This window comes from Phycicoccus sp. Soil803 (assembly GCF_001429685.1).
In the GTDB taxonomy this organism is placed as follows: Bacteria; Actinomycetota; Actinomycetes; order Actinomycetales; family Dermatophilaceae; genus Pedococcus.
In genome coordinates this window covers 3590498-3704949 of sequence record NZ_LMST01000001.1, presented here as the reverse complement: position 1 = coordinate 3704949, position 114452 = coordinate 3590498, and the positions used below count along the sequence as shown (strand labels likewise).

The 114452-nt window shown below is 70.0% G+C and carries 110 protein-coding genes (2 of these 110 running past the window's edge); 75 read left to right on the top strand and 35 right to left on the bottom strand.

The features are described from left to right. Both ASG95_RS17265 and bioD read left to right on the top strand, forming a co-directional pair. A protein-coding gene (locus tag ASG95_RS17265; protein ID WP_057378233.1) for an 8-amino-7-oxononanoate synthase crosses the window boundary here: on the top strand, positions 1 to 983 show its 3' portion. Its footprint begins 142 nt before the window's first position; the window shows 983 of its 1125 coding nt (coding positions 143-1125); the start codon falls outside the window, past its left edge; its stop codon occupies positions 981 to 983. Continuing rightward, on the top strand, positions 976 to 1734 hold the full coding sequence (bioD, locus tag ASG95_RS17260; protein ID WP_369820392.1) for a dethiobiotin synthase: 759 nt from the start codon (positions 976 to 978) through the stop codon (positions 1732 to 1734). Before ASG95_RS17265 ends, bioD begins: the two co-directional genes overlap by 8 nt. 127 nt (positions 1735 to 1861) lie before the next feature. Here the strand turns inward: bioD and ASG95_RS17255 are convergent, their stop codons facing one another. Then, positions 1862 to 2338: a MarR family winged helix-turn-helix transcriptional regulator gene (locus ASG95_RS17255; protein WP_056924087.1), complete on the bottom strand. Its 477-nt coding sequence runs from the start codon at positions 2336 to 2338 to the stop codon at positions 1862 to 1864. 102 nt (positions 2339 to 2440) lie between these two features. Between ASG95_RS17255 and ASG95_RS17250 the strand changes: the two genes are divergently transcribed. Beyond that, positions 2441 to 3925: an MFS transporter gene (locus tag ASG95_RS17250; protein ID WP_082592760.1), complete on the top strand. Its 1485-nt coding sequence runs from the start codon at positions 2441 to 2443 to the stop codon at positions 3923 to 3925. Between the two features lie 56 nt (positions 3926 to 3981). Here ASG95_RS17250 and ASG95_RS17245 read toward each other — a convergent pair whose 3' ends face one another. From ASG95_RS17245 to ASG95_RS17200, 10 genes are all read right to left on the bottom strand, one after another. Then, positions 3982 to 4923, bottom strand: coding sequence for an alpha/beta hydrolase (locus ASG95_RS17245; RefSeq protein ID WP_057378231.1), 942 nt, complete (start codon positions 4921 to 4923; stop codon positions 3982 to 3984). Between the two features lie 14 nt (positions 4924 to 4937). After that, positions 4938 to 5969: a PDR/VanB family oxidoreductase gene (locus ASG95_RS17240; protein WP_057378230.1), complete on the bottom strand. Its 1032-nt coding sequence runs from the start codon at positions 5967 to 5969 to the stop codon at positions 4938 to 4940. Further along, complete coding sequence (locus ASG95_RS17235) at positions 5966 to 7111, bottom strand: aromatic ring-hydroxylating dioxygenase subunit alpha (RefSeq protein WP_057378229.1); 1146 nt, start codon at positions 7109 to 7111, stop codon at positions 5966 to 5968. Before ASG95_RS17235 ends, ASG95_RS17240 begins: the two co-directional genes overlap by 4 nt. Before the next feature lie 3 nt (positions 7112 to 7114). Next, the gene (locus ASG95_RS17230) at positions 7115 to 8077 is read right to left on the bottom strand and encodes an alpha/beta hydrolase (protein ID WP_057378228.1); all 963 of its coding nucleotides are present in this window, start codon (positions 8075 to 8077) and stop codon (positions 7115 to 7117) included. Positions 8078 to 8082: 5 nt separating this feature from the next. After that, positions 8083 to 8553 (bottom strand): MaoC family dehydratase, encoded by a 471-nt coding sequence (locus tag ASG95_RS17225; RefSeq protein WP_057378227.1) that lies wholly within the window; start codon positions 8551 to 8553, stop codon positions 8083 to 8085. Beyond that, the gene (locus ASG95_RS17220) at positions 8550 to 10103 is read right to left on the bottom strand and encodes a long-chain fatty acid--CoA ligase (RefSeq protein WP_057378226.1); all 1554 of its coding nucleotides are present in this window, start codon (positions 10101 to 10103) and stop codon (positions 8550 to 8552) included. The genes ASG95_RS17225 and ASG95_RS17220 overlap by 4 nt, the downstream gene beginning before the upstream one ends. Beyond that, on the bottom strand, positions 10100 to 11077 hold the full coding sequence (locus tag ASG95_RS17215; protein WP_304438271.1) for an amidohydrolase family protein: 978 nt from the start codon (positions 11075 to 11077) through the stop codon (positions 10100 to 10102). Before ASG95_RS17215 ends, ASG95_RS17220 begins: the two co-directional genes overlap by 4 nt. Then, positions 11074 to 11997: an SDR family NAD(P)-dependent oxidoreductase gene (locus tag ASG95_RS17210; protein WP_056924081.1), complete on the bottom strand. Its 924-nt coding sequence runs from the start codon at positions 11995 to 11997 to the stop codon at positions 11074 to 11076. The genes ASG95_RS17215 and ASG95_RS17210 overlap by 4 nt, the downstream gene beginning before the upstream one ends. Before the next feature lie 64 nt (positions 11998 to 12061). Further along, on the bottom strand, positions 12062 to 13174 hold the full coding sequence (locus tag ASG95_RS17205; RefSeq protein WP_057378225.1) for an NAD(P)-dependent alcohol dehydrogenase: 1113 nt from the start codon (positions 13172 to 13174) through the stop codon (positions 12062 to 12064). Positions 13175 to 13274: 100 nt separating this feature from the next. Then, positions 13275 to 14744 carry an aldehyde dehydrogenase gene (locus ASG95_RS17200; protein ID WP_200961930.1) on the bottom strand — a complete coding sequence of 490 codons (1470 nt, stop codon included), beginning with the start codon at positions 14742 to 14744 and terminating at the stop codon, positions 13275 to 13277. A 239-nt stretch (positions 14745 to 14983) separates the two neighbouring features. Between ASG95_RS17200 and ASG95_RS17195 the strand changes: the two genes are divergently transcribed. The 10 genes from ASG95_RS17195 to ASG95_RS17150 all read left to right on the top strand — a co-directional run bounded on the left by ASG95_RS17195 (position 14984) and on the right by ASG95_RS17150 (position 24016). After that, positions 14984 to 16177 (top strand): ABC transporter substrate-binding protein, encoded by a 1194-nt coding sequence (locus ASG95_RS17195; RefSeq protein WP_162259414.1) that lies wholly within the window; start codon positions 14984 to 14986, stop codon positions 16175 to 16177. 55 nt (positions 16178 to 16232) lie between these two features. Beyond that, entirely contained in the window at positions 16233 to 17003 is a 771-nt protein-coding gene (locus tag ASG95_RS17190; protein WP_057378223.1) for an ABC transporter ATP-binding protein, read from the top strand. Then, positions 16990 to 17706 carry an ABC transporter ATP-binding protein gene (locus ASG95_RS17185; RefSeq protein ID WP_082592756.1) on the top strand — a complete coding sequence of 239 codons (717 nt, stop codon included), beginning with the start codon at positions 16990 to 16992 and terminating at the stop codon, positions 17704 to 17706. Before ASG95_RS17190 ends, ASG95_RS17185 begins: the two co-directional genes overlap by 14 nt. Further along, on the top strand, positions 17703 to 18557 hold the full coding sequence (locus tag ASG95_RS17180; RefSeq protein WP_056924077.1) for a branched-chain amino acid ABC transporter permease: 855 nt from the start codon (positions 17703 to 17705) through the stop codon (positions 18555 to 18557). The genes ASG95_RS17185 and ASG95_RS17180 overlap by 4 nt, the downstream gene beginning before the upstream one ends. Then, a complete protein-coding gene (locus ASG95_RS17175; protein WP_057378222.1) occupies positions 18554 to 19546 on the top strand; it encodes a branched-chain amino acid ABC transporter permease in 993 nt (330 codons plus the stop codon). The genes ASG95_RS17180 and ASG95_RS17175 overlap by 4 nt, the downstream gene beginning before the upstream one ends. Continuing rightward, on the top strand, positions 19543 to 20001 hold the full coding sequence (locus ASG95_RS17170) for a MarR family winged helix-turn-helix transcriptional regulator (protein ID WP_056924075.1): 459 nt from the start codon (positions 19543 to 19545) through the stop codon (positions 19999 to 20001). Before ASG95_RS17175 ends, ASG95_RS17170 begins: the two co-directional genes overlap by 4 nt. Positions 20002 to 20379: 378 nt before the next feature. Continuing rightward, positions 20380 to 21417 carry a Gfo/Idh/MocA family protein gene (locus ASG95_RS17165; protein WP_082592754.1) on the top strand — a complete coding sequence of 346 codons (1038 nt, stop codon included), beginning with the start codon at positions 20380 to 20382 and terminating at the stop codon, positions 21415 to 21417. A gap of 41 nt (positions 21418 to 21458) precedes the next feature. Next, on the top strand, positions 21459 to 22184 hold the full coding sequence (locus tag ASG95_RS17160; protein ID WP_369820391.1) for an SDR family NAD(P)-dependent oxidoreductase: 726 nt from the start codon (positions 21459 to 21461) through the stop codon (positions 22182 to 22184). 48 nt (positions 22185 to 22232) lie between these two features. Next, positions 22233 to 23210, top strand: a complete 978-nt coding sequence (locus tag ASG95_RS17155; protein ID WP_057378219.1) for a cyclase family protein — start codon at positions 22233 to 22235, stop codon at positions 23208 to 23210. Next, positions 23207 to 24016 (top strand): SDR family NAD(P)-dependent oxidoreductase, encoded by an 810-nt coding sequence (locus ASG95_RS17150; protein WP_057378218.1) that lies wholly within the window; start codon positions 23207 to 23209, stop codon positions 24014 to 24016. Before ASG95_RS17155 ends, ASG95_RS17150 begins: the two co-directional genes overlap by 4 nt. Before the next feature lie 60 nt (positions 24017 to 24076). Here the strand turns inward: ASG95_RS17150 and ASG95_RS17145 are convergent, their stop codons facing one another. Then, positions 24077 to 25465, bottom strand: a complete 1389-nt coding sequence (locus ASG95_RS17145; protein WP_057378217.1) for an MFS transporter — start codon at positions 25463 to 25465, stop codon at positions 24077 to 24079. 184 nt (positions 25466 to 25649) lie between these two features. Here ASG95_RS17145 and ASG95_RS17140 point away from each other — a divergent pair, with 184 nt between their 5' ends. The 17 genes from ASG95_RS17140 to ASG95_RS17060 all read left to right on the top strand — a co-directional run bounded on the left by ASG95_RS17140 (position 25650) and on the right by ASG95_RS17060 (position 41696). Beyond that, positions 25650 to 26135: a DUF6379 domain-containing protein gene (locus ASG95_RS17140; RefSeq protein ID WP_369820390.1), complete on the top strand. Its 486-nt coding sequence runs from the start codon at positions 25650 to 25652 to the stop codon at positions 26133 to 26135. Then, positions 26128 to 27237 carry a sugar phosphate isomerase/epimerase gene (locus tag ASG95_RS17135; RefSeq protein WP_057378216.1) on the top strand — a complete coding sequence of 370 codons (1110 nt, stop codon included), beginning with the start codon at positions 26128 to 26130 and terminating at the stop codon, positions 27235 to 27237. The genes ASG95_RS17140 and ASG95_RS17135 overlap by 8 nt, the downstream gene beginning before the upstream one ends. A gap of 9 nt (positions 27238 to 27246) precedes the next feature. After that, entirely contained in the window at positions 27247 to 27888 is a 642-nt protein-coding gene (locus ASG95_RS17130) for a TetR/AcrR family transcriptional regulator (RefSeq protein WP_057378215.1), read from the top strand. 120 nt (positions 27889 to 28008) lie between these two features. After that, a complete protein-coding gene (locus tag ASG95_RS17125) occupies positions 28009 to 28923 on the top strand; it encodes a redoxin family protein (RefSeq protein WP_057378214.1) in 915 nt (304 codons plus the stop codon). Positions 28924 to 28947: 24 nt separating this feature from the next. Next, positions 28948 to 30465, top strand: a complete 1518-nt coding sequence (locus tag ASG95_RS17120; protein WP_057378213.1) for a GMC oxidoreductase — start codon at positions 28948 to 28950, stop codon at positions 30463 to 30465. Then, the gene (locus ASG95_RS17115) at positions 30462 to 31643 is read left to right on the top strand and encodes a Gfo/Idh/MocA family protein (RefSeq protein ID WP_057378212.1); all 1182 of its coding nucleotides are present in this window, start codon (positions 30462 to 30464) and stop codon (positions 31641 to 31643) included. The genes ASG95_RS17120 and ASG95_RS17115 overlap by 4 nt, the downstream gene beginning before the upstream one ends. 17 nt (positions 31644 to 31660) lie before the next feature. Next, entirely contained in the window at positions 31661 to 32668 is a 1008-nt protein-coding gene (locus ASG95_RS17110) for a sugar phosphate isomerase/epimerase (RefSeq protein ID WP_057378211.1), read from the top strand. 2 nt (positions 32669 to 32670) lie between these two features. After that, positions 32671 to 32868 carry a hypothetical protein gene (locus tag ASG95_RS17105; protein ID WP_057378210.1) on the top strand — a complete coding sequence of 66 codons (198 nt, stop codon included), beginning with the start codon at positions 32671 to 32673 and terminating at the stop codon, positions 32866 to 32868. Then, a complete protein-coding gene (locus ASG95_RS17100; protein WP_057378209.1) occupies positions 32865 to 34412 on the top strand; it encodes a GMC oxidoreductase in 1548 nt (515 codons plus the stop codon). Before ASG95_RS17105 ends, ASG95_RS17100 begins: the two co-directional genes overlap by 4 nt. Beyond that, complete coding sequence (locus tag ASG95_RS17095) at positions 34409 to 35188, top strand: nuclear transport factor 2 family protein (RefSeq protein WP_057378208.1); 780 nt, start codon at positions 34409 to 34411, stop codon at positions 35186 to 35188. The genes ASG95_RS17100 and ASG95_RS17095 overlap by 4 nt, the downstream gene beginning before the upstream one ends. Then, entirely contained in the window at positions 35185 to 35988 is an 804-nt protein-coding gene (locus tag ASG95_RS17090; protein WP_200961929.1) for a TIM barrel protein, read from the top strand. Before ASG95_RS17095 ends, ASG95_RS17090 begins: the two co-directional genes overlap by 4 nt. Further along, positions 35985 to 36947 carry a sugar phosphate isomerase/epimerase gene (locus tag ASG95_RS17085; protein WP_235543984.1) on the top strand — a complete coding sequence of 321 codons (963 nt, stop codon included), beginning with the start codon at positions 35985 to 35987 and terminating at the stop codon, positions 36945 to 36947. Before ASG95_RS17090 ends, ASG95_RS17085 begins: the two co-directional genes overlap by 4 nt. Beyond that, positions 36944 to 37933 carry a sugar phosphate isomerase/epimerase gene (locus ASG95_RS17080; protein ID WP_057378207.1) on the top strand — a complete coding sequence of 330 codons (990 nt, stop codon included), beginning with the start codon at positions 36944 to 36946 and terminating at the stop codon, positions 37931 to 37933. The genes ASG95_RS17085 and ASG95_RS17080 overlap by 4 nt, the downstream gene beginning before the upstream one ends. 74 nt (positions 37934 to 38007) lie before the next feature. After that, positions 38008 to 38781, top strand: coding sequence for a sugar phosphate isomerase/epimerase family protein (locus ASG95_RS17075; protein WP_057378206.1), 774 nt, complete (start codon positions 38008 to 38010; stop codon positions 38779 to 38781). A 28-nt stretch (positions 38782 to 38809) separates the two neighbouring features. Further along, complete coding sequence (locus tag ASG95_RS17070; RefSeq protein WP_057378205.1) at positions 38810 to 39205, top strand: DUF6379 domain-containing protein; 396 nt, start codon at positions 38810 to 38812, stop codon at positions 39203 to 39205. Then, entirely contained in the window at positions 39202 to 40200 is a 999-nt protein-coding gene (locus ASG95_RS17065) for a sugar phosphate isomerase/epimerase (protein WP_057378204.1), read from the top strand. Before ASG95_RS17070 ends, ASG95_RS17065 begins: the two co-directional genes overlap by 4 nt. Positions 40201 to 40406: 206 nt before the next feature. Then, complete coding sequence (locus ASG95_RS17060; RefSeq protein WP_057378203.1) at positions 40407 to 41696, top strand: ABC transporter substrate-binding protein; 1290 nt, start codon at positions 40407 to 40409, stop codon at positions 41694 to 41696. 69 nt (positions 41697 to 41765) lie between these two features. Here the strand turns inward: ASG95_RS17060 and ASG95_RS17055 are convergent, their stop codons facing one another. From ASG95_RS17055 to ASG95_RS17045, 3 genes are all read right to left on the bottom strand, one after another. Continuing rightward, on the bottom strand, positions 41766 to 42671 hold the full coding sequence (locus ASG95_RS17055) for a LysR family transcriptional regulator (protein WP_057378202.1): 906 nt from the start codon (positions 42669 to 42671) through the stop codon (positions 41766 to 41768). Between the two features lie 133 nt (positions 42672 to 42804). Continuing rightward, positions 42805 to 43191 carry a DUF6379 domain-containing protein gene (locus ASG95_RS17050; protein ID WP_057378201.1) on the bottom strand — a complete coding sequence of 129 codons (387 nt, stop codon included), beginning with the start codon at positions 43189 to 43191 and terminating at the stop codon, positions 42805 to 42807. A gap of 16 nt (positions 43192 to 43207) precedes the next feature. Continuing rightward, positions 43208 to 44194 (bottom strand): sugar phosphate isomerase/epimerase, encoded by a 987-nt coding sequence (locus ASG95_RS17045; protein WP_057378200.1) that lies wholly within the window; start codon positions 44192 to 44194, stop codon positions 43208 to 43210. 263 nt (positions 44195 to 44457) lie between these two features. Here ASG95_RS17045 and ASG95_RS17040 point away from each other — a divergent pair, with 263 nt between their 5' ends. From ASG95_RS17040 to ASG95_RS17015, 6 genes are all read left to right on the top strand, one after another. After that, the gene (locus ASG95_RS17040) at positions 44458 to 45396 is read left to right on the top strand and encodes a carbohydrate ABC transporter permease (protein WP_057378199.1); all 939 of its coding nucleotides are present in this window, start codon (positions 44458 to 44460) and stop codon (positions 45394 to 45396) included. A gap of 9 nt (positions 45397 to 45405) precedes the next feature. After that, a complete protein-coding gene (locus tag ASG95_RS17035; RefSeq protein ID WP_057378198.1) occupies positions 45406 to 46248 on the top strand; it encodes a carbohydrate ABC transporter permease in 843 nt (280 codons plus the stop codon). Positions 46249 to 46375: 127 nt separating this feature from the next. Beyond that, complete coding sequence (locus ASG95_RS17030; protein ID WP_057378197.1) at positions 46376 to 47506, top strand: FAD-dependent monooxygenase; 1131 nt, start codon at positions 46376 to 46378, stop codon at positions 47504 to 47506. Positions 47507 to 47594: 88 nt separating this feature from the next. Then, the gene (locus ASG95_RS17025) at positions 47595 to 48695 is read left to right on the top strand and encodes a fumarylacetoacetate hydrolase family protein (protein ID WP_082592750.1); all 1101 of its coding nucleotides are present in this window, start codon (positions 47595 to 47597) and stop codon (positions 48693 to 48695) included. Then, entirely contained in the window at positions 48692 to 49642 is a 951-nt protein-coding gene (locus ASG95_RS17020) for a VOC family protein (RefSeq protein ID WP_057378196.1), read from the top strand. Before ASG95_RS17025 ends, ASG95_RS17020 begins: the two co-directional genes overlap by 4 nt. A gap of 4 nt (positions 49643 to 49646) precedes the next feature. Beyond that, complete coding sequence (locus ASG95_RS17015; RefSeq protein WP_200961928.1) at positions 49647 to 50561, top strand: fumarylacetoacetate hydrolase family protein; 915 nt, start codon at positions 49647 to 49649, stop codon at positions 50559 to 50561. Between the two features lie 7 nt (positions 50562 to 50568). Here ASG95_RS17015 and ASG95_RS17010 read toward each other — a convergent pair whose 3' ends face one another. The 4 genes from ASG95_RS17010 to ASG95_RS16995 are packed head-to-tail and all read right to left on the bottom strand — an operon-like array spanning position 50569 to position 53523. Further along, the gene (locus ASG95_RS17010; RefSeq protein WP_057378195.1) at positions 50569 to 50985 is read right to left on the bottom strand and encodes a DUF6379 domain-containing protein; all 417 of its coding nucleotides are present in this window, start codon (positions 50983 to 50985) and stop codon (positions 50569 to 50571) included. A gap of 1 nt (position 50986) precedes the next feature. Then, positions 50987 to 52021, bottom strand: coding sequence for a hypothetical protein (locus ASG95_RS17005; RefSeq protein WP_057378194.1), 1035 nt, complete (start codon positions 52019 to 52021; stop codon positions 50987 to 50989). 8 nt (positions 52022 to 52029) lie between these two features. Further along, the gene (locus ASG95_RS17000; RefSeq protein WP_057378193.1) at positions 52030 to 52437 is read right to left on the bottom strand and encodes a DUF6379 domain-containing protein; all 408 of its coding nucleotides are present in this window, start codon (positions 52435 to 52437) and stop codon (positions 52030 to 52032) included. Between the two features lie 3 nt (positions 52438 to 52440). Beyond that, a complete protein-coding gene (locus ASG95_RS16995; protein WP_057378192.1) occupies positions 52441 to 53523 on the bottom strand; it encodes a hypothetical protein in 1083 nt (360 codons plus the stop codon). A 141-nt stretch (positions 53524 to 53664) separates the two neighbouring features. Between ASG95_RS16995 and ASG95_RS16990 the strand changes: the two genes are divergently transcribed. Together ASG95_RS16990 and ASG95_RS16985 are read left to right on the top strand one after the other, a co-directional pair. Then, entirely contained in the window at positions 53665 to 54834 is a 1170-nt protein-coding gene (locus ASG95_RS16990) for a S9 family peptidase (protein ID WP_057378191.1), read from the top strand. Between the two features lie 36 nt (positions 54835 to 54870). Then, positions 54871 to 55740 (top strand): ThuA domain-containing protein, encoded by an 870-nt coding sequence (locus ASG95_RS16985; RefSeq protein WP_057378964.1) that lies wholly within the window; start codon positions 54871 to 54873, stop codon positions 55738 to 55740. 52 nt (positions 55741 to 55792) lie between these two features. Here the strand turns inward: ASG95_RS16985 and ASG95_RS16980 are convergent, their stop codons facing one another. Next, complete coding sequence (locus ASG95_RS16980) at positions 55793 to 56572, bottom strand: IclR family transcriptional regulator (RefSeq protein WP_057378190.1); 780 nt, start codon at positions 56570 to 56572, stop codon at positions 55793 to 55795. 43 nt (positions 56573 to 56615) lie between these two features. On the opposite strand from ASG95_RS16980, the gene pcaH reads away from it, so the two are divergent. The 11 genes from pcaH (at position 56616) to ASG95_RS16925 (ending at position 67655) form a co-directional block, all read left to right on the top strand. After that, positions 56616 to 57404 carry a protocatechuate 3,4-dioxygenase subunit beta gene (gene pcaH / locus ASG95_RS16975; protein WP_057378189.1) on the top strand — a complete coding sequence of 263 codons (789 nt, stop codon included), beginning with the start codon at positions 56616 to 56618 and terminating at the stop codon, positions 57402 to 57404. Further along, the gene (gene pcaG / locus ASG95_RS16970) at positions 57401 to 57970 is read left to right on the top strand and encodes a protocatechuate 3,4-dioxygenase subunit alpha (protein WP_057378188.1); all 570 of its coding nucleotides are present in this window, start codon (positions 57401 to 57403) and stop codon (positions 57968 to 57970) included. The genes pcaH and pcaG overlap by 4 nt, the downstream gene beginning before the upstream one ends. Next, a complete protein-coding gene (locus ASG95_RS16965) occupies positions 57967 to 59178 on the top strand; it encodes a lyase family protein (RefSeq protein WP_200961927.1) in 1212 nt (403 codons plus the stop codon). The genes pcaG and ASG95_RS16965 overlap by 4 nt, the downstream gene beginning before the upstream one ends. Beyond that, the gene (locus ASG95_RS16960) at positions 59171 to 59965 is read left to right on the top strand and encodes an alpha/beta fold hydrolase (protein ID WP_057378187.1); all 795 of its coding nucleotides are present in this window, start codon (positions 59171 to 59173) and stop codon (positions 59963 to 59965) included. The genes ASG95_RS16965 and ASG95_RS16960 overlap by 8 nt, the downstream gene beginning before the upstream one ends. Continuing rightward, positions 59958 to 60341, top strand: coding sequence for a 4-carboxymuconolactone decarboxylase (pcaC, locus tag ASG95_RS16955; protein WP_255358337.1), 384 nt, complete (start codon positions 59958 to 59960; stop codon positions 60339 to 60341). The genes ASG95_RS16960 and pcaC overlap by 8 nt, the downstream gene beginning before the upstream one ends. Further along, complete coding sequence (locus ASG95_RS16950) at positions 60334 to 61518, top strand: thiolase family protein (RefSeq protein WP_057378186.1); 1185 nt, start codon at positions 60334 to 60336, stop codon at positions 61516 to 61518. Before pcaC ends, ASG95_RS16950 begins: the two co-directional genes overlap by 8 nt. 2 nt (positions 61519 to 61520) lie before the next feature. Further along, positions 61521 to 62192, top strand: coding sequence for a 3-oxoacid CoA-transferase subunit A (locus ASG95_RS16945; protein ID WP_057378185.1), 672 nt, complete (start codon positions 61521 to 61523; stop codon positions 62190 to 62192). Further along, complete coding sequence (locus ASG95_RS16940) at positions 62189 to 62848, top strand: 3-oxoacid CoA-transferase subunit B (RefSeq protein ID WP_057378184.1); 660 nt, start codon at positions 62189 to 62191, stop codon at positions 62846 to 62848. Before ASG95_RS16945 ends, ASG95_RS16940 begins: the two co-directional genes overlap by 4 nt. A gap of 8 nt (positions 62849 to 62856) precedes the next feature. Then, positions 62857 to 64047 carry a 4-hydroxybenzoate 3-monooxygenase gene (locus ASG95_RS16935; RefSeq protein WP_057378183.1) on the top strand — a complete coding sequence of 397 codons (1191 nt, stop codon included), beginning with the start codon at positions 62857 to 62859 and terminating at the stop codon, positions 64045 to 64047. 100 nt (positions 64048 to 64147) lie between these two features. Next, positions 64148 to 65308, top strand: coding sequence for a GDSL-type esterase/lipase family protein (locus tag ASG95_RS16930; protein ID WP_057378182.1), 1161 nt, complete (start codon positions 64148 to 64150; stop codon positions 65306 to 65308). A 115-nt stretch (positions 65309 to 65423) separates the two neighbouring features. Then, the gene (locus ASG95_RS16925) at positions 65424 to 67655 is read left to right on the top strand and encodes an Ig-like domain-containing protein (protein WP_157582202.1); all 2232 of its coding nucleotides are present in this window, start codon (positions 65424 to 65426) and stop codon (positions 67653 to 67655) included. A 78-nt stretch (positions 67656 to 67733) separates the two neighbouring features. Here the strand turns inward: ASG95_RS16925 and ASG95_RS16920 are convergent, their stop codons facing one another. Continuing rightward, the gene (locus ASG95_RS16920; protein WP_056924067.1) at positions 67734 to 68321 is read right to left on the bottom strand and encodes a cupin domain-containing protein; all 588 of its coding nucleotides are present in this window, start codon (positions 68319 to 68321) and stop codon (positions 67734 to 67736) included. A 166-nt stretch (positions 68322 to 68487) separates the two neighbouring features. On the opposite strand from ASG95_RS16920, the gene ASG95_RS16915 reads away from it, so the two are divergent. The 6 genes from ASG95_RS16915 (at position 68488) to ASG95_RS16890 (ending at position 75183) form a co-directional block, all read left to right on the top strand. Continuing rightward, the gene (locus tag ASG95_RS16915; protein WP_162257551.1) at positions 68488 to 69405 is read left to right on the top strand and encodes an ABC transporter substrate-binding protein; all 918 of its coding nucleotides are present in this window, start codon (positions 68488 to 68490) and stop codon (positions 69403 to 69405) included. A gap of 2 nt (positions 69406 to 69407) precedes the next feature. Continuing rightward, complete coding sequence (locus tag ASG95_RS16910) at positions 69408 to 70310, top strand: amino acid ABC transporter permease (RefSeq protein WP_056924065.1); 903 nt, start codon at positions 69408 to 69410, stop codon at positions 70308 to 70310. Then, complete coding sequence (locus ASG95_RS16905) at positions 70310 to 71095, top strand: amino acid ABC transporter ATP-binding protein (RefSeq protein WP_056924064.1); 786 nt, start codon at positions 70310 to 70312, stop codon at positions 71093 to 71095. Before ASG95_RS16910 ends, ASG95_RS16905 begins: the two co-directional genes overlap by 1 nt. A 2-nt stretch (positions 71096 to 71097) precedes the next feature. After that, entirely contained in the window at positions 71098 to 72069 is a 972-nt protein-coding gene (gene speB / locus ASG95_RS16900) for an agmatinase (protein WP_056924063.1), read from the top strand. After that, complete coding sequence (locus ASG95_RS16895; RefSeq protein WP_057378180.1) at positions 72066 to 73661, top strand: thiamine pyrophosphate-binding protein; 1596 nt, start codon at positions 72066 to 72068, stop codon at positions 73659 to 73661. The genes speB and ASG95_RS16895 overlap by 4 nt, the downstream gene beginning before the upstream one ends. Positions 73662 to 73764: 103 nt before the next feature. Beyond that, complete coding sequence (locus tag ASG95_RS16890) at positions 73765 to 75183, top strand: gamma-aminobutyraldehyde dehydrogenase (protein ID WP_056924061.1); 1419 nt, start codon at positions 73765 to 73767, stop codon at positions 75181 to 75183. A 4-nt stretch (positions 75184 to 75187) separates the two neighbouring features. Here ASG95_RS16890 and ASG95_RS16885 read toward each other — a convergent pair whose 3' ends face one another. After that, positions 75188 to 76129: a LysR family transcriptional regulator gene (locus ASG95_RS16885; protein ID WP_235543982.1), complete on the bottom strand. Its 942-nt coding sequence runs from the start codon at positions 76127 to 76129 to the stop codon at positions 75188 to 75190. A gap of 107 nt (positions 76130 to 76236) precedes the next feature. On the opposite strand from ASG95_RS16885, the gene gabT reads away from it, so the two are divergent. After that, a complete protein-coding gene (gabT, locus tag ASG95_RS16880; protein ID WP_056924059.1) occupies positions 76237 to 77577 on the top strand; it encodes a 4-aminobutyrate--2-oxoglutarate transaminase in 1341 nt (446 codons plus the stop codon). Between the two features lie 30 nt (positions 77578 to 77607). Then, the gene (locus ASG95_RS16875) at positions 77608 to 79071 is read left to right on the top strand and encodes an NAD-dependent succinate-semialdehyde dehydrogenase (RefSeq protein ID WP_057378178.1); all 1464 of its coding nucleotides are present in this window, start codon (positions 77608 to 77610) and stop codon (positions 79069 to 79071) included. 26 nt (positions 79072 to 79097) lie between these two features. Here the strand turns inward: ASG95_RS16875 and ASG95_RS16870 are convergent, their stop codons facing one another. Beyond that, the gene (locus ASG95_RS16870) at positions 79098 to 79871 is read right to left on the bottom strand and encodes an IclR family transcriptional regulator (RefSeq protein ID WP_056924057.1); all 774 of its coding nucleotides are present in this window, start codon (positions 79869 to 79871) and stop codon (positions 79098 to 79100) included. Positions 79872 to 79998: 127 nt separating this feature from the next. On the opposite strand from ASG95_RS16870, the gene ASG95_RS16865 reads away from it, so the two are divergent. The 4 genes from ASG95_RS16865 to ptsP are packed head-to-tail and all read left to right on the top strand — an operon-like array spanning position 79999 to position 85080. Then, the gene (locus ASG95_RS16865) at positions 79999 to 80790 is read left to right on the top strand and encodes an MIP/aquaporin family protein (RefSeq protein WP_082592746.1); all 792 of its coding nucleotides are present in this window, start codon (positions 79999 to 80001) and stop codon (positions 80788 to 80790) included. A 37-nt stretch (positions 80791 to 80827) separates the two neighbouring features. Beyond that, entirely contained in the window at positions 80828 to 81829 is a 1002-nt protein-coding gene (gene dhaK, locus ASG95_RS16860; RefSeq protein WP_056924056.1) for a dihydroxyacetone kinase subunit DhaK, read from the top strand. A 14-nt stretch (positions 81830 to 81843) separates the two neighbouring features. Continuing rightward, the gene (gene dhaL / locus ASG95_RS16855; RefSeq protein ID WP_369820389.1) at positions 81844 to 82470 is read left to right on the top strand and encodes a dihydroxyacetone kinase subunit DhaL; all 627 of its coding nucleotides are present in this window, start codon (positions 81844 to 81846) and stop codon (positions 82468 to 82470) included. Positions 82471 to 82524: 54 nt separating this feature from the next. Then, positions 82525 to 85080 carry a phosphoenolpyruvate--protein phosphotransferase gene (ptsP, locus tag ASG95_RS16850; RefSeq protein WP_082592744.1) on the top strand — a complete coding sequence of 852 codons (2556 nt, stop codon included), beginning with the start codon at positions 82525 to 82527 and terminating at the stop codon, positions 85078 to 85080. A gap of 22 nt (positions 85081 to 85102) precedes the next feature. Here the strand turns inward: ptsP and ASG95_RS16845 are convergent, their stop codons facing one another. The 4 genes from ASG95_RS16845 to ASG95_RS21470 all read right to left on the bottom strand — a co-directional run bounded on the left by ASG95_RS16845 (position 85103) and on the right by ASG95_RS21470 (position 89706). Next, complete coding sequence (locus ASG95_RS16845) at positions 85103 to 85480, bottom strand: VOC family protein (RefSeq protein WP_056924054.1); 378 nt, start codon at positions 85478 to 85480, stop codon at positions 85103 to 85105. A 123-nt stretch (positions 85481 to 85603) separates the two neighbouring features. After that, on the bottom strand, positions 85604 to 87358 hold the full coding sequence (locus ASG95_RS16840) for a hypothetical protein (protein ID WP_057378177.1): 1755 nt from the start codon (positions 87356 to 87358) through the stop codon (positions 85604 to 85606). 195 nt (positions 87359 to 87553) lie between these two features. Then, complete coding sequence (locus tag ASG95_RS16835) at positions 87554 to 89158, bottom strand: RNA polymerase sigma factor (RefSeq protein ID WP_057378176.1); 1605 nt, start codon at positions 89156 to 89158, stop codon at positions 87554 to 87556. Beyond that, on the bottom strand, positions 89155 to 89706 hold the full coding sequence (locus ASG95_RS21470; protein ID WP_057378175.1) for a hypothetical protein: 552 nt from the start codon (positions 89704 to 89706) through the stop codon (positions 89155 to 89157). The genes ASG95_RS16835 and ASG95_RS21470 overlap by 4 nt, the downstream gene beginning before the upstream one ends. A 427-nt stretch (positions 89707 to 90133) precedes the next feature. On the opposite strand from ASG95_RS21470, the gene ASG95_RS16825 reads away from it, so the two are divergent. From ASG95_RS16825 to ASG95_RS16815, 3 genes are all read left to right on the top strand, one after another. Then, positions 90134 to 91486, top strand: coding sequence for an Ig-like domain-containing protein (locus ASG95_RS16825; RefSeq protein ID WP_057378174.1), 1353 nt, complete (start codon positions 90134 to 90136; stop codon positions 91484 to 91486). Positions 91487 to 91637: 151 nt separating this feature from the next. Beyond that, positions 91638 to 92036: a hypothetical protein gene (locus tag ASG95_RS16820; RefSeq protein WP_157582199.1), complete on the top strand. Its 399-nt coding sequence runs from the start codon at positions 91638 to 91640 to the stop codon at positions 92034 to 92036. A gap of 56 nt (positions 92037 to 92092) precedes the next feature. Beyond that, positions 92093 to 93076, top strand: a complete 984-nt coding sequence (locus ASG95_RS16815) for an NAD(P)H-binding protein (protein ID WP_057378172.1) — start codon at positions 92093 to 92095, stop codon at positions 93074 to 93076. 17 nt (positions 93077 to 93093) lie between these two features. Here the strand turns inward: ASG95_RS16815 and ASG95_RS16810 are convergent, their stop codons facing one another. Next, complete coding sequence (locus ASG95_RS16810) at positions 93094 to 93561, bottom strand: SRPBCC family protein (RefSeq protein ID WP_057378171.1); 468 nt, start codon at positions 93559 to 93561, stop codon at positions 93094 to 93096. A gap of 88 nt (positions 93562 to 93649) precedes the next feature. On the opposite strand from ASG95_RS16810, the gene ASG95_RS16805 reads away from it, so the two are divergent. Continuing rightward, entirely contained in the window at positions 93650 to 94285 is a 636-nt protein-coding gene (locus ASG95_RS16805; RefSeq protein WP_057378170.1) for a TetR/AcrR family transcriptional regulator, read from the top strand. Here the strand turns inward: ASG95_RS16805 and ASG95_RS16800 are convergent. The 7 genes from ASG95_RS16800 to paaA form a co-directional block, all read right to left on the bottom strand. Then, complete coding sequence (locus ASG95_RS16800) at positions 94273 to 95130, bottom strand: 3-hydroxyacyl-CoA dehydrogenase family protein (protein ID WP_057378169.1); 858 nt, start codon at positions 95128 to 95130, stop codon at positions 94273 to 94275. The genes ASG95_RS16805 and ASG95_RS16800 overlap by 13 nt on opposite strands. Before the next feature lie 46 nt (positions 95131 to 95176). Further along, positions 95177 to 96355 carry an acetyl-CoA C-acyltransferase gene (locus tag ASG95_RS16795; protein ID WP_057378168.1) on the bottom strand — a complete coding sequence of 393 codons (1179 nt, stop codon included), beginning with the start codon at positions 96353 to 96355 and terminating at the stop codon, positions 95177 to 95179. 44 nt (positions 96356 to 96399) lie between these two features. Further along, the gene (gene paaE, locus ASG95_RS16790) at positions 96400 to 97500 is read right to left on the bottom strand and encodes a 1,2-phenylacetyl-CoA epoxidase subunit PaaE (RefSeq protein WP_082592736.1); all 1101 of its coding nucleotides are present in this window, start codon (positions 97498 to 97500) and stop codon (positions 96400 to 96402) included. 3 nt (positions 97501 to 97503) lie between these two features. After that, positions 97504 to 98016, bottom strand: a complete 513-nt coding sequence (gene paaD, locus ASG95_RS16785; protein WP_235543980.1) for a 1,2-phenylacetyl-CoA epoxidase subunit PaaD — start codon at positions 98014 to 98016, stop codon at positions 97504 to 97506. Positions 98017 to 98093: 77 nt separating this feature from the next. After that, a complete protein-coding gene (gene paaC, locus ASG95_RS16780; protein ID WP_082592734.1) occupies positions 98094 to 99116 on the bottom strand; it encodes a 1,2-phenylacetyl-CoA epoxidase subunit PaaC in 1023 nt (340 codons plus the stop codon). Between the two features lie 10 nt (positions 99117 to 99126). Beyond that, on the bottom strand, positions 99127 to 99429 hold the full coding sequence (gene paaB, locus ASG95_RS16775; RefSeq protein WP_056924043.1) for a 1,2-phenylacetyl-CoA epoxidase subunit PaaB: 303 nt from the start codon (positions 99427 to 99429) through the stop codon (positions 99127 to 99129). Next, the gene (paaA, locus tag ASG95_RS16770; protein ID WP_056924042.1) at positions 99426 to 100394 is read right to left on the bottom strand and encodes a 1,2-phenylacetyl-CoA epoxidase subunit PaaA; all 969 of its coding nucleotides are present in this window, start codon (positions 100392 to 100394) and stop codon (positions 99426 to 99428) included. The genes paaB and paaA overlap by 4 nt, the downstream gene beginning before the upstream one ends. A 219-nt stretch (positions 100395 to 100613) precedes the next feature. On the opposite strand from paaA, the gene ASG95_RS16765 reads away from it, so the two are divergent. From ASG95_RS16765 to ASG95_RS16720, 10 genes are all read left to right on the top strand, one after another. Beyond that, positions 100614 to 106139 (top strand): carboxyl transferase domain-containing protein, encoded by a 5526-nt coding sequence (locus tag ASG95_RS16765; RefSeq protein WP_056924041.1) that lies wholly within the window; start codon positions 100614 to 100616, stop codon positions 106137 to 106139. A 71-nt stretch (positions 106140 to 106210) separates the two neighbouring features. Beyond that, entirely contained in the window at positions 106211 to 106483 is a 273-nt protein-coding gene (locus ASG95_RS16760) for a hypothetical protein (protein ID WP_056924040.1), read from the top strand. Positions 106484 to 106528: 45 nt separating this feature from the next. Then, positions 106529 to 107101: an NTP transferase domain-containing protein gene (locus tag ASG95_RS16755; protein ID WP_235543970.1), complete on the top strand. Its 573-nt coding sequence runs from the start codon at positions 106529 to 106531 to the stop codon at positions 107099 to 107101. Positions 107102 to 107268: 167 nt separating this feature from the next. Further along, positions 107269 to 108159: a MoxR family ATPase gene (locus ASG95_RS16750; RefSeq protein WP_057378960.1), complete on the top strand. Its 891-nt coding sequence runs from the start codon at positions 107269 to 107271 to the stop codon at positions 108157 to 108159. Further along, positions 108156 to 109268, top strand: a complete 1113-nt coding sequence (locus ASG95_RS16745; RefSeq protein WP_056924038.1) for a VWA domain-containing protein — start codon at positions 108156 to 108158, stop codon at positions 109266 to 109268. The genes ASG95_RS16750 and ASG95_RS16745 overlap by 4 nt, the downstream gene beginning before the upstream one ends. Then, the gene (locus ASG95_RS16740; protein WP_056924037.1) at positions 109261 to 110457 is read left to right on the top strand and encodes an XdhC/CoxI family protein; all 1197 of its coding nucleotides are present in this window, start codon (positions 109261 to 109263) and stop codon (positions 110455 to 110457) included. The genes ASG95_RS16745 and ASG95_RS16740 overlap by 8 nt, the downstream gene beginning before the upstream one ends. Positions 110458 to 110555: 98 nt before the next feature. After that, positions 110556 to 111077, top strand: coding sequence for a (2Fe-2S)-binding protein (locus ASG95_RS16735; RefSeq protein ID WP_056924036.1), 522 nt, complete (start codon positions 110556 to 110558; stop codon positions 111075 to 111077). Then, a complete protein-coding gene (locus ASG95_RS16730) occupies positions 111074 to 113566 on the top strand; it encodes a xanthine dehydrogenase family protein molybdopterin-binding subunit (RefSeq protein WP_056924035.1) in 2493 nt (830 codons plus the stop codon). The genes ASG95_RS16735 and ASG95_RS16730 overlap by 4 nt, the downstream gene beginning before the upstream one ends. Next, the gene (locus ASG95_RS16725) at positions 113563 to 114417 is read left to right on the top strand and encodes a xanthine dehydrogenase family protein subunit M (protein ID WP_056924034.1); all 855 of its coding nucleotides are present in this window, start codon (positions 113563 to 113565) and stop codon (positions 114415 to 114417) included. The genes ASG95_RS16730 and ASG95_RS16725 overlap by 4 nt, the downstream gene beginning before the upstream one ends. A gap of 4 nt (positions 114418 to 114421) precedes the next feature. Beyond that, on the top strand, positions 114422 to 114452 hold the 5' end (the start) of the coding sequence (locus ASG95_RS16720; RefSeq protein WP_057378167.1) for an SRPBCC family protein. The gene runs 767 nt beyond the window's last position; the window shows 31 of its 798 coding nt (coding positions 1-31); its start codon is at positions 114422 to 114424; its stop codon lies beyond the right edge, outside the window.

Here is a 114452-nt window from a genome sequence, read left to right as displayed (position 1 = left end):
CCGTCGTCGCGGGCGCCGTCGCCGCGGCGGAAACGTACGGCGGCGGAGCGGGGGCGTCCCGGCTGGTGACCGGCACGCTGGAGATCCACGAGGAGCTGGAGCGCGCGCTGTGCCGCCTCACCGGGGCGCCAGCGGGGCTGGTGCTGTCGACGGGCTACCACGCGAACCTCGCCGTCCTGACCTCCCTGGCCGACCCGGAGACCCTGATCGTCTCCGACGCCCACGCTCATGCCTCCCTCATCGACGGGGCCCGCCTCAGCCGAGGAACGGTCGCCGTCAGCCGCCACAACGACCTCGACCACGTCCGCGAGCTGCTCACCACCCGCATCCAGCCGCGAGCCATCGTCGTGGTGGAGTCGGTCTACTCGGTGCTCGGCGACGCCGCTCCGCTGGGGCCGCTGGCTGACCTTGCCGAGGAGCTCGGTGCCGTGCTGGTCGTGGACGACGCCCACGGACTCGGGGTCGTGGGGGAGCGTGGTCAGGGCGGCGCCGCGCAGGCCGGTGTCATCGCCCGCGAGCACGTCGTCGTCACCGTCACGCTCTCGAAATCGCTTGCGGCCCAAGGGGGAGCGGTGCTCGCGCACGAGGCGGTGCGGGACCACCTCGTCAACACCGCGCGTCCGTTCATCTACGACACTGGACTGGCGCCGGCCGCCGCGGGGGCGGCGCTGGGTGCCCTCGACGTCCTGGCCGGCGACGTTCACCTGCCGGCCGCTGCGCGGGCCAACTCGGCACGACTGGCCGAGGCCTGCGGCGTGGACGCCCCGGCCGGGGCGGTCCTCTCGGTCACGATGCCCGGACCCGCGGAGGCCCTCGCGGCGGTCGCCCAAGCGAAGCAGCGCGGCATACACATCGGTTGTTTCCGGCCGCCATCCACGCCGGACGGCAGCTCGCGGCTGCGGCTGACGGCCCATGCGGATCACGGGCCCGACGTGCTCGACCACGCCGTCGAGGTCTTGCGGGGACTGGTCGCGCGTGGCTGACCTGACGGAGCCCGACCCCGACATGGCTGACCCCGACACCTCCGACCCGATCTCCCTGCCCAAGGTCGTCGTCGTCACCGGCACCAGCACCGACGTGGGGAAGACCGTCGTGACAGCCGCCCTCGCCGTGATGCTGCGCCGACGCGGAGCCGCGGTGGCCGTGGTGAAGCCAGTGCAGACGGGGGTGACCGAAGGCGAGGACGGGGACATCCAGGCCGTCCAGACGCTGCTCGGCGACGACCCGGGCGTCACCTTCCACGAGTTCGTCCGGCTCCACGCACCACTGGCGCCGGACGCGGCGGCACGGCTCGAGAACGTGACCCTGCCTCCCGTCGCCGCCCACGCGCGGGCCATTGCTGCCATCGCGACCGACGTCGACGTCGTGCTGGTCGAGGGGGCCGGTGGGCTGCTGGTACGGCTCGACAGCCGCGGCGGCACGTTGGCCGACATCGGAACAGCGCTGCGCTACAAGGGAATCAGTACCGGGTTCATCCTGGTGGCCAGTCCCAGCCTCGGGACCCTCAACCACACCGCCCTCACCGCCGAGGCCCTGGCGTCCCGGAGCCTCCCGCTGCTGGGGGTCGTGGTCGGCTCGTACCCGACGGAGCCCGGTATGGCTGAGCAGTCGAACCTGCTCGACCTCCCACGGGTCGCCAACGCACCCCTGCTCGGGACCCTGCCCAGCGGCGCCGGAGCCCTCTCTGCCGGAGAGTTCGGCTCTCGGGCAGGCAGCTGGCTGTCGAAGACTTGATCTGTTCTCCCGTGCGTGGGCGAGTCGCTCGTCGTCTCCCGCCAACGCCTCCGGGTAGCGCGTTGGCCCGCGCGCTGTCCGCGCTCGATTGCGGGTGGCGGTAGGCGCGGTGTCTCGCCCAGGAGGATCAGCCTCGCCGGTACGAGGTCATTCCGTCTCGGACTCGGGTCAGGAGCTCGATGGCTGCGTCGAGCTGGCGGGTGTCGTTGCCCGCGGCCGAGGCTACTGCGGCGGCCCACTCGTTGCGGGCCAGCTCGTAGTGCCCGCGCCCGCGTTCGCTCAGCTGCACGGTGACCACGCGCCGGTCCTCGGTGTTCGTGCTGCGTTCGATGAGGCCCTTCTGCTCGAGGCCGCGTAGCACCGTGGAGACGTTCGTGCGTTGCAGTCCGACGGCAGCGGCGATGCTGGTGGGGGTCGCGGCGTCGCCCCCTTGGAGATGGCGCATCACCATGCCCTCGGACGGCGAGAGGTGCAGGACGCGCTCGTCGAGGTAGGGCCGGATCTGGATCTCCCGGGCGACGACCAGTGCGAGGTCGCCGAGCTCGGCCCAGCGTTGGTCGGCTCGACGTGCCCCACGGGGACGTCGTCCACCTCTGGCAACCATTCCGACACCCTAACTGCTCGGCTTGACATACGTATGAGCAAAGCGTAGTTATGAGTCTATATTGATTATGAAAGCATTAACACTCTACGAAGTGGGCGTGTCATGACCGAAGTCGTTGTCCAAGCCGGCGTCGCAGGAACCCGCCGAGGCTCGCCGCGCGAGGTGGCCCGGGCCGGAGGCCTCCACCCCTTGGGCGTGTTCATCCTCCTGGCTGGTGCCTTCCTGCCGATCGCGGACTTCTTCATCGTCAACGTGGCGCTGCCCAGCATCGGCAGGTCGTTGCGTGCGACCCCCGGTGCACTCGAACTGGTGGTCGCTGCCTACGGTTTGGCCTACGCGGCCTTGCTGGTCCTTGGCGGGCGGCTTGGCGACCGCATGGGGCGGCATCGCCTCTTCCAGATCGGCGCTGCCGGATTCGTGCTCGCGTCGGCCGCCTGCGGCCTCGCCCCGAACACCTGGGTCCTGGTCGCGGCGCGGCTGGTCCAGGGCGCGACCGCGGCTGCGCTGGTCCCGCAGGTCCTGGCGACGTTCCATGCGGTGCTGGAGGGTGAACGCAAGACTCGCGCGCTGGCGCTCTACGGGGCGACGTCCGGCATCGCCGCCGTCGTCGGACAGCTCGCCGGCGGGCTGCTGGTGACCGCGGACATCGCCGGGTCCTCCTGGCGACCGATCTTTCTGATCAACGTGCCACTCGGCGTCGCCGTGTACTACATCGCCGGACACGTCGTCCCAGCCACCCGGTCGCCGCACCCAAGCCGCGTCGACCTGCCGGGCACTCTGCTTTTCGGCGGGACCCTCGTCGCGCTGTTGCTGCCGCTGAGCCTGGGTCACACGCTCGGCTGGCCGACCTGGACCTGGGCGCTGCTCGGGTTGGCCGTCGTGCTGGGCGCCCTCACAGTCAGAGTCGAACGGCGCAGCGAGCGCGCGGGACTCACTCCGCTGCTGCCGCCATCCGTGCTCAGGCTGCCGTCCATGGCGCGCGGCCTGGCGATGGTCCTGCCATTCAGCGTGGGCTTCGGTTCCTTCATGTTCGTCTTCGCACTCACCGTGCAGAACGGGCTGCACGCGGACGCACTGGTCGGCGGGCTGTCGATCCTGCCGATGGCCGCGATGTTCCTCCTCGGCTCCCTCGTCAGCGCGAAGATCATCAACCGGTACGGCCGCGCCGCCATCGCCGCCGGCGCCGCAACCCAGGCCCTCGGTCTGGCCCTCATCGCCACAGTCATGGTCGAAACCTGGCCGCACGTCGCCCTCATCGCGCTCGCCGGGCCACTGGCGTTGATCGGCGCCGGCCAGTCTCTGCTGTTCGCCGGTCTGTTCCGCGTCGTGATCACCGACGTCCCGGCGCACCACGCCGGCATCGGAGGCGGCGTCCTGATCACGCTCCAGCAGTCCGGCCTCGCGTTGGGCGTGGCCACCCTCGGCACCATCTACCTCGCCCTCGAGCCGCACAGCATCCCGACCGCCTTCGCGACCACGGTCGGCATCCAGTTCCTGATCGCCCTGCTGCTCACGGTGGGTGCCCGGTTCCTGCCCAGGTTCACGAGTGGCACACGCAGCGATGAGCCGGTCGTCTTCGATGCCTGACCGATCGCCACACGCGCCAAGGAGGCGACGATGGGCCGATTTCGCCGGAGCGGCGCTCAGGGGGCCTTGGCCGACTCAGGGGTGGTGGCCCGGTGGACGTGACGGGCGATCAGGGAGTAGGCAGCACGTGCCTTGGCGTCGTCCTCGCCGTCGTACCCGTGGTCGGCGTCTGACACGTCGTGGTGCTCGACCAGGGCGCCGGCTCGTCGCAGTCGGTCGGCGTACCGCGCCCCTTCTGCCTTGAGCAGGTCGAAGGCCGCCGTGATGACGAGGGCAGGGGCGATTCCGGTCAGGTCCTCGTCATCGGCCGGGTTGGCCGGTGAGACGAGGCGGTCGAAGCGGGCCTGCCGGTCGGGGACGTAGGAGCTGTCGAAGATCTCGGCCATCCACGGGCGGAGGAACGGCTTGGGGATGGCGGCACGCTTGTCCTTGGCACTGGTTGCGAGGTCGAGCGGTGGGTAGTGGAGCACCTGGAGTGCGAGGGCAGGGCCGCCCTCCTCGAGGGCCTGGCGCGCGACTGCCGCGGCGAGCCCGCCTCCGGCGCTCTGGCCGCCCACGGTGAGACGGGTGCCGTCCCAGCCGTGCTGGGCACCGTGTGAGGCGGCCCACCGGACCACCTCGAACGCCTGTCGGGGCGCCGCCGGGAACGGGTGCTGGGGAGCGAGGACGTAGTCCACGTTGATGACGGCGACACCCGCATCGGCGGCGAGGAACCGGCACAAGGGGTCATCCCCGTCGAGGAGCGGCATGACGTAGCCGCCCCCGTGGAAGTTGACGTGCACGGGAGGCGGGTTGCCGTCCGTCTTCGCAGGCAGGTACACGACAGCCCTGGCGGGTGCGATCGAGGTCGGGATCGACAGCTCGAAGGCGTCGCGTGGGACGTCCGGGAAGCGCGCGAGCGGGGAGCGGCGCTTGCTCCGGCCTTGGCCGGCAACGACGAGGCGCTGCATGGCCTTGGCGGCCAGCGAGGCCACCATCGGCTGCGAGAGGGCAGACATGAGACTCCGTTCGGTCAGGGAAGGCTGGGGGTTCGTGCAGCCGCGCCGGGCAGCACGAGCGAGACGGCAGGCCTGTCGCGTGCGCCGGCGGCGACGATCCTGGAGACGCAGGTGCACAAGGACCGGTCGCCGCTCTTCTGGGCGCTGCTGAGAAAGACGTCGCGATGGTCCACCCTGCCGTCGACCTGGTCGATGTCGATACAGCAGAGTCCGCACTCTCCCTTGCGGCAGTCGTACATGAGGTCTGCGCCGGCGCGCGTCAGGGCCTCCAGCATCGTCTCGTCCGCCCCCACGGTCGTCTCGAGCTGCAGCTGGGGGATTCGGACGGTGAACTCCTCGGGCCGGAACCAGCCGCTGCTGCCGAAGGTCTCGTAGCGCAGGTTCGAGGCAGGCAGCTGCGCACTCTCCCACTCACGACGAACGGCATCCATCAACCGGATCGGGCCGCACATGTAGAGCTCCGTCTCCGCACCGAGCGGATCGTGCGCAACGCCAGCAACGAGGGCGGCCACGTCCAGGGCGGACCCCTCGTCGTCGATCGCCGCCACGAGCCGCTTGCCGTGCAGCGCGGTGAGCTCTCGCAGGTAGGCCATCCGGCCGCGGCTGCGTCCGACGTAGACGAGTGTGTAGTCGGCACCCAACGAGCGCAGCACCCGTCCCATCTCGACGAGCGCGGTGATCCCGATCCCGCCGGCCAGGAGAACGTACCGGCGCGCGCCGACCCGCAGCGGGAAGTTCTGCAGCGGCTGGGTGACCTCGACCTCGTCGCCGACAGCGAGCTCGTGCATGAAGGTCGAGCCGCCCCGTGACGGCACGCAGCGCAGCACGCTGATGGTGAGCCGGCCGCCACTGGGGTCGGACTCGACCACCGAGTACGAGCGGGTGTCGGTCACATCCCCGATCCGCACACGGACATCGAGGTGGCTGCCCGGGGCAGCGCGCCCGCGTGCCGGTCGCTCGATGGTGATCCGCCGGGTCTCCTGTGCCACAGGGTCGCTGGCGACGACCCGTCCCCGCCGCCAGTCGGGCTGGGTGCCGGTGCTCATCGCGCCTGCACCGAGGAGGCGGCCCCGGAGTCTGCGCCGTCCTCGCCCATTGCGGCACCCCGGCCCTCCGCGGTCAGCATCCGGTCGAGGATCCGGCGCACCCACATACCGCCGGCGTCGATGTTGAGGCTGTAGAACTCGTGGTCCGGGTTGGCGTCGATTGCCGCCTGCTGGGCCGACAGCATCGCCTCGTCCTCGGCGAACACGCCCTTCACGCCCTCGCGCAGCTGTGTCGTGATCAGCTGGCTGTCCAGCCGGTAGTTGCGCATGAAGGCCCAGAAGTAGTGGGAGCTGCGGTCGGTCTCCGGGGTGATCGTGTTCATGACGTAGCCGTTGACGCCCTGGCTCCGGTCGCCCTCGGGAGCGCCGGTGCCGGCCCGCGCGACGCCGACGTCGATGCAGATCGTGGAGGGGGCCTCGTAGTGGATGATCTGCCACCGGTCGACCCTGCCGTCGAACTCAGGGAACTTCTCACGGATGTTCTTGCGCCAGAACGGCGGCGGGTCGACATCGAGCATCCAGCGCTCCACCGTCACCCTGCCGTCGTCCTCGAGGCGGGTGCGGAAGCCGGACTCGCTCAGCTCCGCCTGCCCGATGCTGCTGCCATGGACGAACTCCTCGTGCGTGAGGTCCATCAGGTTGTCGAGCACGAGCTGGTAGTTGCACGGTGCGTGGATCGTCAGCCCGTCGCCGGCCCATGCGGGGTGGTCCATCTGGTGCATGTCGGGGACCAGCCCCGGGTCCGCCAGGGTCACGTCGCCGGGCCACACCCACAGGAACCGGTAGCGCTCGACGACGGGGTACGACGGCACCATCGCGGAGGGGTTGATCGTCTCCTGGGCCGGCATCTGGGTGCAGCGACCCGCGGAGTTGAACCGGAGCCCGTGGTACGGGCACTGCACCTCGTCGCGTCCGACCAGCCTCCCCTGCGAGAGTGGCGCCAGCCGGTGCCAGCACGCATCGGCCAGCGCCACCGGCCGGCCGTCGGTCGTCCGGTAGATCGCCATCGGCTGTCCCGCGACGGTTCTCGCCAGGAGGCCCTTGCTGGTGACCTCGTGGTCCCACGCCACGGCATACCAGGCGTTCAGCGGGTACGGGAAGATCTTCGCGGTCACGCGTCCGCTCGCCACCAGGTCGGTCACCGCTCAGACCCCCTGCGTCACCGACGCACGGAAGGCGCGGCGGAGGGCCTCGAGCTGGTCGGACACCATCTGCTGGGTCACCCTCGCGCCGGGGATCATCGCGGAACCGTGGAACGTACCCGGGTAGAGGTGCAGCTCGGTCGGCACGCCGGCCTGCACCAGGCGTTGGGCGCAGGCGATGCCCTCGTCGCGGAGCGGGTCGAACTCGCACGTGGTCACCAGGGCGGGCGGAAGTCCGGCGAGGTCCGTGTGCCGCGCCGGCGCGGCATACGGCTCGACCCTCTCGCTGCCACGCACCCCCTCGCCGAGGTAGTAGTCCCAGCTGACCTCCGCGGTGGGCCGGTTCCAGAGCGGTGTGTCGTGGAACGCCTGCATCGAGGGTGATTCGAGCCGGTCGTCCAGCTCGGGTATGCCGAGATACTGGAAGCACAGGGCGGGCCCGCCCCGGTCGCGAGACAGCAGGGCGACCGCCGCCGACAGGCCACCCCCGGCGCTCTCGCCACCGACCGCGATCCGGTCGGGATCGATGCCGAGCTCGGTGGCGTTCTCGGCGGTCCAGACGAGCGCGGCGTAGCAGTCCTCGAGGCCGGCCGGGAACCGGTGCTCCGGCGCCAGCCGGTAGTCCACCGAGACCACGACCGCGCCCACCTGGTCGGCGATGCGCAGGACGTCGGAGTGGTACAGCTCGAGGCTGCCGAGGACGAAGCCGCCCCCGTGCAGGTACACCAGACCCGGACGTGGGGCTTCCGTGGCAGTGGGGGTGTAGACCCGGACCGGCACCGGCGGCGCGTCGCCGGGGCCGGGCACGAGGACGTCGAGGACCTCGACCGGCGAGGTCGGCTGGTATGCCGGCAGCGCCTCGAGCAGCGCCGCCTCGCCTGCGCGGGCGGCAACGTAGTCGGCGAAGGGCAGGTCGGACAGCGCGGGCACCCAAGGCGCCAGCTCGGGGTCGAAGGCATAGGTCATTGGGCTCAGTCCTTGTAGTAGCGGTGGACCATCTGCGCGATGCAGACGGGCTTGGGTGCGCCCTCGAGCTCCATGACCGCGTCGATGGTGGCCTGGACCCCACCGCCCGCGACCTCCTCGGCGCCGGCCAGCGACGCCGTGACGCGCACGCGGGAACCGGCCGGAACAGGTGCTGGGAAGCGAACCTTGTTGAGGCCGTAGTTCACTGCCATGCCGAGCTCCTCGAAGACCAGGATCTGCGACCAGAGCGGGATGAGCAGCGACAGCGTGAGGTAGCCGTGGGCGATCGGCCCGCCGAACGGCCCCTGTTTCGCGCGTTCGACGTCGACATGGATCCACTGGTGGTCGCCCGTGGCATCGGCGAACAGGTTGATCCGGTCCTGGCCCACCTCGACCCACGGGCTCGTGCCGAGGTCGTCGCCCACCATCGTGAGCAGGTCCTTGGGGTGCGAGATCGTCGTGGAGCTGTGTGTCATGGGGTTTCCGTCCTGTCGGGTGATGAATGGGCACGTGCCGCCCGGTCGCGCAGCACCGAGCGGAGCACCTTGCCGGTGGCGTTGGTGGGAAGGTCCTCGCAGAACTCGATGTACCGGGGGATCTTGTAGCGAGCCAGCCGTTGCTCGAGATGCCTGCGCAGCGCTGCCTCGTCCAGCGCCTCGCCGGACCCCTGGGTGGGCCGCTGGCACACGTAGGCGCAGCCCACCTCTCCCCAGCGCTCGTCCGGCAGGCTGACGACCGCGGCGGCGACGACGCCCGGGAGCTCGGTGATGACCGCCTCCACCTCCGCGGGGTAGATGTTCTCGCCACCGGAGATGATGACGTCCTTGACCCGGTCGACGACGTAGGCCCAGCCGTCCTCGTCGATGCGGACCACGTCACCCGAGCGGTACCACCCGTCGTCGGTGCGGGCGCCGGCCGTCTCCTCGGGGCGGCGCCAGTAGCCGGCGAACACGTGCGGCCCGCGGACGAGGAGCTCGCCCTGCCCCGGCCCTGACGACCGGACACCATCGGTTGCCTCGAGCAGCACGTCGGTGAAGAAGTGCGGCACCCCGGCGGATACCGGGCGTGACACGGCCCCCTCGGGCAGTCCCATGAAGACACCTGGAGCCGCCTCGGTCATGCCGTAGCCCTGCTGCAGCACCACGCCGCGCGACAGCCAGGCCTTCGCCACCCGCTCGGTGATCGGCGACCCGCCGTAGATGACGTACCGCAGCGACGACAGGTCGGCCGATCCCCAGTCGGGGTGGTCGCACAGCATCTGGAGCATCGTCGGGACGGCGGAGAACGAGGTGGCGCGGCGCCGCTCGATCAGCGCGAGGAAGGCGCCTGCATCGAACTTGGGCACGACGACGACGGTCCCGCCCTTGAGCAGCGTCGGCATCGACACCTGCCCGAGGCCCGTGACGTGGAACAGCGGTGCCACGCAGAGCGCGACGTCCGTGCTGAGCACATCGACGTGGGCGAGCTGGTTGATGGTGTTCCAGGTGATGTTGCCGTGGGTGAGCACCGCTCCCTTGGGGCGGCCCGTGGTGCCCGAGGTGTAGAGGATCAGCACCGCGTCGTCGTGAGGCACCAGCTCGTCCGGCCACGAGACCTCGCGCGGGTGCATGGTGGTGGAGCGTCGCAGCTCCTCGGTCGTGAGCACGTGACCGACGCCGCTGGAAGCCGGGCCAGCTGCGCGCACGAGCTCGGTGCACTCGCTGCCGTGGACCAGCACCGCACTACCGCTGTCCTGGAGCATGTACGCGATCTCCGGAGCAGCAAGCCGGGTGTTGAGCGAGACGAAGACCGCGCCGAGCCGAGCCGTGGCGAAGAAGCACACGAAGGTGTCGACGCTGTTTTGACCGAGATAGGCGACCCGCTCGCCCGCGGCGACCCCCAGCTCGCCGAGCGCTCGGGCGGTGGCCTCCACCTTGGCGGCCAGCTCGGTGTAGCTCAGCTCCTCCTCGTCGGTGGCGAGCGCGATGACGTCAGGGGTCATGCGCGCCCTGCGTGCGGGCCAGCTGCCGATACCGGGGATGTTCATGACGGCTCCTTCCGCCGCGCCCGGCTGCCGTCGTGGTCTGGCGTCGGCGGGCGAAGGTTGAGCGCGGTGACGGCGTTGTCCTTGAGGATCCGCGGTCGCACCTCGTCCTTGATGCCCAGTTTCCCGAACTCCGCAAGCCAGCGGTCCGGCGAGATCAGCGGAAAGTCGGAGCCGAACATCACCTTGTCCTTGAGCAAGGTGTTTGCGTACGCCACCAGCTGGGGCGGGAAGTACTTCGGAGACCAGCCGGACAGATCGATGTAGACCCGCGGCTTGTGGGAAGCGACCGCCAGCGCCTCGTCCTGCCAGGGGAATGACGGGTGCGCGATGATGATCGTGAGGTCGGGGAAGTCGACCGCGACGTCGTCCAGGTGCAGGGGGTTTGAGTACTTCAGCCGGATGCCGCCCCCGCCAGGCAGGCCCGAACCTATCCCCGTCTGGCCGCTGTGGAACAGCGCTGGGATGCCCAGCTCCGCGAGCACCTCGTAGAAGGGGTAGACGCTCCGGTCGTTGGGGTAGAACGCCTGCACGCTCGGGTGGAACTTGAAGCCGCGGACGCCGAGGTCCTCGACCAGGCGGCGTGCCTCGGCGACACCGGCCTTGCCCTTGGCGGGGTCGATGCTGGCGAACGGGATGAGGACGTCGGCGTTGCGTCGTGCCGACTCGACCACCGCCTCGTTGGCGATCCGGGTGTGACCGAGCGCAGCCTCCGCGTCGACGGTGAAGACCACCGCGGCCATCCGCCGTTCCCGGTAGTGGGCCGCCAGCTGGTCGAGCGTGGGCGGGCCGCCGCCGTCGACGCCGAAGTACTTGTCGGCCCCGGCGCGGAGGTTCTCCGGCAGCGAGAAGTGTCCGCAGCCGTCGGTCTCGGCGTGCGTGTGCACGTCGATCGCCGTCAGGCCGTCGAGGTCTAGCTGCGGCGCGTACCGCGGGGCGACGGTACTGGCGGGCGCGGCAGGGGAGGGCACGCTCACGCGCCGTGGGCCTGCAGCTCGGGGAGCACCGGCATCGGGATGCCGTAGCTCTCGAGGCTCTCGCCGACCGTGGACCGGAACGCCTCGGCGAGCGCGTCGGCGGTCCAGCCACCGTCGAGGAAGGCGCTGCGGATCTCCGTCGGGTGCGACCAGAGCGAGAGCCGGTCGCCACCGATGCCGATGGCCTGCCCGGTCACGTCGGCCGAGGCGTCGGACGCGAGGTACACCACCAGCCCGGCGACGTCCTCCGGTGTGCCGAACGACGCGGCGCGACGCACGACCGAGGGCACCGGAAGTCCCTGCGTCATCAGGTCGACGTAGGGCGCGAGGAAGGGGATGGTCTCGGTCATGGCGGTGGCGGCGTTGGGGATGACCGCGTTGACGGTGACGCCGGCCTTGGCGAGCTCCATCGCCCAGGTCCGCGCCATGGCGACGATGCCTGCCTTGGACGCGGCGTAGTTGGTCTGCCCGAAGTTGCCCCGCTGACCCGCTGGTGAGCCGGCCAGGATGACCCGCCCGCCCTCGCCCTGGGTGCGGAAGTGCCGCGCAGCCTCTCGGACGCAGGTGAAGGTGCCGCGGAGGTGGACGTGGACGACCGTGTCGAAGTCCTCGTCGGTCATGTTCCACAGGACCCGGTCGCGCAGCACCCCCGCATTGGTGACCATGACGTCGAGTCGGCCGAACGACTGCACGGCGCGGCCCACGAGCCGCTCAGCCGCCTCAGTCGTGCCGACGGGAACGACCTCCGCCACGGCGCGACCACCGCTCGCGGTGATGGCCTCGACCGCCGCGTCGGCGGTCTCCTGCTGCACGTCGTTGACGACGACAGCGGCACCCGCGTCGGCCAGTGCCTTCGCGTACGCGAGGCCGAGTCCCTGACCTGCGCCGGTGACGACGGCGACCTTGCCGGTGATGTCCATGTGTTGCTCCTCTTGGTTCCTGGGTGGTGCGTGGTCTGCAGCAGCAGTACGGGGGTGCGGCCGATCAGTCGGTGAAGCGCAGCACCGGCTTGATGGCGGTGCCACTCTTGACGTCCTCGACCGCCTGCTGGATGTCGCCGAAGTCGTAGAAGCTCACCAGCTCGGAGACCGGCAGCCGTCCGTCGGCGACCATCGACGCCAGCACCGGGATGAGGGTCTGGGTCTCGCTGTCGCCGAGTGTCACGCCGACGACCTTCTTGCCGCCGAGCATGCCGTTGACGTCGAGGCTCACCTCGGTACCGAACGGCGGGGCACCGACCACGACGACCGTGCCACGCGCGGAGAGCGCGTCGACGGACTGGCGCAGCACGGCGACGTTGCCAGTGGTCTCGATCACCCCGTCGCAGCCGGCGCCGCCCGTGATCTCGGCGACGCGAGCGGCGAAGTCCTCGGTGGAGGCGTCGACCACGTGGGTGGCGCCGAGCTTGCGCGCGACGTCGAGCCGCCGCGGCACGACGTCCACGGCAACGATCCGCAGGGCGGGCGTCAGCGCGGCGGCCATGACCGCCGAGAGGCCGACGGCGCCTGCTCCGGCGATGACGACCGTGCTGCCCGGGCGCGGGTCGAGGACGTTCCAGACCGCGCCCACGCCGGTCTGCACGCCACACCCCAAGGGAGCGAGCAGCTCGAGTGGCAGGGCGGGGTCGACCTTGACCACACTGCGCTCGTCGGCGATCGCGGCTCGGGCGAAGGAGGACTGTCCGAAGAAGTGGCTGCCGAGTGGCTGACCGCCCCGCGTGATGGTCGCGGATCCGTCGTCGCGCGTGCCGCCGATCAGGTTCGCGGGCAACCAGGTGGCGCAGTATGCCGGGTGGCCACGCCGACAGTTGGCGCACCTCCCGCAGGAGGTGAAGGAGAGCACGACGTGGTCGCCCGGCTGGACCGAGGTCACCGCCGAACCCACCCGCTCGACGACGCCGGCGCCCTCGTGACCGAGCACGCCCGGCAGGGGGAAGGGCAGTCCACCGGAGGCGACGCCGAGGTCGGTGTGGCACAGGCCGGCGGCGGTCATCCTGACGAGGACCTCGCCAGGTCGTGGTTCGTCCAGCTCGACGTCGTGGACGGTGAATGGCGCGCCGCCGGCCTCGATGACAGCGGCTTGGGTGGCAATGGGCATGGCGAGCTCCTGAACGTGTCGAGGTGAGGGACCCGGCGAGCGGGAGAGGTCGGGCGACCGAAGAAGGCGGTAGCGGGACTGGAGGGGACCAGGCCGGCGGTCAGGCCGGTGGCGGGAGGGACACGACGACCGACTTGACCCTGGTGTAGGCCTCGAGGGCCTCGGGGCCGTACTCACGCCCGAAGCCGGAGTCCTTGACTCCGCCGAAGGGGATGGCCGGGTCGAGCATCGCCCAGTCGTTGACCCAGACGATGCCTGCCTGCAGGCGCGACGCGACCCGGTGCGCCCTGGTGAGGTCGCGCGTCTGCAGACCGGCGGCCAGCCCGTAGGCCGTCCCGTTGGCGAGTGCGACGGCTTCGTCCTCGGTGTCGAAGGCCTGCACGGTGAGCACGGGGCCGAAGACCTCCTCGGCCACCACCCGCGAGTCATCCGGCAGGTCGGCGATGACCGTGGGCATGTAGTAGTAACCGCCGTCGAGCTCGAGGCGCTCACCGCCGCACACGACCCGACCGCCCTCCTTCCGGGCGAGGTCGACCCACTCCGCGACGTTGCGCAGCTGACGCTCCCCGGCCATCGGGCCGACGACCGTCGCGGCCTCACGGGGGTTGCCGATCGGCACCGTGGGCACCGCGTCGGCCAGGATGCCCAGGACGGTCTCGTACAAGGGTCGGGCCACGAGCAACCTGGGTCCGGCCATGCAGAACTGGCCGGAGTTGAACACGAAGGCCTTGATCACCGCGCCGATGGCGATGTCGAGGTCTGCGTCGTCGAAGACGAGGTGTGCCGCGTTGCCGCCCAGCTCCATCGTGACCGGCTTGAGGTGCTCGCCGGCCACGCTCGCCGCGTGGCGACCGACGGCGGTCGAGCCGGTGAACGCGATCTTGTCCACGCCCGGGTGCCGCAGGAGGGCTTCGCCGACGACCTGCCCGCTGCCGGTCACCACGTTGAGGACACCGTCGGGGACGCCGGCGTCGTGCAGCAGCTGTGCCATGAACAGGGCGCTGAGCGGCGTGTCGTCCGCCGGCTTGTGCACGACGACGTTGCCGGCCGCCAGGGCGGGGGCGATCTTGGTGCTGGACAGGATCAGCGGGAAGTTGAACGGCGTGATGGCGGCGACGACGCCGACCGGCTCGCGGAGCGTGTAGGCCAGGGCGCCGAGGGGAGTGGCGCGCGTGGCGCCGTCGATGCCCTGGGCCAGGGCCGCGCAGTACTCGTACTGCTCGGCCGCGGTCTCCACGTCGACGGCGCGGCACAGCGTGACCGGTTTGCCGACGTCGTGGCTCTCGATGGCGACGAGCTCGTCCGCGCGCTCGCGGATCAGGTCGGCGACCCGGTGCAGGATGCGGGCCCGTTCGCGGCCAGGCATCCGGGGCCAGGGGCCGTTGTCGAAGGCCTCGCGTGCGGCAGCCACCGCGACGGCGACGTCACCGGCGTCGGCCTCGGCGACCGTGGTCAGCAGGCCACCGTCCGCGGGGTCGATCACATCACGCCGCGCACCGGTGCCGGACTGTCGCCAGTGTCCTGCGACGAACAGCTCACCCCGGGGAAACGTCGTTGTCTCCATGCTCATTGTGCTGCCTCCATTATCAGGATTCCTGTCGGATTGAAGTCTGCTTCGAGCTTGGACGACTTGTCAATGGGTGATTCCACGTAGATCCCCCAGAACTACTTAGGCCCAGTCTTACGCATGAATCGAAGCCCAGCGGCGCACTGGCAGGGGGTCTTGACACCGTGTGTGACGGCGCTCATACTCCGGTGGCATCATCAGGAACCCTGATGAACGCTGACGATCACAATGAGGTGGAACAGATGCTGACTTCACGACTCGCCGCGGTAGCGGCAGCAGGTGCGCTGAGCCTGACCGCGGCGTGCACCGCCGCGGACGCCGGCTCGTCGACGAGCACGGGGCCGGTGAAGATCGGGGTCGTCGTGCCGGTCACCGGCTTCCTGTCGCCGCTCGGACTGGGGGACAAGGCGGCGGTGGAGCAGGAGGTCAAGGCGATCAACGACGCCGGCGGGGTCCTCGGGCGCAAGCTCGAGGTGACCATCAAGGACGACAAGTCCGACGTCCCGCAGTCGGTGACGGAGTTCAACCAGCTGGCGGCCGACAAGAGCTACAGCGCGATCCTGTCCTCATCGTTCGTCTCCGCATCGACGGCCGTCGGACCGAGCGCGAAGACCGCCAAGATCCCGATCGTGGCCCTGGGGCCGGTGAGTGCGTTCGCCGACGGCAGCAACCCCTACGCATTCACCGGGGTGGCAGTTCCCGAGGTGTACGCCCGGGCGATGGTCGACTATCTCGCGGCGCAGAAGGTCAGCTCGCTGGCGATCGGCTACACCGGCAAGGACCTGTACGGCGAGACCGGGAACAAGGCCACCGTGGCCGCCGCGAAGGAGGCTGGCATCGACGTCGTCCTGGACGAGCCGTATGACCAGACCGCGACCGACTTCAGCGCCCTGGTGTCGAAGGTGAAGGCGGCCAAGCCCGCCGCGTTCCTGGTCTGGGGTGCGGGTCCGGCCCCCGTGATCATCAGCAAGCAGTTCGCGGGCTCCGGGATCCCGCTGCTCATGACTGGCGCCCAGGCGTCCCAGCTCTACGTGAAGCCGGCGGGAGCGGCGGCCGAGGGCGTCGTGATGACCAGCAGCATCGCCGTGCCGGGGCGGGAGCTCCCCGCAGGCCCGCTCAAGGACCTGGTCGACGCGTTCACCGGCCCCTGGGCGAAGACGAACGCGGCCTACCCCCCGCAGTTCGCGTTCGACGGCGCCACCGGCGTGCAGCTGCTGAAGGCAGCGATCGAGAAGGCTGGCTCCACCGATCGTGCGAAGGTCCGCGACGCGCTCGAGTCGCTGGACGTGCTCACCCCGACCGGCAGGTTCACGTTCTCCAAGACCGACCATGCCGGCCTGGACACCGACGCCGTCGCCATCGTCAAGGTCGAGAACGGTGACCTCAAGACGACGCCGTACTCGCTCCAGCGGTTCGGCACGAATCTTCCGAAGTGACCACCGGGGGCCCGGGCGCCATGCGTCCGGGCCCCACCTGCTGGGAAGGACGACCATGCTCACGCTCGACCGGGTGTCGCGCCACTACGGCGGCGTGTACGCCAACCGGGACGTCACCCTCCGGGTGGCCGACGGCGAGCTCCGCGGCATCATCGGCCCGAACGGCGCGGGCAAGTCCACGCTCTTCAACCTGATTGCCGGCCACACCCGTCCCGACGCCGGCTCCATCTCGCTCGCCGGCCAGCGGATCGACCGGTGCCCGGCGCACAGCCGGGCTCGGCTCGGGGTCGCGATCGTGTTCCAGGGTGCTCGCCTGTTCCCGGGCATGAGCCTGCTGGAGAACGTCATGGTCGGCGCCCACAGCCGCACCCGGGCCGGCGTGCTGGCCGCTGCGCTCCGTACGCCCTACCAGCGGCGCGAGGAGCGCGAGACCCGGGCGCTTGCTGCCGACTGTCTCGAGCGGGTCGGGCTGCTGTCGTGGGCGGCGCGGCCGGCAGACAGCCTGCCGCTGGGCCAGCAGCGCCGGCTCCAGGTGGCGCGGGCCCTGGCAGGGCGGCCGCGGTTGCTGCTGCTCGACGAGCCGGCCTCGGGCCTGCGCTCCGAAGAGCGGAGCCAGCTCGCGGAGCTCATCACCGAGCTGCACCGGACCGGCACGACGATCCTCCTCGTCGAGCACGACGTCGGCATGGTGACCTCGCTGGCGCAGCGGATCGCCGTGCTCGACCTCGGCCGGGTGATCGCCGACGGGACGCCGGACGAGGTCACGTCCGACCCAGCCGTCGTCAAGGCCTATCTCGGAACAGGGACGCATCATGCTGCACGTTGAGGACCTCGTGGTTCGGTACGGCTCCGCGGTGGCACTGGACGGCGTCTCGCTGCAGGTCGAGGCCGGCGAGATGGTGGCCCTGGTCGGGCCCAACGGCGCCGGCAAGTCCACGATGGTCAACACCATCGCGGGTCTGCTCAAGCCGTCGGCCGGGTCGGTCCGACTCGAGGGCCGCGTCGCGCTGGTGCCAGAAGGGCGGCAGATGTTTGCCGACATGACCGTCGAGGACAACCTGAAGCTCGGTGGCTGGTCCATCCGCAACCGGGACCTCGCCGAGGTCCTCGACCTGCTGCCCGACCTGGGGTCCCTGCGCAGGCGGAAGGCAGGGCGGCTCTCCGGTGGGCAGCAGCAGATGGTCGCGGTCGGCCGGGCGCTGATGGCGCGCCCCGACCTCCTCGTCATAGACGAGCTCTCCCTGGGCCTGGCCCCGCTCGTCGTCGACGAGCTGGCAGACCACCTGCGTCTCCTCAACCGTGAACGCGGCACCGCGGTGCTGCTCGTCGAGCAGGAGGTCGGACTCGCCTTCGACGTCTGCACCCGTGCCTGCGTCCTCGACGCCGGCCGCGTCGTGGCCTCCGGAACCTCGTCGGAGCTGGCTGGCACCGAGGTGGTGCGCCGGGCCTACTTCGGCGACCTGCCCCGCCCCGAAGACCTGAACACCGAAGACATGAACACCGAAGACATGGAAGAGGTCATTCGATGAACGAGCTGGTCGGGTACCTGGTGTCTGGAGTCGCCCTCGGTTCGTCGTTCGCCCTCATCGGCAGCGGCTTCGTCGTCGTGCACCGGGTCACCCGGGTCGTCAACTTCGCACAGGGCTCGCTGGCCGTCCTCGGAGGCATGCTGTCGGCGTCCCTGCTCGGCGGACGCCTGCCGCACGGTGTGGGCGAGCTCGTCGCGGTCGTGGTCTGCGGCGCGGTGGGCCTGCTGATGGGCATCCTCGCCGTGGGCAGGCGCGGCACCCCACCACTCATCTCCCTGATCGTGACCCTCGGGATCTCGCTGCTGGCGTCGGCTGCGATCATCTGGCTCTGGGGCCAGGACCCGGTCTCGCCGCCGGGGCTGAGCGGCTCCATGACGATCCTGGGTGCCAGCGTCGAGCGCCAGCGGCTGCTCGTCCTCGTCGCCACCCTGTTGACCTTTGCGGCGCTCGCGCTGGTCTTCTCCAGGTCCTACCTGGGCAAGGCGCTCACCGCCAGCGCGTCCAACCCCTTCGCCGCCAGGATGGTCGGCATCGACGTGCGGCGGATGGGGCTGGTCGCCTTCGCCCTCGCCGGAGTCCTGGGTGGCCTGGCCGGGGTGCTGGTGGCGCCGACGAACGCACTCTCGTTCTCCTCGGACCTGCCGCTGGCACTCAGTGGCTTCGCCGCTGCCGTCTTCGGCGGACTGACCAGCCCGCTTCGCACACTCGTCGGCGGCCTCTGTCTGGGAGTCGCCGGACAGCTCACTGCCGGCTATCTCAACGGGTCGTATCAGACAGAGGTGGCCCTGCTGTTGATGCTGGTGATCATGATCGCGCGAAGCAAGTCCTTCGTCGCGGAGGAGGCAAAATGAGTCGGCTGCTGAACTGGAAGACGCTGCTCGTCGTGGCCGGGTCGGTGGCTGCGTGTGTGGCGCCGCTGGTGATGGCCGACCTCACCTTCTTCATGCGAACCGTCCTCGCCGCGATCGTGGTGACGGGCCTGTCCATGCTCATGGGGTATGCCGGGCAGGCCTCCCTCGGGCAGGGTGCGTTCGTGGCCGCGGGTGCCTTGACCGTCGCGATCGGGACGACGCGGCTGGAGCTGCCGCCGCTGGTCGCGTTGCTGCTGGCCCCGTTGGTGGCCGCGGCCTTCGCCGCGCTGGTCGGCATACCGATCCTGCGCCTGCAGGGCCACTACCTCGCGTTCGGGACGCTCGCCCTGCTCCTGATGGTCCAGGCGGCGATGAGCGCCTTGGACGTGCTCGGTGGCGCCTTCGGGATCAGCGGCATTCCTGCCTTCGGCGTGGCCGGCACAGCGTTCTCCGGACAGCTGCCGTACGCCTACCTCGCGCTGGTGTGCCTGGGTCTGGTGCTCACGCTCACGCATCGGGTGGTGCACAGCCGGTTCGGCCGCGGTGTCCGCGCCCTGGCCGGCAGCGAGACGGCAGCCGAGTCGGCCGGCGTCCCGGTCGGGCGCAGCAAGGTGGCGGTCTTCGCCCTGTCTGGCGCGTACGCCGGTCTTGCCGGCGCGCTCTCCGCGTTCTTCACGCCCTACGTGAGCCCGGACTCGTTCCCGGCCGTAGAGTCGTTCACCTACGTGATCATGGCAGTGGTCGGCGGACTGGGCACGGTGTGGGGAGGAGTGATCGGAGCGGTGGTCATCTCGGTGCTGTTGCAGGTGCTCAACTCCGTGAGCAGCCAGCCCGGCCTGCCGCCGACGGCTGGGCCGATCCTGCAGTACGCCACGTACGGCGCCGTCCTCATCGCGACGCTGCTGTTCCTGCCCCGCGGGATCCTGCCGTCGGCATCTGCGGCCCTCGGCGCCGGGCGACGGCGACTCGGAGCGGGAGCCGGCGGGTGACCACCAGTCCTTCCGCCGCGCCGGACCGCGACGTCACGCTGCTCTACCTGATCAAGCAGGTGGAGCTGGCCGTCCGCGACGCGCTGGACGAGGTGGTGGCGACCGCTGACCTGACCACCTTGCAGTACACCGCGCTGACCGTGCTCGAGCGGCACCCCGGCACCACTTCCGCCGAGCTGGCGCGCAGCTCGTTCGTCCGAGCCCAGACCATGGCTGAGATGGTCACCTTCCTGATCACCAGGGGGCTGGTCATCCGCGAGCGCGACCGGAGCAACCGACGGCAGTACCTGTTGTCCCTCAGCGGGGAGGGTCAGCAGCTGCTCGACGGCCTCTACGAGTCGGTGGCTGACATCGAGTCGCGGATGCTCGAGGCGTTCGACACCGGTCAGACGGAGATCTTCCGCACCTACCTGCTGCGCTGCCGGCGGGCACTCAGCGGCAACCCCCTGCGCTGACCTGGCCCAGGGGTACCCAGGATGGCCCAACGGCCAGGGCTCAGGAACCCGGTCTGACGAGGGTGCTCAACAGGGCGATGAGGCCGAACTCGAACGCGTCGTTGGCCCGGTGCTCAGGTTCGTGGTGACGCACTGGGCTCAGCAGCCCCGGTCTGACCCGCGAACGACGAGTCCGGCGCCCCCTCGCCAGGGCCGCGGGGAAGGCCGTCGCGGAGTGAGCCCACGTATCGGTGTGGGTGATGCCTCGCATTGGCACTCAGGCGTTCGTCTGCCAGCGCAACACGGCTTCAATGGTGTTGTCGCGAGACGGGCGAACCGTCGCTCAGGTTTTGCGCGGGTGCAGGTGCCCCTGACTGCAACACGAAGGAAGTGAGCAGCATGAGCGCGAGGGTGCGGTGGGGCATCGTCGGGACTGGCGGGATAGCGCGGCGAACGGTCGGCGATCTGCAGCTGTGCGACAACGTCGAGCTGGTCGGCATCTGCTCGCGGGACAAGGACCGGGCCGAGACGTTCGCCTCAGAGCACGCGATCCCGTTCGCGTCGGCCGACTTCGACGAGTTCTGCACCTCAGGGCAGGTCGACGCGGTCTACATCGGCATCCCCCACGGGCTGCACTTCGACCATGCCGCACGCGCCCTGAGGGCCGGCGTGCACGTGGTCTGTGAGAAGCCCCTGACCATGACCTCCGCGGAAGCCGAGGAGCTGCACCGTCTCTCGCGCGAGAACGGGGTATTCCTCATGGAGGCCATGTGGATGAAGTTCACCCCGGCGTTTCGGGCCGTGACCGAGATCCTGGGGTCGGGCACGATCGGTGAACCGCGACTGATCCAGGCCGGTGCCGGGTTCCCGGTGCCCCCGGACGGTCCGGCCAGGTACTGGGTGGCGGAACTGGGCGGGGGTGCCCTGTACGACCTCGGCGTCTACACGATCGCACTCGCGCACGCCGTCCTCGGAACTCCCGACCAGGTGATCGCCGTGGGCGAGATCCGAGAGGACGGTGTCGACGAGCAGGAGGCGTACACCCTGAGGTACGACTCCGGTGCGGTCGCACAGCTGACGAACTCGCTCACCGCCTTCATCCCACCGGGAGGTTGGATCGGCGGCACGCGAGGCAGCATCACCCTCGGCGAGCCGATCTTCGCCCCACGCTCGCTCCGAGTGGTGACGGGGCAACCTCCTGCGCCACCGACGGTCGAGGAGCTCGACTTCGACCAGGAGGGCGCCGGCTACGTGCCGATGTTCCGCGCCGCGTCCGAGGCGATCCTCCGCGGTGACCTCGAGCACGGCATCCATCCGGTGTCCGACACGGTGGCAGTGCTGCGAACACTGGAACGGGTGCGAGCCGAGCTCGTGGACGCCCGGAACCGTGCCGACCAGGGTGCCCAGCCCGCCAGTTTGGGGCGACCCGGCGCATGACGCGTACGGCATCGACAGGGTGGTCCCTCGAGGCCCGGACCGTGGTTGTCACCGGAGCGGCCTCGGGGATCGGCGCCGCGGTGGTCACCAGTGTGGTTGCCGCCGGCGCGACCGTGATTGCCCTCGACCAGCACCGCACGGCCGGCGTGCGCGCACTGGACGTTCGCAGTGAGGCCCAATGGAACGAGCTGGCCACGGAGCTCGCCGCTGCCCGGCAGCCGATCCACGGTCTGGTGAACTGCGCAGGCACGACCTGGCGTGCCCGGCTCGGTGACGCCACGTCCAATGACTTCGAGCGAGTGCAGGCCGTCAACGTCGTCGGCCCGTTGCTGGGCATGAAGGCACTCGTTCCGTTGATGGGTCACGGCGCCTCGATCGTCAACGTCGGCTCGCTCGCCGCGCTCCAGGGTCACTACGCGGTCGCCTACACCGCGAGCAAGTGGGCGCTGCGTGGCCTCACCCATGCGGCCTGCCTGGAACTCGGTCCACAGGGGATCCGAGTGAACATCGTCCACCCGGGGTTCATCGACACCCCGATGACGGAGACCGCGCCGCCGGCGTTCCGCGCCGCCTCCGTCGACGCCGCGCCCTTGGGACGAGCAGGGGCCAGCAACGAGGTGGCGAGCGTCGTGACCTTCTTGCTCAGCGACGCCGCCTCGTACGTGAGCGGGGCCGAGATCCCTGTGGATGGGGGCTCCAGCTCGCACGGTGGGGCCAAGGGAGTCTCCGACGCCTTACGGCCCCAAGGACTTTCCGCCGAAGCGTGACTCACCACGTGCCGCGTCAACCACCGCAGCAAGAAATGGACCCTCACCATGACGCCTGACCAGCTCGATCCAACCGATCCCGCCGGGGCGATCGCCGCGGCGGCGAAGCGGGTCTCCAACTGGGGGCGGTGGGGCGACGACGACGTCCGCGGCACCATGAACTTCCTGAGCCAGGAGAAGCGACGGTCGGCAGCGGCCCTCGTCGTCACCGGTCGAAGCTTCTCACTGTCGCAGTCGTTCGACATGGACGGACCCCAGAAGGGGTGGCGCCGACGGACCAACCCGATCCACGTCATGCTCGACACCGGATCCGATGCCGTGGCGGGTGTGCAGGGTTTCCCCCACGGACTCGGTGGCGCGGACGACGTGGTGACGATGCCACTCCAGTGCTCGACCCAGTGGGATGGCCTGGGCCACATCTTCGACCACGGCAAGGCCTGGAACGGCCGTCCTGCCGATCAGGTCGTGACCAGCCTCGGCGACGGTGTCACGGGCATCGAGACGGTCGCGGACGTCGTCGCCGGGCGCGGCGTGCTGCTCGACGTCGCTCGCCAGTTCGGCACGGACGGCGAGCTGCCCGACGGGTTTGCCATCACCGAACAGCACCTCGAGGCCACGATCGCCGCGCAGGGTCCCAGCTCGGCCGTCGGTCGCGGCGACATCGTCCTCGTGCGCACGGGAAGGCTCGCGCGCGCCCGGCGCGAAGGGTGGCGGGACTACGCCGGCGGGGACTCGCCGGGACTGTCGTTCACCACGGTCGACTGGCTGCACCGCTGCGAGATCGCCGCCATTGCCACCGACACCTGGGGCTTGGAGGTCCGCCCCAACGAGTTCGACGAAGCGTTCCAGCCCCTGCACCAGGTGGCGATCCCACACATCGGCCTCTTCCTGGGAGAGATGTGGGACCTCGAGGCTCTGAGCGAAGACTGTCTCGCGGATGGGGTCTACGAGTTCTGGCTCACCGCCGCGCCGATCCCGTTCACGGGTGCTGTCGGCGCTCCAGTGAACCCGGTTGCCGTGAAGTGACCGGCCGGCTCGAGGGCAAGGTCGCCCTGATCACCGGCACGGCTGGGGGCCAGGGCCGCGACGCAGCCCTTGCCTTCACGGCCGAGGGTGCCACGGTGGTCGGCTGTGACCTCCAGCCCGAAGGTGCCGCCGAAACGGTCGACCTCGTGCGCGCCGCAGGCGGATCCATGACCAGCACGCATCCCCTCGACCTCACTGACGACGTGGCCGTGGCCAGCTGGGTGAGTGCGGCCGCAAGAAGACACGGCGCCATCGACATCGTGTACGCCAACGCGGGCGCAACGCGCTTCAAACCGGTCGACCAGATCTCTGTCGAGGAGTGGCGCTTCGTCCTGGCCCATGAGCTGGATGTGGCCTTCCTACCCGTCCGACACGCGTGGCAGCACCTCAAGGCCTCCGGAGCGGGCGCGGTGGTGCTCGTCGGGTCGACCGCGGGCATCAGTGGGTCCATGACGAATGCCCGGGTGGCCCACACGGTCACCAAGGGGGGCATCGTCGCCCTGACCAAGCAGCTCGCCGCCGAAGGTGCGCCGCACGGCATACGGGTGAACTGCGTGAGCCCAGGCATGGTCGCCACTCCAGCCACGCGAGGAGACCTGCTCGCGCCCGACCACCCGATGCGAGACATAGCCCGACACATCCCGCTCGGCCGCGTCGGCAGCCCCCGCGAGGTGGTGCGCTGTGCCCTGTTCCTCGCGTCCGACGATGCGTCGTACGTCACCGGCGCGAACCTCGTGGTGGACGGTGGCTGGTCGGCTGTCCTACCTGGGCAGTGGGTCTCGGAGGTCCGCGACGAGGTGCGGTGAGCAACGGGGACCCCGTACCCCGGTGGTCAGCGTTGACCAGCGGCGTGAGCAGTGCCGGGATCAGCGCGAGGTCTCCGCGGCGAACTGGTGGTCCGGGAGCAGGAGCGACACCAGGGCGCCGACGGCCAGCACGCCGCCGAGCACCAGGAAGAGTGACCCCGCATCGGACCGCGTCGCGAGCGCGCCACCGATCGAGGCGGCGCCGATGGTGACCCCGAGCTCTCGTCCGAGTGAGACGGTGGCCGTGGCGGAACCCACCAGCTCCGGAGGCGCTGCGTCCTGCGCCATGGTGGTCACGAGCTGCATGTAGCACCCGGTTCCGACGCCGAGGACCCCGACCCAGACGGCCGTGTGGGCCAGGCTCCAGGCAGCGTTGAGGCCGGAGAGGGCCAGCATCGCGCCGGCGCCGACGAGGCATCCGACGAGGGGCAATCGGCGGTATCGCCCCGTCCGCGAGATCAGCGCAGAGGTGCCGAAGACCGAGGCCATCATCCCGAGGATGAGGGCCAGGAGGAGCGCGCCGGATGCGGTCGCGGGGACCTCGAGGATGGTCTGGACGATGGTGGGGAGGAAGCCGACGAGCGCGAAGACGGCTGCGCCGACGGTGAACCCCAGCCAGCTGCTCACCCGGATGGTGCGGTCGCGCAACACCGTGATGGGGATCAGCGGGTCATCGTGACGCAGCATGCGCCAGACGAACACCGCAGAAGCGAGGACCGCCACGACCGCAACGCCTCCTCCCGCCGGTGTCAGCCAGCGGGTCAGGCCGACTGTGCCGACCAGCGCCACCAGCGCCGTGACCGCGATCCCGTAGACCAGCGCCCCGGGCACGTCGAGTCTCCCGCTCGGAGCCGCCACGGACCGCCCTCGGGGCACGGACCTCAGGGCCAGGACGACAGCGATGAGGCCCAGGGGCAGGTTCACCCAGAACACCCAGCGCCACCCCAGCGTGTCAGTGAGGGCGCCCCCGACCAGCGGGCCGATCACGCTGGCAACCGCGAAGACGAACCCGACTGGTGCCATGAACTGCCCTCGCTGGCGAGCCGGGACCGCGTCGGCGACGACGGCCTGGGAGAGGACAAGCACCCCACCGCCGGCCAGGCCCTGGATCGCACGCAGCCCGACGAGCTGGGGCATGGTGGTCGCGAGCCCGCAGGCGACGGACGAGGTCACGAATCCTGCGAGACACAGGAGGAAGATCGACCGACGTCCCCGGAGGTCGCCGAGTCGTCCGTACACCGGCATCGCGATCGTCATCGCGAGCGTGTAGCCGGCAAAGACCCACCCCATCGCAGAGCGTCCCCCTACGTCGCGCACGATGGCGGGCAGCGCAGTGGCGACGATCGTCTGGTCCATCGCCGTCAGGAACGTGACGACGAGGAGCGCGATCTGCAGGCGCCGATGGCGGGTGGTTGGCTTCGCGGGGGAGAGCAGAGTTGCATGGGGCACGGGGCAGTCCTGCCTGACTGACGAGGACGCGGCAGTGTGCGCGCAGCCCGTCAACGACGGGCCCGACGGGCGGTCGCAGCATTGCGGAACTCACCCCGGCATCCGCGTCAATGCTACCCGGCCCGGGCCATCGGGAAGGGCGGTGCGTGTCGCCGATCGGTGAAGTAGGACATCGGTGCTGGTGATGCATGACATCGGCATCCTCGCCTTCGTCGGCAGGCGGATGAAGGCTTCAATGGCGCTGTCTCAGAACGGACACCTAGTGAGGAGAGTCATGATCCCCGACCGGATTCTTGAGGAGGGGACCCTCAAGGTGGACGGCCAGCGTGCCTCCGTGGAGGTGCGCATCCCTTGGTACAGAGCGCTGCCCGCATCCTGCATCGCCGACGTCGAGCTACGGGTCGACGGCCAGGCCGCGCCCAAGAACAGCCTCGTCTGGACCATGAACGGCCGCGACTTCCGCCTGGAGGAACTGGCCGAGACCGTCGACGAGTGGTGGTTCACCACGGACTCCGCGGTGTTGTCCGGTGACCTCGCAGTGGAGGAAGGCCGCACCCATGACGTGGAGGTGGACCTCCACGTCTACATCCCCTACATCGTGACCGCGCACGGCGTCCTGCTCATCGAGGAGCACGGCCGCAAGGCCATGGAGGTGGCTGCAGATGTCTGACGTCCTCGGCACCCCGGTCCAGGGCGTGACCCTCTACAGCTTCACGCGCGCGTTCCACGGGCGGGAGCACGACCTCGAAGGTCTCATCCGGCGCGTGGCCTCCGAAGGCTACGGGCCCGGTCTCGAGATCATCGGCTTCTCCGCCTTCCGCGGCTTCCCGGGCGTGACCGACGAGTATGCCGAGTGGTTCCGTGGCGTGGTGAGTGAGGCTGGCCTGGTCCAGACCTCGCTGGCGATCAACACGGACGTCGGGCTCCGGCGCGACCGCCTCATGACGGACGCCGAGCTGGTGGAGTACATGCGTCGCCAGATCGAGTCGGCAGCGAAGCTCGGCTTCCCGCTGGCGCGTGTGCAGATCTCGTTGACCCCGGACTCCATGGAGGCACTGCTCCCCATTGCCGAGCGGTACGGGGTGACCCTGGCGATCGAGGTCCACGCCCACCACCACGGGCAACACGAGCTGGTCCTGGCCCTCCGCGACCGCTACGAGAAGCTGGGGTCGCCCCTGCTCGGCTTCGTGGCCGACTGGGGTGCCACCGTCTCCGACTTCGCCCCGTCCTCGATCGAGGCCTACCGTCGCCGCGGGGCGAGCGAGGACCTCATCTCGGCGGCGGTCTCGCTGTGGCGCGACTACTACCGACAGGGCCCGCCGAACACCGACGCCGAGCACGGTGAGCGGTTCGGCTCCTTCATCGGACTCGCTGCCCGCCACGGCCGGCCGGAGCTCGGCGTCGACCTCGCGATCAACGGGACCGGTCTGTTCGGGCCAGCCAAGGTGGACTCGTGGCTGGAGATCATGCCGTGGATCCGCCACGTGCACGGCAAGTTCTTCGGCATCGACGACAACGGTGAGGAGCCGTCCGTTCCGGTCCGCGACCTCATCACCCTTCTCGTCAACGCCGGGTACCAGGGCGCCGTGTCGACCGAGTACGAGGGATGGCACTGGAACTACTGGGACGACGCCTTCCCGATCGTGGCCGGTGAGCAGGCCCTCCAGCGATCGGCGGCCGAGCTCGCCGGGTCGCGCATGATCACCTCTGCCGCGGAGGCTCGTCAGCAGCTGGCGGCCCACCACGGGTCGGTGCGCCCAGCCGTTTCGTAGGCTCTGCCCATGACGCCCCCGAGCGGCGAGCTCGTCAAGCAGCCGAAGCAAGAGCGCAGCCGTCAGTCCTTCGACCGTGCGGTCGAGGCCGCGATGTCACTGATGGTCGAGCGCCGCTCCGGTGCCATCACGGTCGCCGAGGTGGCAGCACGCTCGGGCGTCTCGACCGGGTCCATCTACGCCCGGGTCGCCAGCAAGGAAGACCTCATCCGCGTTGCGCACGTCCGCCTCATGGATCGCCTGGCGATCGAGACCCGGCACGCACTGAGCCTGGAGGTCGCGCCCCACGAGTCCCTGGTGGATCTCGTGGGGCGCGCGGTGCGGGCCATGGCGGAGCTGTTGCGTCGGCATGCCCAGGAGCTCGCGCCGTTCATGCGGCTCGCCCACGGGGACCCGGTGATCGCGGCGGGCGGCAAGAAGGCGCACGAGGACATGGTGACTGCCTTCGCCACAGCCCTCTTGTCGGCCGGCGGTGCCATCACCCGACCCGATCCGCAGGTGGCGGTCACCTGGTCCTGCACCGTGGTCTACAGCGTCCTCGCCCGCCAGCTGGGGCTGGGAAGTGACCCCGAAGCTGCCATGGACCAGCCCTGGGACGAGCTGCTGGCAGTGCTCGTCGAGATGGTCGCGGCATACCTCGCACCGGTCTGACAGCAGGGCATCGCTGAGGGCGATGCGGCGCATCACGAACTAGAACTGTTGTTTTAGTTCCGGCCGATGAAGACTCTCCCCAGCGCCCGCCACCGCGGCGGGGCGTCGAGAGGAGACCCGGTGTCCGACACGACCACGAAGGTTCGCCGCAGGACGGTCGGAGACGATGCTCCCGCCATCAGCCTCCCGGACGTCGACGGCGCCACGGTCAGCACGGAGTACTCCGCCCACGCGGCCACCGTCGTCGTCTTCACCTCGAACGGGTGCCCCTACGCGCTCGCCTGGCACGACCGCATCCAGCAGCTCGGCGCCGACTACGGACCGCGCGGAGTGGAGGTCGTCCAGGTCGTGAGCAACGACGACCAGCTCCAGCCCAAGGACTCCATCGAGGGCATGCGCCAGCGCATCGACGCCGGCGAGGTCACCGGCCTCTACGTCAAGGACGTGGACCAGTCGGTCACGGCGTCCTTCGGCGCCACGGCCACCCCTGAGGTGTTCGTCGTCGACACCGATGGGCTCATCCGCTACCACGGAGCGCCTGACGAGGACCATGACGACCCCACCCAGGATGCCCAGTTCGTGCGGGACGCCCTCGAGAACGTGCTGGCGGGCGAGCCGGTCCAGCGACCGTCCACCTCGCCGGCCGGCTGCTCGGTCAAGTGGCGCGTCGACCTGCTCTGGTACGACGGCTGTCCCAGTCACGGCGCCGCCGAGGTCCTCCTGACCGAGTGCCTTGCCGAGATCGGGCGCACCGACGTCCGCGTGGAGCGGGTCCAGGTCACCTCCCCGGAACAGGCAGCCAGCCGATCCTTCCCCGGGTCTCCCACGTTCCAGGTGGGCGGCACCGACCTGTTTGCCGTCGACGCTCCATCGGCCCTCGCCTGCCGGACCTACCTGCGTTCCGACGGCCGGGTCTCCCCGCTCCCGGCCAAGGACGACCTCGTCGCCCAGCTCCGCGACTCACTCGCGCGACCGTGGGAGCTGCCCGGCTGGCGCGACTTCCGCAAGGCCCCCAGCGGCAACGCTGGCGCCTGAGACCACATCCCGAGGAGTCCCCCAGTGTCGCGGAACTTCCCCTCACGCGTCGACGTCGCCATCGTCGGCAGCGGACCGACCGGTGCGGCCTACGCGCGCGTCCTGAGCGAGCTGCGCCCGGACCTCGACCTCGTCACCTTCGAGGTGGGTCCGCTCTTGGCGGATCCACCCGGACTGCACGTCAAGAACATCGTCGATGCCGAGGAGAGGGCTGCCGCTCAGCGGCGTTCCGAAGGTCCAGGTGCCCTCGGCGCGGAGGACCGGCGGCTGCGTCGGGCCGGCACCTACCTGCTGCCCGAAGGCTTCCAGCAGCCCGGTGAGGACGGGATCCCCTCGCTCGCGATGTCGAGCAACGTCGGGGGCATGGGTGCGCACTGGACGGCAGCCTGCCCGCGTCCGGGGGACAGCGAGGTGATTCCTTTCATCGACGACCTCGACGAGCTCCTCGACGAAGCGGGCCGCCTGCTGGGGGTGTCGTCGCACGCCTTCGACGACGCGCCCTTCGCTGACGAGGTGAGGGCCCGGTTGGCCAGCATCTTCGACGACTCGCGTCCCACGGGTCGCAAGGTGCAACCGATGCCCCTGGCGGTGCAGACCCACGACGACGGCCGGGTGACCTGGTCGGGATCGGACGTGGTGTACGGCGAGGCCACCCGAACGAACCCCCGGCACACGCTGGTCCCGGAGGCGCTCGTCCGCCAGCTCCGGGTGCATGACGGCACGGTGACCGGTGTCGTCGTGCGTGACCTCGTGGACGGATCCGACCACGAGGTCGAGGCGGGCCAGGTCGTCGTGGCGGCGGACGGCGTCCGGACCCCTCAGCTCCTGTGGGCGTCGGGCATCCGCCCGCGCGCACTGGGCCGCTACCTCAACGACCAGTCCCAGGTGATCTTCGCGGCGCGACTGCGTGATGTCAGCCCTCGCGACGCTGCGCAGGGCGAGGAGCCCGGGAAGCCCGCGATCGCCTGGCAGAGCGGAGTGAGCTGGGTGCCCTTCACTGACGCCGAGCCGTTCCACGGCCAGGTCATGCAGCTGGACGCCTCTCCGGTGCCGCTGGCCGCCGACGACGTCGTGGAACCGGGCAGCATCGTCGGCCTCGGCTGGTTCTGTGCCAAGGAGCTCCAGGAGACGGACCGCCTCGAGTTCGACGACGACCGGACCGACTCGTACGGGATGCCGGCGATCCGTGTCCACTACACGCTGACGGACGGTGATCGCGCGACCCTGGACGGTGCGCGCGAGATGGTCAAGCGAGCCGCGCTGGCCCTTGGCGACCCCCTGGACGCCGAACCGATCACCCTGCCAGCGGGGGCGTCCCTGCACTACCAGGGCACCGTGCGGATGGGCCCGGTCGATGACGGCACCTCGGTGTGCGACCCCCGTTCGCGCGTCTGGGGTGTCGACGCACTCAGGGTCGCCGGCAACGGCGTCATCCCGACGTCCACCGCGTGCAACCCGACGCTGACGTCCGTCGCCCTGGCCGTGGCCGGTGCGCGGGACCTCGCGACGACCTACCCGAAGAAGGAGGGTTCTCAGCCATGACCGACCACGAGGACCGGCCACGACTGCGCGTGGCAATGGTGGGGTACGCCTTCATGGGTGCCGCCCACTCCCAGGCGTGGCGCACCGCCCCCCGCATGTTCAACCTCCCTCTTGCTCCTGAGATGACGACGCTCGTCGGTCGGGACGAGGGTCGCGTCGCAGCGGCCGCCGAGAACCTGGGCTGGTCGTCGATCGAGACCGACTGGCGACGGGTGATCGAGCGCGACGACATCGATCTCATCGACATCTGCACCCCGGGCGACACCCACGCGGAGATCGCCATCGCCGCACTGCGGGCCGGCAAGCACGTGCTCTGCGAGAAGCCCATGGCCAACTCCGTCGACGAGGCCGAGCGGATGGCCGCCGCGGCAGGAGCCGCTCGGGAGCGCGGAGTGCGCTCCATGGTGGGGTTCACCTACCGCCGGGTGCCCGCGATCGCGCTCGCCAAGCGGCTGGTCGAGCAGGGTCGCATCGGGGAGGTGCACCACGTCCGCGCCCAGTACCTGCAGGACTGGATCGCCGACCCGAAGGCCCCGCTGTCCTGGCGACTGGACAAGCAGAAGGCCGGTTCCGGAGCGCTGGGTGACATCGGCGCCCACGCGCTCGACCTGGCGCAGTACCTGACCGGCGACACGGTCGTCGAGGTCTCGGGAGCCCTTCGGACCTTCGTGGCCGAGCGCCCGGTCGCGAGCGAGCACGCGGGCCTGTCCGGCACTGCATCATCGGAGCGGGGGCCGGTGACCGTCGACGACGCAGCGAGCTTCCTGGCCACGTTCTCCAAGGGCGCGATGGGCGTGCTCGAAGCCACCCGCTTCGCCTACGGGCGCAAGAACGCCCTGCGCATCGAGGTCAACGGGTCCAAGGGAAGTCTCGCCTTCGACTTCGAGGACATGAACGTCCTGGAGTTCTTCGATGCGGGCGAGCCGTCCGACACCGCCGGCTTCCACCGCGTCATCGCCACCGAGCCGGAGCACCCCTACGTGGCCGGCTGGTGGCCACCGGGGCACGGCCTCGGCTATGAGCACGCCTTCAGCCACCAAGTCGTCGACCTGGTATCCGCCATCGCCGCAGGGTGCGACCCCACGCCCTCCTTCGACGAGGGCCTCCAAGTCCAGCGTGTCCTCGACGCGGTCGAGACCAGCTCCGCATCGCGGGCCTGGCAGACCGTCCCCGCCTGAGATCGGAAGGAACAACCATGCCCCGCCCCGTCACCCTCTTCACCGGCCAGTGGGCCGACCTGCCCTTCGAAGAGGTCGCCCGCCTGGCCTCGGAATGGGGCTATGACGGCCTCGAGATCGCCTGCTGGGGCGACCACCTGGACCCGTGGAAGGCGGCAGAGGACGACGACTACGTCCAGGCCAAGCTCGACCTCCTGGCGAAGTACAACCTCAAGGTGTGGACCATCTCCAACCACCTCACCGGGCAGGCCGTGTGCGACGAGCCCATCGATGCCCGTCACCAGGGGATCCTCTCTCCCCGCATCTGGGGCGACGGCGACCCGGAGGGAGTGCGCCAGCGCGCCGCCGAGGAGATGAAGATGACGGCCCGCGCGGCCCAGCGCCTCGGCGTCTCCACCGTGGTCGGCTTCACCGGCTCCTCCATCTGGAAGTACGTGGCGATGTTCCCGCCCGCGTCGGCCGAGATGGTCGAAGCCGGATACCAGGACTTCGCTGACCGGTGGAACCCCATCCTCGACGTCTTCGACGAATGCGGGGTCCGGTTTGCCCACGAGGTGCACCCGTCGGAGATCGCCTACGACTACTGGACGACGGTCCGCACCCTGGAGGCCATCGACCACCGTGCGGCGTTCGGCCTGAACTGGGACCCGAGCCACTTCGTGTGGCAGGACCTCGACCCGGTCGGGTTCCTCTGGGACTTCAAGGACCGGATCTACCACGTCGACTGCAAGGACGCCAAGCGCCTGGTGGGCAACGGCCGCAACGGCCGCCTCGGGTCCCACCTCCCGTGGGCGGACCCCCGTCGCGGCTGGGACTTCGTGTCCACGGGACACGGAGACGTTCCCTGGGAGCAGTCCTTCCGCATGCTCAACACCATCGGCTACGACGGGCCGATCTCCGTGGAGTGGGAGGACGCTGGGATGGACCGTCTCGTCGGCGCTCCCGAGGCCCTCGACTTCGTGCGCCGCCTCGCCTTCGACGCACCTGCTGCCTCCTTCGACGCCGCCTTCTCCTCAGGGGAGTGACCATGATCTCCACCGTCCGGCGGGCCTACCTGTCCACTCAGTTCGACGAGCGACAGCTGGCCGCGTTGCTCGTCAACGCAGGACCGTCAGCGGGACCAGCGGCACTCGGGGTCGTCATCGGCAACGTCATCAGCTCGATTCGCCGCGACCGGAAGGAGCTCCGCCGGTGGCTCTCCACTGCGGGGGAGACGCCAGCATGAGCCACACACCGCACAGAGTCATCGTGATCGGTTCCGGTCCGACCGGCGCCGTCTACGCACGGAGGCTCCTCGACCGAGCGGAACCTGTCTCGGTCCTCATGATCGAGGCCGGCCCCGCTCTCACCGAGCCGCTGGGGATGAACGTCCGCAACATCGCGGACAAGGAACAACAGCTCGCAGCCAAGCTCGCGTCCCAAGGGCCCGCGTCGGGTCGGGCCGGAATGGCCGGCATCCCCACTGGGGGCATGGAGGGCACGGTCACTGCACGCCAAGGAACGCACTTGGTCGGGCGGGCGGCGGAGGGCAGCCAGGGCATGCCCGCGGCCGCAGCGGCGACGTGCGTCGGCGGCCAGGGTGCGCACTGGACGTGTGCCACCCCGCGACCTGTCGGTACCGAGCGGATTCCCTTCCTCGAGGAGGAGCTCGACGGGTTGCTCGACGAGGCGGAGCGGCTGCTCCACACCACCCACGAGGCCTTCAGTGGGGCTGTTCAGGCGACCACCCTGCTGGGACTGGTCTCCGAGGAGTTCGCCGACGACGGACTTCTCGTCCAGCCACTTCCGGTGGCCGGCGATCCCCGGGCCGATGGGTCGATGCGCTGGTCAGGGACGGACGTGGTCCTCGGGGACCTTGCGCTCCCGGGTGCCGAGGGGGACCGCTTCGAACTCCGTGCGGAAACCCTGGCCGTGCGTCTGCTCCTCGAGGAGGGCCGAGTGGTCGGCGTGCGCCTTCGCGACGTGGCGACGGGCACCGAGACCGAGGAGCGTGCTGACGAGGTGGTGGTCGCGGCGGATGCGTTGCGCACGCCGCAGCTGCTCTGGGCGTCGGGAATCCGGCCGGCAGCACTGGGCCGCTACCTGACCGAGCACCCGTTGGTGTTCGGGGTCGTGGCCGTCAAGGACGGCCTGCTCCCTCCTGTCGGACCGGAGACGACGACGATCGACCCGGTGCGGGTCGTCGTCGGCATCAGGTTCGACGAGGAGCTGCACCCGTTCCACGCCCAGCTGATCTACAGCCCCGTCTGCCCTGTCCCGCTCCCGCCCGAAAGCCCGTTCGCTGCCAACCCGGGCGGTTACGTGGGCATGGGATGGGGAGTGCGGAAGTGGCCCCGGGCTGAGGACCGCCTGGTGTTCGACGACGCCGAGCCGGACGAGAACCTGCTGCCCGGGATCAGGATCGCCTACGAGGTCACGGACCGCGAGCAGGCGGAGCTCGACCACGCCCGCGTCTTCCAGGCGAGGACGGCCGCCGCGCTGGGGACCTTCATCGACGGAATGCCCGTCGAGATGCCTCCGGGGAGCTCACTCCACTACATGGGCACGGTCCGCATGGGGGCAGCCGACGACGGCACGAGTGTGTGCGACTCCTACTCGAGGGTCTGGGGCGTGCCGGGACTGGTCCTGGCCGGCAACGGCCTGATCCCGACGGCGAACTCCTGCAACCCGACGCTGACCAGCGTCGCGCTCGCGGTGCGTGGAGCCGACGCGCTGGCCGAACGGCTCGCAGCCACCGACACCCAAGCACGGACGAAAGAGGCACGATGACCACCATTGACGACACCACCCTGCTCCAGCGCCTGGCTGAGCTGGAGGCCCGGGTCGAGGCCACCGAGCTCGCAGCCGTACGAGCCGCTGACCGCGGTGCGGTGGAGAACGTGTTCAACCGCTACATGCACTACCACAATGCCTATGAGGACGAGCGGATCATCGACGAGCTCTGGGCCAAGCCCGGGACCGAAGGCATCCGCTCGCGCTACAACAACGTGGGGGAGTACTCGACGTACGAGTCCGTCACGGCATACCACCGAGGACGTCCGCGGCCGGTCGGCAAGCTGCTCTTCCACTACACCACGACCCCCGTCGTCGAGGTCTCCGCGGACGGCACCACCGCCAAGGGCATCTGGATCATGGCGGGACTGGAGTCCGGGCTGATGGATCCCGAGATCGCCAAGGAAGCCCCGCCGTACGTGTTCTCCGGCGGCGAGGTCGACGGCAAGCCGGTCTGGGCCCACTGGGTGTGGTGCAAGTACGGCGTCGACTTCATCAAGCAGGACGGCGAGTGGCGCATCTGGCACTTCCGTTGCTACGAGGTGGCGCGGGCGCCGTTCAACCGCGACTGGATCAGCTTCGCCAAGGACAACCAGCACAGCCACGACTCGCAGCTCGCCTGGTTCGGAGACGATGGCAAGCCGGTCTTCCTTCCCACAGTGGACGGCCCGATCGTCACCACGAAGTACGAACCGTATGCGAACGACACCGCCCAGAAGCTCGACCCGGAGCCGCCGCGACCGTACGGCACGTTCGAGGACACGTTCCGGTGAACCGGCTCGACATGTTGTCCGTCAACCTCGAGTACATGTTCCACGAGGCCGGTGAGGATCTCGCCGCCAGGGTGCGAGCCGCCGCCGAGGCCGGGTACACCAAGGCCGAGATCTTCTGGACCCACGACAAGGACCTCGACGCGCTCGAGGCTGCCCTCGACGAGACGGGCGTCCAGCTGTGGACTGTGCTCGTCGACCCGCGGACCACTCGGCTCGTCCTCAAGGACACCCACGAGGGCTTCCTCGACGACGTTCGGCGGACGGTCGCGGACGCCGTGCGGCTCAAGTGCCCGCACGTCGTGGTGGGGTCCGGTCCCGCCGTCCCCTACCTCAAGCGCCCCGTGCAGATCGGGATCATGACGGAGGCGGTCGCCCGTGCTGCGGAGATCGCGGCCGATGCTGACGTCACCCTCCTCGTCGAGGCCGTCAACACGCGGATGGACCACCCGGGGGTGCTGACCAGCATGACGTCCGACTCGGTCGCCGTCGTCCGTGGGGTCGACTCACCGCATGCCCGCGTCCTGTACGACCTCTACCACTCCGTCGTCGAGGGCGAGGACCCCAACATCGTCCTCCCAGAGGTCATCGACCTGGTTGCCCACGTGCAGATCGCCGACGCTCCCGGCAGGGGAGAGCCGGGCAGCGGCAGCATCGACTGGCCGGCCGCCTTCGCCCTGCTCGACGAGGTCGGCTACACCGGCGCGGTCGGAGTCGAGTGCTACCCCACGGTCTCGTCGACGGCGGAGGCGCTCGGGTACCTGCGCCGGGTGGCCGTCGGCGAACAGGTCGTGGCGTCGTGACGCAGGTCGACGGCGCTGCGCAGCGGCACATCAAGTGGAGCTACATGGACCACTGGAGGAGCAACGGCCCGTCCGGGCCCGTTGACCAGTGGCACTCCGCGAAGACCATGTCTGCCTTCCTCAAGCAGGTCAAGGCCACCGGCTTCGACGCCATCGACACGTTCGACTTCCGCATCTGGCAGATGTACGGCGACTACGGAGGTCCTGCGAAGTACCAGGAGATGGTGCAGGACCACGGCCTCGAAAGGATCGTCAACACCTTCCACGCCGCGGACTACGACACCCGCAACTATGCGCCCCACCTCGCGGAGACGCACGAGAACATCCTCGAGGACTTCCGGGTCACGATGGGTCGCTGGTCGCAGATCCAGCTGGACAACATCATCGTCATGCCCGCCACGCTCTACTACGACATGGAGCCCGTCACCGAGGACAAGCTCAAGACCACGGCCGAGCTGTGGAACCGGGTCGGCGAGATCACCGCGAGCCACGGGGTGCGCCTCACGTGCCACCACGAGTTCTTCTGCGGGATCCAGAGCGAGGCGGACATCGACACCTTCTACTCGTACACGGACCCGGAGTACGTGTCGCTGTTCGTCGACACCGCCCAGCACTGCATCGCGGGAGTCGATCCGGTGGCTCTCTACCGGAGGCACGCACACCGAGTCAGCGGCTTCCACTTCAAGGACACCCACGACCGGGCGGTCGGCGACGACCATCGACAGCGCCCGGACTCGGAGATCATGGCGCCGACGACCGGCAAGTGGTTCTACGAGATGGGCACGCCGCAGGGGCTGGTGGACTTCGAGTCGATGATGACTGCGGTCAGGGACAACGAGTACGAGGGCTGGATCTCGGTCGAGCACGACAAGGCCAACAAGCAAGGCGGCGACTACTCCGAGAGCACCGCCGTATCCCGCTGGTACGCACGCAACGTCCTGGAACGGATCTACTCATGACTGGGATCAGGTGGGCCTACGCCATCAACCAGTGGAAACCACAGTTCGACGACTTCGTCCGCCGAGAGCAGCACGAGCGCGCACTCAAGACCATCTCGATCGCCGGCTTCGAGGGCGTCGAGCTGACCGCGGGGACCGGGCGCTGGGAACCGCTGGGCAACCCCCAGCAGCTCGCAGCCAACTTCGGGTCGGTGGCTGGTCTCCGCGACCTGTTGCAGGACTGTGCCGTCGACGCCGTCTCCAGCTGGTTCTGGGATCCGCAGGAACGCTCGATGGAGCACCTGACCGGGCCGCTGTCACCCCTCGTCGAGGCGGATGTCCCGGTCATCGTCGCCCGAGCCGAGTGGTTCGCAGAGGCGTTGGCCGAGCTCGGTGGATCGGTGCTGCTGGTGCGGCCGGTCCCCGGCGCCGGCGACACCGACCCCCTCGACGACGCCGGGCTCTCCCGGCTTGCGCAGTGCTGGGAGGCGGTCGGCGCTGCCACCGCAAGGCACGGCATACGGACGGCGCTGCACGTCGACTTCCTGTCCGCCCTCCGTCGGGGAGATGCGCTCGACAGACTGCTGCAGCTGACCGACCCCGACCTCGTCGGACTCGTCGTCGACACCGGCGAGCTGACCGTCGCGGGCCTGGATCCCGTTGCCGTCATCGAGAAGCACCCGGGGCGTGTCGTCCACGTGCAGTTCAAGGATGCCCTGGCCGTCGACGACGCCGAGGAGTACCTGGCACCCCACGCGCACTGGACGGTCCGCGTCCGAGGAGGCCAACGGGAGGTGCCCCGATGGTTCGCCGAACCCGGTGCCGATGGCGGACTCGTCGACTTCCCGGCGGTCACGCGCGCCCTGGTCGACACCGGGTACTCGGGCTGGGTCGTCGTCGAGAGTGACCAGAGCCCGCATCCTGCCGCCAGCGTCCTGCTGGCCGGGTACCTCGTGCAGCGTGAGCTGCGGCCGATGGTCGAGCGCGAGCGAGCTCCCGATGCCTGAGCGACTCGACGGCATACCCCTCTGCGCCGCCCTGGACACAGACGGTGTCCACGCATCCAACGAAAGGCTCAACCGTGTACCAGCTGTCTCCTAACATCGAACTGCTCTTCACCGAAGCGGGCGAGCACCCTGACCGGGTGCGCGCCGCGGCCGCAGCCGGCTTCGACGCCGTGGAGATGTGGGGCACGTCCACCGTGGACGTCGACGCCCTCGGCAAGGCGCTGACCGAGACCGGCCTCAGCCTCACCTCGGTGCTCGCCGAGCCGCGCACGAACTTCGCGCTGCCCTGGGAGACGCTCGACGCGTTCTTCGAAGGGCTCGACAAGGGAGTCGAGCACGCCCGCGCACTGGGGTGCCCGCGCATCGTCCTCGGCTCGGGGGTCGGGTTCCCGGGTCAGAAGCGTGCCCAGAACCTGGCCCGCCTCGTCGAGGTCTTCTCCCAGGCGGTCGAACGGACCAAGGGCTCTGGGGTGAAGCTGGTCCTCGAGCCGGTGAACACGCGGATCGACCACCCGGGCGCCCTGACCGATCGAACGGCGGACGCCGTCACCGTCGCTCGTGGGGTGGACTCCGACTCGTTCGGGATCTTGTACGACATGTACCACTCGATCACCGAAGGCGAGGACCCGGCGGTCGAGCTCGCGAACGCCGCCGGCTTCGTCGACTACGTGCAGATCGCGGACGCGCCCGGCCGGGGAGAACCCGGAAGCGGTGACGTCGACTGGGCGGCGCAGCTGGCAGTGCTCCGCAGCTCCGGCTACGGCGGTCCCATCGGGCTCGAGTACTTCCCCACAATTCCCTCCGCGGAGTCGGTCCGGCAGATCAAGTCCATCGCCGCAGACGCGTGACGACGCCAGCCCCATCAAGGAGGAACGCATGACGCTCGAAGCCAGTGTGCTCCGGCCGGATGCCGTCCGAGCCACACCCGACGGCATCCAGGTCGAGGTCCACCTCCCCTGGTATCGATCCCTGCCGCTGTCCTGTCTGGAGGACATCGACCTGCGGCTCGGCGCTGACGCTGTCGACCGGGCAGAACTGAGGATCCGGCACGACGGACGGGACCTCACCCTCGACGACCTCGCGGAGCTCGTGGACCAGCAGTGGTTCGTGCAGGACGCCCTGGAGCTCGTGGTCGCCAACCGGTCCGCCGTCGTCGGCGAGACGCTGGACGTCGAGATAACCCTCGCCACCCGCATCCCGTACATCATCATCGGTCCGCAGACTGCGCTCGTGCAGCGAACGCGGGTCGGGCGAAAGGTCGTGGTCCAATGAGCATCGTCCTCGGAGTCACCCTCTACTCGATGACCAACGAGTGGCTGGCGGGACGATTCACGTTGCCGGAGCTGGTCGACGAGGTAGGCCGGCGCGGACTGGGTCCCGGCCTCGAGCTGATCGGCTTCCAGAGCCTGCGTGGCTTTCCGGGCAAGGTCGACAAGGCCGAGCTGAAGGCGCTCAGGGAGGCGCTGGATCGCAACGAGCTGCGGCCCACTTCGCTGGCGTCGAACGCCGACGTGGCCCGTCGTGGCTCCGCCTGGATGGACACCGACGAGAGCGTCGAGTACATGCGTCCCCAGATCGAGCTCGCCGGCGAGCTCGGGTTCCCCGTCGTCCGCACCCAGGTCGGCCTCACCCCGCAGGTCCTGGAGCGGCTCGAACCCATCGCTGCCAAGGCAAACGTGCACCTGGGCATGGAGGTGCACGCGCCCGAGGGGCCGAACACCCCGAAGGTCCTGGCCACACGCGAGGCGTACGACCGGATCGGTTCGGAACATCTTGGCTTCGTGCCCGACTTCAGCTCGTGCATGCGTGCCATCCCGCCGGGAATGCTCGACAAGCTCCGTGGAGCAGGTCTGTCGGAACGAGGGGTGGAGGCGCTGGTCCGAGCGTGGGAGTCCCCGGGGCCGCCGTTCCAGCGGTACGGCACCTTCGCCGAGGAGGCGCAGGCACTTGGTGAGCCCGGGCTCCCCGTGGGACAGGCCAGGCTGGTCTTCACGATGTTCGGTCGAGAGAACCTCGAGGACTGGCGGGAGGTGCTGCCCCAGGTGCGGCACGTCCACGGGAAGTTCTACGACGTGGATGAATCCCTCACGTCGCCGTCGATCGACTACCAGGCCATCCTCGACGTGTTCGCGGAGGTCGATCGTGAGATCACGATGTCGAGCGAGTGGGAGGGGCACGCCTACCTCGACCTGGAGGACCAGGACGCCTTCGACATGGTCGCCCAGCACCACGCCATGTGTCGCCGCATGATGGGCGAGTCGGCCTGAGGTCACGAGGTGTTCAAGTGATTGGAAAGCCATTGTCACACAAGGCTATTCGCGTTCACTTGGTGCCGTTGACGATATCCGTTCCAGTGATGTGGTTGATCGCAAGTCTGCAGTTCCCAGGGCCACCGTCGTTCTGTGACAGTGGCGGCAACAACCCACTTGTCGGACCGCTGCGACGCGGCTGACAGCTAGCCAGGAAGACCCTCATGACAAACCCGAAATCACGACGCGTCATCGCCGCCGCGCTCCCGGTCCTCCTCGGGGCCGTCGTGGCTGGCTGCAGCTCCGCCGACGGCGGCTCGTCCGCCAACGCGGCCGAGCCGCAGGAGATCACCTTCTCCTACCAGATCGCCAACCCGAACGCGAAGAGCGTCTACCAGACCCTTGCCGAGCAGTACGTGGCGGCGCACCCCGGGGTCAAGATCAAGACGAACCCGATCAACCTGGCGTCGTACAACCAGACGCTCACCACGCAGCTGACGGCAGGGAACGGCCCGGACGTCTTCTTCATCAACGCCGGCAGCGGTCAGACCGCCTCGGTCGAGCCGCTCGAGAAGGCCAACAAGCTCCTGGACATCTCGGCCAACATCGACCCGAAGTTCATTCCCGAGAATGCCAAGAGCCTCTTTGTCTTCAACGGCAAGACGTATGCGGTGCCGGTGTACCTGGCGCCGGCCGGGCTCATCTACAACGACGTGGCGGCCAAGGAGGCCGGGGTCGTGCTGACCGGCGACTCCACGATGGACGACCTGATCGCGCAGTGCGGCAAGGCACGTGACAAGGGCAAGGCGCTCCTCGCCCTCGCCGGCGCCATGTCGCCGAACACGGGCATCTTCACCACGGCCGTCGCCGCGTCGACGGTCTACGGAGTCGACCCCGACTGGAACACGAAGCGCAAGGCCGGCGAGGTCACCTTCGCCAACACCCCGGGCTGGCGCACCGCGCTCGAGACCGTCAAGAGGCTGTACGACCAGAAGTGCTTCCAGAACGGTGCGGCTGGTGCCGGGTTCGACGCGCTCACCAACGGCATGGGTCAGGGCAAGGTGTTCGGCTTCGCCGCCCCGGGTGGTGCCGCCAAGGACATCATGGACTCCACCAAGGGCGCCGTGAAGCTGGTCGTCCTCCCCATGCCTGGTGCCGGGGTCGACACCTACCTGATGGCCGGGACGCCTGACGCCGTCGCCGGAAACGCCAAGACGAAGAGCCCGAAGCTGGTGAAGGACTTCCTCTCGTGGATGACGCAGCCGGCCCAGGCCAAGACGGCCGCCGAGGCCGCTGGAGACCTTCCCGTGGGTGAGATCGACTCCTCCGCCGTCCTCCCCCAGTACGACGGGATCAAGAGCATCCTCGACGCCAAGCACATTGCCAACTACCCGCAGCTCGACTGGCCCAACGGCGAGGTGTACGACGCGCTCGGCTCAGGTGTCACCGGCCTGCTCACGGGCCAGAAGTCCGTGGACGACGTCCTCAAGGCCCTCGACAAGGCCTGGGGCTGAGTCAGACCCCACGCAGTAACCAACCGAGCCGGTGGGACAGTGACCTGTCCCACCGGCTCAGTTCGTGGTTCAGGTGATCTCGATGCCGGCCGTGATGAACAGGTCGCGGAACCACTTGTGCGCCGCGTCGTTGTCGTAGGTCGGGTGCCACCACATGGTCTCCACGAGCGGGTCCGCGGCAAACGGTGGCTGCAGGACCTTCACCTGTCCCTTGCGCTCGAGCAGGCGACCGAGGCGCTCCTGCACCACGGCCACCCGGTTGGTGCCGGCGACGAGGCTGCCGAGGGTGAGGTAGTTCTCCGTCACGACCTCCACGGTCGGCTCGACGCCCTGCATGCGGAGCTGCTGGACCGATGTCGTGAATGCCGTGCGCTGGTGGAAGGTCACGGCCCAGGGACGGTTGGCGAGGTCGTCCATCGTCAGCTCCCTGGAAGCAGACTCGTCATCGGCCGAGACGATGCACACCCAGTCATCCTCGTAGAGGTCACGGTGCGAGAGCCCGGTCAGGAATCCGTGCGGCATCACGATCAAGTCACGCGTGCGCATCGAGTCAGGCGCGGTGTCGACGATCTGGGGGGTGATCGAGTTGATGTGCAGTCGTGAAGCAGGGGAGGACTGGCGCAGCAGTCGGGAGACCGTCGGGGCCAAGGCCTCGGTGGCGTAGTCGGACATGACCACCGTGAACTCGCGGTCGGCAGTGGCCGGGTCGAACTCCCCTTCGTTCGCGAAGAGCCGACCCACGGCGCGTACTGCCGTGTGGGTGGGCTCGACGAGCTGCTGAGCCAGTGGGGTGAGCTCGTAGAGGTTGCCGTTCCGGGTCAGCAGCTCGTCGCGGAAGTGACGGCGCAGCTTTCCCAGGCTGGCGCTCATCGCAGGCTGGCTGAGACCGAGCCGGGCGGCCCCCCGCGTCACGCTCTGCTCCTCCAGGATGGCCTGGAGTGCCGGGAGCAGGTTGAGGTCGACGTTGCGTGGCAAGGGTCAACACTCTCCGCACAAGGTGGGTGCCGTGGCTGATGGCTCGCTCACAACTGCACCGTACAGGCTGCCACCGGGGGAGGGCACCGAACCGCAGAGACGAGCGACGCCCACGTGCCGGCGCCGCGTCCGGTCAGTCCTGCAGCACGAGTCGCTTGCTGTCGCGGCCACCACCGGGGACTGGCATGTACGAGATGCGGAGTCGCACTGTGACGTCGACCTGGTGGTCCCCCGGTGTGAGGGGACGGTCGAGTGCGAAGCCCAGGACGGCGCGTTCACCCATCTCCCACCGGTCATCGAGGACGCCGCCCAGCTCGGGGAACCGGTACGTCTGGCCGTGGACCGAGAGGGTGGTGCGCTCGGGGTCGACGGCAACACCGTCAACGCTCACATCCACGGCCTCGACCATCGACAGTCCCAGGCCCCGGTAGTAGGGGAGGCGGACCTCGACCTGGGCGCCCGGCTGTCCCGCGTCGGTCGCGCGGAGGCTGTCCTCACAGATGATGTACTTGTCGAACACGGGGCATCTCCTCTTCTCAGTCGTCCTGGCCGAGCAGTCGCGTGAACATCGCGTGCTGTCGACGCACCTGCTCTCGGCTGTCGACGTCGAAGGCATCCTCGATGTGCCGGTTGCCTTCGTACTCGCTGGACAGGTAACCGTCGTACCCGCCCTCCACCAGCACCGGGATGATCCGGTCGTAGGGGATGCTGTACTCATCGGCGTCGTCGGTCATCTCGTAGAACTTCGCTTGGATGTGCCCGATGAGCGGCATGTGCGGGAGCAGCTCGCGCGGGTCGCGGTAGATGAAATGGGTGGCCTGGCGTGCGAGCCCCATCTCCACGGGCCCTCCGCCCCGGTAGTGCACGATGTCCATCAGCGCGTGGGTGTCCCCGTGGTCGTTGTACAGGTCGACGACGTACTGGACGAGCTCCGGGCGCGCCCCGTCGCGAAGGGCTCGCTCGGAGACCACGCGGGGAAAGCGTTCGACGAAGGTGCCCATGTCCGGCATGAGACCCAGCGCCTTGCCGCCCTCGGCGTGCATGACGTCCAGGTGTTGGAGGATCCAGGGGTTCTCATAGTGGAACGGCGCGTGCACCTCGAGGAGCAGGCGGACGCCGTGGTCGGCCGCGTAGCCGGCCGAGTCACGCATCACCTCGGGTGGGGTGTTGATGATGGCTCGGATGACCGGGGCGCCGAGGGCCACCGCGATGTCGATGTCGCGCCGCACCGAGGCGACCTGCTCCTCGTGTGACAACCACTGGCCCGGCACTCGCTTCGTGTCCAGGAACAGGTCCGTGGCACTCGTCTCGACCTGGTACCGATCCATCCAGCCGCGCCACTCGACCAGGAACTCGGGCGCGAGCCTCGGGTATCCGACGATGGACTGCTCCGGGATGATCTCGACACCGGTGGCGCCCAGCGCGGCGACGTGGGCGACGCAGTCCTCGAGCGACATCTGTCGCAGGAAGAACTCCTCCTGGTAGCTGTACAGGCTGACACCCCGTTTGATCCTGGTGGGCACCGAGCTCTCCTTGCTTCACACGGTTGTGGGACGGGACGACTCTGCCCGTCCTCCGTGACGGGGGGAAGGTCGGTCTCCCGATCCGGGGCATCAGTGCAGCGGATGGTCGTGATCGCATCAGCCGCGGTGATGTGCTTGATCGCAGGTCTGGACTTTCCGGAACCGATGGCCTGGGTCACAGTGAGTCGAATCGACCCACATTCCCGTACGGCGGCGTTGGCAGATGCTGCGCCGAGCAGACCTTCCGTCGAGGAGTTCCGAGCATGACGATGTCCACGAGCGTTCCAGCACCAGCGGTGCCGAAGCCGTCGCGAAGGCAGACCCGAAGCACAGGCCAGGGGAACCAGGGCCTCCAGTTCGGTCGCTGGTGGTGGGCCGCACCCGGCACGGGTCTGCTCATCGCGACGATCTACCTAGCGACCCTGAGCGGTGCGTTCTTCGCCTTCACCGACTGGGCCGGCATCGGGTCGTTCCACTTCATCGGGCTCGACAACTTCCGTGAGATCTTCCAGCGGCCAGAGCTCCTCTCGTCGCTGACCAACACCCTGGTCTTCGCCATCGGCTTCCTCGTCATCTCGAACGTGCTCGGCCTCGCCTTTGCCCTGGCGCTCAACCGCAACCTCAAGTCGCGATACCTGCTCCGGACCCTGCTGTTCATGCCGGTCGTCCTGGCGCCGATCTCGGTGTCGTACGTGTGGGGATTCATCTTCGCCTTCGACGGCCCGCTCAACCAGCTGTTCGGTTCCTTCGGCCTGGAGTCGTGGCAGCACGAATGGCTCGCGGAGCCGCTCCTTGCCAAGGGCGCGATCCTCACCGTGATGATCTGGCAGAACATCGGTTTCGTCATGGTCGTGTACCTGGCCGGCCTGGCCACGGTGCCGATCGAGATCGAGGAGGCTGCGGCGCTCGATGGAGCCACTCGCTGGCAGCGGCTTCGGCACGTCGTGCTGCCGACCATCCGGCCGGCGGTGGGCATCGCGACCACCCTGACGCTGATCCAGGGCTTGCGCGTGTTCGACCAGGTCATGGCGCTCACCGGGGGTGGGCCGGCTGGGGCGACAGAGACCCTTGCGACCCAGGTCTACAAGCAGACCTTCTCCTTCGGGAAGTTCGGCTTCGGGGCGGCCCTGGCGTTGTTGTTGAGCGTGCTGATCCTCGTCTTCTCGGTCCTGCAGCAGTTCGCCACCCGTGAGCGGAGCTGAGCAGACCTCATGTTCCGATACACCAAACGCACCCTGGCCCTCGAGATCGTCGTCATCCTCGCTGCGCTGGCCCTGCTCATGCCGTTCTGGATCCTGGTGACGACAGCGCTCAAGCCGGGAGAAGAAGTCCTCACGTCTGCAGCCATCGCCCCGCCGAGGGCTCCGACGCTCGAGAACTTCAAGACCCTGCTGTCGCCCTCGAGCTCCGCATCCGGTCAGATCCTCAAGGGCCTGCTGAGCAGCCTCATCATCACCGCAGGCAGCATCGCCGGACTGGTGGCACTCGGATCCATGACGTCCTATGTCCTCATTCGCAGCACGAGTCGCTGGAGCCGACGGGCGTTCTACCTGTTCCTGGTGGCCATCGTCCTGCCGACCCAGCTCGGTGTCCTGCCCCTGTATGTCGGTGCCCAGCACCTCGGTCTGGTCGGTTCGCGGTTCGGCATGATCCTCATCTACTGGGGGGTCCTGCTCCCTCTTGCCGTGTTCTTGTATGCCGGCTTCTTCCGCGAGCTGCCGAGGGACTACGAAGAGTCCGCGATGCTCGACGGAGCGTCCCCCTTCCAGGTCTTCACCCGGGTCGTCTTTCCGCTGATGGGGCCGGCGACCGGCACGGTCGCGATCCTCACTGGCCTGATCGTGTGGAATGACTTCTTCACGCCATTGATCTTCCTGAACGGCTCCGACGCCCAGACCCTGCCTGTCGTCATGTACAACTTCGTCGGGTCCCTGGTCTCCCAGTGGAACCTCATCTTCGCCGTGGTGCTGATCTCGATGGTCCCGATCCTGGCCTTCTATGTGTTCGCGCAGAAGAGGTTCATCCAAGGCTTCAGCGGCGGGATCAAGAGCTGACTGGGACGACGAGCCTTCTCGCGTCCGATCAGTCGCACGAATGACCCGCATCGCAACCACCGTCTTCCCCCCATGTCCGATCGGCCCGAGGCTGGTCAGCGAACCGAAACACTATGAAGGAGCAGACATGCCCGCGGTTTCCAACGTCCTCGTCATTGGAGCAGGCGCGGCCGGCACCGCTGTCGCGATCCTCCTCGCGGAGGGTGGGGTGTCGGTGGAGCTGGTGGACGTCAAGCCGGACGTGAGCGCCCTCGGCTCGGGCATCACCCTCCAGGGAAACGCGCTGCGCGTCCTGCGTCAGCTTGGTGTGTGGGACCAGGTTCGCGAACACGGCTTCGCCTTCGACACCCTGGGGCTCCGCGCCCCGGATCCGAACGGCACCCTGGTCGCGGAGCTCGAGGACGTGCGCACCGGAGGGCCCGACCTTCCTGCCACCGTGGGCATGTACCGCCCCGACCTCGCCAAGATCCTCGTCGACCGGGCGACGGACGTGGGCGTCAAGGTCAGGTTCGGCACGACCTTCACTGATCTCGACGACGACGGCGCAGGCGTCACCGTCAGGTTCTCCGACGGCTCGAGCGGAAGGTATGACCTCGTGGTGGGCGCCGACGGTGTCCGGTCGACCACTCGAGCAGCCCTGGGGATCGAGCTGGAGCCGCGCGGCACGGGCATGGGCATCTGGCGGGTGTTCACCCCCCGGCCCCAGTCGGTCACGCGGACGGACCTTGTCTACGGGGGCCCCTGCTACATCGCCGGCTACTGCCCGACGGGTGACAGCACTCTGTACGCGTACCTCGTCGAGGACTGGCAGGACCGGACGTCCCTCACCCCGGAGGAGTCGCTCGAGGTGATGCGCGGACTGTCCGAGGCCTACCACGGTCCGTGGGACGACATCCGGGTCGGCATGACGGATCCGGCTCGGGTCAACTACACGGCTTTCGAAACGCATGTGCTGGACGGCCCGTGGAACCGCGGCCGTGTCGTGCTCATCGGGGATGCGGTGCACACCTGCCCGCCCACCCTCGCGCAGGGGGCTGCCCAGGCGCTCGAGGATGCGTCTGTCCTGGCCGAGCTCCTCCTGGCCTCGGAGCAGGTCACCGATGAGCTGTGGGACCAGTTCGTGGCGCGGCGGCTCCCTCGGGCCAGGACGATCGTGGAGGCGTCGCTGCAGCTTTCCCAGTGGCTCCTGAACCGTGAGCGTGGTGACGTGCCCGGCCTCATGGCTGAGGTTGCGCACCTGCTCAGCAACCCGGCCTAGCGATCCAACGCACCCAGACCGGATGACCAACAGCCATCAGCCCGTCCGCACCGTGGTTCAACCGAGATGACATGAAGAAGCCGAAGCCGTGAAACTTGCAGCGTTCCGACTGGTCGAAGACGCCGACACGATCCGTCGTGTCGGACTCGTCGTGGGCGACGGTCGACAGTGGTGGCTGCACCCTTTCCCGGAGGGGGTGGAGCTGGTTCCCCTGCTGGCCGCTGATGCCGAGGACCGGGAGGCTGCGGCAGACGAGGCGGCCCAGGCTGACGGACTCCGCCCCGACGAGGTCGTGCTCCTGCCGCCGGTGTACCCCACCGCCATGCGTGGGTTCCTCGCCTTCGAGTCGCACGTGGAGGGGATGCAGCTCGCCCTGGGCGCGCCGGGAGTCCCCGAGGAGTGGTATGCCGCACCCGCCTTCCAGTTCCTGGCGCCTCACTCGGTGGTCGGGCCCCACGATGATGTCGCGTACCCGCCCGGGACCGAGCTGCTCGACTTCGGCCTGTCGCTGGGAGCGATCGTCTGCCGTGACGTCCGCAACGAAACGCCCGAGCGGGCACGCAGCGCCATCGGTGGCTACTGCGTGGTCAACGACTGGTCGGCCCGGGATGTGCAGCGGACCGAGATGCGCGTCAACCTCGGGCCCAGCAAGGGCAAGGACTTCGCGACCACCATCGGTCCATGGGTGGTCACGGCTGACGAACTCGAGCGACACGTCGACAGCGAGGGCTTCCTGGACCTCGCCATGTCCGTCAGGGTCAACGGAAAGCGTGTCGGGGCAGACGTTTCAGGGCACATGAGCTGGACGTTCGAACAGCTGGTCTCGCACGCTTCGCGCGCCTCGTGGGTGAAGCAGGGGGAGCTGCTGACGTCCGGCACGTGCGCGTCGGGTTCTCTCGCCGAGACCTGGGCGCGCAGCGGCCGCATCGAACCGCCTGCGCTGCGGATCGGCGACGTCGTCGAGATGACCATCGAAGGCATCGGCAGCATCCAGAACCGCGTGGTCCGCAGCTACGGCACTTTTCCTCCGGTGCAAGGCATACGACGCCGCGTCCCCCGCGATCTCCGAGTGCCGCGGCAGGCTGCGCGCGCAGCCGAGCTCGCGGGGCTCGCGCGGGGTTCCAACGCACTCCGGCCCCAGACCAGCACGCCACGTCAGGCAACGACCGAGAAGGATCTTCAGCAATGAGCGGAAACGTCAACGAGTTCGGTATCACCCACCTGCGCCACGTGGACCTTGCCGTGCCCGACTTCGACACCCAACGCACCTTCTACCGTGACACGTGGGGCCTCACAGAGGTCGGCAGCGACGGGGGCCTGTCATACCTGGCCGCAGAGGGCTCCCCGGAACAGTACGTCGTGAGGCTGCGTCGCTCGACGGACAAGCGCCTCGACCTGATGGCGTTCGGGGCGGAGTCCCGAGAGGCTGTCGATGCCCTGGCCGCGAAGCTCGGGTCGTCGGGGGTCCAGCTCCTGGGAGAGCCGACCGAGCTGCAGACCGCCGGCGCCGGGTACGGGTTCCGCTTCTTCGACGGCGACGGCCGCACGGTCGAGGTCTCGACCGGCGTGGAGACACGACAGCACCGGGCCGTCGAGGAAGGCGAGGCCATCCCCGTCCGCCTCTCCCACTTCGTCGTCAACAGCAATGACATCGCAGCGACCAAGGCTTGGTACGAAACGCATCTCGGCTTCAAGCACAGCGACAGCCTCTCCAGTCCCCACATGGGGGAGATGATGCACTTCCTGCGGTGCAACGACTGGCACCACTCACTGGCCATCGCCCGGGGCCCACACACCTCCGTGCACCATGTCTCCTTCGAGATGAGGGGCCTGGACGAGTACATGCGCGGCACGGGCCGCGTCATGCGGGCGGGCATCAAGAAGGTGTGGGGCCCGGGGCGCCACCTCGCCGGCAACAACACCTTTTCCTACTTCCTGGACCCGAGCGGCAACACGATGGAGTACACCACCGAGCTCGAGCGGCTGGAGACGGACGAGTGGCACCCCAGCGTGTACGACATCTCTGACCCGAAGAACCAGGACCAGTGGGGCACCGCCGACCCGATGAGCGAGCTCATCGCCAGGGAGTCCTTCAACGATCCTGACCGGGGCGTCTTCGTCGCTCCGCCGGTCTGACGCAGTGAAGCTCGCAACCGTCAGGCTGAGCGACGGGGCGTTCGTGGGCGTGGTGATCGAGGATGACAGGGTTTTCGCGTTGCCCGACGGCCAGTCCGTGGGAGCGCTCGTCGCCGGAGGGCTCGGTCCGGCGTTGGAGGTCGGACGGGCAGCGCGTCGCGGAGCCGGCATCCCTGTCGAGTCGGTCTCGCTCGCCCTGCCGTTCCGCCCTCCCAGCGTGCGGGACTTCGTCACCTTCGAGTCCCACGTCGAGGGTGTGCGCAGGAGCGTCGACGGGGCCTCCGGCGTCCCCGAGGCGTGGTACGACGCTCCGACGTTCTACTTCACCAACCCCCACGCGCTCTACGGTCCCGGGGAGGCCATTCCCAGACCAAGGACCTGCCGGGCCCTGGACTTCGAGCTGGAGGTGGCGTGCGTCCTGGGCAGTGGTGGGACGGATCTGGACGAGGACCGAGCCCGCGCGGCGATCTTCGGCTACACGATCATGAACGACTGGTCTGCTCGCGACATCCAGTCGCGTGAGATGAAGGTCGGACTCGGTCCGGCGAAGGGCAAGGACTTCGCCACGTCGATCGGTCCGTGGGTGGTGACTGCGGACGAGGTCGAGGACCTGCACACGTCTGAGGGCTTCCTGGACCTGGACTGCAGGGTCGCGGTCAACGGCACCGAGATCGGACGAGACCGGTTGTCACACATGGGCTGGACCTTCGCCCAGATGATCGCCTACGCCTCCCGCGACTCGGTGGTGGTGCCGGGCGACCTCCTGGCCTCCGGGACGACCGGTGGCGGAGGTTGCCTCGCCGAGCTGTGGGGTCGACGGGGTCGCCAGGACCCCCCTCCGCTCGAGCCCGGGGACGAGGTCGTCATGGACGTCGAACGCCTTGGCGCCCTCGTGGGCAGCGTCGCCGAGGCACCCTAGGCGCCCTTCAGGAAACGTCTCGGAAGGTGCCCGGGTGAGTGCTGTCGCCCAGTCGTAGTCGGCGGCGGAGCTGGAACGGGAGGACAGCTGCCTGACCCGGGCCAGCGCTCAGGTAGGGCAGGAGCAGCTGCATGGAGACCTCGACCTCGTGCTCGCGCCCGTGGCACACGTCGAGCGGACCGGTCACCACGAGCCGGTCCTGGACGAACCACCACTCCGTGGATGCGGCGAGCTCGGTCAGGCTCCTCTCGAGCCCGTGGAGCCGAACCCGGAGATCCGTGTCGCTGAGACGTCGCCCGTCGATGGTCACGGCCAGCTGGAGCACGCACGACAGCGGCAGCGACCTCATCCACGGCAGGCCGACTCGCAAGGAGAATCCCCGGGGGGCGGCGCCGAGGGCGTCCTCGCGCAGCTCCCAACCCATCTCAGGCTCCCACTGTCGAGTGTCGCGGGGACTGCCCGGTGCCGGGGAGATCCAGGACGTCGGCCACGAGCTCCAGGTGGTCCCTGGTCATCTCCAGGGCGCCTTCTCGCCCGGCCCACCAGTCGTGGCCACCCCATTCGCTGCACAAGGTGCCTCGGTACCCATGTCGGTCAAGACCGGCTCCCAGGTCGACGATTGGCGCCGTGACGCGCCGGTCGGCGTCGTCGAGGTCCCAGAACTTCAGGTGCACCGCGCCGACGTGAGGGAGCAGCGGCTCGAGGTCAGCGACCGTCCGGGTGCCGAATCGGATGGCCATGGTCATGAAGAGCGCCATCGCCGTGGGTGGGACGCGCCCCTCCGCGAGGCACTGCTGGACGGCAGCCGTGGTCTGCGGGCTGCCCCAGTCGGCGCTGACCTGGTCCACCAGCGTGGTGGGTAGGTCGCTCTGCCGCAGGGCCTGCAGGTAGCTGACCGGCAGCTGGGGCGTGACCAAGCTGGTGTCGAGCACGAGGCGCAGACGGGGGTCGGCGAACGTCTCGAGCGCCTCGATGGTCTCGTCGTACTCGGCAGTGCCGGGCCCCTGATGCCCTTGGATCTCTTGGTAGAGAACCAGGTCGAGCTCGTCCAGCAGGGGGCGCAGCTCGCTCAGGAGGGCGGAACCGGGCTGGCCGAACGGGAGCCGTACGCCGAATGCACCCAGCCGCTGTGCGGCGTGCAGCTGCGGCGTCAGGAAGTCCTTTCGCTCCTGCTCGCTGCGTCGGTCCTTGGGCGTGACCCAGTCGTCGAGTCCCAGGCCGACGATGCTGATGCGGGCCCCTGCTGCCTCCACGGCGTGCCGCATCCGGTCGACCTCGGCCGGCGCCATGGACGGGAACGTCCGAAAGCACTGACCGGCCTCGATCTCGAGGAGGGTGCACACTCGAGGGGCGATGACCCCGGCCACGATGTCCAGGGGAGACTCGTGGGCTCGAAGGATGTCGCGGGTCCAGTTGAACGAGCTGGCGGAGAGAGTCCACTCGCCGGCGCGATCGGGCACTGGGAGCCTCAGGCCGCCGGGGTCAGGGCTGCCGGGTCGATCGTCTTCTCGACGACGACGCGGTTGGGGACGTACCGCTCCGGGGCGATCTGCATGTAGAGGAGTCGGAGCTCCAGCGTGAGCTCCAGGGCGAACGGCTCGTCCGTGGCCTCCCAGGGGACCACGACGTCGACCCGGTCCTGCAGGAACCACAGCGTGTCCCACTGTTCGGGAAGCTCGTCGACCGTGTGGGTGCGATCGCGGAGGACGAACCTCAGGTCCTCACGAGGGACCTCGGTCCCGTCGATCCGTACCGTGACGTCCTTGACGGCCGACAGCCACAGGCTTCGGTACCAGGGCAGCTGCACCGAGATGGCCAGGCCATCGGGGTGACGGCGCACGTCCTTGGGCTGGAAGAGGGTGTTGTGAGTAGCCACGGGTCACCTCGGGGTGTCGTTGGTGCTGCGGTCGGCAACGGCTTGTTCGATCGACCGGCGGATCAGGTCGTGCTGCTTCTTGACCAGGGCGATGGGGTCCGACTCGCCGAGGTCGGCGAAGGCATGTCCCTCCCACTCGCTCGAGAGGTAGCCCTTGAAGCCGCCGTCGACGAACTGCTTGATGATTCGCGGGAGATCCATCGCGGGCTCGTTCCCGTGCTCGTCGATGTCGAAGAACTTGGTGTGCACGTGGAAGGTGATCGGCATGATGTCCTGCCACTCCTCCGGTGGGACGAGCCCGTGCATGTTGAACGCGAGGCGGGAGAACGGGCCGAGGCTCTTGGGGTCGACGCCCTCGGAGCGCAGGTACTCCTCGAAGGCCTCGTTCCGCTCGTGCATCGGCAGTGGCGCACGCCAGAAGTCCTGCATTGCTTCGAGGTGTTGCTCCTTCAGGCCCATGGTGCGCAGGGTCCTGAACAGCGTGGGCGACAGGCTGTGCATGGTCGAGCTGAAGTCCGCGGTGAACCCGAGGCGGTCGGATCCGAGCTCTTCGTACGTCTCGCGGATGGCCAGGATCTTCGGGTCGTTCGGCCCTGCGGGAGCGTGCAGCTCGTACCCCAGCCGCTGGTCGTACTTCTCGGCCAGGGGGAGCAGCCGCCGCAGCAGCTCCCGGCCGGCGTTGCGGATCACCACACGGTTGAAGCCGAGGCGGTGGGCCGTCCTGAGCTGGACGGCGAGGAAGTCGTACTCCTCGTCGGGCGTCATGTCGCGGTCTGCGCGACGCCCCATGTCCAGGTTGGTGCCCATGGCGCTCGGTTCGAGCTGGAGACGGTCCAAGGTCGAGTGCCACAGCGTCACGAAGTCCTCGTCGACGTCCGGGTAGCTGCGAAGCATCTGGGCCGCGTTGAACTCGACGCCGGGACCCATGCCCTGCCGAGAGACCTCCTCGAGGAGGGACTCGAACGTGTACTGACCCGCAGCCCATTCCGAGGTCAGCGAGTAGAGGGTGATGCCGAGCGAGATGCCCGTGCCGGCGACGTTGGTGTTTCTCAGGGCTGACTGGGAGGAAGTCAGGGTCTCGGTCATGGCCCCAGCCAAGCGGAGCTGCTGCCCGCCGGGAATCGCGAGTCACGAATGCCGGTCATCAGCAATCGAGGGTTCTCGACCGGGCACCACCCCGGCACAGTCGGGGACAGGAACCCCTATCGACCTGGACGAGGAACACCCGTGTTCGAGTACTTCCCCGGCAACTACATCTGGAACCTTGGCGTCGTCGCCACGCTCAACTCGGGCGGGATGATCGACGAGGTGGACCGTGCCTGTCGGCCCATCCGCGATCTCGCCCAGAAGGGGGCGGACGTCGGGACCCAGCAGTTCATGGCCTCGTGGCGGGCCGTGGCCGACCAGGTCGAGGCGCAGGCCAGGGCCGCGGAGGACGCGGGCCACGTCCGCACGGCGGGGCAGAAGTACTTCCGCACGGCGGCGTACCTGTGCCAGGCCGAGCGGATGCTCTCGAACTCGTCCCCGGACCGCATCCCCACCTACCAGCACCTCCTCGAGGTGATGGAGCGGTCCTTCGAGCTGGTCGACCCCGCCACCACGCGGGTGGAGGTGCCGTTCGAAGGGACCACGTTGCCGGCCTACTTCACGAACGCCAGCACGGACGGATCACCGGTGCCCACCGTGATCATGTGGAACGGGCTGGACTCGACCAAGGAACACATGTACTGCTCCGGGTGGCCCTCTGAGATGGCTGCCCGCGGTATCTCGGTGCTCCAGGTCGACTGCCCGGGGTCTGGCGAAGCCCTGCGTCTCCAAGGCCTTACAGCGCGCATCGAAACCGAGGGGTGGGCGTCCGCGTGCGTCGACTACCTGGAGACTCGCGGCGACGTGCGCGCTGACCGAATTGGACTCGTCGGCTGGTCCTTGGGTGGCTACTACGTCCCGAGGGCGGCAGCGTTCGAGCACCGTCTCGCCTTCGCGGTGGCCTGGGGGGCAAACCACGACTGGGGTGGCGTGCAGAAGCGTCGACTGGAGCGTGAGGGCGAGAACCCCGTGCCCCACTACTGGGAGCACGTCCTGTGGGTCTGGGGGCATACGGACATCCCCACGTTCATCGACTACGCAGAAGGAGTCACCCTCGAGGGTGTGGTCGAACAGATTCGCTGTCACCTGTTGATCACCCACGGGGAGAACGATCGACAGATCCCTGTGGAGCTGGCCCACCGCTCCTACGACCAGGCCACCAATGCTGCGTCGCGCACGCTACGCGTCTTCACGCCCGACGAGGGTGCGACCGAGCACATCGGGCTGGACCACCTCCCGCACGTTGGCGCCTACACCGCCGACTGGATCGAAGACACTCTCACGAAACTCGACTCCGCGCCGTCGACCTGACCAGTACGCCGTCGACCTGACCAGTAAGTGCTGACGATGACCGACACCCACGACGTTCTCATTCTCTCGGGCCACATGACGCGGGAGCACGACAACGAGTTCCGTAGCTTCCGACAGCACAACCACTGGCTGACCACGATCCTGGAAGACACTGGACGATTTCGGGTCCGGGTCGTCGAGGATCCTCGCGGACTGGGTTCGGCGACGATTGACAAGTACGACGTGGTCTTGGTGGTCTTCGAAGGACGCGACGGATACCACGACAAGGCCGTGGGTTTTGGCGAGGAGACCGACGCCGCACTGCTGAAATTCGTTCGTGAGGATGGGAAGGGCATCGTGTGGTTCCACGGGTCCGCGGTGCAGGAGGACGACTGGGGCTATCCCGAGGAGTACAACGTCATGCGCGGCGCCAAGCTCAGCGTTCCTACCGGACTGCGCCCCCGTCCCTGGGGAGAGGCTCAGTTGCAGACCGTGAATCCGAGGCACCCGATCACAGCGGGCCTCAGTGAGGCCTGGACGGTCACCGGCGACGACATCCTCACCGGCGTCGAGCTCTACGAGGGAGCACACGTGCTGCTCACCACCTACGACGATCTCGAGTCGTACGAGAAGGCGCCGGTCTGGCCGATGTCGCACTACCCCGTGGCCATCCCGCCCGAAGGTCTCTCGGGTCTGCCCGGCATCAACTCCGAGCAGCCGATCGCGTGGATCAACGAGTACGGCAGCGGTCGCTCGTTCACCATCACCATCGGGCACGACATCGACACCTTCCGGCGCATCGAGTTCATCCGAATGTTCCCTCGCGGAGTCGAGTGGGCCGCCACGGGGAAGGTGACCTTGGCTGGGCCGGACCGTCGCGGGGAGCGGCGCTTTCTCCCGTGGCCCTACTACAACCGCGAGGGCTGATCGGTTGACGCGTCTGGTTGGTCGTGGGGAGACCGCCCCGAACTGACGCCGATCAGTAGTGCAGGGTTCGGCTGATGCCCTGCGCGGCGACCTGGAGGGCGGAGAGCAGTCGCGCCCGGTCACGCCGCAGTGAGGGGACCACGACCCCGATGGCCGCGACCACTGGCGACGCGCCCTGCCCGTCCTTCGTCTCGCCGCCGGGCGAGAACACGGGTACCGCCAACGAGCATGCCCCCAGACTCATCTCCTGGTCGGTGACTGCGAACCCGTCCCGTCGCACCTTGTCCAGCTGCCTGCCCAGGAGCGCAGGCTGCACGACGGTGTATGGCGTGAGTCGGGGCAGGTCGGCCAGCACGGCCATCTGCACCTCCTGGGGTGCATGGGCGAGGAGGACCTTGCCGACCCCCGTCGCGTGCAGCGGGAGGCGCGAGCCGACGCGGCTGAGTACGGGAACCGAGGCCCGACCCGAGAGCCGTTCCAGGTAGAGGACCTGGGTCCCGTCCCGGACGGCCAGGTGGACGGTGGCGAGGGTGGCGGCGTGGACGTCGTTGAGGAACGGGCTGGCCACCTGACGCAGTCCCGTCTGGACGGGGGCGAGCAGGCCCTGGTCCCAGAGTCGTCGGCCGACGACGTACTCGCCGTTGGCTCGGCGGACCAGCGCGCCGCCGGCAACCAGCTCACCAGCCAGCCGGTATGCCGTGGGGACGGGCAGCCGCGCCCGTCGCGCCAGCTCGGTCAGGGTGAGCCGGCGGTGCGTGTCGTCGAAGGCGAAGAGCAGGGCCAAGGCCCGCGCGACCACGCTGGCGCCTGGCGTGGAGGTGTTGCCGGCCATCGAGCTCCTTCCGCTCAGTGAAAGCGTACCCTCGCGCGCGGTGATGGTGAGCCGTCACGATGAGTTCGTGAACGCACCCAGTCCAGCCCTGGACCCGCAGGCCCTCGTCAGCAGCGAGATCGCCCGCGCCCATGGCGGGGCGAGGCCCGGTGAGCCACAGCCGCGCCTGGACTTCCCGGCATACCGGAGCTCGGTGCTCCGTCACCCGACCAAGTCCCTCGTCCAGGTGGACCCCGAGGGCGTCGAGCTGGTGGCACCCGTGTTCGGGCACAGCGATCTTGGTCCGCTCGAGAGCGACCTCACCATCCAGGCCGGTGGAGCTCCCATCGGCGAGCGGATCGTCGTCACGGGACGGGTGGTCGACGGTGAAGGACGTCCGGTCCGCCACCAGCTCGTCGAGGTCTGGCAGGCCAACGCCGCGGGTCGGTACGTGCACCAGCGCGACCAGCACCCCGCGCCGCTGGATCCGCACTTCACGGGCATGGGGCGCTGCCTCACCGATGGCGACGGGGTGTACCGCTTCACGACGATCAAGCCCGGTCCCTACCCGTGGCGCAACCACCACAACGCCTGGCGACCGGCGCACATCCACTTCTCCCTGTTCGGTCGCGAGTTCACCCAACGGCTGGTCACCCAGATGTACTTCCCGGGGGACCCCTTGTTCGCCCTGGACCCGATCTACCAGTCCATCACCGACCCTGTTGCGCGCGAGCTGCTCGTCGCCACCTACGACCACGACCTGACCGAACACGAGTGGGCGACGGGCTATCGCTGGGACATCGTGCTGACGGGCAGCCACCAAACGCCTCTGGAGCGGGAGGAGGACCGATGACAGGTGAGACGCCTCGCCGCACGCCGGGTCAGACCGTGGGCCCGTTCTTCCACTACGCCCTGCCGTACGTGCGCGGTCACGAGCTCGCGCCGCCCACAGCCCTGGGCTCGATTCGGTTGCATGGGACGGTGTACGACGGCCAGGGCGCACCGATCCCCGACGCCCTGCTGGAGATCCGGCAGGCCGACGCCTCCGGTCAGGTCCCGGTCGTCGAGGGGGCGCTGCGACGTGACGGCATGGTCTTCACGGGGTGGGGTCGCGCCGCGACGGACCCGGGGGGCCGGTATGCGTTCACCACCGTCGAGCCAGGGCAGACCCGGCCCGGAGCGGCGAGCTTCTTCTCACTCGTGGTCTTCGCCAGAGGGCTGCTCGACAGGCTCTTCACCCGCATCTACCTCCCCGAGGTCGACCTCCACACCGACCCGGTCCTCAGCGCGGTGCCGGAAGACCGCCAGGGCACCCTGCTCGCCGTCCGCGACCCCGACGGCAGCCTGAGCTTCGACGTCCACCTGCAGGGAGAGCAGGAAACGGTCTTCCTGACCTTTCCGGGGCATGGTGCGCGGTGAACGCCGACCACGGCCTGCTCGAGCCGGGCTCGCACCGGTCGTCCGGGGTGGCGGACGACGCGGCCCTGGTCGCGGCCATGCTCCGCGTGGAGGTGGCCTGGCTGCGCGCCCTTGCGAGCGTCGGTGCCATCGACGAGGACGACGCGGAGGCGGTAGCCACGACCGTCGCAGGGTGGCGGCCCGACCTGAAGCAGCTCGGCGCCGAGACGGAGGCGGCGGGCAACCCAGTCGTGCCACTGGTCGGGGCACTGCGGGAAGCCATCGGCGACGAGCGACTCGAGCGCTTGGTGCACCGTGGCCTGACCAGCCAGGACGTCCTCGACACCGGCCTGGTCCTCATCGCCCGTGACGGCCTCCTGCGTGCGCGCGAGGACCTCGGCACCGTCGCCCGCGCGCTCGCGGGGCTCGCGGAGCGGCACCGCGTGACGGTGATGGCCGGGCGGACCCTGACGCAGTATGCGGTGCCGATCACCTTTGGTCTCAAGGCGGCCCAGTGGCTCTCCGGAGTCCTGGACGCGCTGGACGGCGTGGACCGGGTCGTCGAGAGGCTGCCCGTGCAGTGCGGAGGAGCGGCGGGCACGCTCGCGCTGGCCCAGGAGCTCACCGTCGACCCGGTAGCCGCGGCCCAGGCCCTCGCCGACGAGCTCGCGCTGACCTGGCCCGGTCTGCCCTGGCACACGCGGCGCACACCCGTCACGGGCGTGGGGGACGCGCTGGTGACCGCCTGCGACGCACTGGGGGTCATCGCATCGGATGTCGCACTCCTGTCTCGCCCTGAGGTCGCCGAGCTCCGCGAGGGCGCCGTCCCCGGGCGCGGGATCTCCTCGACGATGCCGCACAAGAGGAACCCCGTGCTGAGCATCCTGGTCCGCAGCGCCGCACTGCAGGCACCCCTGTTGGGGGCGCAGCTCCACGTCGCCGCCGGTCTCGCGGTCGACGAGCGCCCGGACGGGGCCTGGCACAGCGAGTGGCCGTCCCTGCGGCGGCTGCTGGAGCTCACGGTCACGGCCGCTTCACAGGCCGCCGAGCTGGTCAGTGGGCTGGAGGTCGACGGGGCGGCGATGGGAGCGCGGGTCGCTCGTGCCGCGGACGACCTGCTGGCGGAGCGGGGCAGCGGCGGGAAGCCCGCGGACTACCTCGGCGCCTCGTCCCGGTTCATCGACGAGGTCCTGGCCCGCGGCGCCGACGAGGGGCCGCGTCATGGCTGAGCCCGAGCTCATCTTCACCCGGCTCGCTGGCGAAGCGGGTCGGGGTCACCTGCTCGTCGTGGGCCCCTCCCTTGGCACCTCGGTCGAGGCCCTCTGGGGAGCGGCTGCGCGCGTCCTCGGGGAATCGCTCGAGGTGGTCGGCTGGGACCTGCCCGGTCACGGTCGCAGCGCGCCGACGGCCGAGCCCTTCACCGTGGAAGAGCTGGCCAGCGCAGTGCGGCGGACCACGAACGCACTCATGCGTGAGAGACGTCGAGACGTGTCCTACGCGGGGGTCTCGCTCGGGGGTGCCGTCGCCCTGTGCCTCGCGCTGGAACCAGGGCCCTTCGCCCAGGTCGCCTGCATCGCCGGCGCGGCCCGGATCGGCCAGGCTGCCGGCTGGCAGGACCGCGCCAGGCTGGTCCGCCGGGCGGGCACGCCCGTCGTGGTCAGCGGGTCCGCCGAGCGCTGGTTCGCGCCCGGCTTCGTCGACCGAGACCCGGCTGCCGCCAACCGGCTGCTGCTGTCGCTCTCCGACGCCGATGACGAGTCGTACGCCCTGGCCTGCGAGGCGTTGGCGACGTTCGACCTGCGCGCACGGCTGGGCGAGGTCGGGGTCCCGCTCCTCGTGGTGGCGGGCGAGCACGACGTCGTGGTCACCCTTGACCTGGCCGAGGCGACCGCCGTGGCTGCGCCCGGCTCGCGCGTCGAGGTGATGGCGGGCTGTGCGCACCTGCCGCCGGCAGAGGACCCCGTGGGCACTGCCGCGGTCGTCCTGGAGATGGTGAAGGAGAACGCTCGTGGGTGACTCGTACGACGAGGGCATGAGGGTGCGCCGTGAGGTGCTCGGAGACGCGCACGTGGACCGCGCCCGGGCCGACAGCACGCCTTTCACCGCGGACTTCCAGGACCTGATCACCCGGTATGCGTGGGGGAGTGTCTGGACGCGTCCCGGGCTCGGCCGCCGGGAGCGGAGCATCGCGACCCTCACCGCCCTCCTGGCCCTGCATCACTGGGAGGAGTTCGCCATGCACGTGCGCGCGGCGCGGACCAACGGGCTGTCGGTCGACGAGATCGGCGAGGTGATCCTGCAGAGCGCGGTCTACTGCGGTGTCCCCGTGGCCAACCACGCCTTCAGCATCGCGCAGCGGGTCCTCGAGTCCTCGGCGAGCAGCGATGAATGACGTGTTCGTGTACGACGCCGTGCGCACCCCCTTCGGCAGGTATGGGGGAGCCTTGGCCCAGTGCCGGCCGGACGACCTGGCGGCCCGCGTCCTCGGCGGCCTGCTGGAGCGGAGCCCGGAGCTGGACCCGGCCAGGGTCGACGAGGTCGTCCTCGGCAACGCCAACGGAGCGGGTGAGGACAACCGCAATGTTGCGCGGATGGCGGCACTCCTCGCCGGTCTGCCGGTGTCGGTCCCCGGGTCGACGGTCAACAGGCTCTGCGGTTCCAGCCTGGACGCGACCATCACCGGGGCCAGACAGGTCGCCTTGGGGGAGTCCGACGTCGTCCTCGTGGGTGGGGTCGAGTCGATGAGCCGGGCGCCCTGGGTCGTGCCGAAGCCGCAGCGAGGATTCCCCGCCGGCAATGCCGAAATGGTCTCCACGACCTTGGGCTGGCGCCTGGTGAACCCCCGGATGCCGGATGCCTGGACGGTCTCGCTCGGTGAGGCCACCGAGCAGCTGGCCGACCGCGAAGGAGTCAGCCGACAGGACCAGGACGCCTTTGCCTTGCAGTCGCACCAGAACGCCGCCCGCGCCTGGGACAACGGCTTCTACGACGAGCTGGTCGTCCGCGTCCCGGGCGTCGTCCTCGACAGGGACGAGTCGATCCGCGCCGACACCACGGGGGAGAAGCTGGCCGGCCTCACGCCGGCGTTCCGCCGGGACGGCAGCGTGACGGCCGGGAACGCGTCCCCACTCAACGATGGCGCCTCCGCCGCGCTCATCGGCAGCGGCTCGGCCGAAGGGCTGCTGGGAAGGTCGCCGAAGGCGCGGATCGCCGCGTGGGGCGCCGCCGCGAACGAACCGCAGTTCTTCGGGTTCGCGCCGGTGGAGGCAGCCAACACCGCCCTGCAACGGGCCGGGACCAGCTGGGGCGAGGTGGGCGCCGTCGAGCTCAACGAGGCCTTCGCCGCGCAGTCCCTCGCCTGTATCCGCGCCTGGGACATCGACCCCGAGATCGTCAACCAGCAGGGCGGTGCCATCGCCATCGGCCACCCGCTCGGCGCTTCTGGCACCCGCATCCTCGGCACCTTGGCCCACTCGCTCGAGCGCAGGGGACAGCGCTGGGGTGTGGCCGCCATCTGCATCGGTGTCGGCCAGGGCCTCGCCGTCGTCCTCGAGAACGTGGCGGCCTGATCATGGCGGCGGCGGTTGTCTCCAGCCTTGCCGAGGCGGTTGCCGGGATCCCGGACGGGGCGACGGTGATGATCGGCGGCTTCGGGGCAGCGGGTCAGCCGGTCGAGCTGATCGACGGTCTCATCCAGTCGGGCGCAACGGACCTGACCGTCGTGAACAACAACGCCGGCAACGGCGACACCGGTCTGGCCGCGCTGATTCGTGAGGGCAGGGTGCGCAAGATGGTCTGTTCCTTCCCGAGGCAGTCGGACTCCTGGCACTTCGACGCCAGGTATCGGGCCGGGGAGATCGAGCTCGAGCTGGTGCCGCAAGGCAACCTGGCGGAACGAATCCGCGCGGCAGGCGCGGGAATCGGCGCTTTCTACAGCCCGACGGGCTACGGCACTCCACTCGCAGAGGGCAAGGAGGTACGCGAGATCGACGGTCGCCACTACGTGCTCGAGTACCCCTTGCACGCCGACGTCGCCCTGATCAGCGCTGACACCGCGGACCGGCTCGGCAACCTCACCTATCGCAAGACCGCCCGCAACTTCGGGCCCGTCATGGCCACGGCCGCGGCACTCACGGTGGCGCAGGTGGCCCAGGTCGTCCCCGTGGGTGACCTGGACCCCGAGCACGTCGTGACCCCGTGTCTCTACGTCGACCGCGTCGTCCAGATCGGAGCGGCACGATGACGCCCGGCATCGGCCGGGATGCCTTGGCCGCCTTGGTGGCCGACGACATTCCCGACCGCGCCTTCGTCAATCTCGGGATCGGCCTGCCGACCAAGGTGAGCAACCACCTGGCGCCAGAGCGCGGGGTCATGCTGCACACCGAGAACGGCATGCTCGGCATGGGACCCGAGGCGCACGGTGACGACGTCGATCCCGACCTCATCAACGCCGGCAAGGTGCCGGTGACGGAGCTGCCGGGCGCGTCGTACTTCCACCACGCCGACTCGTTCGCCATGATGCGCGGCGGTCACCTCGATGTCTGCGTCCTCGGCGCCTACCAGGTCTCCGCCTCCGGTGACCTCGCCAACTGGCACACGGGGAAGCCCGAGGACATCCCGGCCGTGGGAGGGGCGATGGACCTCGCCCTCGGCGCGAAGCAGACCTTCGTGATGATGGACCTGCTCACCCGATCGGGGGTCTCCAAACTGGTGCCCGAGTGCAGTTACCCGCTGACCGGGGTGGCCTGTGTCACCCGCGTCTACACCGACCTTGCCGTCTTCCTCATCACCCCGGAGGGAGTCGTCGTACGCGACTCCTTCGGACCGGACGTCCCACAGCTGAGCGAGCTCACCGGCATACCGCTCATCGACGGCACCACCCACCCGAGCTCGGGATAGGACCACGCATGGCACCTCACGTCACCACAACCCAGGTCGGCATCGTCGGAGGCGGGCCAGCGGGCCTGATGCTTTCGCACCTGCTGGCCCTCCAGGGCATCGACTCCGTCGTGGTCGACCACCGCGCGCGCGTGGAGATCGAGAACACCGTGCGGGCAGGCATCCTCGAGCGGGACAGCGTGCGCCTACTGGTCGACTCCGGAGTCTCCGACAACGTGCTCACGGGGGGCGACGAGCACTCAGGCATCGAGCTCGCCTTCGGTGGGTCGACACACCGGATCGACTTCCAGGCGCTCGTCGGAGCCTCGGTATGGCTGTATCCGCAGACGGCGGTGTTCGCCGACCTCGTGACGGCGCGCGAGAAGGCCGGCGCCGACCTCCGCTATGGCGTCGCCGACACCTCCGTCGACGACCTCACCGGGCGCCCCGTCATCCGGTTCACGGACAGCGACGGCGCGGTCCACGAGGTGCACTGCCAGTACCTGGTCGGCGCCGACGGCTCACGGAGCATGTGCCGGCAGCAGGTCCCCGACACTGCTCGACGACAGTACTTCCGTGAGTACCCGTTCGCCTGGTTCGGCATCCTCTGCGCGGCACCCAAGAGCTCGCCCGAGCTGATCTACAACCACTCGGAGCGAGGGTTCGCGCTCATCAGCCAACGGACCGAGTCGATGCAGCGCATGTACTTCCAGTGCCGACCGGACACTGACCCGGCGACCTGGTCGGAGGACCGGATCTGGGGTGAGCTGCAACGGCGAGTGGGCGCCAACGGGCACCAGCTGCTCGAGGGACCCATCACCGACCGGGCTGTCCTCCAGTTCCGCAGCTTCGTCAACGAACCGATGCGTTACGGAAACATGCTGCTGGCCGGGGATGCTGCGCACACCGTGCCGCCCACGGGTGCCAAGGGGCTCAACCTCGCCCTGGCCGACGTCCGGGTCCTGGCCGAGTCCTTGGAACGAGCACTGCTGCAGGGCGAGCCAGACGCGCTCGACGAGTACACGGCGGCCGCCCTGCGCCGCGTGTGGCGGGCTCAACACTTCTCGTACTGGATGACGACCCTCCTCCACCGGATCCCCAGCGGGAGCTCTTTCGACGAGCGTCGACAGCTCGGAGAGCTGGAGTCGATCGCCAGCTCCGTCGCAGGAGCGACCTACCTGGCCGAGGGCTACACAGGGTGGCCGACCAGCACCACGTGAAGCCATGATCCGTCGTCCGAGAGGCCTGAATACCCATGCGAGCCCTCACCAAACCGCGCCCGTCAGGCGGGCCGGGGCAGCTCAGCAGAATCGAGATCCTGTGACCGACCATCCTCTCGACCTCTTGCAGGCCGCGGTTCGAGGCGCATTCTGTGAAGAGGGCAGGCGCGTCACACCTACCCGACTGCCTACGTGGGCACGCCGGCAGTTCGGCGGCGACGCGATGCTGGGGTCAGCAGTCGGCCACACCTCAGGTGTCCGTCTTGAGTACGACACGGCGGCCACCTGGCTAGAGCTCCAGCTGAAGTTCACCCGCACCTGGTTCTCGTTCGTCCCCTTCCCCCCTCGCCCAGTTGTCATGGCCCTGGTGGTCGGCGACATCGAACACTTCTTCACGTTCGACGAGGGCGACATCATGCACGTCGACGAGTCCGACAACACCCGGTTGGAGGCGGGGAGGACGAGCACGCTCCGTGCCCAGCTCGGCGGAGACGGCGCCGTGCGTCGCGTTGTCGTGTGGTTGCCTCACAACTGCTCGGTCGAACTGTTCGACATTCGCGCGGATGCCGTGTTGTCTCCCAGTCCTCGTGCTGGGCTCCGTTGGATCCACTACGGCAGCTCGATCAGCCACTGTCTGGAAGCCGACACCCCCGTGGGCGTGTGGCCGACCATGGCCGCCCGCGCAAGGAACCTGGATCTCCACAACCTGGGCCTCGCGGGCAACGCACTCCTTGACGGCTTCGCCGCACGCACCATCCGAGACCTGGCGGCGGACCTGATCACCATCAAGGTCGGCATCAACGTGGTGAACTTCGGCGCCTTCCGGCGGCGCACCTTCGTCTCCGCGGTACACGGGTTCCTCGACACGATTCGCGAAGGACATCCGGATACGCAGCTTGTCGTCATCTCGCAAATCTTCTGTCCAGTTCACGAAGACAACCCAGGCCCCACCGAATGGAGCTCGACCGGTCAGTCGATGCCGACATCCCTTCCCCGGCGACCACTCGACGGACAGCTGACACTGAGCGAGATCAGGCAACTGCTCCGTTCGATGGTCGAGGAGCGCTCGTCGGACGATCCACACCTGCGCTACCTGAACGGCCTCGAGCTCTTCGGCCCTGACGACCATGGGCACCTGCCAGACGGACTTCATCCTGATGCGGAGGGTTACGCCCTGATGGGGGACCGAATGACACACATCATGCAGGACTGGCTCCCGGGGGCGGCACACAGTCTGAGCGGATCACCCACGGCACCATGAGCGACAAGCCGGACAAATTTCCTGGGAATTGCCTGTATGAGTTCTCGGCCGCACGTAGCCTGCGATTGGCGTGACGGTGAACGCTATCCGTCTTGGGCTGCGAGGAAGGCTCCACATGCGTCTGTTTCCCCCGGTGCACGGCAGGAGGGCCCTCTTGGCGCGCCGCCTGTTCGTGATGGCCGCCAGCGCGGCCGTCCTGGCCGCACCCTCCGTCCTCGTCGCCGGTAGCGCCGACGCCGCCCCGCTGCCCGCGGCATACACCGCCAACGCGTCCGGTGACGTCCTGACCGTGGCCAGCACCCTCGCGACCGCGCCCCTCGCCGCAGTGGACCTGGTGCATGCCGACGCGGCCGCCGGCTCCACCACGAGCCCGCGCACCTCTGCCACGTCGGCCAACCTCGGCGCCCAAGTCGGCCCCGTCGGCGCCCAGCTGAACAGCCGGACGGCTACCGCGCCGCCGTCCTCGACCAACAACGGGAGCATCGTCCAGGCCTCCCTTGCGAGCGCCCCCGCAACCTTCGGCACGGGCATCCTGAGCGCCGTGACGAGCGCCAACTGGGCGGGCGACCTCGCGTGCGTCGCCCTGGGCACACCCCTGTCGACCGCAACGACGTCGACGACCGGCGCCTCCGCCACCCTGCTCGGGGTCCCCGTCCTGTCCACGGGGGACGCCTCGACGACCGCCACGACCTCGCTCATCGCGCAGTCCGCGACCAACGACACCAGGTCGGTGCAGTCGGCCGCGACGGGCAACGTCGCGGGCCTGACCCTGCTCGGGGCCATCTCCGTCAGCGCGCTCCAGCCGACCCTCACCGCAACCGCCAGCAGCGGTCCGGCGGGTAGCGCCTCGCTGACCGGTTCCGCGGTCACGCTCACCTACCCCGGCGGTTCCCAGACCCTCAACCTCGGCGACACCAGCGCCGCGGTCTCGATCCCCCTGGTCGGGACCGCGACGGTCCACGTGGCCAGCAATGCAGACGTCACTGCCAACGGCGGGGTCTTCTCGACGACCTTCCTCACGGTTGACATCACCCTGCTCGCCGGCGCCGGCACTGTCTCCGTGGGCGTCCTCCCACTCTCCGTGTCGGCCACCGCACCCACTGGTGGCGTGGAGTGCACCCGCGCCGTCATCGACATCGCGACACCAGCCGAAGGCTCCACGACGGCCGACTCGACCCCGACCATCTCCGGGACCTCGAACGTGCCCAGCGGCACCGTCACCATCACCATCGGCGGCGAGACCCACACGGTCACGACGGACGCCTCGGGTGCATGGACCTTCGAGTGGCCCACCCCCTTGGCCAACGGCGCCACCACGGTGAACGCCTCGGTGACGAATGCTGCAGGCAACTCAGCCACGGACAGCAACACGTTCACGGTGGCCGCCCCCGCCCCGGCCATCGTCATCACGGCTCCGTCCACGGGCTCGACGGTCGCCGACACCACGCCGGCCGTCACGGGCACGTCGAACGTGCTCTCGGGATCCATCAGCCTGGTCATCGACGGGGCCGCTCCGGTCACCGTGTCGACGGACGCCACCGGGGCTTGGACCTACACGCCGACGACTCCTCTGGTGGAGGGGTCGCACACCGTCATCGCGACCGCTACCACGCCTGCAGGCACGGCTTCGGACACGACCACCTTCACGGTCTCGATCCCACCCGCCATCACCATCAGCACCCCTGCGGACGGCTCCACCACAGAGGACCAGACGCCCGAGATTGCCGGCAGCTCGTCCGTCGTGAACGGCATGATTACGCTGGTCATCGACGGGGGCAACCCGGTCAGTGTCCCGACCGACGCGTCAGGTGGCTGGACCTACACGCCGACGGTGCCGCTCTCGAATGACGTCCACGTGGCCGAGGCGACGGCGACCAACGCGTCCGGCGCCACCGCGACGGACTCCGTGGAGTTCGAGGTGTTCGCGGAAGGTCCCCTCCCTGAGGTGGCGATCACGACCCCTGCTGACGGGTCGACGACCACCGATCGCACGCCGGACATCACTGGGACGTCGGACCAGCCGAACTCGGTCGTCCTCGTGTCCATCGACGAAGGCGAGCCGGTCGACGTCGACACCGACGAACGGGGCAGCTGGAGCCTCACGCCCACCTCCGACCTGGCCTGCGGCCAGCACACAGTCGTGGCCGTCACGGGCAACGAGTTCGGGCTGAGCGGTGACGAGGTCGAGTTCACCGTCAGCTGCCCGGCGGCCGCCCCCGTCCCCAGCGGTGGCGGTGACTCGCTCGCCCAGACGGGAAGCGACATCGCACCGCTCGGTGCGCTCGGCCTGGTCCTGCTCCTCCTCGGCCTCGGTCTGCTGCGACGGTTCCACCTGACGCGGGCCTAGCAGGAATGGGCGTGCCGCCCTCTTGCTGCCCGCGACGGTCACGAGCTGCCCGCGACGATCACGAGCTGCCCGCGACGATCACGAGCTGCCGCTCCACGGCGCGGGCGAGAGGATCCACACCATCTCGGCCCTTCTCGAGGTGCTGGTGTTCTCCCAGGTGTGCGGCTCCCCGCCGGGGAAGGTCAGTGCGTCGCCCGCGGTGAGCCGCTGTCGGCGGTCCGAGAAGATCAGCTCGACCGCACCCTTGAGGACGTACAGGACCTCGAGCTCGCAGTTGATCGTGTAGAGGTCGGCCCCTCCGGTGGCGCCTGGTTCGGCCGTGGTGTGCACGAGCTGCACCCTCGCCTGCCCCCGGGGAGTCATCAGCTGCTCGCTGACACCGGTACCGCCGAGGTTGATGGCCGGCGCTGACTCGCGTCGCACGAGCGCGACCTGCGGGGCGCTGAACAGCGTGCCCACGTCCACGCTCATCACCTCACAGAGCGTGATGAGCGAGCTGACGCTGAGCGAGGTCTCGTCGCGCTCGACCCGGCTGAGGAATCCCTTGGTGAGCCCGGACGACGTCGCGAGCTGGTCGAGGGTGAACCCGTTCGCCTTCCGCGCTGCGCGAAGGCGCGCGCCTAGTCGGACCCCGCTGTGGGTGGGGGAGACGGGGACCGGGCGCATCTGTGGATCCTCTCTGACCGGGCGACACACGTGGCCGTCCTCGTGAGGGCGACGTTACGGGCTGCTGCGTCCAGATCGGGCTGCACCCCTTGACATCCCATCATGCCTGCCCGATCCTCGTTGCACAACCTTTGTTGCTCTACACGAAACACCACTGGAGATGACCATGCAGCTTCGACACCTCGCACTTGCCGGCACCATGGCCGCGGTGACCATCGCGTCCGGCTGCGCAGCCCCGGACGAAGCAGGATCCGGCGCCAGCAGCTCCAGCAGCGGCCAGACGTCGTCGGTCGGCGCGCTCACCAAGGACGACGCGATCGCCGCGAAGCTCCCGGCCGCCATCAAGTCCGCTGGCACGGTGCGCGTCGCCTCGGGCGTGAGCTTCCCGCCCATGGAGTTCTTCGACACCGACAACAAGACCGTCCTCGGGTTCGACGCCGACCTCGGAGCCGCCCTCGGACAGGTCCTCGGCGTGAAGTTCGAGTTCCAGAACACCAACTTCGACGGCATCATCGGCGGGCTCGACGCCGGCCGGTACGACCTCTCGCTCACCAGCATGATCGACAAGAAGTCCCGCCAGACCTCGGTCGACTTCATCGACTACCTGAACTCGGGTGTCACCTTCATGGTGAAGAAGGGCAACCCGTCCGGTCTCAAGGACAAGCTGGACCTCTGCGGCAAGTCTGCGGCCGTCGAGAAGAGCGCCACCGGCGACCTGTCCGTGGACGACATCACCAAGGAGTGCACGGCCGCCGGCAAGCTGGCGGTGAAGAAGCAGCCCTTCCCGGACCAGGCCAGCGCAGTCCAGGCCTTGCAGTCCGGCCGGGCCGACGCCGTCGTCGCCCTCGACCTGACCCTGGCCTACAACGTCAAGCAGGCCCCCAACGCCTTCGAGGTGCCCGCCAAGCCGTTCGGCACCCTGCCGGTCGGCATCCCGGTGCCCAAGAAGAGCCCTGAGCTGCGGGACGCTGTCCAGGCTGCCCTGCTCAAGGTCATCGAGTCCGGCACCTACGACCAGCTCCTGGCCAAGTGGAACCTGCAGAACCAGGCGCTCACGGGCGCACCGCTCAACTCCGGGAGCTGACCATGACCGCACACGTCGTGCAGTCGACCGAGGCGGGGCACGCCGACGAGCCGGTCGTCCGGCTCCGGCACCCCGGCCGGTGGGTGTCTGCGGCAGTCCTGGTCGTCCTGGCGGCGATGTTCGTCAACTTCGTGGTGACCACCGAGCAGCTGCGGCCGGACCTCGTGTTCGGGTACCTGTTCGAGCGGTCGATCCTGCGTGGCCTGCTGGTCACCATCGAGGTGACTGCAGCGGCCATGCTGGTCGGTGTCGTCCTCGGCACCCTGCTGGCCGTCATGCGGCTGTCCGAGAACCCGCTGCTGCGGGGTGTCGCGGGCGGCTACGTGTGGCTGTTCCGCGGCACGCCGATCCTGGTGCAGCTGCTGTTCTGGTTCTTCCTGGGCACGGTGCTCCCGAAGATCAGCCTGGGCATCCCGTTCGGGCCGGAGTTCTTCAGCATCTCGAGCAACACCCTGATCACGCAGTTCGTCGCGGCCATCCTGGGACTGGGGCTCAACGAGGCCGCCTACATGGCCGAGATCGTCCGCGCCGGCATCGGCTCGGTGGATCGGGGCCAGACGGAGGCGGCCCAGGCCCTGAGCATGAACCCGGGCCTGACCTACCGCAGGATCGTGCTTCCGCAAGCCGCGCGGGTGATCGTGCCACCGACGGCCAACGAGCTGATCTCGATGCTCAAGCTCACGTCCTTGTGCCTGGTGATCGGCCTCCCCGAGCTCCTCACCACGGCGCAGCTCATCTACGGGAGGAACTTCCAGCAGATCCCGCTCCTGATCGTCGCCAGCATCTGGTACATCGTGCTCACCACGATCCTGACGGTGGTGCAGTCACGCATCGAGCGCCGGATGAGCAGGGGAGTCCTCGGTGCGCAGGTACGCCGCAACCGCTTCGCGATCGGAGGTCGGTGATGACCAGCACCACTGCAGGCCCGGCGACACCCATGGTCGAGGCCATCAACGTCCGCAAGGTGTTCGGCGACAACGAGGTGCTCAAGAGCGTCAACCTGAGCGTCCGGGCGGGTGAGGTGGTGTCGTTCCTGGGACCGTCCGGTTCGGGCAAGTCCACCTTCCTGCGCTGCATCAACCACCTCGAACGGATCGACGGCGGCGAGATCAGCGTCAACGGCCACCTCGTGGGCTACCGGCGCAGCCACGGCAAGAAGTTCGAGCTCAAGCCCAAGGAGGTCGCGGCGGCGCGGCGCGACGTGGGGATGGTCTTCCAGCGGTTCAACCTCTTCCCGCACCTGACGGCCCTGCAGAACGTCATGGAGGCGCCCGTGTTCGTCAAGGGCGTCCCCAAGGCCGAGGCGCAGTCCCGAGCCCGCGAGCTCCTGGACCGGGTCGGCCTGGCCGACAAGCCGGCGGCCTACCCCGCGCAGCTCTCAGGTGGCCAGCAGCAGCGCGTGGCGATCGCCCGGGCGCTGGCCATGGAGCCGGCCCTGATGTTGTTCGACGAGCCCACGTCCGCGCTCGACCCCGAGCTCGTCGGCGAGGTGCTCGACGTCATGAAGGGGCTCGCTGCCGACGGGATGACGATGATCGTCGTCACCCACGAGATCGGCTTCGCCCGCGAGGTGTGCGACCGCGTCGTCTTCATGGACGGCGGCGTCATCGTCGAGGAGGGCAAACCCCACGACGTCTTCAGCAACCCGCAGCATGCCCGCACCCAGTCGTTCCTCTCGAAAGTGCTCTGACCATGGCTGACCATGCCACCGCCACACCTCCGCGCGGTCCCGTCGACGCGACCGTCACCCCCCGGTACGGCGGGCCGGCCACCTTCGCCCGACTCCCGCGTCTCGACGAGGTCGAGCGCGCCGATGTCGCGGTGTTGGGTGTCCCCTTCGACTCCGGGGTCAGCTATCGTCCCGGCGCCAGGTTCGGTCCCGGACACGTCCGGGCCGCGTCCAAGCTGCTCCGCACCTACAACCCGGTCCAGGATGTCGAGCCGTTCGCGGTGCAGCAGGTCGTCGATGCCGGCGACGTCGCCTGCAACCCGTTCGACATCCTCGAGGCCGTCCGCCAGATCGACGGGGCGGCTCGTGAGATCGCCGGGACCGGCGCCAAGCTGATGACGATCGGCGGCGACCACACCATCGCGCTGCCGCTCCTGCGCGTGCTGCACGAACAGCACGGCGAGATCGCGGTCGTCCACTTCGACGCACACCTCGACACGTGGGACACCTACTTCGGAGCGCCCATCACCCACGGCACGCCCTTCCGTCGCGCCAGTGAGGAGGGCCTGATCGACAAGACCGGCAGCATCCACGTCGGGATCCGCGGGCCGTTGTACTCGCCCCAGGACCTCAGCGACGACCAGGTGCTCGGCTTCCAGGTCATCGGGTGCCACGACATGGACGACCTGGGCTGGAAGGGGGCGGTCGAGCGGATCAAGGCCCGGGTGGGGGACCGGCCGACCTACGTGTCCCTCGACATCGACGTGCTCGACCCCGCCTTCGCCCCCGGCACGGGCACCCCTGAGGCGGGCGGGCTGACCAGCCGTGAGCTGCTCAACATCCTGCGGGCGTTCAGCGAGCTCAACCTCGTCGGCGCGGACGTCGTCGAGGTGTCACCCGCCTACGACCACGCGGAGATCACCGGCATCGCGGCCGCCCACGCGGCATACGAGCTGATCTCGGCGATGGCACCGCGCGAAGGAGCCACGTCATGAGCGAGCCGGTCACGGGTGGCGCCGCCGTCATCGACTCCCTTGCGGCACAAGGGGTCTCGGATGTGTTCGGCATCCCGGGGACCCACAACCTCGAGCTCTACCGCTACCTGCCGCAGTCGGGGATCCGGCACGTCGTCACCAGGCACGAGCAGGGCGCCGGGTATGCCGCGGACGGCTTTGCGCGCGTCAGCGGACGTCCGGGCGTGCTGATCACGACCTCCGGGCCGGGCATCACCAACGCCGTGACGGCCCTCGCCACCGCCTATGCCGACTCGATCCCGATCCTCGCCGTCTCGCCCGGCGCCCCGCGCGGGCGCGTCGGCGCCGACGTCGGGTGGCTGCACGAGGTGAAGAACCAACAGGCTGCTCTTGACGCCGTCACCGGGCGGAGCATCCGCGCGGAGTCCGCGGACGACATCCCCGACATCGTGGCCGACATCTTCGAGGGCTTTGCCAGCCGCCGCCCGCGACCCGTGCACCTCGAAGTGCCGGTCGATGTCCTCGAGGGCGACTGGGCCCGGGTGCCGTGTGCTCGCCGCCCGCTGCCGGGCGCGGCCCGTGCCGACCGCCCAGCCGTCGACGCCGTCGCAGCTGCGCTGCTGGGCGCCGCCAACCCCCTCGTCGTCGCCGGTGGTGGTGCGCGAGGTGCGACGGCCGAGCTGCGCGCCCTGGCCGAGCTCGGCATCCCGGTCCTGACGACGGTCAACGGCAAGGGCGTCCTCGACGAGGCTCATCCCGCGTCGCTGGGGGCCGGCGCCCGGCTCAGTACCGCCCACGATGCCGTCAACGGCGCCGACGTGCTGCTCGTCGTCGGGTCGGAGCTGGGCGACTCCGACCTCTGGGGCGGCACGGTCGCTCCCGGCCGTCCGGGGGAGCGCACGGTGGTCCGCATCGACCTCGACGCCGCCCAGGCACACAAGAACGTCCGAGCCGACCTCGCCATCGTCGCCGATGCCCGGCTGACCCTCCGGGACCTCGTGGAGGCACTGCGCGACAAGGGGATCCGGGGCTGGGACACCGCGCGGGCCCTGACGCTCCGTGGCCAGATCGACGCGGAGGCGGCCCGGTCCGGTGCCGCCTGGGAGCCGATCCAGCGGTCCCTCGCCGCGGCGCTCCCAGCCGACACGGTGGTGGCCGGTGACAGCTCGCAGGTCACCTACTACGGGACCGTGCACTCGTGGCCGTTCACGCCGGCGAACCGGTTGCTCTACCCGACCGGCTACGCGACGCTCGGCTACGGCCTGCCCGCCGCCATCGGTGCCAAGATCGCTGCCCCCGACCGGTCAGTCGTCGCCCTCTTCGGCGATGGTGCCGCCATGTTCTCCATCCAGGAGCTCATCACGGCCACCGAGCAGGGCCTGGCCATCCCGGTCGTGATCGTCGACAACGGTGGCTACGCGGAGATCCGGGAGCAGATGGTCGACCGCGGCATCGTGCCCCAAGCCGTCGACCTCTACCGTCCCGACATCCCGGCGCTGGCCAGGGCCATCGGAGCCCACGGTGTCGAAGCCACCTCCGTCGACGAGCTCGGACCCCTTGCGGCACAGGCGCTCTCGGCCGACCGCCCCACGGTCATCTACCACCGCGTCTGACCGCAGTCCTTCGCCGGGTCGCAGTCGCCGACGCACCACCCCCAGGCATCCCGGCCCATCGACACACTCACCTCCACCCACCGACACCCTGCTGGAGCTCGTCATGCCTTCCTTGCGCAACATCGTCAACGGGCGGGCCGTCTCGTCGGCCGCCTCGATGGAGTTCCACGACCCCGCCACCGGGGCCGTGCTGGGCGAATCCCCGCTGTCGTCCGCGGCAGACGTGGATGCGGCCGTGGGCGCCGCCTCCGACGCCTTCGTCGGCTGGCGTCGGACCACGCCTGCCCAGCGCCAGCGAGCACTGCTGCAGCTCGCCGACCTGGTCGAGGTGCACGCCGAGGAGCTGCTGGACTGCGAGGTGCGCAACACCGGCAAGCCGCGGGCCCTGACCCGCGAGGTGGAGCTGCTGCCGTGCATCGACCAGCTCCGCTTCTTCGCCGGCGCAGCGCGGGTCCTCCAAGGTGTGGCCAGCGCGGAGTACGAAGCCGGCTTCACCTCCTCGATCCGGCGCGAGCCCGTCGGGGTCATCTCGCAGGTGACCCCGTGGAACTACCCGTTGATGATGGCGATCTGGAAGATCGCGCCGGCCCTGGCGGCGGGGAACACCGTGGTCCTCAAGCCGTCCGACACCACGCCGTGGTCCACGGTCCGCCTGGCCGAGCTGGCCCAGGAGGTGCTGCCACCCGGGGTGCTGAACGTGGTCTGTGGCGACCGCGACACGGGTCGCGCACTGGTGTCCCATCCGCGGCCGGACATGGTGGCCATCACCGGGAGCACGCGGGCGGGGTCCCAGGTGATGGCCTCGGCGGCCGAGACCCTCAAGAACGTCCACCTCGAGCTGGGGGGCAAGGCTCCGGCCGTGGTGTTCGACGACGTCGACCTGGCCTCGACCGCCGAGGCGATCGCCGGTGCCGGCTACTACAACGCCGGTCAGGACTGCACGGCCGCCACCCGGGTCCTCGTGCACGCGCGGGTGCACGACGAGTTCGTGGGGCTGCTGGCGTCGGCCGCCTCGGCCCGGCGTGCTGGCCATCCCGACGACGCCGATGTCGCCTTCGGTCCGGTGAACAGCGTGACGCAGCAGGCGCAGGTCGAGGGCTTCCTCGAACGGCTGCCCGCCCACGCCTCCGTGGTCGCGGGCGGGACGAGCCACGGCCCGGGCTACTTCGTCGACGCCACGGTGGTCGCAGGAGTGCAGCAGGACGACGAGGTCGTGCAGCGCGAGATCTTCGGTCCGGTGCTGACGGTGCAGTCCTTCCGTGACGAGGCCGACGCGCTGGCCAAGGCCAACGGCGTCGACTTCGCGCTGGCCTCGAGCGTCTGGACCCGCGACCACGGGCGCGCGACCCGACTGTCGGCCGACCTGGACTTCGGCGTCGTGTGGGTCAACTGCCACCAGGTCATCCCGTCCGAGATGCCGCACGGCGGTTTCAAGCAGTCCGGCGTCGGCAAGGACCTGTCGATCTTCGGGCTCGAGGACTACACCCGCATCAAGCACGTGATGAGCAGCCACGCCTCGTGACCACTCACGGCGTCGCGGTATGCCGCCGTGCCCGGCGCCGTGGTGGCGTCACCTGTTCGCCGTAGCGGGCCACGCAGAAGGCGGCCAGCCGCGCGGCAAGGCGGCCGATGGTGGCCGCGCCGTGGTGGCCCGGCTGCCACGCGGCATACAGGCTGATCCCCAACGGCCCGGTGGGGCCGTCGATGGTGAGCGGCTGGAGGTCGAACCGCGGGTCGTCCGAGACGACGGCTATGCCACGGCCTGACGCGGCGACCGCCTGCGCGACCTCAGGGGAGCCGAACTCGTGAAGCTCCGTGTAGGCGAGGCGTGCCGCCGCCACCGCACTGTCGAGGGCGCGACGCGGGTGGTAGTCGCGGTCCTGGGTCAGGAGGGGGCGGTCCACCAGGTCGGCGAGTGGGACCTGGCCGCGACCGGCCCACTCATGGGTGCGTGGGACATAGGCCCAGACGGGCAGGTCGGCGAGGGCGATCCCGGCGAGCTGGTCCGGAGGAGGCGTCGTGCCGATCGCCAGGTCTGCCCCCAGGGTGAGGGTGGCGTAGACCGAGGCGGGGGTCTCCTCCAGGACGGCAGGCATCGGGTCGTCAGCCTCGAGGGTGGCGAGGAACGGAGCCACGACATCGGTCAGGGTGGTCCCGGGGGCGGCGATCGTGACGCGCTGCAGCCGACCGGCGGCGATGGCCGCGGCGATGTCGCGTGCTGCTCCGGCCTGGACCACGAGGGACCGGGCGACCGGGAGGAACTCCGCACCGGCCGCGCTCAGCCGCAGCCGGCCGTCGTCGCGGACGAAGAGGTCGACTCCGAGCTCGCGTTCCAGCTGGCGCAGCTGGCGCGACAACGAGGGCTGGGTGACGTGCACCGCGGTGGCCGCCGCGGTCACCGATCCCAGGTCGGCGACGGCGACGAGGTAGCGCAGGGTGCGGATCTCCACGGTATGCCTCCGAGGCATGGGGACGAGGCTCAACAGGTATTGGACAGCATGGCAGGCGGCGCCCGAGGCTGGGCGGTGACCACCCGTAACACCTGCGTCTTTCCGCTGGCCCCCAAGGAGATCCCATGTCTGTAGCCGTCGAGCAGCGTCGTCGCCTCGTCACTGCCATCCCGGGTCCGCGTTCGCAGGCCCTGCAGGAGCGCAAGGTGGCGACCGTCGCCGCTGGGGTCGGGACGGGTCTGCCGGTCTACATCGAGCGGGCTGCGGGGGGAGTGCTGGTCGACGTCGACGGCAACCACCTCATCGACTTCGGCTCGGGTATCGCGGTGACCACCGTGGGCAGCTCGGCGCCGCGGGTCGTCGAGCGCGTGCAGAGGCAGGTGGAGGAGTTCACCCACACCTGCTTCATGGTGACGCCGTACGAGGAGTACCTCGCGGTCTGCGAGAAGCTCGCTGCCCTCACGCCGGGGACGCACGAGAAGCGGTCGGCACTGTTCAACTCCGGTGCCGAGGCAGTCGAGAACGCCGTGAAGATCGCGCGGGTGTTCACCGGCCGCACGGCCATCGTGGCCTTCGACCACGCCTACCACGGGCGGACCAACCTCACCATGGCCCTGACCGCGAAGAACATGCCCTACAAGCACGGGTTCGGGCCGTTCGCCTCCGAGGTCTACCGGGTCCCGATGGCCTATCCCTACCGTTGGGCGGGCGATCGCACCCGGGTGGCAGACGAGGCCTTCGAGGCCTTCACGTCGCAGGTGCACGCCCAGGTGGGCGAGGACAACGTCGCGGCCGTGATCATCGAGCCGATCCAGGGGGAGGGCGGTTTCATCGTGCCCCCAGAGGGCTGGTTGCGCCGGGTGGCCGACTGGTGCCGCGAGCACGACATCGTGTTCATCGCCGACGAGATCCAGACCGGCTTCTGCCGCACGGGTGACTGGTTCGCCTGCCACCACGAGGGTGTGGTCCCGGACCTCATCACGACGGCGAAGGGGATCGCGGGCGGCCTGCCCCTGGCTGCCGTGACCGGCCGCGCCGAGATGATGGACGCCGTCCACGCGGGCGGGCTGGGTGGCACCTACGGAGGCAACCCGGTGGCCTGCGCCGCGGCGCTCGGCGCCATCGAGACCATGGAGGCGGAGGACCTGTGTGGTCGTGCCCGCCAGGTGGGTGCGCTGTTCACGGAACGGCTCCGTCAGCTCGCCGAGAAGTTCGACGTCGTCGGGGAGGTCCGCGGCCGCGGCGCCATGCTCGCGGTCGAGCTGGTCACCGGCGGCGGGGACGACACCCCCAACCCCGGTCTCACCGCTCGGATCAACGCGGCGTGTCACCAGCAGGGTCTGGTCACCCTCACCGCAGGGACCTTCGGCAACGTGCTGCGCTTCCTGCCGCCGCTGGCCATCTCCGACGAGCTGCTTCACGAAGGGCTCGACATCCTCGAGCAGGCCTTCGCGGCCCACGCCTGACAACCGCTGCAGCACAGGGAGATTCACCACATGACACTGTCACCCGCCGAGCAGGCGCTCGTTGCAGCTGTTCCCACCGGCCTGTTCATCAACGGCGCCTGGTGCGAAGCGTCTGACGGCGCGCGAGTACCGGTGGAGGACCCCTCCACGGGTCTGGCCTTCGCCAGCGTCGCTGACGCCACCGTGACCGACGGAGGCGACGCCCTCGCCGCCGCCTCGGCGGCGCAAGCGAGCTGGGCCGCCACGGCGCCGCGCGAGCGCGGGGAGCTGCTGCTGGCGGCATACGAGCTGCTCACCGAGCGGGCCGAGGACTTCGCCACGCTGATGACCCTCGAGATGGGCAAGCCGCTGGCCGAGGCGCGGGGAGAGGTGGCCTACGGCGCCGAGTTCTTCCGGTGGTTCTCCGAGGAGGCGGTGCGCATCTCGGGGCGGTGGATGACCGCGCCCAACGGCGCCACGCGACTGCTCACCATGAAGAAGCCGGTCGGACCCACCCTGATGGTCACGCCGTGGAACTTCCCGCTCGCGATGGGGACCCGCAAGATCGGCCCTGCCATCGCCGCCGGCTGCACCATGGTGGTCAAGCCCGCGACGCAGACACCGCTGTCGATGCTCGCCCTGGCCGCCCTGCTCGACGAGGTCGGGCTCCCGGCCGGGGTGCTCAACGTCATCACCACGACCCGGACCGCTGCGGTGATGGAGCCGCTCATCCGGGACCCGCGGGCCCGCAAGCTCACCTTCACCGGGTCGACGCCTGTCGGCCGCACGCTCGTCGAGCAGTCGGCCACCCAGCTGCTGCGGGTCTCCATGGAGCTGGGCGGCAACGCCCCGTTCATCGTGTTCGACGATGCCGACCTCGACGCAGCAGTGGACGGCGCGATGCTGGCCAAGATGCGCAACATGGGGGAGGCGTGCACGGCAGCCAACCGGTTCCTCGTGCAGTCAGGTGTGGCTGACCAGTTCGCCACCCGCCTGACGGCGCGGATGGAGCAGCTGTCCATCGGGCGCGGCACCGAGGCCGGCGTCGACGTCGGGCCGCTGATCGACGCGCCGGCGCAGGCGAAGGTCGAAGAGCTCGTGGACGACGCCGTCCTGCGCGGCGCCCGGGTTGCCTGCGGGGGCAAGCCAGTGGGGGAGACGGGCCATTTCTACGCACCCACCGTCCTCACCGACGTGCCTGCCGACGCTCGGCTCCTGCGTGAGGAGATCTTCGGCCCGGTGGCGGCCATCGCGACCTTCGACACCGAGGACGAGGCCATCTCGCGAGCCAACGACACCGAGTACGGGCTGGCGGCCTACGTCTTCAGCCGCGACCTCTCGAGAGTGCTACGGCTCGCAGAGCAGCTGGAGGTCGGCATGGTCGGGGTCAACCAGGGCATCGTGTCCAACCCCGCCGCGCCCTTCGGCGGGATGAAGGCCTCTGGGTTCGGGCGCGAGGGCGGGCTCGAAGGCATCGAGGAGTACCTCGAGACGACCTACGTGGGAATCGCGTGAGACCCCTGGTGGCGGCGCAACGGCGATCACCGGAGGTTCTGGCCATCGGGGCGAGGGGGCCACGCCTGGGCGCCCAGCTCGCGCGACACGGATCGCGCGGTGTCGCGAACCAGGTCGCGCGCCTCGTGGCGGGCCACGTCGCCGTCTGAGGGGATCACGACCCCCACGGCCCCCACGGCCTCTCCGTACGAGTCGAAGACGGGGCTGGCCAGCGAGCTCTCACCGAGCACGGCCTCGTCCTGCTCGAGGGCGATGCCGGTCGACCGGATCACCTCCAGCTGCTCGCGCAGCTGGTCGGCGGAGGTGATCGTCTCGCCGGTCATGCTGCGCAGCTCTGCCGAGGTGAGCACTCGCTTCTCATCGTCAGGGAGGAAGGCGAGCAGAGCCTTGCCGAGGGCGCTCGCATGGGCCGGGATGACGATGCCCACCTCCGGCATCTGGCGACTGCCATCCGGGCGCGGCTCGTGGTGGATGATCACGACGTCGTCGACGAGCAGCACCCCGGTGCGCACGGCAAGACCCGTGCGCCGGGCGAGATCCTCGGCCCAGGGAATGGCCTTGGACCGCAGTTCCAGCGTGTCGAGGTAGACGTTGCCGAGCCGCAGGACGGCGGGGCCGAGCTGGTACCGGCTCGAGCCGCGCTCCTGCACCACCATCCCGTGCTCGACCAGGCTGCGGACGATCCCGTGAGTGGTCGAGGGTGCCAGCTCGAGGCGCGCGGCCAGCTCGGACAGGCTCATCCGCCGCGCGCCCTGAAGCGCGCTGAGCACCCGGATGGCGCGATCGACCGATTGGATCACGTTTGTCCTCTCCGCTGTGACCTACTTCACGAAAACTCTTGCCTCCCAGTGAATCATAGGGGTAGCCTCCAAATCACGTTCGACAATATCGAATGAAATTCAGACAACTTGCAAAGGGGCAAGGGCGATGCTTGACGAGACCAATCTCCTCCAGCGTTTGGGCGCTGAGGTCATCGGAACGGCTTTCCTGGTGTTCATCGGCGTGGGGTCGGTCCCCGCCACCCTCATCGTCAACGGCAAGGCGCCGTTCACCATGGCCGACCTGGGCGTCATCTCCCTGGCGTTCGGCACCGTGGTCGTGGCCACCGTCTACGCCTTGGGGCACGTGGGCGGCAACCACATCAACCCGGCGGTCACCCTGGGCCTGGCCGTGTCGGGCAAGTTCCCGTGGGCCCAGGTGCCGGCCTACCTCGGAGCCCAGGTCGTCGGTGCGATCGTCGGGGCGGCCGCGATCATCGGGGTCCTCGGACACCAAGCGAGCGACGTGGGCCTGGGAGTTGCCGCCTACGGCGACATCAGCTGGCTGCAGGCCTTCACGGCCGAGTTCGTGGGCACCTTCATCCTCGTGTTCACCATCTTCGGCGTCATCCATCGCAAGGCCGCCGCGGGGTTCGCCGGCGTCGCCATCGGCCTGGTCGTCTTCGCCGCCATCATCCCCGTCGCTCCGGCCACGGGCGCATCCATCAACCCGGCTCGTACCGTTGGTCCCATGCTCGTCCAGCAGCTCGCGGGTGGCGAGGTGAAGTGGCACCAGCTGCCGGTCTACCTGGCGGCCGAGCTCCTCGCTGGAGTCGTCGCCGCCCTCCTCTACGGCCTGCTCACCCGCACCCCGGCTGACCGCGCCGTCGCGGCTCCCGGCCTGGACCTCGGTGACCCGGACCCCCAGGCCGCCATCTCCCGCCAGACCAGCACCGTCTGACGCGTCCCGAACCCGTTGACTGCGAAAAGAGACTCTGATGAAGAAGTTGATCAACGACCCGAACGACGTCGTCGTGGAGGCACTGCGTGGCATCGAAGCCGCTCACCCCGAACTGCGGGTCGACCACGAGAGCAAGGTCATCTACCGCGGTGACGCCCCGAAGCGAGGCAAGGTGGGCCTCATCTCCGGAGGAGGGTCCGGACACGAACCGCTCCACGGTGGATTCGTCGGCCTGGGCATGCTCGACGCAGCGTGTGCCGGCGAGATCTTCACCTCTCCGGTCCCCGGGCAGATCCTGGCCGCGACCAAGCTGGTGGACGGAGGCGCAGGGATCCTGCACGTCGTCAAGAACTACACCGGCGACGTGATGAACTTCGAGATGGCCGCTGAGATGGCGGCGGCAGAGACCGGTGCCCGCATCGTGTCGGTGGTCACCGACGACGACGTGGCGGTCCAGGACAGCACCTGGACGGCAGGGCGACGCGGAGTCGGCGTCACCGTCCTCCTCGAGAAGATCGCGGGGGCGGCCGCAGAGCAGGGGCGCGACCTCGACGAGGTCGCCCAGGTCGCCAGGACGGTCAACGAGAACGGCCGGAGCATGGGCCTGGCCCTCACCTCGTGCACGGTGCCGGCTGCAGGCCACCCGACCTTCGACCTGGGCGACGACGAGATGGAGCTCGGTGTCGGCATCCACGGAGAACCGGGCCGCGCGCGGTTGCCGCTCGCCCCGGCGAGCGAGATCGCTTCGCTCCTGGTCGAGCCGATTCTCTCCGACCTGCCGTTCACCAGGGGCAACCCCGTCATCGCGTTCGTCAACGGTCTCGGCGGCACTCCGCTCATCGAGCTCTACGTGGTCTTCAACGAGGTCCAGAAGATCCTCGGCGGGCGCGGCGTGCCCATCGCTCGGTCGCTCGTCGGCTCGTACATCACCTCGCTCGACATGGCCGGCGTGTCGATCACCCTGCTCAGGGTCGATGACGAGCTGCTCTCCCTCTGGGACGCTCCTGTCAACACTGCTGCACTGAGATGGGGCATCTGAGGATGAGCGAGAACGTGACCACGGCGGTCTTCGAGCAATGGGTGCGCGGGTTCGCGGACCTCATCGCCGCCAACCGCGAGCACCTGACCGAGCTCGACGCGGCGATCGGCGATGCCGACCACGGGTCGAACATGGACCGGGGCATGAAGGCCGCCGTGGCCGCGCTCGATGAGAGCCGGCCGCCGACGGCCGGCGCGCTCCTGACCAAGGTGGGGATGACGTTGGTCTCGACGGTGGGTGGGGCCAGCGGGCCCCTGTTCGGGACCTTCTTCATGAGGATGGGGGGCTCGCTGGGGGCCACCGCCGAAACGGTCTCGGCAGGCGATGTCGCAGCGGCGCTGCGAGCCGGGCTCGGGGGCATCGTCGATCGAGGCAAGGCCGCCCCCGGTGACAAGACGATGTATGACGCCCTCGCGCCTGCCGTCGAAGCGCTGGAAGCAGCGCTGACGGACCAGGCCACCCTGGCCACCGGGCTCAAGGCCGCCCGGGATGCCGCCGCGGCGGGTCGTGACGCCACGACGCCCATGCTGGCGCGCAAAGGGCGAGCCAGCTACCTCGGCGAACGCAGCGTGGGCCATCAGGATCCCGGGGCGGCGAGCGTGGCGCTGCTGCTGGACGCTGCAGCAGATGCAGCCTCCTGAGCCAGCCCCCGATCCACCACCCACGTCAGCACGACCAGCAGCGGAGGCAGTGACATGACCGAGAGCACATCGGCCAACGCGCCGGCAACGGATGCCGAGCGCCGGGTCGGGCTGATCGTGGTCTCCCACAGCCGCGCACTCGCCCTGGCCGCCGTGACGCTGGCAGGGGAGATGCTCCATGGCCGCCCACTGACGATCGAAGTAGCGGCTGGTCTGGACGACACGACCTTCGGTACCGACGCGGTCAGCATCATGCAGGCGATCGAACGGGCGGACAGCCCAGCGGGCGTCGTGGTCCTCATGGACCTCGGGAGCGCCGTGCTCAGTGCCGAGCTCGCGCTCGACCTCCTCCAGGACTCCTCCATCCGCGATCGGGTCACGCTGTCGCCGGCCCCCCTGGTCGAAGGCCTCATCGTGGCCGCCGTCGCCGCCGCGGGTGGCGCCAGCAGGGAAGAGGTCGCGGCCGAGGCCCGCAACGCGGTGATGGGCAAGGCCGCCCACCTGTCGACCCCGGAGCCCGGAGTCGCGCCCGAGCCGGAGGACCAGGCGCAGGCAGCCATCGTCGGAGTGTTTCCGGTGGCCAACCCGCACGGTCTGCACGCCCGACCGGCCGCCCGACTCGTCAGCGAGGTCCGCGCCCTCGATGCGTCCGTCCAGCTGCGCAACCTCACCACCGGCGCCGGACCCGTCCCCGCCGCCAGCCTGAGCCGAGTCGCGACGCTCACGGCTCTGCACGGGCACGAGGTCGAGGTCCGCGCCACCGGGCCGCAGGCCCAGGAGGCCGTCGAGCACGTCCTCGCGCTCGCCAAGCGACGGTTCGACGAACCCCCCGAGCAGGTCTCCGCCCCACCCGCTCCGCCGCGACCCACCCCCAGCCGCAGCGGGCCGCTTGCCGCGTCCCCGGGAATCGCGGTCGGCCCGGTCCGCCGACTGGCTGCCGAGCCGGTCGATCCCGCCCTCCACCCCGCAGGAGAGCCGGCTCAGGAGTGGCGGCGGGTCCTGGCGTCGGTGGCGGCCGTGCGTCGGGAGATCGAGCACGTCCGGGTCCTCACAGAGCGCGAGCTCGGGCCCGACCAGGCCAGCATCTTCGACGCGCACCTGTCCCTCCTCACCGACACCGAGCTGCTGGGCGACGTCAAGGCGCGCATTCGCCCTGGCACCGGCGCGGTGGCAGCCTGGGCCGGCTCACTCGCCGAGGTCGAACGTCAGTGGGCCGAGCTTCCCGACCCCTACCTCAGGGAGCGGGCCGCCGACGTCCGCGCGGTCGGAGAACAGGTGCTGCAGGCTCTGACCGGTCAACCGGCCCGCCGGATGACGGGAGAGGGTGTGCTGGTTGCCAGCGACCTCACGCCCGCCGAGACCGCAGGCCTGGACCTCGCGCTGGTGACCGGAGTGGTCCTCGCCCAGGGGAGTCCGACCTCGCACGCGGCCATCCTGGCGCGGGCCCGCGACATCCCGGTCGTGGTCGCGGCCGGCCCCGAGGTGCTGGGCATCCCCGAAGGCAGGACGATCCTCTTGGACGGGGCCACCGGTGCGCTGCACCTCGATCCCGCGCCCGAGCTGATCGAGGAGTACCAGAGCCGCGCCGCCGAGGCCGCGGAGCAACGCGTTCGCCAGGTCGCCCTCGCCGACCACCCCGCGGTGTCTCGTGACGGCACCCGCATCCTCGTGGCGGCCAACCTGGGATCGGTGAGCGACGCGCGTGCCGCGCTCGCGGCCGGGGCGGACGGCGCCGGACTGGTGCGCACGGAGTTCCTCTTCCTCGACCGGACCGCAGCTCCCGACATCAACGAACAACAGGATCAGTACGACTCCATCGCCGAGGCCATGGAGGGTCGGCGGATCACCCTGCGAACCCTCGACGTGGGCGGCGACAAGCCACTGCCGTACCTGCCCATGCCCCCCGAGGCCAACCCGTTCCTCGGCCAGCGCGGCATCCGGCTGAGCCTGAGGAACCGGGACCTGCTGCGCGACCAGATGGCCGCCATCTGCCACACGGCGCGGCACTCGCCGACCAGCATCATGCTCCCGATGGTGTCGACACCCGACGAGCTGATCGAGGCGCGACAGGTCCTCGTCGAAGCTGCCGGATCGTCGGGCCTTCCGGCGGGTCTGCACATCGGCACCATGATCGAAGTCCCCTCGGCCGCGCTCAAGATCGAGGCTCTCCTGCCTTACGTCGACTTCGTGAGCATCGGCACCAACGACCTGACCCAGTACACCCTTGCGGCCGAACGCGGAAACGGCGCCGTCGCCGCACTCTCGGACGCTCTCGACCCGGGCGTGCTCCGCTTGATCGACCACGTCTGTCGAGCAGCGAGTGGTCGGGTCGACGTGGCTGTCTGTGGCGAGGCCGCTTCCGACGAGCTGGCCATCCCGATTCTCGTCGGGCTCGGCGTGCGAGAGCTCAGCGTCTCGCCTCCCGCGGTCGCCAGGGTCAAGGCGGCCATCCGTCAGCTCGACGTCGAGCACTGCGCGTCCTTGGCGGGGCAGGCGCTGACGCTGCCCGGCGCCACCGACGTCCGCAAGCTCGTCCTCGCCACGATGGCAGAGACGCAGGGCGACGCGGAGTCAGGAACGCGGACCGGGAGTGGTGTCGCGACGGGGTGACCGGAGGTCGGGCCGGGCGGTGTCAGGTCTCCTGGCCGATCGACAGGATGTTGCCGTCGGGATCCTTGAACCAGGCGCCCTTCACGCCCTCGATCTCGGCGATGCCGTCCACTGTCTTCAAGCCCGGCATGTCGTACTCCTCGAAGACCACCCCGCGCTCGCGGAGCTCACCCACCGCCTTCTCGACGTCGTCCACGTCGAAGCCCATGTAGGTGCTCTGGGCAGTTCCGGCGAACTGGGAGGGATAGACGAGCACCAGCGATCCGCCACCCGCCTCGTACCGGACCCCATCGGCCCGCTCGTCCTTGACCTGCAGGCCCAACGTCTCGCCGTAGAACTTCTTGGCCCTCTCGAGGTCTGACACCGCGATGGTCGGCGTCGCACGTAGTGTTTCGAACATTTCCCAACCTCCTCTTTCGGCGCTCAGAGCGCCTGATGGTTACGCCCTCTGTCACCACCCGACGGAGGTATGCCGCCTGGCGAGCTTCCCAGCGCGGAGCGGGGGCGCCCGGGTCCAGGCGGGTCAACAGCCGGGCAGCCTGAAGCTGGCGATCCGGGTGGTCCACCCGTTTCCGTTGGGTGCCGACGCCGCGCTGGCCACGGTGTAGTACTCGTTGACGTACCAGAACGTGCAGTCGTCCACGGGGTCCACGGTCAGGTCGGTGTAGTCGCCCCAGCGCGAGTTGGCCGTGGTCTGGGCTGCCGTCCCGTTGATGATGGTGCCTTCGCCCAGGGGCATCTGGCCGAGCGGGTCAGCCGCCAACCGCCCGGTGTAGCGGATGCCCGGGAACACGTCGGTGCCGTTGACCACGCTGTAGCCGAGGCCGAAGTTGCCCTTCTTGTCGGCGGCGATGCTTCCCATCCACCGATGGACACCGTCAGCTGGCGCGTAGGTGCCCTGCTGGCGCACGCTGTAGACGCCGTTGGTGCGCCGGATCTCGTACCAGCGCACCCCGGCCACACCCGGAGCGGCCTCGACCGACTGGTTCGTCAGCAGGGACTCGGAGGTGCCGAGGTTGCGGTAGGCCAGCCGGAAGGAGGGCCGCTGTCGGTAGGACAGGATGTCGAGGTACTGCGCCGGGTTCGTGATGCCCGGCTGGGGGAGGCAGTCCCTGGAGCCGAAGCCACCGACACACGGGAAGTCCGAGTCGAACGACGCGACCGGCAGCTGAGTCTTGAGGACCATCGACGCCGTCGGGGTCGAGCGCCACTTGGCGTCGAACTCCCAGATGTTGAGCGCGTCGAAGGTCGCTCCATAGGGGGCGTTGTCGTCCTGGGTCCCCACGATCGGGGCGGGGGCTTCGTTCCTGGGCTTGGTCTTTCCGTCCACGTCCGGTGGCAGCAGCCCGTCGCCGATCAGGTTGAGCGGCACGGCACTGTCGGTCATCAGGAAGCTCACCGCACGCGCGGCTGGGTCGCCCAGGATCATCTTGTTGCGCTCGAGCCCGTAGACGCCGATGCCGTAGATGCTCGGGTCGAGAATGCCGAACTCGCGGGTGGTGATGAGGTACGAGTCCTTCCACATGCCGTACTTGGGGTAGTCGGGGAAGTTGTACCCGGTGGTGAACGCGTAGCGGTAGTACGAGCCGGTCGGGTCAGGGCTCGTCGAGACGGCGACGCAGTTGTAGAACAGGTTGAGCGGCTCGTCCGGGTAGTCGATCCCGCGCGTGGTGAACTGCGTGAGGATCCAGCGGTCGGCCACCTGGTCGTAGATGACCACCGGGTCACCGGACGGCTCGGTGCACTCGTCGATCGCGAAGTTGTTCCACAACGTGCCGGTCTCCACGGGTCCGAGCAACCGCGTGCCGTTCTTGGAGTACACCGCGAAGACGAGGTTGACCATTTCCACGTAGTGGTTCGGCCCGACCTCACCGTTGGGATCGGGTGGGTTGACCCGGCCGCCCAGGACGGTGAAGTTGTCCTGGTTGCTCAGGCCCTCGAAGTTGGCCAGGGTGCCGGGGATGGCGAGGGCGCTGGGCGAGGCGTCGGACTGCAGCGCCCCGTCGGCCGCGCCTGCACGGGAGACGCCCGACCTCAGGTTCGGGTCTCGGCCCACCACGTCGGGCCGCGCTGTGCCGTGCTTGGCTGCCTTGGCCAGCTCACGAACTGACGGCGACACGTCGAAGGCCGCGGCCGTCGTGAACTTCGGCTTCAGCTTGTCCGGCGATTTCGGCGTCGCAGCCTGTGTCGCCCCGGCGGGCGACAGCATGGCGGTGACGAGCGCAGCGGGCACCAACAGCCACAGCTGGCGACGGACGAAGTTCGGAGTGGCGTTCATCGAGGATCCCTCCTGATCCATCCTGCACAGCGCATCCTCCCGCTGATGGGTGACCCGTACCTCTAGCAAACTGCGTAGCTCTGGCCCGAACGGCCGCTGAACCCATCCCGATGAGGGTCCGACCAATCGCTGAAACCCTGCACCGGCCAGGCGTCCAGCCGGCACCGGCTCGAGGGAACGAAGTTGCTCGAGGTCCTACGGCGGCCAGCTGGCGGAGGCCGAGGCGTTGACGCGGCCGCCGTTGCGGTAGGTGGCGTCGACCTCCGCCGTGACCCGGCCCGAGGCGTCGTCGTCCCAGCGCGTGACGATGATCCCGGACCAGCGCCCGGATGCCGACCCGGCGGTGCACGAGATCAGGTCACCGCTCTGCTCGCAGGAGCCCCAGTCGCCCGACGCACGGCGAAGGACGACGCCGGACGGCACCCGCAGGGTGAGCCTGACGGCTCCGGTCGTGCCCTGGGCCTGCGCGTCCACCTCGATCGACGTCGCGTCGGCCGGTCCAGAGATCCTCATCCAGACCTGCAGCTGCGTGGTGGCCACGGTCGTCGATGGGCTGCGGGTCGGGGTCGGCGAAGGGGATGACGGCGTGGTCGCGGCAGGACGCGACGGCGCCGGGGCGCTCGGCGATGGCTTGGGCGGCGGAGGGGTCGTGGTCCGCGGCGCGCTGGTCTCGCGGGTCGTGGTCGGGGCCGCCGTCTCGGTCGGGGAGGGGCTCGGGGGATCCGTCGACGGGATCGGCGGCGTCGTGGTCGGGGTCATCTGCGCGGAGGGCGGACTGGGGGGCGGGTCGTCGGGCAGGATCAGCAAGCCGGCCGAGACCGCCGCCGCGGCGCCCACGGCAGTGGCGACGACCTTGCCGACGCTCAGCTTGGCGACCAGGGACGAGGTCGTGGTGGTTGCCCCCGACCCGCCGGCGGCCGTCGGCGCGGCTGCCCCGGTCCCACCCACGACGCTGGACGCGGCTGCCCCACCCCCTCCGGCCGCTGCGGATGCGCCCGCGACGGACGCGCCTGCCGTCGTCGCCATCGCGTGGGTCAGGAACCCCGGTGCCGTCAGCAGCACCGCTGGCCCCAGCATCGAGCCCAGCTGCTGCTCCACGCGTTGCAGCTCGGCGAGCCGACCAGGACAGGTGGGGCAGGTCGACAGGTGGCGGGCCAGGTCGTCGGGGGCGACGGACCCGTCGACGGCCAGCATCGGGAGCCGGCGCACGAAGGGCTCGCAGCCGGGCTCCAGGCCGTTGGTGCTCAGGTGGGTCTGGAGGTAGGCCTGCCGCAGCCCCCGCCTGGCTCGCTTGGCGAGGGCGGCGACGGCGTTCGGGGAGATGCCCAGGTCCTGGCCGATCTCGATGTTGCGGTCATGGTCGACCGCCGTGCGCCACAGGATGACCTGCCAGCGGCGAGGCAGCGCGGCGAAGGCCTGGCGCATCATCGAGACCTCGGTCTGGCGGGCCATCGGGTCGACCGGTCCGCGCGAGCCGTCCTCGAAGACGGCGACGTCGTCGCTGAGGACCTCGGAGGACGACGCGCGGCGCGAGCGGGTGACCGCGAGGTTGCGCACCGAGGTGAGCAGGTAGGCGCGCACGGACCCCGTGGGACCGCCCCCGGACGCGAAGGCGCCCAGCATGTTGGAGAAGGCGTCGGAGGCGAGCTCCTCCGCGTCGCGCGGTTGGCGGGAGCTCCTGCGCGCGGCCGCGAGGGCAGCCGGGTAGTGCCGCACCCAGAGCTCGACGACGGCTTCCTGGGACCCGTCGCGAGCCCGTTCGACGAGGTCCAGGTCGGTGGCCAGCGGGTCTGCGCTCACCGGGCCCCGCGTCCGAGGAGGTGGTCGCGCCCGAGATGGCGGTGGCGCGGAGTGCGCCCACGCCGCATCCAGCCGTCGCCTGCGCTGGAGGCGCGGGCCGCCGCAGTGACGGCGATGCTGCCCGCCGTGAGGAGCGGTCGGCGTCGGATGGTGCGCTGCGCCACCGTGGCAAACAACGCCAGGACCTGCGCCAGCGGTCGTGGCCCGTGGCCACGGGTGAGGGCGTCGCCCTCCCCGTCGAAGAGCACGTCCTGCTCGGCGTCGCTGATCGGAGCGTGCAGGGCTGCGACGTGGAAGGTGAGCTCGCCCCGACCACCCTGGTCCCGGTCCACCTGGTACTCCACATCCGCCGCGCAGAGGGCGCCGATGGCGGTGCGGTAGGGGCCGGAGAAGGTCGCGCCTCCGGTGCGGGTGTCGAGGGTCACGACGACGTGGGGTCGCTCGACCTCCTCGGCCTCGAGGCCGAACGTCCACCTGCCGATCCCGCCGGCCCCGTCCGGCTCCGGGCAGTCGGCGGGTTCGGGAAAGCTGCTGCCTGTCGATGTCATTCCGAGGTCCCCCTTTCGGTCGGTGGTCGACGTGCGCGGGTCGACTGGACGAGGGGCACGCGGGTCAGGTCGGCCGACACCGGCCCCCCGGGTCACGCCTTCGGCTGGAGGACGCGGCTTCAACTGGAGGACTAACTGCGGCACCTTTGGTGACGCAGCTCCCTCGCGTGAGGGCCTCGGCATCGGGCGCCACCCAGCGCCAAGGCCCTCACCACCCCTCATCTCGTCCCCGCCGCTGAGACCATGCCGCGGCCGTTCCGTGACGCGTGAGCCGCTCGCTGCCGATGACCTCCGGGGCCGCATGCCGGTGTCCGGCCACCCACGTCACACATCGAGGACGACCGCGTCTCGGTCAGAAGGGGCCGCTCGCGGCTGCCTGGATGGATCGAACTGTGACGGACACGAACTTCTCGCCGGGGTGGGATACATGACGAACGCTGACGTCGGACACGCAGGACCTGGGACGACGCTGATCCGGCTGCCGGGAGTCGGCCGATGGCTCGCAGCCCTGGCCGCCTGCCTGGTGGTGGCCGGCGCGACGCTGCTGGGGGCAGGGGCGGCTAGGGCGGCCACGATCGACGGCGCCATCACCTCGATCACGACGACCGCAACGAACACGACTCAGTGGGACCGGGTCGATCTCGCCTGCACCTGGGCCGTCCCGGACGGGTCGTCGCCCGGCGACACCTTCAGCCTCCAGCTGCCGCCGCAGCTGCGGTGGTTCGGCTCGGCGGACTTCGACCTCACTGCGCCGGACGGCCAGCCGGTGGCCCACGCCCATGCCGGCGCCGACGGCCTCGTGGTGTTCACCCTGACGGACTACGTCCGCACCCATCCCGTCGACCTGCACGGGACCTGTCACTTCTCGACCCGGTACAGCGCCGAGACCACCGACGAGACCGTCCACCTGGACTTCCAGGTCGGTGACCAGGTGGTCCGGGTCGACCTGCCCACGGTCGGCCCCTGCACCCACGACTGCGCCGTCGACCGGACCGAGGCCAGCAAGTACATGTGGTGGGACGACACCAGCCAGACCACGACCCAGTCGGTGATCCGCACGCCCGCCACGACCCTGGCGGTCAGCGACGTGACCATCACCGACGCGCCCGGCCCCGGTCTGGCGCTCGACTGCGGCTCGCTCACGGCGACGATCGGCAAGGTCCTCGACGCCGACGGCAACGTCACCACACCCCGGGACGACGCGCAGTACGTCCCCGAGATCTCGTGCACGACCCACGCGCTCTCGGTCACGTGGTCGGACGTCCCGGCAGGGGAGTACGCCGAGCTGTGGGTCCGGGCGGATGTCGTCGACCCGTCACTCGCGACCTACGGCAACGACGGCTCAGTGACCATGGACGGTCGCACGACGCCGGTCCACGACACGGTCCGCCACAGCGACGCGGGCGGTGACGGAGAGGGCACGCCGTCCCCCACCACGACCACGTCCACCTCCACGACCACGTCCACGACCACGACGTCGCCGTCGTCCACGACCTCACCCACCAGTTCGTCCACGACCTCGTCCACGACCTCGCCCACGACCTCGCCCAGCACGACCGCCACGGGGACGGGCACCGTCACCCCGCCGGTCACGACCGGCGGCGTGGTCGTCACCACCGGGAGCGGCACCACCGGCGGAGCCCTGGGCCAGGGCCTCATGGACGACACCGCGCTGGCCTTCACCGGCTTCGACGCGGTGCAGCTCGCGGGGGTCGCGGCGGTCCTGCTGGGGTCGGGCATCCTGCTCACCGGGCTCGGCCGACGCAGCCGAGGTCACTAGGCGTCGCCGGCGAGCGAGGACGACGGTCGCGAATCCCGGTGTCGCGTCACGACCACCGCCATGAGCACTCCTTGAGGGGGAGGCGCCACGTGTCGGCGCTCGTGCAGGCGCCGGGGTCGCCACCCGGCCTCGTCAATGAGGAGCAGAGCCCGTGGAAGCAGTGCAGGCGCGTGGAACGGAACGACTCATCCTGAGGATCGGTGCGGTCTCGGCGACCAGTCGCACCGTGCTCACCCCGGCCGGCAGCGCGCCGGTGAACGACGTGCGGTGGACCCTGAAGGAGCAGGCATCCCCGCGGCGCAGGGTGTGGCGACGCACCCCGACCGGTGCCGGGGCGACCGGCAGGGTGCAGCTCACCGTGACGGTCCACGGGCCGGGCTGGCAGCACACCGAGGCGGTCGGCCCGGTCACCCGTGAGGAGGTCGCCGCGGTCCGAGCCAGGGTGACCCAGGCCCGCATGCTGGCACTGCGGTCCGTCGTGTGGTCCTCCGTGACGGTGCCGGACCCGGCGGCTCAGGTGAGTGGGGAGGTCGCCGCACCCGCGAGGTAGGTTCGAGGCATTCGTGGGTGCCGCCGGCGGCCACAGCCGAACCCCGGGAGTCGTTGGTGCGAGTCGTCGTCATGGGTGCGGGCGGCTACGTCGGCAGCCGTCTCGTGCCGGCCCTGCTCGCGGCCGGCCACCAGGTGACGGCCACCTTCACCAGGGCGGCAGCCGCCGAGCGGTTCTGGTGGGTCTACCGGGTGGAGGTGGTCGAGGTCGACGTCCTCGACCGCCCCACGGTGCGGTCGGCCGTGGCCGGCGCCGAGGCGCTCTACTACCTCGTCCATGGGCTCGGGGGCGACGACTTCCCGACCAGCGACCGCGAGGGCGCCTACAACGCGGCGCATGCCGCGGTGCGCGCCGGACTCGGCCGGATCGTCTACCTCGGCGGCCTGGTCCCGGCCGTCGCGGACGGCGACCTGTCCCCGCACCTGAGGTCGCGGCTCGAGGTCGAACAGGTGCTCACCGACTCGGGCGTCCCTACCCTGGCTCTCCGCGCGGCGATGGTGGTCGGCAGCGGCTCGACCTCGTTCGAGATCATGCGCCAGCTGAGCGAACGGCTGCCGGTCCAGGTGCTGCCGCGCTGGATGGACAGCCGGGTCGAACCCGTCGCCGTCACGGACGTGGTCGCCGCCCTCGTCGGCGCCCTCACCGCACCGGCTGTGAGCCGCGCGTTCGACCTGGGCAGCGGCGAGCGGATGCCGTATGCCGCGTTGCTGCGGCTCTACGCCGACCGCGCCGGTCTGCGCCGGGTGCAGGTGCGGGTGCCTGGCCTGCCGACGGCGCTGGTGTCCCGGCTGGCGCCCGCGCTCACCCGCGCCCCGGCCTCCACCGTGCAGTCGCTGGTCGAGAGCCTGCACCACGACATGGTCTGCGGCCGACCCGACTTGATGGTCCAGCTGATACCCCGGGGCCATGCCCTCACGCCGGTCGCCGAGGCGATCGACCGGGCGCTCGCGGTCCCCGACGCCGCGGTCCCGGACCCTGGTCGCGACATCCTCGGCCCACTGAGCTCCGATGCGGCCTGGACCGGATCGCTGTCAGGCTGACGCGGGGGCGGCCGAGGTCAGCGCTCCCGACGAGCCAGCTCACGCTCGAGGTTGCGGGCGAACCCGACTCCCATGGCGGCGATGACGGCGTGCATGGACGCTTGGACGGCGGGTTTGGCCAGCTTGGGGAACGGCAGGTCGACCTCGACTCCGAGCTCGATCGTGAGTCGGGTCCCGGTGCCGCTGTCGGCCAGCTGGTAGGTGCCCTCGACCCCGGCCCGCTCGGCGCCCTTCGGCTCGTGGGTGTAGACGATCCGTTCCTTCGGGGTGAACTCCATCCGCTCGGTGAACGAGAGCCCGATGCTCTTGCCGAGCACCTCGACCGGCGCGAGCTTCCAGAGCCAGGTGCTGCCGTGGTCCTCGATCGACCGCACCATCGGAGTCAGTCGCGCCACCAGCTTCGCGTCGCTCAGCACCGCCCAGACCGCGTCGCGCGGGTGCGGCACGACAGCGGTCGAGCGCTTGGATGAGGAGAAGACAGCCATGTCCCGAGTCTGGTCCATGGCCATCCCACCCGCGCGGCGCCCCTTGGACGGCGATCGACCCCGGTGTGGCTGTGAGAGTCTGGCCGACGTGAGCGAACCAGCACCTGCGACCTCTGGCTCACCGCGGCGCGGGCGGCCCGGCTACGACCAGGAGACGGTCCTGCGCAGGGCGATCGAGCTCTTCAACGAGCAGGGTTACGACGGCACCAGCATGGGTGACCTGGCCCGGGAGCTCGGGTTCAGCAAGTCGGCGATCTACCACCACGTCCCGAGCAAGACCCACCTGCTGTCCCTCGCTCTCGACGAGGCCCTCGACGGGCTGACCCGCGTCATCGAGGAGGCCAGCGACGACGCGGCCGGTCGCACGGCATACGCCCGACTGCGGCAGGCGGTGCACCGCAGTGTCGAGGTGCTGGTCGAACACCAGCCAGCGGTCACGCTGCTCCTGCGCGTGCGCGGCAACAGTGAGGTGGAGCGGGCCGCGCTGCGGCGCCGCCGCGAGATCGACGCGCGGCTGGCCGCGCTCGTCAAGGAGGCCATCGACGAGGGGTCGCTGCGCACCGACGTGCCGCCGGCCCTGGTCAGCCGGCTGCTGTTCGGCATGGTCAACTCACTCGTCGAGTGGCACCGCGCCGGTGGTGGCGTCGAGGGCCAGCAGCTCTCCGAGGCGATCACAACCATCGTGTTCGACGGCCTGGCGCTCGACCTGCCTCACCAGTCGTAGAAGCCTCGCCCGGTCTTGCGACCCAGCTCGCCGGCGGCCACCTTGTCGCGCAACAGCTGCGGCGGCTCGAACCGCGGGCCCAGCTCGCGGGCGAGGTGCTCCGCGATGGCCAGCCGCACGTCGAGACCGACGATGTCGGTGGTGCGCAGTGGACCGATGGGGTGTCGGTAGCCGAGCGTCATCGCGGTGTCGATGTCCTCCGCCGACGCGACGCCCTCCTGCACCATCCGCACCGCCTCCAGCGCGATGGCGACACCCAGGCGGCTGCTCGCGAACCCGGGTGAGTCCTTGACGACGATGGCCGTCTTGCCGAGCGATGCGGCCCAGCGACGCGCCTGCTCGACGAGCTCGGGCGCGGTCCGGCTCCCGACGACCACCTCCAGGAGGTCACTGGAGGGGACCGGGTTGAAGAAGTGCAGCCCGATGACGCGCTCCGGAGCCTGCAGCCCGTCGGCGATCGCGTCGATCGACAGCGAGCTGGTGTTGGTAGCCAGGACTGCCCCGGGCAGCTCCTGTTCGAGACGCTGGAACACGGTCTGCTTGAGCTCGAGGTCCTCTGGAACGGCCTCGATGGCCAGCTGCGCGTCGCCGTAGTCGGGGTGTGGCCCGGCGCTCACCCGGACGCGACCCAGGATGACCTCGAGGTCCTCGGCCAGCGCGCCCTTGTCGGCCGCCTTGCGCAGGCTTCCCGCCACCCGCTCGAGGGCGGCCCGGGCGGACTCGGTGTCGCTCTCGATGACGTGGACCGAGGACCCGGCCGCGAGGAAGGCGTGCGCGATCCCTGCGCCCATCCGCCCCCCGCCGTAGACGAGGACCCGCGTGGGCAGCACGGTGGAGTCGGTCATGGGTGCTCCGTTCGGAAGGCTCAGGCTGGTCGAAAAGCGTTGCGGGTCAAGGGCGTTCGAGCAGGAGGGCGCTGCCCTGACCGACACCCACGCACATCGTTGCCAAGCCGCGGTGGGCACCGGCGCGCTCGAGCCGTCCGAGCAGGGTGACGACGATGCGGGTGCCGGAGCAGCCGAGGGGGTGGCCGAGGGCGATCGCGCCACCGTCGGCGTTGACCAGGTCGGGGTCGAGCCCCAGGTCGCGCACGCAGGCGATGGACTGGGAGGCAAAGGCCTCGTTGAGCTCGACGGCGTCGAGGTCGTCGACGGTCCACCCGACGCGGGCCAGGGCCTTGCGCGTCGCGGGGACCGGGCCGATGCCCATCACCTCGGGAGCCACGCCGGCGCTGGCCGCCGCGACGACGCGCGCCCGCGGGGTGAGGCCGTGCTGCTCGATGAACCGCTCGCTCGCCACCACGACGGCCGCTGCACCGTCGTTGAGGGCGCTGGAGTTGCCGGCCGTGACCAGCCCGTCAGGACCGTGCAGCGGGCGCAGCGCGGCCAGCCGTTCGAGGCTGGTGTCCGCGCGCGGTCCCTCGTCGACGGCGAACTCGCCGTCCCGCAGCGGCACCGCGACGGTCTCGGCCTCGAACCGGCCGTTCTTGATCGCGTCGAGCGCGCGTTCGTGGGAGCGCAGGGCGAACGCGTCGAGCTCGTCGCGGGTCAGGTTCCACTGCTGCGCAACGCGTTCCGCGGTCTGCGGCATGGTCAGCGTGGTGTCGGCGTCGAAGCGCGGGTTGGTGAACCGCCACCCGATCGAGGTGTCGAAGGTCGCGCCCGGGCGGGCGAACGCCTTGGTCGGCTTCTCGGTCACCCACGGCGCGCGGGTCATCGACTCGACCCCACCGGCGATGACGACGTCGGCGTCCCCCGCGGCGATCATCTGGCGGGCCGTGGCGATGGCGGTCAGGCCCGAGGCGCAGAGCCGGTTCACCGTGAAGCCGGGCACCGACTGGGGGAGCCCGGCCAGGAGGAGGGCCATCCGGGCGACGTTGCGGTTGTCCTCGCCGGCCTGGTTGGCCGCGCCGAGGACCACCTCGTCGACCAGCTCGGGGTCGATGCCGGACCGGGCCACCACCTCGCGCACGACGAGGGCGGCGAGGTCGTCCGGGCGCACCGAAGCCAGCCCACCGGCATACCGGCCGATCGGGGTGCGCACTCCGTCGACGATGAACGCCTCGGTCACGCTCTGCTTGCTGGAAATGCGGGCCTCCTGGAGCTCGGCGAAGGTCAGGCGTCGAAGTCGACGGTGACGGCGTCGCTGACGGGGTAGGACTGACAGGTGAGGACGAAGCCCTGCTCGACCTCACCCTTCTCGAGCGCGTAGTTGCGGCGCATGTCGACCGCACCATCGCGGACGAGGGCGCGGCAGGTGCCGCAGACCCCGCCCTTGCAGGCGAACGGCAGGTCCGTGCGGGTGGCCTGGGCCGCATCGAGGATCGACTGGCTGCGCGGCATGGGGGCGGTGGAGCTCGACCCGTCGAGGACGACGGTGACGTCGCTGGTCTCGCCCTCGACCACGGCGTCGGCGCGGTGCAGCTCCGGCGGCGGCTCGTCGACGTAGAAGAGCTCGAAGTGGATGTGCTCCTCGGCGACGCCGACCTCGGCCAGCACCTCGCGGGCCGCACCGATCATCGCGAACGGCCCGCACAGCCACACGTCGTCGACGTCCTGCACCGGCACGAGGAGGTCGAGCAGCCGACGCAGTCGCTCGGCATCGATCCGGCCGGAGAAGAGCTCGACGTCGCGAGGCTCGCGGGACAGCACGTGGATCAGCTGCAGGCGCGAGCCGTACCGGTTCTTGAGGTCGGCCAGCTCCTCGGCGAACATCACCGACCCCGTGGTGCGGTTGCCGTAGATGAGGGTCACCTCGGACTCGGGGTTCGAGAGCATGGTCGTGGCGATCGACAGCATCGGCGTGATCCCGGAGCCGGCCGCGATGCACAGGTGCCGGCCTCCGGTCGCGGGATCGGCCCGGAAGCTGCCCGACGGCGTCTGCACCTCGATCTCGGTGCCGGGGGTGACCTCGTGGACCAGCCAGTGCGAGAAGAGGCCGTCCGGGATCTCGCGGACCCCGATCCGCGGTCGCTCACCGACGGCGGCGCAGATCGAGTAGGTGCGGCGGTGCTCCTCGCCGTCGATGCGGCGCCGCAGCGTGAGCGACTGCCCTGCAGCGAAGTCGTATGCCGCGGCGAGCTCGGCCGGGACGTCGAAGCTCACCGCGACGGCGTCGTCAGTGAGCTGCTCCACGGAGTGCACGGTGAGGGTGTGGAAGACGGGGGTGGTCCGGGTCTTCTTCGGGAGCAGCAGGGAGCCGGTGGAGGCGGTCACGACCTAGATCTCCTTGACGTGCTCGAACGGCTCGAGGCAGCTCGTGCAGCGGTAGAGCGCCTTGCAGGCGGTGGGGCCGAACTCCGAGGTCAGCTCGACGGCGTCCGAGCCGCAGCGGGGGCAGTGCAGCTCGCGGCGGGTGGGCAGCAGGGACAGCGCGACGGGCCCCGAGCGGGCCGGCACGCGACCGGGCGCCGAGAGGCCGTGGTCGGCCAGCGCCTGGCGTCCACGTTCGGTGATCCAGTCGCTCGACCAGGCGGGCGACAGCGAGACCCGCACCGTCGCGGCGAGCCCGGCCTCGCCGAGCACCCGCACGAGGTCGTCCCTCATCGTGGCCATGGCGGGGCAGCCCGTGTAGGTCGGCGTGATCGCGACTGTCACCGCGCCGGTCTCGGAGACCTCCACCGAGCGGAGCACGCCGAGGTCGTCGAGGGTGAGCATCGGCATCTCGGGGTCGGTGACCGTCCGAGCGAGCGCAAGGGCCCGCTCGCGCAGCTCCTGGTTCGATGTGAACACGCCGGGTTCATCCGGCGTGTTCACATCGAACCGGCGGGAGGGCCGGGTGGCGCTCGTGGTCGTCGTCGGGGGCATGGTCACCACTGACCCATCGGGTGCGCGCGGGCCACGACCTGCAGCTCGCCGAGGATCCGGCTCAGGGCCTCGGTGTGCATGCCGTCGCGCCCTTGCCGTCCCTGGACGGCGGCCATCGGCGCACCGGTCGGCTGCTCCACGCCGCTGAGCGCGAAGACCTGGGCCAGGACGACCGCGACCGCGTCGGAGACCGTCGCCGGGTCGACCCCGACCCCGGCCTCGGCGACGCGGGCCTCGACCTCGTGGGTCGCGAACTGCTCGGCCTGCAGCGGCCAGACCTGCACCAGGGCGGCGTCGATGCGGCGCCGGGACTCCTGCGTGCCGCGGGCCAGGGTGAGGAACCAGCGCCCCGCGTAGTCGCGGTGGTAGGTCAGCTCCTTGATGCCCTTGGCGGCCACGGCGGAGAGCACGTGGTCACGGCTGTCGACGAGCTGCTCGAAGACCGCGATGCGGGCGCTGGAGAAGAGCAGCAGCTTGACGATGGTCACCGCGAAGTCGCCGTTGTCGAGCTCGACGAGCCGCACGTTGCGGAACTCGCGGTCACTGCGGAAGAAGGCCAGCGCGTCCTCGGGCGGCACGGGGGACCCCTCGGGAAGGGCCGGGACCAGCGACGGGTCGGCGGCCGCCGCGCGAGCGAGCAGCAACCGGGCCTGACCGAGGAGGTCGAGCGCGATGTTGGACAGCGCGATGTCGTCCTCGAGGTCGGGTGCGCGGCTGGTCCACTCCGAGAGCCGCTGCGACGCGATGAGCGCGTCGTCGGCCAGCATCAGGCAGTAGGTGCCCAGGTCGGCCGCGTCGACGCCGTCGGGGATGGTCGTGTCGACGCCGGCCAGCGGGTCCTCGAAGTCGGTGCCGAAGGCCCAGTGCGACGGGTCGCCGCCGAGCAGCCCGTCGTAGACGGAGCCGTGGGCGTCGTTGGGGTCCGGGGCAGGGTGCGACGGCTGGTGGGCGACGTCGTCGGCCACCGACTGGATCGCGTCCAGCTCGTCCGGACCCGTCGGGTCGGGCTGCGGTGATTCAGGCATGGTCAGCAGCTCACATGTGGGGGACGTTGTCGGGGATCTCGTAGAACGTGGGGTGCCGGTAGACCTTGTCGCCGCTCGGGGCGAAGAGCGGGTCCTTCTCGTCGGGGCTCGACGCCGCGATGTCGGTCGACTTCACGACCCAGATGCTCACGCCCTCGTTGCGGCGGGTGTAGACGTCGCGCGCGTGCCGCAGCGCCATCTCGTCGTCGGCCGCGTGCAGCGAGCCGACGTGCACGTGGTTGAGCCCGCGCTTGCCCCGGACGAACACCTCGTAGAGCGGCCACTCGGCGCGCACCCGCTCGTCGGCGCTCATGCCGACACCTCCGCAGCCGAGGACGCGGCATACGCGGTGGCCGCTTCCCGCACCCAGGCACCGTCCTCGTGCGCGGCCCGCCGGTGCGCGATGCGCTGGGTGTTGCACGGGCCGTTGCCCTTGACGACCTGCATGAACTCGTCCCAGTCGGGCTGGCCGAAGTCGTGCGCCTGGCGCTCCTCGTTCCACCGCAGGTCGGGGTCGGGGAAGGTGACGCCGAGCGCCTCGGCCTGGGGCACGGACATGTCGACGAACCGCTGGCGCAGGTCGTCGTTGGTGTTGCGCTTGATGCCCCACGCCATCGACTGCGCCGAGTTGGGGGACTCGTCGTCGGGCGGGCCGAACATCATCAGCGCCGGCCACCAGAACCGGTTCACCGACTCCTGCACCATCGCGCGCTGCTCGTCGGTGCCACGCATCATCGTCATGAGCAGCTCGTAGCCCTGGCGCTGGTGGAAGGACTCCTCCTTGCAGATCCGGATCATCGCCCGGCCGTAGGGCCCGAACGACGTGCGGCACAGCGGCACCTGGTTGCAGATCGCGGCGCCGTCGACCAGCCAGCCGATGGTGCCGACGTCGGCGTAGGACAGGGTCGGGTAGTTGAAGATCGAGGAGTACTTCTGGCGGCCCTCGATGAGCATCTCGGTGAGCTGCCCGCGGCTGACCCCGAGGGTCTCGCACGCGGAGTAGAGGTAGAGCCCGTGGCCGGCTTCGTCCTGCACCTTGGCGAGCAGGATGGCCTTGCGGCGCAGCGAGGGGGCCCGGCCGATCCAGTTGCCCTCGGGCTGCATGCCGATGATCTCGGAGTGCGCGTGCTGGGCGACCTGGCGCACCAGCGTCTTGCGGTAGCCCTCGGGCATCCAGTCGCGGGGCTCGATGCGGTCGTTGCGGGCGATGGTGGCCTCGAACCCGGCCAGCAGGTCGCCCTCGTCGGTCCCGGACTGGGCCGTGGTGGTGTCCGTCATGCAACCCTCCGCGGTGAGGCGATTAACTGACCGAACGGTCTGTAATAGTGTCGCAGGTGCCGTCCGATGTTGGCAAGCACGCAGGTGGCAACCACGGTATGCCGCGTGGCGGGCGAGCGCGCGCCTCGCGGTCCGAGGTCGCATTACTCGCGAGTCACCCGTGATCGGTGGCAGGCTCGGCAGCGTTCCGCAGTCCGTCGTCGCTGGGAGGCCCACCCGATGTTCTCGCGCATCGCCATCGTCAACCGCGGCGAGGCCGCCATGCGGCTCATTCACGCGGTGCGCGACCTCAATGCGCAGGCGGGGGTCGACGGGCACCGCATCGAGACCATCGCGCTGCACACCGAGGGCGAGAAGCGGGCCATGTTCGTCCGCGAGGCCGACCACGCCTACAACCTCGGTCCGGCCGCGAACCGTCCCTACCTCGACTACGCCGTGCTCGAGAAGGCCCTGCGCGAGACCGGCGCCGACGCCGCCTGGGTCGGCTGGGGCTTCGTCGCCGAGGACCCGAGCTTCGCCGAGGTCTGCGGCCGGATCGGCGTCACCTTCATCGGCCCGAGCCCGGAGGCGATGCGCAAGCTGGGCGACAAGATCGGGTCGAAGATCATCGCCGAGGAGGTCGGGGTCCCGGTGGCCCCGTGGAGCGGCGGTGGCGTCGACACCCTTGAGGACGCCAAGACCGCGGCAGCACGGATCGGCTACCCCCTGATGCTCAAGGCGACCGCCGGTGGTGGTGGCCGCGGCATCCGCATGGTCGCCAGCGACGCCGACCTCACCGACGCCTACGAGCGCACCCGGGACGAGGCGCAGCGCGCCTTCGGCTCCGGTGTGGTCTTCCTCGAGCGGCTGGTGACCGGCGCCCGCCACGTCGAGGTGCAGGTCATCGCCGACGGACAGGGCACGGCGTGGGCCATCGGCGTGCGCGACTGCTCCGTCCAGCGCCGCAACCAGAAGGTCATCGAGGAGTCCGCCTCGCCGGTCCTCGCGCCGGAGCAGGTGGCCGAGGTCAAGGCCAGTGCCGAGCGGCTCGCCGTCGCGGTCGGGTATGCCGGTGCCGGCACCGTCGAGTTCCTCTACCACCCGGGCGAGAAGTTCTTCGCCTTCCTCGAGGTCAACACCCGCCTCCAGGTCGAGCACCCGATCACCGAGGTCACCACCGACACCGACCTGGTCAAGCTGCAGATCCACGTGGCCGGGGGCGGTCGCCTGGAGGGGGAGCGCCCCACGGAGGAGGGGCACGCCGTCGAGGCCCGGCTGAACGCCGAGGACCCCGACCGCGACTTCGCGCCGTCGCCCGGACGGATCACCCTCCTCAACCTGCCGTCGGGTCCCGGGATCCGGGTCGACACCGGCGTGGGCGAGGGCGACTCGATCCCTGCCGACTTCGACTCGATGATCGCCAAGATCATCGCCGTCGGGCGGGACCGGGACGAGGCGCTGGCCCGCCTGCGCCGTGCGATGGGCGAGACGACAGTGGTCATCGAGGGCGGTGCCACGAACAAGAGCTTCATCCTCGACCTGCTCGACCAGCCCGAGGTCATCGACGGCAGCGCCGACACCGGCTGGATCGACCGGGTCCGCGCCGAGGGCCGACTGGTGTCCCACCGGCACTCCGGCATCGCGCTGGTCGCCGCTGGCATCGAGGGCTACGAGGACGAGGAGGCCCTCGAGCGCACCCGCCTGCTCGAGACCTCCCGAGGCGGCCGACCCCAGGTGCAGCACCGCACCGGTCGCGCCATCGACCTCAAGCTCCGCGGCACGGCATACAAGGTCACGGTGTGGCGGATCGGGCCGCACCGGTTCCGGGTGGCGATCGCTGCCGGGGCGACCGAGCAGACCGTCGACGCCGACCTCGACCGCCTCGACGAGTACACCAGCCGGATCACCATCGCCGGCCGCACGCACCGCCTCATCACGGCCACCCACGGCCCGATCCAGCTCGTCGAGGTCGACGGGGTGACCCACCGCGTGAGCCGTGACGAGGGCGGCGTGCTGCGTTCTCCCGCACCGGCGCTCGTCGTCGCGACCCCCGTCGCGGTCGGCGCCGAGGTCGCCGCAGGTGCGCCGGTCCTCGTGCTCGAGTCGATGAAGATGGAGACCGTCCTGCCCGCGCCCTTCGCCGGTCGCGTGAAGGAGCTGCTGGTCTCCGCGGGCAGCCAGGTCGAGACCGGCACCCCCCTGGTGCGGCTGGAGCCCGTCGGTGACGGTGACGAGGCGGCAGCCGAGGGTGTCGACGACGAGCCGATCGACCTCGACCTCCCCGAGGGCGCCAGGTCCGGTGACGGCGCCGCCGCCACCGCCGACCACGCCCGCGACGCGCTCGCGGCCATGCTCCTCGGCTATGACCTCGACCAGCGCGACGAGGGCGCCACCCTGACCAGCTACCTGTCCGCCCGCGACGAGCTGACCGCGCAGGGCGCCTCGCAGATCCGCGACGAGGTGGACGTCCTCGAGGTGTTCGCCGACTTCGCCGAGCTCAGCCGCAACCGGCCGGCAGGGGAGGAGGCGCACGTCGAGCACCGGGTGCACAGCCCGCGCGAGCACTTCCACACCTACCTCCAGAGCCTCGACCCCGACCGTGGCGCGCTGCCGGAGCAGTTCCGGAGCAAGCTCGCCAACGTCCTGCGCCACTACGGCCTCGACAGCCTCGACCGCACCCCCGAGCTCGAGCAGGCGGTCTTCCGGGTCTTCCTGTCGCAGCAGCGCTCGGCCCCCGACGTCGCCCTGGCCACCTCGCTGCTGCAGCGCTGGATGGTCGAGCCGTGCCCCGAGCCGCCGCTGGACGCGGCCGCCCGCGAGGTGCTCGACCGCCTCGTGGTCGCGACCCAGCTGCGCTTCCCCGTCGTGGGCGACCTCGCGCGGAGCGTGCGGTTCCGGTGGTTCGACCAGCCGCTGGTCGACGCCGACCGGGCGAGCGTCCTCGGTGGCGTGAGCGACGAGCTCACCGCGCTGGAGGGTATGCCGGGTGGCGAGGACCGCGCCCGCCGCATCGACGCGCTGGCCGCCATCCCGGAGCAGATCGTGCAGTTCCTGGCCGAGCGCCTCGAAGGCGGTGTCCCGCAGCGCGAGCCGATGCTCGCGGTCCTGATCAAGCGGCACTACCGCGAGCACGACCTCACCGGCCTGCGCGAGCTCGCGGTCGACGGCCGTCCCTTCGCGGTGGCTGACTACACGCTCGACGGCCGCGGCACCCACCTGGTCACGAGTGTCGGCCGGGTCGACGAGCTCGTCCCCGGCGGTGAGCTCGAGCAGGCCGTGGCGGCCCAGCTCGACGAGACGGCCGCGGGCTCGGAGGGCGTCGTCGACCTCTACCTGTCCTGGCCGGACGAGCCCGCGTCACCCGAGGACGCCTCGGCGCGGCTGGGCGAGCTCCTCGCCGCCATGCCGTTCGCGCACGGCCTGCGCCGGGTCGCGATCGCCGTCTGCCCCGGCGCGGGTCGCCCGGTCGCCTACTTCACCTTCCGTCCCGACGGGTCCGGAGGAATGGTCGAGGACCGCCTCGTCCGCGGCGTGCACCCCATGGTCGGGCGGCGGCTGAACCTCTGGCGGCTGCGCGACTTCGACGTCACCCGCCTCGACGCCCCCGAGGACGTGCTGCTCTACCTCTGCACCGCCCCCGGCAACGAGGCCGACCAGCGCCTCGTGGCGCTGGCCCAGGTGCGCCAGCTCGTCGTCGTTCGCGACGACCAGGGTCGGGTCACCGCCCTGCCCCACGCGGAGCGCGCCATCGCCAACTGCCTCGAGGCCATCCGCCGCGCCCGCGCCGCGCGAGGAGCAGCGGGCGCCAAGCTCGACATGAACCACGTCTGGGTGCACATCTGGCCCCCGATCGAGGCCGACCTCGACCAGCTGACGGCCCTCCAGGCCAAGATCGCCCCGCTCACCGCGGGTGCGGGCATCGAGGAGGTCCTGGTGCAGGGCCGGATCGCGGCGCCCGGAGGCGCCATCGCGCCACTGGCCGCCCGGTTCCACTTCCAGCCCGGCTCCGGTGTCGTCACCTCGGTGCAGGAGCCCCCGACCACGCGGCTGCAGCCGCTCGACGACTACGCGCAGAAGGTGGTCCGGGCGCGGCGTCGGGGCGTCGTCTACCCCTACGAGCTGCAGGCCATGATCGCCGGTCCCGGTGGGACGGCCACCGAGTACGACCTCGACGACACCGGCGCGCTCGCCCCCGTCGACCGTCCATACGGCCTCAACAAGGCCGGGATCATCGCCGGGCTCATCACGACGCCCACCGAGCGCTACCCCGAAGGCATGACCAGGGTGCTGCTGTGCGGCGACCCGCTCAAGGCCCTCGGCGCCGTGTCCGAGGCCGAGTGCACCCGGGTCATCGCCGCCCTCGACCTGGCCGAGCAGCTGCAGGTGCCGGTCGAGTGGTTCGCGCTGTCCGCCGGCGCCCGGATCTCGATGGACTCGGGCACCGAGAACATGGACTGGGTCGCGAAGGCCCTCAAGCGGATCATCGAGTTCACCCAGTCCGGCGGCGAGATCAACATCGTGGTCGCGGGGATCAACGTCGGCGCCCAGCCCTACTGGAACGCCGAGGCGACGATGCTGATGCACACCAAGGGCATCCTCGTGATGACCCCGGACAGCGCGATGGTGCTGACCGGCAAGCAGTCGCTGGACTTCTCCGGTGGCGTCTCCGCCGAGGACAACTTCGGGATCGGCGGCTACGACCGCGTGATGGGCCCGAACGGCCAGGCGCAGTACTGGGCGCCGGACCTCGCCGGGGCGCGTGACGTGCTGATGGCGCACTACGACCACACCTACGTCCACCCGGGTGAGCCCGGCCCGCGCCGCGCGAAGACCACGGACCCCGCGGACCGGGACGTCACGGCATACCCGCACGTCATCCCGGACTCGGGGTTCACCACGGTGGGCGACATCTTCTCGCCGGCCACGAACCCCGACCGCAAGAAGGCGTTCGACATCCGGATCCTGATGGCTGCGGTCGCCGACCAGGACCACCCCACCCTCGAGCGCTGGGCCGGCATGGCCGACGCCGAGACCGCAGTGGTCCAGGACGCCCACCTCGGCGGCATCCCGGTCTGCCTCCTCGGGATCGAGTCGAAGACCGTCGCGCGGCGCGGGTTCCCGCCCACCGACGGCCCGGACACCTACACGGCCGGCACGCTCTTCCCGCGGTCGTCGAAGAAGGCCGCCCGCGCGATCAACGCCGCCAGTGGCAACCGTCCCCTCGTCGTGCTGGCCAACCTGTCCGGCTTCGACGGGTCTCCCGAGTCGATGCGCAACCTGCAGCTCGAGTACGGCGCCGAGATCGGCCGGGCCATCGTCAACTTCGAGGGCCCGATCGTCTTCTGCGTCGTCAGCCGCTACCACGGTGGCGCGTTCGTGGTGTTCTCCAAGGCCCTCAACCCCGAGATGACCGTGCTCGCCGTCGAGGGGTCGTTCGCCTCAGTGATCGGTGGCGCCCCGGCCGCCGCGGTCGTGTTCTCCCGCGACGTCGATGCCCGTACCGCGGCCGACCCCCGGGTCACGGAGGCCGAGTCCCGCCTGGGCGAGGCCACCGGCGCCGAGCGGGCGCTCATCGCGACCGAGCTGGCCGACCTGCGCACCGCGGTGCGCAGCGAGAAGCTCGGTGAGGTCGCGTCGGAGTTCGACGCGGTGCATAGCATCCACCGGGCGGTCAGTGTCGGCTCGGTCGACGCCGTCATCGACCCGCACGAGCTGCGGCCGAGGATCATCGCGGCCATCGAGGCCGGGCTGGCCCGCAGGAGCTGACCACCCGGACGCATGGCTTCCCGCCGGGCGGGTACGGGAGGGTCGACGGATACCCGACCGCAGGAGGAACCATGAGTGAGCACGACCGTGACCTGGCGTCGATGGACGAAGGTGACGTCGACCGCCACCGGGTCGTCCAGACCGTCATCCAGGAGGTCATCGACGGGCTCGGCCGCGACGCGGAGGGCCGTGACCCCGCCGACCTCCGGGCCGACCTGGCGGCAGGCCTGGCCGCGCGGGGGATCGGCGAGCAGCCACCGCGCTGGCTCGAGGCCGTCTCCGTGGCGCTCTCCACCGGGCACCGCTACGTCGAGGACCCGCGCCAGGCCGAGCCGCCGGTCTGACCGAGCCGCCGGTCTGACCGGGCCCGCCCGTGGGAAGGTGGCCCGGTGAAACCAGCCGGGCTGCTCCTCGCTGCCGGGGGAGGTCGCCGCATGGGCACCCCGAAGGCGCTGGTCGACGACCCCGCCGGTGGCTCGTTCGTCGAGCGGGGCGTGCGCGTGCTGCGGGCCGGCAGGTGCTCGCCGGTGGTCGTCGTGGTGGGCGCCGAGGCGGCACGGGCCACCGAGCTGGCGACGGCGGCCGGGGCCGACCTCGTGGTCGAGGCCCCGGACTGGGCCCGGGGACAGAGCGCTTCACTGCGCGCCGGCGTTGCCGCGCTCCAGTCGACGGACGCAGCGGTCGTGTGCATCCTGCTCGTCGACCTGCCCGACGTCGGCGCCGCCGTCGTGGAGCGGGTGACCGCCGCGGTCGGTGCCGGAGCCGCGGCGCTGGCGCGCGCGGCATACCACGGCGTCCCGGGGCACCCGGTCGTCATGGGACGCGACCACTGGCAGGGCGTCCTCGACGTCGCGGCCGGGGACAGGGGCGCTCGCGACTACCTCGCCACCCACGACCACGCGCTCGTCGAGTGCGGTGACCTCGCCACCGGACGCGACGTCGACAGCCCCGACGACCTCTGACTGACAGCGGGGTCGATCTGCGCCCCTGAAGGCACCGATCACCCTCTGCCGCGCCGAGCGCGACCATCCGCGACCTCGACGCCCCGGATCGACCTGCGTCGGCCGTCCGACGCCGGAGTGAGATCTTGCCCCTTCAATTAGGCGTCGCGATGAGTGATGCTGTGGACATGGAGCCACGCGAGGCGTTCTCGTCCGCGGGGGCACTGACGCAGGGGCTTGCCGACACGGGTTACCTCGCCGACGACGCCCTCGCGACGGTTGCCTGGCTCGCGCTCCGGCTGGAGCGGCCGCTGCTGCTCGAGGGGGAGCCCGGCACCGGCAAGACCGCGCTCGCCGAGGCCATCGCGGCGGCCCTCGACCTGCCCCTCATCCGGCTCCAGTGCTACGAGGGCATCGACGCGACGCAGGCCCTCTACGACTGGGACTTCCCCCGGCAGATCCTGCACCTGCGCGCCGTCGAGGCAGTGGCGTCCGACGGCCAGGACCTTGCTGCCGTGGAGGACCAGCTGTTCGACCAGCGCTTCCTGCTCGCCCGTCCCGTGCTGCGGGCGCTGCGCGAGTCGCCGGTCGTGCTGCTCGTCGACGAGATCGACCGGGCCGACGACGAGTTCGAGGCGTTCCTGCTCGAGGTGCTCTCGACGTGGCAGGTGACCATCCCCGAGCTGGGCACCGTCACGGCGGCGACGCCACCGATCGTCGTGCTGACCTCCAACCGCACCCGCGAGCTCCACGACGCGCTCAAGCGTCGATGTCTCTACCACTGGATCGACCACCCCAGCCTCGAACGCGAGCTGCAGATCGTCCGGTCGCGGGCGCCGCACGTCTCAGAATCCCTTGCGGCACAAGTCGTCTCGACGGTGCAGCGACTGCGCAACGAGCACGACCTGATCAAGCCGCCGGGGGTCGCGGAGACGCTCGACTGGGCCCGCGCCCTCGACGAGCTCGGTGCCTCGGACCTCGACCTCGACACGGCAGCCGCCAGCCTGGGCGTCGCCGTGAAGTACCGCGAGGACGCGGTGCGGGTCAGGGCCGCCCTCGACCGGATCCTGGCCCGATGACCATCGCGCCGGCGCACGCCGCGGACGAGATCCTCCTCGGGTTCGCGCGCGCCCTGCGGGCCGCCGGGGTCAACGTCACCGCCGACCGTGAGCGCACCTACCTCGAGGCGGTCGAGGCCGTGGGCGCCGACGACCAGTCGGCAGCCTTCTGGGCCGGCCGGGCGACGTTGTGCGCCTCGCCCGCCGACCTCGAGCGGCACGACCAGGTGTATGCCGCGTGGTTCGGCCTCGAGCGCGCCGGCACCCGGCGGCGCCGCGACTCGACCCACACCGTGGCGCAGGCCCCGCTCGACCTCGGGCGGGGTTCGACCGAGGACCCGCAGTCGCCCGAGGACGTGGTCCGCGCCCAGGCGAGTGCGGCCGAGGTGCTCCGGCACCGCGACGTCGCCTCGCTCAGCAGCGCCGAGCGGGCCAGGCTCGCCGCGATGTTCGGAGCCCTGCGGCCACGCGCGCCACGCCGGCCGGCGCACCGACAGACCCCGGCCCGCCGCGGAGCGGTCGACGCCCGGAAGACCCTGAGGGAGCAGCTGCGCAGGATGGGCGAACCGGGCCCGATCGCCTGGCGCCACAGGGGGACTCGGGCCCGCCGAGTGGTCCTGCTGGTCGACGTCTCGGGGTCGATGAGCGCATATGCCGACGCCCTGCTGCGACTGGCCCACGCCTACGTGGCCACCGGCCTGCCGGTCGAGGTCTTCACGCTCGGCACCCGGCTGACCCACGTGACCCGGCCCCTGCGACAGCGCGATCCGGAGCGGGCCCTCGTCGCCTGCGGGGCGAGCGTCCCCGACTGGTCGGGCGGCACCCGGCTGGCCGAGGGGGTGCGCGCCTTCCTCGACAGGTGGGGTCGGCGCGGGATGGCGCGAGGTGCGGTCGTCGTCCTCTTCAGTGACGGCTGGGAGCGCGACGAGCCCGAGGCGCTGGGCGAGCAGATGCGTCGTCTGCAGGCACTGGCGCACCGGGTCGTCTGGGTGAACCCGCACCGTGGCAAGCCCGGCTACCAACCGGTGCAGCAGGGGATCGTGGCTGCGCTGCCGCACGTTGACGACTTCGTGGCAGGCCACTCGATGGCCGCCTTCGAGGAGCTGGTGGAGGTGGTCGGCCGTGCGTGAGGTGCTTCCCGAGCTGCTCCGCTGGTGGCGGGCGGGTGCGACCGTCGGCGTCGGGACGGTCGTGGGCACCTGGCGGTCGGCGCCGCGACCGGCCGGGGCAGCGATGCTCGTGGGGCCGGGCGGGGAGGCGGTCGGCTCGGTCAGCGGCGGCTGCGTCGAGGGAGCCGTCTACGAGCTCGCCCAGTCAGTCGTCGCCGACGGGACACCGGTGCTGCAGCGCTACGGCGTGAGTGACGACGACGCGTATGCCGTCGGCCTCACCTGTGGGGGCATCCTCGACGTGTTCGTCGAGCGGGTGAGCCGGGAGAGCTTCCCGGAGCTCGACGAAGTGGCCCGGGACATCGAGGCCGGGCGACCGGTCGCCGTGGCCACCGTCATCGAGCACCCCGACCCGGCCTGGCTCGGGCGCCGGCTCATCGTGCGGCCCGAGCAGGACAGCAGCGCCGGCGCGTCGACCGGGTCACTGGGCTCACCCCGGGCCGACGACGCCGTCACCGACGACGCCCGCGGCATGCTGGCCTCCGGACGCACCGAGACGCTGACCTACGGCCCGGACGGCGAGCGCCGCGGTGAGGGCATGCGGGTCTTCGTCTCGTCGTTCGCGCCCAAGCCGCGGATGCTGGTCTTCGGCGCCATCGACTTCGCCGCTGCGGTGGCCCACCAGGGGCACTTCCTCGGCTTCCACGTGACGGTCTGCGACGCCCGGCCCGTCTTCGCCACCACCTCCCGCTTCCCGTCGGCCGACGAGGTCGTCGTCACCTGGCCACACCGCTACCTCGAGGCCGAGCGCGACGCCGGCCGGATCGACGCGCGCACCGTCATCTGCGTGCTGACCCACGACCCCAAGTTCGACGTGCCGGTCCTCGAGGTCGCCCTCCGCCTCCCCGAGGTGGCCTACGTCGGGGCGATGGGCTCGCGCCGCACCCACGACGACCGGCTGGCGCGGCTGCGCGAGGCCGGCCTCACCGAGGTCGAGCTGGCGCGCCTGTCGAGCCCGGTCGGTCTGGACCTCGGCGCCCGCACGCCGGAGGAGACCGCGGTGAGCATCGCGGCGGAGATCATCGCCCTCCAGTGGGGCGGCCGGGGCGAGCGCCTGGGCCACCGCGAGGGCCCGATCCACCACCACGCACCCGGTCTGGTGGCCGCGACGTCGCGATCCGAGGAGGCCACCGGAAACCACCCGGATTGACCGTTGTCCCAGCCCTCCGGACGGAGAAGTATCCGAAGGAGCCGGGCCTGCCCAGCCAGTACCTGAAGCACTCGTGTTCGTCACAGAGAGGTGATCGAATGACCCGCATCAGCGTCACGGTCGACGGCGTCGACTACTCCGACGAGGTGGAGCCGAGAACGCTCCTCGTCCACTACCTGAGGGAGCAGCTGGGCAAGACGGGCACCGTCGTCGGGTGCGACACGAGCAACTGCGGTGCGTGCACCGTGCACCTCGACGGCCGCAGCGTGAAGTCCTGCAACGTGCTGGCGGTCCAGGCGGACGGACACGACGTGACCACGATCGAGGGCCTGGCCAAGGACGGCGAGCTGCACCCCATGCAGCAGGCCTTCCACGACTGCCACGCGCTCCAGTGCGGTTACTGCACGCCCGGGATGATCATGCAGGCCATCGACGTCCTCAACGACACACCGGACCCGTCCGAGGAGCAGATCCGGGTCGGGCTCGAGGGCAACCTGTGTCGCTGCACCGGCTACCACAACATCGTCAAGGCAGTGCAGCAGGCGGCTGGCGCCGGCGCGACCACGGGTTCGTCAGCCGGGACGACCAGCGGTTCGACCCTGGGCGGTGAGCCGGTATGACCGCCGTCGAGGACCGCCCGAAGACCGAGGTGGGCGCAGCGCGCAAGCGCAAGGAGGACCAGCGGCTCATCACCGGCCGGACCAAGTGGACCGACAACATCCAGCTCACGGGCATGCAGCACCTGGCCATGGTCCGCAGCCCGTTCGCCCACGCCCGGATCACGGGCATCGACACCGCGGCCGCGAAGAAGGCCCCGGGCGTGGTCGCCGTCCTGACGGGGGCTGACATCAAGGACACCCAGGGCGCGATCGCCAACGCCTGGCCGATCACCACGGACCAGAAGGCGCCCGCCCACCTGCCCGTCGCCGTCGACCACGTCGCCTGCGCCGGGGAGATCGTCGCCCTGGTGGTGGCCCGGACCGCCGCGCTGGCGCGCGATGCCGCGGAGCTGGTGGAGGTCGACTACGACGAGCTGCCGGCCGTGCTGGACGCCAAGGAAGCGGTCGAGGACGCCGTCCTGGCCCATCCCGACCTGGGGACCAACAAGTCGGCCCTCTGGCGGCTCGACTCCGGTGAGCAGGGCAGCGGCGGCGATGTCGACGAGGAGATCGCCAAGGCTCGTGCCGACGGCATCGTGATCGAGCGCGAGTACCGCCAGCAGCGCCTCATCCCGGCCTTCATGGAGCCGCGCTCGACCGTCGTCGACCCCACAGGTGAGCAGATCACCGTGTGGACGTCCACCCAGGTCCCCCACATCCTGCGGTTCCTCATCGCCGCCACGACCGGCCTGCCGGAGTCCAAGGTCAGGGTCATCGCCCCGGACGTGGGCGGTGGCTTCGGCGGCAAGCTGCAGACGACCGCTGAGGAGTTCGCGACCCTGGCCGCCGCGCGGCACGTCGGCAAGCCGGTGAAGTACACCGAGACGCGGTCGGAGTCGCTCGTCTCCGGGCACCACGGTCGAGACCAGTACCAGACGCTGACCCTGGCCGCGACCAAGGACGGCACCGTCACCGCGCTCAAGGTCGACCTCATCGCCAACCTCGGCGCCTACGTCGGCCTGGTCGGGGGAGGCGTTCCCGTCCTCGGGGCCTGGATGTTCAACGCCATCTACAAGTTCCGCGCCTACCGCTTCACGGTCCAGACCGTCCTGACCAACACCACCTGGGTGGACGCCTACCGCGGTGCGGGCCGTCCGGAGGCGACCTACGCGGTCGAGCGGCTCATGGACGAGCTCGCGGTCGAGGTGGGGGTCGACCCGTTGGAGATCCGCGAGAAGAACTGGATCAAGCACGAGGAGTTCCCGTTCACGTCCGTCGCGGGCATGACCTACGACTCGGGGAACTACGAGGCGGCCACCGCGCGCGCCAAGGAGCTCTTCGACTACGACGGGCTGCGGCGGGAGCAGCAGGAGCGCCGCGCCAGCAAGGACCCGGTCCAGCTGGGGATCGGCGTCTCCACCTTCACGGAGATGTGCGGCCTGGCGCCATCGCGCGTCCTGGGCAGCCTCAACTACGGCGCCGGTGGATGGGAGCACGCCTCCATCCGGATGCTGGCCACCGGCAAGGTCGAGGTGATCACGGGGACCTCACCCCACGGGCAGGGCCACGAGACGGCCTGGAGCCAGATCGCCGCCGACCGGCTGGGTGTGCCCTTCGAGGACATCGAGGTCCTCCACGGCGACACCCAGATCTCGCCGCGTGGCCTCGACACCTACGGCTCGCGCTCGCTGGTCGTGGGCGGCGAAGCCGTTGTGCGAGCCGCCGACAAGGTCGTCGAGAAGGCCAAGGTCGTCGCGGCCCACCTCCTCGAGGCCAGCATCGACGACGTGGAGTTCTCGCAGGGCCGGTTCACCGTGCGGGGCACGGACAACGGGATCGGCATCACCGAGATCGCCACGGCGCAGTTCACTTCGCACAACCTCCCCGACGGCGTCGAGTCCGGCATCGACGCCGATGCGACCTTCGACCCCGACAACTTCTCCTTCCCCCACGGCACGCACCTGTGTGCCATGGAGGTCGACACCGAGACCGGTCAGGTGACGATGCGCAAGTACGTCTCCGTCGACGACGTCGGTCAGATCATCAACCCCCTCATCGTCGAGGGGCAGGTGCACGGAGGCGTCGTCCAGGGCATCGCGCAGGCCCTGTGGGAGGAAGCCGTCTTCGACGACCAGGGCACCCTCGTGTCCGGCTCGTTCGTCGACTACACCCTGCCGACCGCCGCCGACACGATCAGCCTGGTCACCGAGAACACCACCTCACCGTCGACGACCAACACCTTGGGCACCAAGGGCGTCGGCGAGGCCGGCGCGATCGCCTCCACGCCAGCCGTCGTCAACGCCCTGGTCGACGCCCTGCGACCGCTGGGCATCAACGACCTCCAGATGCCGTGCACCCCCGAGCGGGTCTGGAAGGCCATCCAGTCGGCCGGCTCGAACCAGGCCGAGGCCACCACCGGTGACGCCCAGCCGCACTTCGACGCCGGCGCGCCCAACCAGGACACCCCCGGTGACGATGCCGGCGCCTCGACGGACGGAGCAGGCCAGTGATCCCCGCATCGTTCGACTACGTCGCCCCCACCTCGGTCGCCGACGCCCTCGCGGCGCTGGCCGAGGCCGGCGACGACGCCAAGGTGCTGGCCGGCGGCCAGAGCCTGCTGCCCATCCTCCGGATGCGGCTCAACGCCCCGGAGAAGGTCATCGACCTCGGCCGGATCGAGGAGCTCAAGGGCGTGTCCGAGGACGGCGACCACGTCGTCATCGGTGCGATGACCACGTATGCCGATGTGCTGGCGAGCGACCTCGTCCGTCAGCACGCGGGGCTGCTCACCGACGCGATCGCCGAGGTGGCCGACCCGCAGATCCGGCACCGCGGGACGGTCGGTGGCGCGCTCGTGCACGCCGACCCGGCCGGCGACGTGGGGGCTCCGGCGCTCGCGCTCGAGACGGAGTTCGTCATCACCGGCAGCGGCGGTGAGCGCACCGTCGCGGCAGCCGACTTCTTCCAGGACCTGTTCGAGACGGCGGTGGGGGAGGGCGAGCTGCTCACCGCCATCCGCGTCCCGAAGCACACCGGCTGGGGCCACCGCTACGAGAAGTTCGTCCGGGTCTCCCACCAGTGGTCGATCGTCGCGGTCGCCGCGACGGTCCGGGTCGACGGCGGCACGATCGCCGAGGCGAGGATCGGGCTGACCAACATGGGGTCCACCCCGCTGCGGGCCACCGCCGTGGAGCAGGCGCTGGTGGGCAAGGCAGCCACCGACGAGGCGGTGCGGGAGGCCTGTGCTGCGGCCGCGGAGGGCACCAACCCGCCGTCCGACCTCAACGGCGACAGCGACTACCGCAGGCACCTCGCCACGGTCCTCGCCCGACGGGCCGTCCTGGCCGCGGCAGGGGCGTGAGCCCGTGGAGCTGAGCCACTCGTTCACCGTGCCCG

Bases quoted from the DNA above. Each gene is read 5' to 3' on its own strand.
- ASG95_RS17255 (WP_056924087.1), bottom strand. From the start codon at position 2,338: ATGGTTGCCAGAGGTGGACGACGTCCCCGTGGGGCACGTCGAGCCGAC.
- ASG95_RS17250 (WP_082592760.1), top strand. From the start codon at position 2,441: ATGACCGAAGTCGTTGTCCAAGCCGGCGTCGCAGGAACCCGCCGAGGC.
- ASG95_RS17245 (WP_057378231.1), bottom strand. From the start codon at position 4,923: ATGTCTGCCCTCTCGCAGCCGATGGTGGCCTCGCTGGCCGCCAAGGCC.
- ASG95_RS17240 (WP_057378230.1), bottom strand. From the start codon at position 5,969: ATGAGCACCGGCACCCAGCCCGACTGGCGGCGGGGACGGGTCGTCGCC.
- ASG95_RS17230 (WP_057378228.1), bottom strand. From the start codon at position 8,077: ATGACCTATGCCTTCGACCCCGAGCTGGCGCCTTGGGTGCCCGCGCTG.
- ASG95_RS17225 (WP_057378227.1), bottom strand. From the start codon at position 8,553: ATGACACACAGCTCCACGACGATCTCGCACCCCAAGGACCTGCTCACG.
- ASG95_RS17220 (WP_057378226.1), bottom strand. From the start codon at position 10,103: ATGAACATCCCCGGTATCGGCAGCTGGCCCGCACGCAGGGCGCGCATG.
- ASG95_RS17210 (WP_056924081.1), bottom strand. From the start codon at position 11,997: ATGGACATCACCGGCAAGGTCGCCGTCGTCACCGGCGCAGGTCAGGGA.
- ASG95_RS17205 (WP_057378225.1), bottom strand. From the start codon at position 13,174: ATGCCCATTGCCACCCAAGCCGCTGTCATCGAGGCCGGCGGCGCGCCA.
- ASG95_RS17200 (WP_200961930.1), bottom strand. From the start codon at position 14,744: ATGAGCATGGAGACAACGACGTTTCCCCGGGGTGAGCTGTTCGTCGCA.
- ASG95_RS17195 (WP_162259414.1), top strand. From the start codon at position 14,984: ATGCTGACTTCACGACTCGCCGCGGTAGCGGCAGCAGGTGCGCTGAGC.
- ASG95_RS17190 (WP_057378223.1), top strand. From the start codon at position 16,233: ATGCTCACGCTCGACCGGGTGTCGCGCCACTACGGCGGCGTGTACGCC.
- ASG95_RS17185 (WP_082592756.1), top strand. From the start codon at position 16,990: ATGCTGCACGTTGAGGACCTCGTGGTTCGGTACGGCTCCGCGGTGGCA.
- ASG95_RS17180 (WP_056924077.1), top strand. From the start codon at position 17,703: ATGAACGAGCTGGTCGGGTACCTGGTGTCTGGAGTCGCCCTCGGTTCG.
- ASG95_RS17175 (WP_057378222.1), top strand. From the start codon at position 18,554: ATGAGTCGGCTGCTGAACTGGAAGACGCTGCTCGTCGTGGCCGGGTCG.
- ASG95_RS17165 (WP_082592754.1), top strand. From the start codon at position 20,380: ATGAGCGCGAGGGTGCGGTGGGGCATCGTCGGGACTGGCGGGATAGCG.
- ASG95_RS17155 (WP_057378219.1), top strand. From the start codon at position 22,233: ATGACGCCTGACCAGCTCGATCCAACCGATCCCGCCGGGGCGATCGCC.
- ASG95_RS17140 (WP_369820390.1), top strand. From the start codon at position 25,650: ATGCATGACATCGGCATCCTCGCCTTCGTCGGCAGGCGGATGAAGGCT.
- ASG95_RS17135 (WP_057378216.1), top strand. From the start codon at position 26,128: ATGTCTGACGTCCTCGGCACCCCGGTCCAGGGCGTGACCCTCTACAGC.
- ASG95_RS17130 (WP_057378215.1), top strand. From the start codon at position 27,247: ATGACGCCCCCGAGCGGCGAGCTCGTCAAGCAGCCGAAGCAAGAGCGC.
- ASG95_RS17115 (WP_057378212.1), top strand. From the start codon at position 30,462: ATGACCGACCACGAGGACCGGCCACGACTGCGCGTGGCAATGGTGGGG.
- ASG95_RS17110 (WP_057378211.1), top strand. From the start codon at position 31,661: ATGCCCCGCCCCGTCACCCTCTTCACCGGCCAGTGGGCCGACCTGCCC.
- ASG95_RS17105 (WP_057378210.1), top strand. From the start codon at position 32,671: ATGATCTCCACCGTCCGGCGGGCCTACCTGTCCACTCAGTTCGACGAG.
- ASG95_RS17100 (WP_057378209.1), top strand. From the start codon at position 32,865: ATGAGCCACACACCGCACAGAGTCATCGTGATCGGTTCCGGTCCGACC.
- ASG95_RS17095 (WP_057378208.1), top strand. From the start codon at position 34,409: ATGACCACCATTGACGACACCACCCTGCTCCAGCGCCTGGCTGAGCTG.
- ASG95_RS17080 (WP_057378207.1), top strand. From the start codon at position 36,944: ATGACTGGGATCAGGTGGGCCTACGCCATCAACCAGTGGAAACCACAG.
- ASG95_RS17070 (WP_057378205.1), top strand. From the start codon at position 38,810: ATGACGCTCGAAGCCAGTGTGCTCCGGCCGGATGCCGTCCGAGCCACA.
- ASG95_RS17065 (WP_057378204.1), top strand. From the start codon at position 39,202: ATGAGCATCGTCCTCGGAGTCACCCTCTACTCGATGACCAACGAGTGG.
- ASG95_RS17060 (WP_057378203.1), top strand. From the start codon at position 40,407: ATGACAAACCCGAAATCACGACGCGTCATCGCCGCCGCGCTCCCGGTC.
- ASG95_RS17040 (WP_057378199.1), top strand. From the start codon at position 44,458: ATGACGATGTCCACGAGCGTTCCAGCACCAGCGGTGCCGAAGCCGTCG.
- ASG95_RS17035 (WP_057378198.1), top strand. From the start codon at position 45,406: ATGTTCCGATACACCAAACGCACCCTGGCCCTCGAGATCGTCGTCATC.
- ASG95_RS17030 (WP_057378197.1), top strand. From the start codon at position 46,376: ATGCCCGCGGTTTCCAACGTCCTCGTCATTGGAGCAGGCGCGGCCGGC.
- ASG95_RS17020 (WP_057378196.1), top strand. From the start codon at position 48,692: ATGAGCGGAAACGTCAACGAGTTCGGTATCACCCACCTGCGCCACGTG.
- ASG95_RS17010 (WP_057378195.1), bottom strand. From the start codon at position 50,985: ATGGGTTGGGAGCTGCGCGAGGACGCCCTCGGCGCCGCCCCCCGGGGA.
- ASG95_RS16995 (WP_057378192.1), bottom strand. From the start codon at position 53,523: ATGACCGAGACCCTGACTTCCTCCCAGTCAGCCCTGAGAAACACCAAC.
- ASG95_RS16985 (WP_057378964.1), top strand. From the start codon at position 54,871: ATGACCGACACCCACGACGTTCTCATTCTCTCGGGCCACATGACGCGG.
- ASG95_RS16980 (WP_057378190.1), bottom strand. From the start codon at position 56,572: ATGGCCGGCAACACCTCCACGCCAGGCGCCAGCGTGGTCGCGCGGGCC.
- pcaH (WP_057378189.1), top strand. From the start codon at position 56,616: ATGGTGAGCCGTCACGATGAGTTCGTGAACGCACCCAGTCCAGCCCTG.
- pcaG (WP_057378188.1), top strand. From the start codon at position 57,401: ATGACAGGTGAGACGCCTCGCCGCACGCCGGGTCAGACCGTGGGCCCG.
- ASG95_RS16960 (WP_057378187.1), top strand. From the start codon at position 59,171: ATGGCTGAGCCCGAGCTCATCTTCACCCGGCTCGCTGGCGAAGCGGGT.
- ASG95_RS16950 (WP_057378186.1), top strand. From the start codon at position 60,334: ATGAATGACGTGTTCGTGTACGACGCCGTGCGCACCCCCTTCGGCAGG.
- ASG95_RS16945 (WP_057378185.1), top strand. From the start codon at position 61,521: ATGGCGGCGGCGGTTGTCTCCAGCCTTGCCGAGGCGGTTGCCGGGATC.
- ASG95_RS16940 (WP_057378184.1), top strand. From the start codon at position 62,189: ATGACGCCCGGCATCGGCCGGGATGCCTTGGCCGCCTTGGTGGCCGAC.
- ASG95_RS16935 (WP_057378183.1), top strand. From the start codon at position 62,857: ATGGCACCTCACGTCACCACAACCCAGGTCGGCATCGTCGGAGGCGGG.
- ASG95_RS16925 (WP_157582202.1), top strand. From the start codon at position 65,424: ATGCGTCTGTTTCCCCCGGTGCACGGCAGGAGGGCCCTCTTGGCGCGC.
- ASG95_RS16920 (WP_056924067.1), bottom strand. From the start codon at position 68,321: ATGCGCCCGGTCCCCGTCTCCCCCACCCACAGCGGGGTCCGACTAGGC.
- ASG95_RS16915 (WP_162257551.1), top strand. From the start codon at position 68,488: ATGCAGCTTCGACACCTCGCACTTGCCGGCACCATGGCCGCGGTGACC.
- ASG95_RS16910 (WP_056924065.1), top strand. From the start codon at position 69,408: ATGACCGCACACGTCGTGCAGTCGACCGAGGCGGGGCACGCCGACGAG.
- ASG95_RS16905 (WP_056924064.1), top strand. From the start codon at position 70,310: ATGACCAGCACCACTGCAGGCCCGGCGACACCCATGGTCGAGGCCATC.
- speB (WP_056924063.1), top strand. From the start codon at position 71,098: ATGGCTGACCATGCCACCGCCACACCTCCGCGCGGTCCCGTCGACGCG.
- ASG95_RS16895 (WP_057378180.1), top strand. From the start codon at position 72,066: ATGAGCGAGCCGGTCACGGGTGGCGCCGCCGTCATCGACTCCCTTGCG.
- ASG95_RS16890 (WP_056924061.1), top strand. From the start codon at position 73,765: ATGCCTTCCTTGCGCAACATCGTCAACGGGCGGGCCGTCTCGTCGGCC.
- ASG95_RS16885 (WP_235543982.1), bottom strand. From the start codon at position 76,129: ATGCCTCGGAGGCATACCGTGGAGATCCGCACCCTGCGCTACCTCGTC.
- gabT (WP_056924059.1), top strand. From the start codon at position 76,237: ATGTCTGTAGCCGTCGAGCAGCGTCGTCGCCTCGTCACTGCCATCCCG.
- ASG95_RS16875 (WP_057378178.1), top strand. From the start codon at position 77,608: ATGACACTGTCACCCGCCGAGCAGGCGCTCGTTGCAGCTGTTCCCACC.
- ASG95_RS16865 (WP_082592746.1), top strand. From the start codon at position 79,999: ATGCTTGACGAGACCAATCTCCTCCAGCGTTTGGGCGCTGAGGTCATC.
- dhaK (WP_056924056.1), top strand. From the start codon at position 80,828: ATGAAGAAGTTGATCAACGACCCGAACGACGTCGTCGTGGAGGCACTG.
- ptsP (WP_082592744.1), top strand. From the start codon at position 82,525: ATGACCGAGAGCACATCGGCCAACGCGCCGGCAACGGATGCCGAGCGC.
- ASG95_RS16845 (WP_056924054.1), bottom strand. From the start codon at position 85,480: ATGTTCGAAACACTACGTGCGACGCCGACCATCGCGGTGTCAGACCTC.
- ASG95_RS16840 (WP_057378177.1), bottom strand. From the start codon at position 87,358: ATGAACGCCACTCCGAACTTCGTCCGTCGCCAGCTGTGGCTGTTGGTG.
- ASG95_RS21470 (WP_057378175.1), bottom strand. From the start codon at position 89,706: ATGACATCGACAGGCAGCAGCTTTCCCGAACCCGCCGACTGCCCGGAG.
- ASG95_RS16825 (WP_057378174.1), top strand. From the start codon at position 90,134: ATGACGAACGCTGACGTCGGACACGCAGGACCTGGGACGACGCTGATC.
- ASG95_RS16810 (WP_057378171.1), bottom strand. From the start codon at position 93,561: ATGGCTGTCTTCTCCTCATCCAAGCGCTCGACCGCTGTCGTGCCGCAC.
- ASG95_RS16800 (WP_057378169.1), bottom strand. From the start codon at position 95,130: ATGACCGACTCCACCGTGCTGCCCACGCGGGTCCTCGTCTACGGCGGG.
- paaC (WP_082592734.1), bottom strand. From the start codon at position 99,116: ATGCCTGAATCACCGCAGCCCGACCCGACGGGTCCGGACGAGCTGGAC.
- paaB (WP_056924043.1), bottom strand. From the start codon at position 99,429: ATGAGCGCCGACGAGCGGGTGCGCGCCGAGTGGCCGCTCTACGAGGTG.
- paaA (WP_056924042.1), bottom strand. From the start codon at position 100,394: ATGACGGACACCACCACGGCCCAGTCCGGGACCGACGAGGGCGACCTG.
- ASG95_RS16765 (WP_056924041.1), top strand. From the start codon at position 100,614: ATGTTCTCGCGCATCGCCATCGTCAACCGCGGCGAGGCCGCCATGCGG.
- ASG95_RS16760 (WP_056924040.1), top strand. From the start codon at position 106,211: ATGAGTGAGCACGACCGTGACCTGGCGTCGATGGACGAAGGTGACGTC.
- ASG95_RS16750 (WP_057378960.1), top strand. From the start codon at position 107,269: ATGGAGCCACGCGAGGCGTTCTCGTCCGCGGGGGCACTGACGCAGGGG.
- ASG95_RS16745 (WP_056924038.1), top strand. From the start codon at position 108,156: ATGACCATCGCGCCGGCGCACGCCGCGGACGAGATCCTCCTCGGGTTC.
- ASG95_RS16735 (WP_056924036.1), top strand. From the start codon at position 110,556: ATGACCCGCATCAGCGTCACGGTCGACGGCGTCGACTACTCCGACGAG.
- ASG95_RS16730 (WP_056924035.1), top strand. From the start codon at position 111,074: ATGACCGCCGTCGAGGACCGCCCGAAGACCGAGGTGGGCGCAGCGCGC.